Source organism: Amycolatopsis melonis, assembly GCF_040064235.1.
In the GTDB taxonomy this organism is placed as follows: domain Bacteria; phylum Actinomycetota; class Actinomycetes; order Mycobacteriales; family Pseudonocardiaceae; genus Amycolatopsis; species Amycolatopsis melonis.
This window is the reverse complement of record NZ_JBDZYD010000018.1, coordinates 148,837-238,585: the sequence shown is the minus strand read 5'-3', so window position 1 is coordinate 238,585 and position 89,749 is coordinate 148,837. Positions and strand designations below refer to the sequence as shown.

77 protein-coding genes and 1 pseudogene (1 of these 78 cut by a window edge) are annotated in these 89,749 nt (G+C 71.3%); 26 read left to right on the top strand and 52 right to left on the bottom strand.

The window, feature by feature from the left end; all coding sequences use genetic code 11:
* Positions 1-245 precede the first annotated feature (245 nt).
* The 3 genes from ABJI51_RS39820 to ABJI51_RS39810 form a co-directional block, all read right to left on the bottom strand.
* A complete protein-coding gene (locus ABJI51_RS39820) occupies positions 246-1,730 on the bottom strand; it encodes a CoA-acylating methylmalonate-semialdehyde dehydrogenase (RefSeq protein WP_348956342.1) in 1,485 nt (494 codons plus the stop codon).
* A 79-nt stretch (positions 1,731-1,809) separates the two neighbouring features.
* A complete protein-coding gene (gene iolB / locus ABJI51_RS39815) occupies positions 1,810-2,649 on the bottom strand; it encodes a 5-deoxy-glucuronate isomerase (RefSeq protein ID WP_348956341.1) in 840 nt (279 codons plus the stop codon).
* Positions 2,646-3,515, bottom strand: a complete 870-nt coding sequence (locus ABJI51_RS39810) for a Cgl0159 family (beta/alpha)8-fold protein (protein ID WP_348956340.1) — start codon at positions 3,513-3,515, stop codon at positions 2,646-2,648. The genes iolB and ABJI51_RS39810 overlap by 4 nt, the downstream gene beginning before the upstream one ends.
* A 139-nt stretch (positions 3,516-3,654) precedes the next feature.
* Here ABJI51_RS39810 and ABJI51_RS39805 point away from each other — a divergent pair, with 139 nt between their 5' ends.
* Complete coding sequence (locus ABJI51_RS39805; RefSeq protein WP_348956339.1) at positions 3,655-4,437, top strand: GntR family transcriptional regulator; 783 nt, start codon at positions 3,655-3,657, stop codon at positions 4,435-4,437.
* Positions 4,438-4,591: 154 nt separating this feature from the next.
* On the opposite strand, the gene ABJI51_RS39800 is transcribed toward ABJI51_RS39805, so the two are convergent.
* The 6 genes from ABJI51_RS39800 to ABJI51_RS39775 all read right to left on the bottom strand — a co-directional run bounded on the left by ABJI51_RS39800 (position 4,592) and on the right by ABJI51_RS39775 (position 8,907).
* Positions 4,592-5,785, bottom strand: coding sequence for a PP2C family protein-serine/threonine phosphatase (locus ABJI51_RS39800; protein WP_348956338.1), 1,194 nt, complete (start codon positions 5,783-5,785; stop codon positions 4,592-4,594).
* Positions 5,785-6,774 (bottom strand): SpoIIE family protein phosphatase, encoded by a 990-nt coding sequence (locus ABJI51_RS39795; RefSeq protein WP_348956337.1) that lies wholly within the window; start codon positions 6,772-6,774, stop codon positions 5,785-5,787. The genes ABJI51_RS39800 and ABJI51_RS39795 overlap by 1 nt, the downstream gene beginning before the upstream one ends.
* Positions 6,771-7,193, bottom strand: coding sequence for an ATP-binding protein (locus tag ABJI51_RS39790; RefSeq protein ID WP_348956336.1), 423 nt, complete (start codon positions 7,191-7,193; stop codon positions 6,771-6,773). Before ABJI51_RS39790 ends, ABJI51_RS39795 begins: the two co-directional genes overlap by 4 nt.
* Positions 7,183-7,563, bottom strand: a complete 381-nt coding sequence (locus tag ABJI51_RS39785; protein ID WP_348956335.1) for an STAS domain-containing protein — start codon at positions 7,561-7,563, stop codon at positions 7,183-7,185. The genes ABJI51_RS39790 and ABJI51_RS39785 overlap by 11 nt, the downstream gene beginning before the upstream one ends.
* Entirely contained in the window at positions 7,560-8,390 is an 831-nt protein-coding gene (locus tag ABJI51_RS39780; RefSeq protein WP_348956334.1) for an STAS domain-containing protein, read from the bottom strand. The genes ABJI51_RS39785 and ABJI51_RS39780 overlap by 4 nt, the downstream gene beginning before the upstream one ends.
* A 73-nt stretch (positions 8,391-8,463) precedes the next feature.
* A complete protein-coding gene (locus ABJI51_RS39775; RefSeq protein ID WP_431605708.1) occupies positions 8,464-8,907 on the bottom strand; it encodes a MarR family transcriptional regulator in 444 nt (147 codons plus the stop codon).
* Positions 8,908-9,006: 99 nt separating this feature from the next.
* Between ABJI51_RS39775 and ABJI51_RS39770 the strand changes: the two genes are divergently transcribed.
* Entirely contained in the window at positions 9,007-10,260 is a 1,254-nt protein-coding gene (locus ABJI51_RS39770; RefSeq protein ID WP_348956333.1) for a PP2C family protein-serine/threonine phosphatase, read from the top strand.
* A gap of 55 nt (positions 10,261-10,315) precedes the next feature.
* On the opposite strand, the gene ABJI51_RS39765 is transcribed toward ABJI51_RS39770, so the two are convergent.
* Together ABJI51_RS39765 and ABJI51_RS39760 are read right to left on the bottom strand one after the other, a co-directional pair.
* The gene (locus ABJI51_RS39765) at positions 10,316-10,516 is read right to left on the bottom strand and encodes a hypothetical protein (protein WP_348956332.1); all 201 of its coding nucleotides are present in this window, start codon (positions 10,514-10,516) and stop codon (positions 10,316-10,318) included.
* Positions 10,517-10,614: 98 nt separating this feature from the next.
* Positions 10,615-11,052, bottom strand: coding sequence for an Hsp20/alpha crystallin family protein (locus ABJI51_RS39760; RefSeq protein WP_348956331.1), 438 nt, complete (start codon positions 11,050-11,052; stop codon positions 10,615-10,617).
* Positions 11,053-11,223: 171 nt separating this feature from the next.
* Here ABJI51_RS39760 and ABJI51_RS39755 point away from each other — a divergent pair, with 171 nt between their 5' ends.
* Positions 11,224-12,066, top strand: a complete 843-nt coding sequence (locus tag ABJI51_RS39755; RefSeq protein WP_348956330.1) for an SDR family oxidoreductase — start codon at positions 11,224-11,226, stop codon at positions 12,064-12,066.
* Here ABJI51_RS39755 and ABJI51_RS39750 read toward each other — a convergent pair.
* Positions 12,041-12,310: a hypothetical protein gene (locus tag ABJI51_RS39750; RefSeq protein WP_348956329.1), complete on the bottom strand. Its 270-nt coding sequence runs from the start codon at positions 12,308-12,310 to the stop codon at positions 12,041-12,043. The genes ABJI51_RS39755 and ABJI51_RS39750 overlap by 26 nt on opposite strands.
* Positions 12,288-14,060, bottom strand: a complete 1,773-nt coding sequence (ctaD, locus tag ABJI51_RS39745; protein WP_348956328.1) for an aa3-type cytochrome oxidase subunit I — start codon at positions 14,058-14,060, stop codon at positions 12,288-12,290. The genes ABJI51_RS39750 and ctaD overlap by 23 nt, the downstream gene beginning before the upstream one ends.
* Positions 14,061-14,239: 179 nt before the next feature.
* Between ctaD and ABJI51_RS39740 the strand changes: the two genes are divergently transcribed.
* The gene (locus ABJI51_RS39740; RefSeq protein WP_348956327.1) at positions 14,240-14,716 is read left to right on the top strand and encodes a DUF4383 domain-containing protein; all 477 of its coding nucleotides are present in this window, start codon (positions 14,240-14,242) and stop codon (positions 14,714-14,716) included.
* Between the two features lie 211 nt (positions 14,717-14,927).
* On the opposite strand, the gene glgX is transcribed toward ABJI51_RS39740, so the two are convergent.
* The 3 genes from glgX to ABJI51_RS39725 form a co-directional block, all read right to left on the bottom strand.
* Positions 14,928-17,105 carry a glycogen debranching protein GlgX gene (gene glgX / locus ABJI51_RS39735; protein WP_348956326.1) on the bottom strand — a complete coding sequence of 726 codons (2,178 nt, stop codon included), beginning with the start codon at positions 17,103-17,105 and terminating at the stop codon, positions 14,928-14,930.
* 97 nt (positions 17,106-17,202) lie between these two features.
* Positions 17,203-18,069 carry a manganese catalase gene (locus ABJI51_RS39730; RefSeq protein ID WP_348956325.1) on the bottom strand — a complete coding sequence of 289 codons (867 nt, stop codon included), beginning with the start codon at positions 18,067-18,069 and terminating at the stop codon, positions 17,203-17,205.
* Positions 18,070-18,359: 290 nt separating this feature from the next.
* Positions 18,360-21,170 carry an AbfB domain-containing protein gene (locus ABJI51_RS39725; protein ID WP_348956324.1) on the bottom strand — a complete coding sequence of 937 codons (2,811 nt, stop codon included), beginning with the start codon at positions 21,168-21,170 and terminating at the stop codon, positions 18,360-18,362.
* A 174-nt stretch (positions 21,171-21,344) separates the two neighbouring features.
* Here ABJI51_RS39725 and ABJI51_RS39720 point away from each other — a divergent pair, with 174 nt between their 5' ends.
* Positions 21,345-24,215 (top strand): glycoside hydrolase family 9 protein, encoded by a 2,871-nt coding sequence (locus ABJI51_RS39720; protein WP_348956323.1) that lies wholly within the window; start codon positions 21,345-21,347, stop codon positions 24,213-24,215.
* 172 nt (positions 24,216-24,387) lie between these two features.
* On the opposite strand, the gene ABJI51_RS39715 is transcribed toward ABJI51_RS39720, so the two are convergent.
* Complete coding sequence (locus ABJI51_RS39715; RefSeq protein WP_348956322.1) at positions 24,388-25,053, bottom strand: GNAT family N-acetyltransferase; 666 nt, start codon at positions 25,051-25,053, stop codon at positions 24,388-24,390.
* Positions 25,054-25,218: 165 nt separating this feature from the next.
* Positions 25,219-26,010, bottom strand: a complete 792-nt coding sequence (locus ABJI51_RS39710; protein ID WP_348956321.1) for an SDR family oxidoreductase — start codon at positions 26,008-26,010, stop codon at positions 25,219-25,221.
* A 124-nt stretch (positions 26,011-26,134) separates the two neighbouring features.
* Here ABJI51_RS39710 and ABJI51_RS39705 point away from each other — a divergent pair, with 124 nt between their 5' ends.
* Positions 26,135-26,878 (top strand): class II glutamine amidotransferase, encoded by a 744-nt coding sequence (locus ABJI51_RS39705; RefSeq protein ID WP_348956320.1) that lies wholly within the window; start codon positions 26,135-26,137, stop codon positions 26,876-26,878.
* Here the strand turns inward: ABJI51_RS39705 and ABJI51_RS39700 are convergent.
* Positions 26,857-27,690 (bottom strand): PaaX family transcriptional regulator, encoded by an 834-nt coding sequence (locus ABJI51_RS39700; protein ID WP_348956319.1) that lies wholly within the window; start codon positions 27,688-27,690, stop codon positions 26,857-26,859. The two genes, ABJI51_RS39705 and ABJI51_RS39700, sit on opposite strands and share 22 nt — an antisense overlap.
* A gap of 216 nt (positions 27,691-27,906) precedes the next feature.
* Here ABJI51_RS39700 and ABJI51_RS39695 point away from each other — a divergent pair, with 216 nt between their 5' ends.
* Positions 27,907-28,836 carry an extracellular catalytic domain type 1 short-chain-length polyhydroxyalkanoate depolymerase gene (locus ABJI51_RS39695; RefSeq protein ID WP_348956318.1) on the top strand — a complete coding sequence of 310 codons (930 nt, stop codon included), beginning with the start codon at positions 27,907-27,909 and terminating at the stop codon, positions 28,834-28,836.
* 40 nt (positions 28,837-28,876) lie between these two features.
* Complete coding sequence (locus ABJI51_RS39690; protein WP_348956317.1) at positions 28,877-31,324, top strand: hypothetical protein; 2,448 nt, start codon at positions 28,877-28,879, stop codon at positions 31,322-31,324.
* A 16-nt stretch (positions 31,325-31,340) separates the two neighbouring features.
* Here ABJI51_RS39690 and ABJI51_RS39685 read toward each other — a convergent pair whose 3' ends face one another.
* A complete protein-coding gene (locus ABJI51_RS39685) occupies positions 31,341-31,742 on the bottom strand; it encodes a hypothetical protein (RefSeq protein WP_348956316.1) in 402 nt (133 codons plus the stop codon).
* Positions 31,743-31,897: 155 nt separating this feature from the next.
* A complete protein-coding gene (locus ABJI51_RS39680) occupies positions 31,898-32,467 on the bottom strand; it encodes a DUF3558 family protein (protein ID WP_348956315.1) in 570 nt (189 codons plus the stop codon).
* A gap of 381 nt (positions 32,468-32,848) precedes the next feature.
* Here ABJI51_RS39680 and ABJI51_RS39675 point away from each other — a divergent pair, with 381 nt between their 5' ends.
* The gene (locus ABJI51_RS39675; protein WP_348956314.1) at positions 32,849-33,655 is read left to right on the top strand and encodes a dienelactone hydrolase family protein; all 807 of its coding nucleotides are present in this window, start codon (positions 32,849-32,851) and stop codon (positions 33,653-33,655) included.
* Between the two features lie 45 nt (positions 33,656-33,700).
* Here ABJI51_RS39675 and ABJI51_RS39670 read toward each other — a convergent pair whose 3' ends face one another.
* Genes ABJI51_RS39670 through ABJI51_RS39650 form a run of 5 tightly spaced genes read right to left on the bottom strand, consistent with a single transcriptional unit; the run spans position 33,701 to position 38,669 of the window.
* Complete coding sequence (locus ABJI51_RS39670) at positions 33,701-34,237, bottom strand: TetR/AcrR family transcriptional regulator (protein WP_348956313.1); 537 nt, start codon at positions 34,235-34,237, stop codon at positions 33,701-33,703.
* Between the two features lie 7 nt (positions 34,238-34,244).
* The gene (locus ABJI51_RS39665) at positions 34,245-35,507 is read right to left on the bottom strand and encodes an amidohydrolase family protein (protein WP_348956312.1); all 1,263 of its coding nucleotides are present in this window, start codon (positions 35,505-35,507) and stop codon (positions 34,245-34,247) included.
* Positions 35,504-36,991 (bottom strand): FAD-dependent oxidoreductase, encoded by a 1,488-nt coding sequence (locus ABJI51_RS39660; RefSeq protein ID WP_348956311.1) that lies wholly within the window; start codon positions 36,989-36,991, stop codon positions 35,504-35,506. The genes ABJI51_RS39665 and ABJI51_RS39660 overlap by 4 nt, the downstream gene beginning before the upstream one ends.
* A complete protein-coding gene (locus ABJI51_RS39655) occupies positions 36,988-37,884 on the bottom strand; it encodes an alpha/beta fold hydrolase (protein ID WP_348956310.1) in 897 nt (298 codons plus the stop codon). Before ABJI51_RS39655 ends, ABJI51_RS39660 begins: the two co-directional genes overlap by 4 nt.
* Complete coding sequence (locus ABJI51_RS39650; RefSeq protein ID WP_348956309.1) at positions 37,881-38,669, bottom strand: alpha/beta fold hydrolase; 789 nt, start codon at positions 38,667-38,669, stop codon at positions 37,881-37,883. The genes ABJI51_RS39655 and ABJI51_RS39650 overlap by 4 nt, the downstream gene beginning before the upstream one ends.
* Positions 38,670-38,728: 59 nt before the next feature.
* On the opposite strand from ABJI51_RS39650, the gene ABJI51_RS39645 reads away from it, so the two are divergent.
* A complete protein-coding gene (locus tag ABJI51_RS39645) occupies positions 38,729-39,400 on the top strand; it encodes a TetR/AcrR family transcriptional regulator (protein ID WP_348956308.1) in 672 nt (223 codons plus the stop codon).
* Between the two features lie 94 nt (positions 39,401-39,494).
* On the top strand, positions 39,495-41,552 hold the full coding sequence (locus ABJI51_RS39640) for an NB-ARC domain-containing protein (protein ID WP_348956307.1): 2,058 nt from the start codon (positions 39,495-39,497) through the stop codon (positions 41,550-41,552).
* Here ABJI51_RS39640 and ABJI51_RS39635 read toward each other — a convergent pair.
* The 3 genes from ABJI51_RS39635 to ABJI51_RS39625 form a co-directional block, all read right to left on the bottom strand.
* Positions 41,528-43,168 (bottom strand): hypothetical protein, encoded by a 1,641-nt coding sequence (locus ABJI51_RS39635; RefSeq protein ID WP_348956306.1) that lies wholly within the window; start codon positions 43,166-43,168, stop codon positions 41,528-41,530. The genes ABJI51_RS39640 and ABJI51_RS39635 overlap by 25 nt on opposite strands.
* Before the next feature lie 82 nt (positions 43,169-43,250).
* A complete protein-coding gene (locus ABJI51_RS39630; RefSeq protein ID WP_348956305.1) occupies positions 43,251-43,805 on the bottom strand; it encodes a hypothetical protein in 555 nt (184 codons plus the stop codon).
* Positions 43,806-43,879: 74 nt separating this feature from the next.
* A complete protein-coding gene (locus tag ABJI51_RS39625; RefSeq protein WP_348956304.1) occupies positions 43,880-45,547 on the bottom strand; it encodes a glycoside hydrolase family 27 protein in 1,668 nt (555 codons plus the stop codon).
* 184 nt (positions 45,548-45,731) lie between these two features.
* Here ABJI51_RS39625 and ABJI51_RS39620 point away from each other — a divergent pair, with 184 nt between their 5' ends.
* The 3 genes from ABJI51_RS39620 to ABJI51_RS39610 all read left to right on the top strand — a co-directional run bounded on the left by ABJI51_RS39620 (position 45,732) and on the right by ABJI51_RS39610 (position 48,295).
* Positions 45,732-47,075 carry an extracellular catalytic domain type 1 short-chain-length polyhydroxyalkanoate depolymerase gene (locus ABJI51_RS39620; RefSeq protein WP_348956303.1) on the top strand — a complete coding sequence of 448 codons (1,344 nt, stop codon included), beginning with the start codon at positions 45,732-45,734 and terminating at the stop codon, positions 47,073-47,075.
* 207 nt (positions 47,076-47,282) lie between these two features.
* On the top strand, positions 47,283-47,663 hold the full coding sequence (locus ABJI51_RS39615; RefSeq protein ID WP_348956302.1) for a VOC family protein: 381 nt from the start codon (positions 47,283-47,285) through the stop codon (positions 47,661-47,663).
* An 83-nt stretch (positions 47,664-47,746) separates the two neighbouring features.
* Entirely contained in the window at positions 47,747-48,295 is a 549-nt protein-coding gene (locus ABJI51_RS39610) for a DUF6328 family protein (protein WP_348956301.1), read from the top strand.
* 3 nt (positions 48,296-48,298) lie between these two features.
* Here ABJI51_RS39610 and ABJI51_RS39605 read toward each other — a convergent pair whose 3' ends face one another.
* A complete protein-coding gene (locus tag ABJI51_RS39605) occupies positions 48,299-51,091 on the bottom strand; it encodes an ATP-binding protein (RefSeq protein ID WP_348956300.1) in 2,793 nt (930 codons plus the stop codon).
* 225 nt (positions 51,092-51,316) lie between these two features.
* On the opposite strand from ABJI51_RS39605, the gene ABJI51_RS39600 reads away from it, so the two are divergent.
* From ABJI51_RS39600 to ABJI51_RS39585, 4 genes are all read left to right on the top strand, one after another.
* Entirely contained in the window at positions 51,317-51,514 is a 198-nt protein-coding gene (locus ABJI51_RS39600; protein WP_348956299.1) for a hypothetical protein, read from the top strand.
* Positions 51,515-51,668: 154 nt separating this feature from the next.
* Positions 51,669-52,901 carry a hypothetical protein gene (locus tag ABJI51_RS39595; RefSeq protein WP_348956298.1) on the top strand — a complete coding sequence of 411 codons (1,233 nt, stop codon included), beginning with the start codon at positions 51,669-51,671 and terminating at the stop codon, positions 52,899-52,901.
* Positions 52,898-54,430 carry a vWA domain-containing protein gene (locus ABJI51_RS39590; RefSeq protein ID WP_348956297.1) on the top strand — a complete coding sequence of 511 codons (1,533 nt, stop codon included), beginning with the start codon at positions 52,898-52,900 and terminating at the stop codon, positions 54,428-54,430. The genes ABJI51_RS39595 and ABJI51_RS39590 overlap by 4 nt, the downstream gene beginning before the upstream one ends.
* Entirely contained in the window at positions 54,417-55,205 is a 789-nt protein-coding gene (locus ABJI51_RS39585) for a hypothetical protein (protein WP_348956296.1), read from the top strand. The genes ABJI51_RS39590 and ABJI51_RS39585 overlap by 14 nt, the downstream gene beginning before the upstream one ends.
* Here the strand turns inward: ABJI51_RS39585 and ABJI51_RS39580 are convergent.
* Together ABJI51_RS39580 and ABJI51_RS39575 are read right to left on the bottom strand one after the other, a co-directional pair.
* Entirely contained in the window at positions 55,198-55,410 is a 213-nt protein-coding gene (locus ABJI51_RS39580; protein WP_348956295.1) for a three-helix bundle dimerization domain-containing protein, read from the bottom strand. The two genes, ABJI51_RS39585 and ABJI51_RS39580, sit on opposite strands and share 8 nt — an antisense overlap.
* An 83-nt stretch (positions 55,411-55,493) precedes the next feature.
* On the bottom strand, positions 55,494-56,357 hold the full coding sequence (locus tag ABJI51_RS39575; RefSeq protein ID WP_348956294.1) for a DUF4142 domain-containing protein: 864 nt from the start codon (positions 56,355-56,357) through the stop codon (positions 55,494-55,496).
* Between the two features lie 667 nt (positions 56,358-57,024).
* On the opposite strand from ABJI51_RS39575, the gene ABJI51_RS39570 reads away from it, so the two are divergent.
* Together ABJI51_RS39570 and ABJI51_RS39565 are read left to right on the top strand one after the other, a co-directional pair.
* A complete protein-coding gene (locus ABJI51_RS39570) occupies positions 57,025-57,303 on the top strand; it encodes a DUF1490 family protein (RefSeq protein WP_348956293.1) in 279 nt (92 codons plus the stop codon).
* Positions 57,304-57,308: 5 nt separating this feature from the next.
* Positions 57,309-59,450, top strand: coding sequence for a heavy metal translocating P-type ATPase (locus tag ABJI51_RS39565; protein ID WP_348956292.1), 2,142 nt, complete (start codon positions 57,309-57,311; stop codon positions 59,448-59,450).
* 54 nt (positions 59,451-59,504) lie between these two features.
* On the opposite strand, the gene ABJI51_RS39560 is transcribed toward ABJI51_RS39565, so the two are convergent.
* The 7 genes from ABJI51_RS39560 to ABJI51_RS39530 form a co-directional block, all read right to left on the bottom strand.
* Positions 59,505-60,293 (bottom strand): ABC transporter permease, encoded by a 789-nt coding sequence (locus ABJI51_RS39560; RefSeq protein ID WP_348956291.1) that lies wholly within the window; start codon positions 60,291-60,293, stop codon positions 59,505-59,507.
* Positions 60,290-61,192 (bottom strand): ABC transporter ATP-binding protein, encoded by a 903-nt coding sequence (locus ABJI51_RS39555; protein WP_348956290.1) that lies wholly within the window; start codon positions 61,190-61,192, stop codon positions 60,290-60,292. The genes ABJI51_RS39560 and ABJI51_RS39555 overlap by 4 nt, the downstream gene beginning before the upstream one ends.
* Positions 61,193-61,395: 203 nt before the next feature.
* Positions 61,396-61,734, bottom strand: coding sequence for a class I SAM-dependent methyltransferase (locus tag ABJI51_RS39550; RefSeq protein WP_348956289.1), 339 nt, complete (start codon positions 61,732-61,734; stop codon positions 61,396-61,398).
* A 60-nt stretch (positions 61,735-61,794) separates the two neighbouring features.
* Positions 61,795-63,087: an ArsB/NhaD family transporter gene (locus ABJI51_RS39545; protein ID WP_348956288.1), complete on the bottom strand. Its 1,293-nt coding sequence runs from the start codon at positions 63,085-63,087 to the stop codon at positions 61,795-61,797.
* A gap of 16 nt (positions 63,088-63,103) precedes the next feature.
* The gene (locus tag ABJI51_RS39540) at positions 63,104-63,550 is read right to left on the bottom strand and encodes a CBS domain-containing protein (protein ID WP_348956287.1); all 447 of its coding nucleotides are present in this window, start codon (positions 63,548-63,550) and stop codon (positions 63,104-63,106) included.
* Between the two features lie 39 nt (positions 63,551-63,589).
* A complete protein-coding gene (locus ABJI51_RS39535; protein WP_348956286.1) occupies positions 63,590-64,795 on the bottom strand; it encodes a cation:proton antiporter in 1,206 nt (401 codons plus the stop codon).
* A gap of 408 nt (positions 64,796-65,203) precedes the next feature.
* A complete protein-coding gene (locus ABJI51_RS39530) occupies positions 65,204-65,521 on the bottom strand; it encodes a hypothetical protein (protein ID WP_348956285.1) in 318 nt (105 codons plus the stop codon).
* Between the two features lie 208 nt (positions 65,522-65,729).
* Here ABJI51_RS39530 and ABJI51_RS39525 point away from each other — a divergent pair, with 208 nt between their 5' ends.
* Positions 65,730-67,721 (top strand): hypothetical protein, encoded by a 1,992-nt coding sequence (locus ABJI51_RS39525; protein ID WP_348956284.1) that lies wholly within the window; start codon positions 65,730-65,732, stop codon positions 67,719-67,721.
* A gap of 251 nt (positions 67,722-67,972) precedes the next feature.
* Here the strand turns inward: ABJI51_RS39525 and ABJI51_RS39520 are convergent, their stop codons facing one another.
* From ABJI51_RS39520 to ABJI51_RS39505, 4 genes are read right to left on the bottom strand one after another with little or no spacing between them, the layout of a single operon-like run.
* Complete coding sequence (locus ABJI51_RS39520; protein WP_348956283.1) at positions 67,973-68,953, bottom strand: prenyltransferase/squalene oxidase repeat-containing protein; 981 nt, start codon at positions 68,951-68,953, stop codon at positions 67,973-67,975.
* The gene (locus tag ABJI51_RS39515) at positions 68,950-69,618 is read right to left on the bottom strand and encodes a class I SAM-dependent methyltransferase (RefSeq protein ID WP_348956282.1); all 669 of its coding nucleotides are present in this window, start codon (positions 69,616-69,618) and stop codon (positions 68,950-68,952) included. The genes ABJI51_RS39520 and ABJI51_RS39515 overlap by 4 nt, the downstream gene beginning before the upstream one ends.
* Positions 69,612-70,850, bottom strand: coding sequence for a glycosyltransferase family 4 protein (locus tag ABJI51_RS39510; RefSeq protein ID WP_348956281.1), 1,239 nt, complete (start codon positions 70,848-70,850; stop codon positions 69,612-69,614). The genes ABJI51_RS39515 and ABJI51_RS39510 overlap by 7 nt, the downstream gene beginning before the upstream one ends.
* Entirely contained in the window at positions 70,847-73,540 is a 2,694-nt protein-coding gene (locus ABJI51_RS39505; RefSeq protein WP_348956280.1) for a tetratricopeptide repeat protein, read from the bottom strand. The genes ABJI51_RS39510 and ABJI51_RS39505 overlap by 4 nt, the downstream gene beginning before the upstream one ends.
* 93 nt (positions 73,541-73,633) lie before the next feature.
* On the opposite strand from ABJI51_RS39505, the gene ABJI51_RS39500 reads away from it, so the two are divergent.
* On the top strand, positions 73,634-74,563 hold the full coding sequence (locus ABJI51_RS39500; protein ID WP_348956279.1) for an alpha/beta hydrolase family protein: 930 nt from the start codon (positions 73,634-73,636) through the stop codon (positions 74,561-74,563).
* A gap of 241 nt (positions 74,564-74,804) precedes the next feature.
* On the opposite strand, the gene ABJI51_RS39495 is transcribed toward ABJI51_RS39500, so the two are convergent.
* The gene (locus tag ABJI51_RS39495; protein WP_348956278.1) at positions 74,805-75,692 is read right to left on the bottom strand and encodes a 1-aminocyclopropane-1-carboxylate deaminase/D-cysteine desulfhydrase; all 888 of its coding nucleotides are present in this window, start codon (positions 75,690-75,692) and stop codon (positions 74,805-74,807) included.
* Positions 75,693-76,199: 507 nt separating this feature from the next.
* Here ABJI51_RS39495 and ABJI51_RS39490 point away from each other — a divergent pair.
* Complete coding sequence (locus tag ABJI51_RS39490) at positions 76,200-77,756, top strand: GMC oxidoreductase (protein WP_348956277.1); 1,557 nt, start codon at positions 76,200-76,202, stop codon at positions 77,754-77,756.
* Position 77,757: 1 nt separating this feature from the next.
* On the opposite strand, the gene ABJI51_RS39485 is transcribed toward ABJI51_RS39490, so the two are convergent.
* The gene (locus tag ABJI51_RS39485) at positions 77,758-78,483 is read right to left on the bottom strand and encodes an SDR family oxidoreductase (protein ID WP_348956276.1); all 726 of its coding nucleotides are present in this window, start codon (positions 78,481-78,483) and stop codon (positions 77,758-77,760) included.
* A 94-nt stretch (positions 78,484-78,577) separates the two neighbouring features.
* Between ABJI51_RS39485 and ABJI51_RS39480 the strand changes: the two genes are divergently transcribed.
* Entirely contained in the window at positions 78,578-79,414 is an 837-nt protein-coding gene (locus ABJI51_RS39480) for a LysR family transcriptional regulator (RefSeq protein WP_348956275.1), read from the top strand.
* Between the two features lie 77 nt (positions 79,415-79,491).
* Here the strand turns inward: ABJI51_RS39480 and ABJI51_RS39475 are convergent, their stop codons facing one another.
* From ABJI51_RS39475 to hisD, 5 genes and pseudogenes are all read right to left on the bottom strand, one after another.
* Positions 79,492-81,279 (bottom strand): thiamine pyrophosphate-binding protein, encoded by a 1,788-nt coding sequence (locus ABJI51_RS39475; RefSeq protein ID WP_348956274.1) that lies wholly within the window; start codon positions 81,277-81,279, stop codon positions 79,492-79,494.
* Positions 81,280-81,300: 21 nt separating this feature from the next.
* Positions 81,301-81,456, bottom strand: coding sequence for a ThuA domain-containing protein (locus tag ABJI51_RS43635; protein ID WP_431605705.1), 156 nt, complete (start codon positions 81,454-81,456; stop codon positions 81,301-81,303).
* 35 nt (positions 81,457-81,491) lie between these two features.
* Positions 81,492-81,959 (bottom strand): annotated as a pseudogene (locus ABJI51_RS39470) (ThuA domain-containing protein); the annotation flags it as partial.
* A 5-nt stretch (positions 81,960-81,964) separates the two neighbouring features.
* A complete protein-coding gene (locus tag ABJI51_RS39465; protein ID WP_348956272.1) occupies positions 81,965-83,560 on the bottom strand; it encodes an APC family permease in 1,596 nt (531 codons plus the stop codon).
* Between the two features lie 96 nt (positions 83,561-83,656).
* Positions 83,657-84,982, bottom strand: coding sequence for a histidinol dehydrogenase (gene hisD, locus ABJI51_RS39460; RefSeq protein WP_348956271.1), 1,326 nt, complete (start codon positions 84,980-84,982; stop codon positions 83,657-83,659).
* A gap of 126 nt (positions 84,983-85,108) precedes the next feature.
* Here hisD and ABJI51_RS39455 point away from each other — a divergent pair, with 126 nt between their 5' ends.
* Complete coding sequence (locus ABJI51_RS39455) at positions 85,109-86,713, top strand: PucR family transcriptional regulator (protein ID WP_348956270.1); 1,605 nt, start codon at positions 85,109-85,111, stop codon at positions 86,711-86,713.
* Between the two features lie 207 nt (positions 86,714-86,920).
* On the opposite strand, the gene ABJI51_RS39450 is transcribed toward ABJI51_RS39455, so the two are convergent.
* Entirely contained in the window at positions 86,921-87,865 is a 945-nt protein-coding gene (locus ABJI51_RS39450; RefSeq protein WP_348956269.1) for a CE1 family esterase, read from the bottom strand.
* Between the two features lie 128 nt (positions 87,866-87,993).
* A complete protein-coding gene (locus ABJI51_RS39445) occupies positions 87,994-89,193 on the bottom strand; it encodes an ROK family protein (RefSeq protein WP_348956268.1) in 1,200 nt (399 codons plus the stop codon).
* A gap of 442 nt (positions 89,194-89,635) precedes the next feature.
* On the opposite strand from ABJI51_RS39445, the gene ABJI51_RS39440 reads away from it, so the two are divergent.
* Positions 89,636-89,749, top strand: partial view of an alpha-L-fucosidase gene (locus ABJI51_RS39440; RefSeq protein WP_348956267.1) — the beginning only. 1,446 nt of this gene lie beyond the right edge of the window; 114 of the gene's 1,560 nt are visible here — the first part of the coding sequence; the start codon lies at positions 89,636-89,638; its stop codon lies off the right edge, out of view.

Below are 89,749 nucleotides of genomic sequence, written 5' to 3'. Positions count from 1 at the left end.
GAGTGAGAAACAGGGTTAGAACGCTGTTTCTCACTCACGACAAGCCGCGGCAAACCGCTCACGTCGGCGGACCTCGAACCTCCGGCTGGGGGTGGGTCGGTGGGCGGGCTCAGTTGGCGCCTGCCGCGGTGGGGGGCTGGCGGGTGGGGGGGCTCGGTTGGCGGTAGGGAAGTGGGCGGCCGCCGCGGGGTGGGGTCGGCTTAGCTGGTGGTGGGGAAGTGGGCGGCCGCCACGGTGGGGTGGGTTCAGTTGGCGGTGGGGAAGTGGAAGCCTGCCGCCGTGTGGGGCCAGCGGGTGGTTACTACCTTGGCTCGCGTGTAGAACTTGACGCCCTCTGGGCCGTGGATTGGGCTGTCGCCGATGAGGGAGTCCTTCCAGCCGCCGAACGAGTAGTACGACATGGGGACCGGGATCGGGACGTTGACGCCGATCATGCCCACCTTCACCTCGCGCTGGAACTTGCGGGCCGCTTCGCCGCTGGCCGTGAAGATTGCCGTTCCGTTGCCGTACGGGTTGGCGTTGATGATCGCGATGGCCTCGTCGACCGTCTCCGCGCGGACGATCGCCAGGACCGGGCCGAAGATCTCCTCGCGGTAGGCGTCCATCTCCGTGGTCACCCGGTCCAGCAGGGACGGGCCGACGAAGAAGCCTGCTTCGTGGCCTTCGACCTTCAGGTCGCGGCCGTCGACCACCACGGTGGCGCCCTGCTCCGCGCCGCTGGTGACCGCGTTGACCACGCGCTCGCGGGCCGCTTCGGTGACGACCGGGCCCATGTCGCTGGCCGGGTCGGTGCCCGGGCCCACCTTCACCTCGCGGGCCTTGCGCTCGAGGATCTCCACGAGCCGGTCGCCTGCCGAGCCGACCGCCACGCCGACCGAGATCGCCATGCAGCGCTGGCCTGCCGAGCCGAACGCCGCGGCCGTCAGGTGGTTGGCCGCGTACTCCAGGTCGGCGTCGGGCAGGACGACCGCGTGGTTCTTCGCCCCGCCGAGTGCCTGCACGCGCTTGCCCGCCGCGGTGGCGCGGTCGTACACGTACCTGGCGATCGGCGTCGAGCCGACGAACGACACCGCGGCGATGCCCGGGTGGCCGAGGATCGCGTCGACCGCGACCTTGTCGCCGTTGACCACGTTGAACACGCCGTCGGGCAGCCCGGCTTCGGCGTACAGCTCGGCGACCAGTGCCGAGGCCGACGGGTCGCGTTCGCTGGGCTTGAGCACGAAGGTGTTGCCGGTGGCGATCGCGATCGGGTGCATCCACAGCGGCACCATGATCGGGAAGTTGAACGGCGTGATCCCGGCGACCACGCCCAGTGGCTGGCGGAAGTTGTGCACATCGACGTCGCGGGAGACCTGGTCGGAGAAGCTGCCCTTGAGCGCGTCGGCGATGCCGCAGGCGTACTCGACGACCTCACGGCCGCGGACGATCTCGCCGCGGGCGTCGTCGACCACCTTGCCGTGCTCGGCCGAGATGATCCGGGCCAGATCGTCCTCGTGCTTCACCAGCAGCTCGCGGAAGGCGAACATCACCTTGGTCCGCTGGGACAGCGAGGAGTCGCCCCACGTCTCGAAAGCCGTGCCCGCGGCCGCGACCGCAGCGTCCACATCGGACGCTTCGGCGAGCAGGACCTCGGCCCGCTGCTGGCCGGTCGCCGGGTCGAAGACCGGCGCCGTGCGGGTGGAGCCTGCCGGGGTGGCGGCGCCGTTGATCCAGTGTTCGATGGTGTTCACGCCTGCTCCTCCGGGTGGTGCCGCCGGGCCTGCTCGGCCGCGGAGTACGTCTTGTGTTCGGGTTCGGTGCCGGCCGGCCTCATCGCGCGCCTCCGAACGGCAGGCGAGGATCGACTTCCTGCGCCTCCCAGGTCTGGCGCACCCAGCCGTGCGCGGGGTCGTCGCAGATCAGCCACGCCCGCTCCTGGCCGGGGCCGGCCATCACGTTGAGGTAGTACAGGTCGTAGCCCGGCGTGGCCATCGAGGGACCGTGCCAGCCGTGCGGGATCAGCACCACGTCGCCGGAGCGCACCTCGGCGAGCACGTCGATCGGCCGCTCGGCGGTGCCGTAGACCCGCTGGTAGCCCATGCCGCCGCGGGCGACCTCGAAGTAGTAGATCTCTTCCAGCTCGCTCTCGCCCTCGCGGGCTTCGTCGTGCTTGTGCGGCGGGTAGGACGACCAGTTCCCGCCCGGCGTCAGCACCTCGCACACCAGCAGCTGGTCGGCGTCGAAGGTGTGCGGCAGGCAGTAGTTGTTGACCTGGCGGCTGCACTGGCCCGCGCCGCGCAGCTCGACCGGGACGTCCTGCGCCGGGCCGTACCGCGCGGGCAGGCGCTTCGGCGTCCTGGCCGACGGCAACGCGAACCGCCCGGTGCCGGTGATCGTCGCCTCGGCATCCCGGGGCAGGTAGGCGAAATCGGTGACGGCGTCGAACACGCCGGTGCGCCCGGCGAGGGCGAACGTCTCGCCGTCGACCTCGACGGTGCAGCTGCCCGACAGCGGCAGCACGAGCGTCTCGGCATCGCCGGTCGTGACGGCCTGGGAGCCGTCGAGATCGAGGACACGCAGGCCGGAGTAGCCCCAGCCCGCGGACTCCGGGGTGACGACGAGCTCGAACGGTCCTTCGGCGGTGGTGCCCGCCTTCCGGTGCAGGTTCACAGCAGCCCCACCGCCGTGTCGACGGCCTTGGCGACGTCCCCGTCGTGCGGGTACAGCAGCGAGCGCCCGACCACCAGGCCCTGCACGGTCGGCAGGGCCAGCGCCCGCTGCCAGGCCGCGAAGGCCGCGTCCGCGTCCTTGACCTCGCCGCCGAGCAGCACCGCGGGCAGCGTCGAGGACGCCAGCACCCGCTCCATGTCGTCCACCACGGGCAGCTTGAGCCAGGTGTAGGCCGAGGACCGGCCGAGCCCGGCCGCGATGGTGATCGACTTGACGACGGCGTCGGGGGAGAGGTCATTCTTCAGCCGCCCGTCCACCCACGTCGACAGGAACGGCTCGACCATCGCGATCAGCTTGCGGTCGGCCAGTTCGTTGACGGCCTTCGCGGTGTTCTCCAGGACACTCGGGGTGGCCGGGTCGTCGAGGCAGATCCGGGTCAGCGTCTTGCCGCCGTCGAACCGCATCTTCGCGATCGTTTCGGCGTCGTAGCAGGCGAACCGGTCGTCGATCTCGAAGCTCGAGCCGGCCAGCCCGGTGCGGTTCATCGACCCGATCACCGTCTTGCCGTTCAGCACGCCGAGCAGCAGCAGGTCGTCGAGGATGTCCGCGGTCGCCAGCACACCGGTGACGCCGGGCCGTTCCAGCGCGAGGCACAGCCGTTCCAGCAGCTCGCCGCGGTCGGCCATCGCCGTGGGGTTGCCGCCGACCGCGTTCGCACCGCGGGCCGGGTGGTCCGCCGCGATGATCATCGTGCGGCCCCTGTCGTTGAACGGGGATCCGGCCCGCACGCGGTTCGCGGCCGCCTCGGCGATCGCTTCCGGATCGTCGACCCGTTTGGCGACGATCCGCCGCACCAGCTCGGTCACGGTGACAACTCCCAGCTTCCGTACCCGGCCCTCGGTGGCCCGGTCCGGCTCCGACGATTCCAGGGGCCGCGGACTTTGTCAAGACATATGGACAACACGTCATCCCTACAGTGGGCTCCGGCGCGGTAGGCTGCGGCTGATGAGCACGCCGCCACCGGACATCACGTTCCCGGCCTGGGACCCGGGCCGGGAGATCGTGCTGGATCCGGGCAGCCCCGAGCCGCTGTACTTCCAGGTCTCCCGGCAGCTGCACGCCGCGATCGCCGACGGAAGGCTGCCCGCGGGAGCCCGGCTGGACAACGAGGTGGACCTCGCGGCGAGCCTGCGCCTGTCGCGGCCGACCGTCCGCCAGGCGATCCAGACACTGGTCAACCAGGGCCTGCTCGTGCGGCGGCGCGGCGTCGGCACCCAGGTGGTCCGCACGAAGGTGACCCGGCCGCTGCGGCTGAGCAGCCTGTTCGACGACCTGTCCGGCCTCGGCGGCAAGCCGGAGTCCGCGGTGCTGGTCAACCGGGTCGAAGACGCCGACGCGAAAGTGGCCGAGCTGCTGGAGGCGCCGGGCCTGAAGCGGGTGCGGCGGCTGAAGCGGATCCGGTCCACCGACGGCGAGCCGCTGGCCCTGATGAACAACTACCTGCCCGACGGCGTCATCGACCCCACCGACGAGGAACTGCGCGAGCGGGGGCTGTACCAGCTGCTGCGCTCGGCGGGGATCCGGCTGCACGCGGCCGAGCAGAACATCGGCGCCCGCCTGGCCACCGACGAGGACGCGGAACTGCTGCACGAGGAGCCGGGAGCGGCCCTGCTCACGATGCAGCGCACGACGTACGACGACTCCGGGCGGGTGGTCGAGTACGGGTGGCACGTCTACCGGGCTTCGCGGTACACCTTCAACCTTTCGCTGACCAACGGGCCGCAGTAGCTCGCGTGGTCTGCCGCAAGTTGTGGGGGGTGGGGATCCAGGGGTGTACAACCGTTTTTCAAACACCAAAAACCCCCCACCGGGCCGAAGTCGCGGGGGTGGTGGGCCGCATTTTGTGGTGTGGCAGAACCAGGGTTAGAACACTGTTTCTCACTCACGACAAGCCGGGCGTCCGGCGCAGGGCCAGGACGACGGTGTCGTCGGCGTGCAGAACGACGTCGTGCATCCGGGTCACCAGCTCGCGGGGCAGGGACGGCACCGGATGCCCGTGGCACGCCTCGGCCAGTGACAGCAGCCGGGCCTGGCCCTCGTCGAGGTCCTTGCGGCTTTCCACCAGGCCGTCGGTGTACAGCAGCACCGTGTCGCCCGGGGCGAGGACCACGTCGACCAGCCGTCGGCTGCCCGGGTCGGGGAAGCCGACACCCTGGCCGGGGACCGGGGCGGGCAGCAGCCGCGCCGTGCCCGCCGCCGTGACCACCACCGGCTCCGGGTGGCCGCCGTTCGCGAAGCGGGCGTGGCCGGTCGACGGGTCGATGCGGGCCAGCAGCACCGTGGCCATCAGGCCCGGCTCGATCGGCGCCAGCGTGCGGGACGCGTGCGCGATCAGGTCCGGGAACGGATGTCCCGCCAGGGCCAGCGTGCGGATCGCGTGCGTCACCGTGAGGGCGTGGCGGGTCGAGGTGACGCCGTGGCCGACCGCGTCGACCAGGGTCACGTGGACCCGGCCGTCGGGCAGGACGAACCAGTCGTAGAGGTCGCCGCCGGTCGGGGAGTCCTGGTCGGTCGGGGAGTAGTGGACGCCCAGCTCCAGGCCGGGCACCGCGGGCGGGCGCGGGCGCAGCGCGTCCTCCAGCTCGCGGAAGATCACCGCGTGCGCGCGGCGCAGCTGCTCGTCGCGCTGTTCGAGGTCGACGTACATCGCCAGCACGCCGCTGTTGGTCTCCGCCAGCTCGTGCTTGAGGTCCCGCTGTTCCTGGGCGAGCGTGTCGGCCCTGGCGACCAGCGCCAGCATCTCCTCGCGCGTCGCCCGGTCGTCGTCGGGGTCGGCCGGGGCCGTGGTCCGGCCGCCGGTGAGGTGCCAGGTGAGCGTCTCGTCGTCGCCCGGACCCGGCAGCAGCGGCAGCGCGGCGCGGCTGCTCTGGCTCACCGGGTGCGTCAGCCGCATTGTCACGGCCAGCCGCCGGTCCGCCGCGGCCGTTGCCACGTCGACGGTTTCGCCCGCGGTGAGCGCGGGTTCGGCGAGCAGCGTCACGGCCAGCACCAGCCGCCCGCGCTCGTCGGCCGGGACGCCGGCTTCGGCGCAGGCGAAGCGCAGCCGCCGCCGGATGCGGGCCAGGTCGGGGCGCATCAGGCGGACCGGTCCGCGCGCAGGGCGAGCACGGCCGCGTCGTCACGCGGGTTCCGGTGCCGGTGGGCGAGGGTCGCGGCGAGCAGCCGCAGGTCCGCGGACGGCCCGGACACCCGCCAGGCCGTGCCGACGCCGTCGGTGTGCAGGACGACGGCGTCGTCCTCGGCCAGCGGCAGGTGCCGGACCGGCGCCGCCGGCAGCGTGAACCCCACGATGCCGGGGGTGCTGAGCAGCAGCCGGGACGTCCCGCCGCCGACGCTCGCGCCGCTGACGTTGCCGACCCCGCAGAACTCGAGCCGCCGCGGGGCGATCCGCACCAGCGCGATCGCCGCGCCGCGGGTCGTGCGCAGCGCGCGGTGCATGTTCGTGAGCTGGTGGGGCAGCGGGCGGTCCGGGTTCTCGGTGAACACCCGCATTGCCGCGTCCGCGGCCTCGGCGGCGTCGGGCCCGTGCCCCAGCCCGTCGGCGACGACGGCGGTCCGGCTGCCGGTGACGTCGGCCAGCGCGACGGCGTCACCGCAGTATTCCTCGCCCTCGCGGGGCAGCCGGAAGTGCGCGACCGCGCCGGGCGCGGGCCCGGCCGGGTCGAGCAGGCGGGCGGCGGCGAGCGTCCCGGCCTGGGGCGAGGAGGTGATCCGGAACTCCGTCGCCATCCGCTTCACCGCGCCGAGGCCGGTGCCGAGGGTCGCGGTGGTCGTGTTGCCGTCCAGCAGCCAGTGGTCGAGGTCGGCCATGCCGGGACCGTCGTCGGCGGCCAGCACGTCCACGCCGCGCCCGGTCAGCGTCCGCTGCACGAACACCGACCCGCCCGAGGTGTGCTTGTCGATGTTGCCTGCCAGCTCGGACGCCACGACGGCGGCGCGGTCGGCCAGCACCTCCGGCAGTCCCGCGGCGTGCGCGGTTTCGCGCGCCACGCGGGCGGCGGCGTACCCGGCACTCGGGTGGTCGACCCGGATCTGGCGCGTCAGCGCGGCGACGGTGGCGGTCATGACTGCCAGCGCACCACCGTGACCGTGGTGCCGCGGCCGGGTTCGGTGTCCAGCCGGAAGTCGTGGACCAGCCTGCGGGTGCCGCCGAGCCCGTGCCCGAGGCCGGCGCCGGTGCTGAACCCGTCGGTCATCGCCTGCTCGACGTCGGCGATGCCGGGTCCCTCGTCGCGGACCCGCAGCCGCAGCCCGGTCCGCCCGGCCGGGTCCCGCACGACCTCGACGGTCATGGTGCCGCCGCCCCCGTGGATGTAGGCGTTGCGGACCAGCTCGCTGGCCGCCGTGACGATCTTCGTCTGGTCGACGATCGAGAACCCCGCGGCGACCGCGGCGGCCCGCACGGCGTGGCGAGCGGCGAGGAGGTCCTCCTCCGCGCGGACGGGGTACTCGCCCGACGGGACCGTCCGCTCGTCAGGAAGCATGGGGCGCCTCTTCGGGGCGGCGCCACCCCAGCAGTTCCATGGCCTGCTCGGCGTTGAGCGCGGTCTGGACGCCGGTCAGCTGCAGCCCGAGCTCGGTGAGCGTCAGCGCGACGGCCGGGCGCATGCCCGCCACGATCATCCGCGTGCCGAGCAGCCGCCCGGTGGCGGCCAGCTGCATGAGCACGCGCGCGACGAACGAGTCGACGATCTCCAGGCGGGAGATGTCGATGACGACGCCCCGGATGCCCTCGTTCGCGATCCGCGTGGTCAGCTCGTCGGTGAACGCGAGGGCGGTCTTGTCGTCCAGGTCGCTCAGCAGCCCGCCGAGCAGGACGTCCCCGAGCCGCAGGATCGGCAGGCCGGTGTTCACCCGGTCACCGCGCCCGGCCGGGCGCCGTCGCCGAGCAGCTGCATCGCGGTCGCCAGCGCGTCGGCCAGCGAGCCGCGCGTGACGATGTGCGAGAGGTCGATGCCCAGCTGCGTGATGGTCTGGGCGATCGACGGGCGGATGCCGCTGACCACGCACTCGGCGCCCATCAGCCGCACGGCGCTGACGGTCTGCAGCAGGTGCTGCGCCACCGCGGTGTCGACGGTCGGGACGCCGGTGATGTCGATGATCGCCACCCGCGCCTCGTTCGCCTGGATCGCTTCCAGCAGGTTGTTCATCACGACCTGGGTCCGCGCGCTGTCGAGCGTGCCGATCAGGGGGACCGCGAGGACGTGGCGCCACAGCCGCACGACCGGCGTGGACAGCTCGAGCACCTGGCTGTGCTGCTCGCGGATGATCCGTTCGCGCCCGGCGGAGTAGACCTCGAAGGTCAGCACCCCCGCGCTGTCGAGCAGCTCGTTGACCAGCAGCGCGGCCCGGTAGCGCAGGGCCGAGTCCTCGGTGTGCCGCTCGATCGCGCTCAGCATCGTCCGCTTGAGCGCGAGGATCGCCATCGCGGTGGCGGACGGCTCGGCGCCCGCGCGCGCCCGGCGTTCCGACAGCGATGTCAGCGCGTCGCGCACCGCCGGGTCCTGCTCCGCGATCCGGGACACCGCCAGGGTGCCGCCGAGTGCGTTCCGCAGCGCTTCCAGCAGCTCGCGGCCGTCACCGTCGCCCTGGCCCGCCCACTCGCGGGCCAGCGTCGCCCGGTCTTCCTCCAGAATGCGCGCCAGCACCGCGCGAACCTGGCCGTCGTCCGTGCCCAGCACCGACTCCTCCTCCGGTCGTCGGGGCGCGCTCTGCTGTACGCCAGATTACTGTTGTCATATAACAACATTTTGGTCACCGATGCAAATCGGCCTCGGCGAGTGCCTGGTACTCGCGCAGGCCCGCCTCCAGCGCGGCCCGCCCGGCCGGGCTCATCTTCGCCAGCAGCGACTCGACGCCTTCCCGGCGCCGCGCCCGCAGGTCGCGCAGGTAGGCGCGGCCGCGGTCGGACAGCCGCAGCGTCAGCTCGCGGCGGCTGCGCGCGCTGGGCAGGCGGTCGAGGAAGCCCACCGCCTCCAGCCGGTCGCACAGGCGGCTCACCAGCGGCGGCGTGGAACCCAGCTGCTCGGCCAGCTGCCGCAGGTTGATCCCGTCGTGGTGGTCGAGCACGACGACCGCGCGCAGCTGCGACACCGACAGCGGGCGCGGTGAGACGTCCCAGCCGCTCTCGACGACCGACTCGAAGAGGCGGGCGAGGGCCGGCACCTCCGGGTCGTCCTGCTCGCGGGATCGATCCACGGGGTCCACTCTGGCATCCCTATGCTGAACCGGCAGCACAGCTCGCGGCGACTCGCCGTGCGCCGGGCGCGTGCGGATCCCGTGAGCAGGAGGCAGGCGTTGGACAGATCCCTGGCGGTGGAACGGCTTCTGCGTGACGTGCCACCGCACGACCTGCCCGCGGCGTTGCGCTCGGCGCTGCGCGAGCACTTCGGTGCCGAGGCGGTCGAGCTGCTGATGGCCGACTACGCGCTGACCGAGCTGTGCCGGGTGGGGACCCGGCCCTACACGGCCGAGCCGATCCCGGTGGACGGCACGGCACCGGGCGCGGCGTTCGTCGCGCAGGCGGCGACGTTCTCCCGCGACGGCGCGAGCGTGACCGGGTACCTGCCGGTGAGCGTCCGCGGCGACCGGCTCGGCGTCCTGGCCGTCACCTTGCCGTCGGAACCGGAGCCACCCGTCTGGGCGGAGCTGGAGCGGTTCGCCGAGGCGCTGGCGCACGAGCTGTTCGTCGCCGACCGCGACACGGATCTGTACATCCAGGCGCGGCGGTCGTCGCGGCTGACGCTGGCCGCGGAGATGCAGTGGCAGCTGCTGCCGGGCCGGGCGTGCACCCGTGCGGAGTTCGCGCTCGGCGGCCAGCTGGAGCCCGCGTACGCCATCTACGGCGACTGCTTCGACTGGTCGGCGTCGGCCACCAAGCTTGCCGTCACGCTGATCAACGGCATGGGCGAGGGCAGCGAAGCGGCGTTGCTGACCAACCTGGCGGTCAACGCGCTGCGCAACGCGCGCCGGGCAGGCGTGCCGCTCGACGCGCAGGCCGAGCTGGCCGACCAGGCGTTGTACGCGCACTACCGCGGCGCGCAGCACGTGGCCGCGCTGCTGCTGGAGTTCGACCTCGCGACCGGCGCGGTGTCGGTGGTCGACGCCGGCTCGCCGCGGCTGTGGCGGCTGCGCGACGGCAAGGCCGAGCGGATCGTGTTCGACGAGCAGCTCCCGCTCGGCACGTTCGACGGGACGATCTACACGGTCGAAGGATTCCAGGCGGCCGCGGGCGACCGGTTCGTGTTCGTCAGCGACGGCGTCTACAACGCCCGCGGCCCGCACGGCGACCTGTACGGGGACCGCGAGCTGGCCGAAGCCGTGACGGCGACCGCGGAGCTGCCGGCCGCGCACGTGCCGGGCGCGGTGCTGCGTGAGCTGTCGACGCGCCGGCACGGCAGCCAGGCCGAGGACGACGCGATGGTCGTGTGCCTCGACTGGTTCGGCCCGGCTCCGGTGGCCGGGACCGGAGCCAGGGCGGCGGTCACGGTGCGCCGGGCTCCGGACGTGCGGTCGGGAGACGACCTGCGGGGCGCCACTGCGACGACATGAACGACTCGTTCATGTCGTCGGAAGAGGTGAACGAGTCGTTCATGTCGGTTGCCGGTCAGGCCGCGACCGGCTGAGGCTGCGGCTTTTCGCGCGGGGCGCTGGTGACGGCCGCGAGGACCGCGTCGGCGTTCAGTGCCGGGTCCCACAGCTCGCAGCCGACGACGTGGGCGAGCTTGCGGCGGCGGTGCTGCGGGGTGTCGGTCAGCGCGACGTCGGTCGGGCGGCCGTTCTTGACGGCGTGGACCGCGCGGGTCACCAGGATCGCCTCCTGGCGGGTCGTGCCGAGTTCGGCGGCCGCGGCGAAGATTCGCTCCGCCGCGGCGCGGGCCGGGTCGTTCGGGTCGGGTGACGCGGTCAGGCCTGGATCTCCTTCCGGTCCGACTGCGCGCCGCCGATCTCGATGCGCCGCGGCTTCGCCTTCTCGGCGACCGGGATGCGCAGGGTCAGCACGCCGGCCTCGTAGTCGGCGGAGATGTGGTCGGTGTCCAGGCTCTCGCCGAGGAACAGCTGCCGCGAGAAGACACCCAGCGGCCGCTCGGAGACCTGCATCTGGACGTCGTCACCGCCCGGCAGCGGGCGACGCTCGGCCTTGACCGTCAGGACGTTGCGCTCGATGTCGAGCTCGATCGCGTCGGGGGAGACACCGGGCAGGTCGAAGCAGACGACGAACTCGTCGCCGGCGCGGTAGGCGTCCATGGGCATCGCGGCCGGCTTGGACCAGGTTCCGGGGGTGCCGAAGACCTGCTGGGTGAGGCGGTCCAGCTCACGGAACGGGTCGGTGCGCATCAACATCGGGGTCCTCCTCCTTCGGTTCGGTATGTCAACACGCACCACTATTCTACCATGTCATCCAAACGATGACAAGTAGGAAGTCATCCAGAAGATGACATTGACCCGGGTGTGTGAAGCGGGGCCCGGCGGGAACCCGGGAACGGAGATCAACCCCGTACGGAGGAGTCACCCGTGTCCCAGCAGCCCGCCCAGCAGCAGACCCCGCCCGGGACCACCGCCGAGATGACGCCGCGTCCCGACCACGGCGAGCACAGCTACCGCGGCTCCGGCAAGCTGACCGGCAAGGCCGCGCTCATCACCGGGGCCGACAGCGGGATCGGCCGCGCCGTCGCGATCGCCTTCGCGCGGGAAGGCGCCGACGTCCTGATCTCCTACCTGGACGAGCACGAGGACGCCGAAGAGACGCGGCGCTGGGTGGAGGAGGCGGGGCGCAAGGCCGTCGTCGTACCCGGCGACGTCGCCGACCCGGCGCACTGCCGGGCCCTGGTCGCCCGCACGGTCGAGGAGTTCGGCCGGATCGACGTCCTGGTCAACAACGCCGCGTTCCAGATGAGCCACGAGACCCTCGAGGAGATCCCGGACGAGGAGTGGGACCGCACGCTGGCCATCAACCTCAGCGCGTTCTTCCACCTCGCGAAGGCGGCGGTGCCGCACATGAAGCCGGGGTCGTCGATCATCGGCAGCTCGTCGGTGAACTCCGACAACCCGACCCCGCAGCTGCTGCCCTACGACGTGACCAAGGCGGGCATCGCGAACATGACCGCGGCGCTGGCGCAGATGCTCGGGCCGAAGGGCATCCGCGCCAACAGCGTGGCGCCGGGCCCGATCTGGACGCCGCTGATCCCGTCGACCATGCCGGAGGAGCAGGTGAAGTCCTTCGGTGAGCAGGTGCCGCTGGGCCGCGCCGGCCAGCCGGCCGAGCTGGCGCCGGTGTACGTGCTGCTCGCCTCCGACGACGGCAGCTACGTCTCGGGGGCGCGCGTCGCGGTCACTGGCGGTGCGCCGATTCTCTGAAGTCCGCTCGTGAGTGGTGGACGCAGACCGCGAGGTTCCCCGCCACGAACGCCGCGAACAACCACGGCAGCGCCAGGAAGATCCCCGCCGCCAGCAGTCCGAGCGCCACGGCGTCCAGGCCCAGGCACAGCACCAGCGGGACGCGGGCCGGGGACGTCCGCAGCCCGCGCTCGATCCCGTGCAGCCGCCGTCGCTCCCACGCCGTCAGCGGCGGGCCGAAGTCAGCGGCCCCGGGGGTCTTCACTGCTTCCCTGCCCGTCGGGCTGGGTGGCGGCCGCCGCCACTTCGGCCGGGGACGCGGCGCCGGGCGGGTGGCCGCGGGTCACGTGGCCTTCCGCGCGCAGCCGCTCCACCATGTGCGGGTAGTGCAGCTCGAACGCCGGACGCTCGGACCGGATCCGGGGCAGCTCCAGGAAGTTGTGCCGCGGCGGCGGACACGTGGTCGCCCATTCGAGGGAGTTGCCGTAGCCCCACGGGTCGTCGACCTCGACCGGGTCGCCGTAGCGGTAGCTCTTGACGACGTTCCAGATGAACGGCAGCACCGAAAGCCCCAGGAGGAACGCCCCGACCGTGGACACCATGTGCATCCAGGTGAAGTGGTTGCTGGACAGGTAGTCGGCGTAGCGGCGCGGCATGCCCGCGTCCCCGAGCCAGTGCTGGATCAGGAACGTCGTGTGGAAACCGACGAACGTCGTCCAGAAGTGCCACTTCGCCAGTCCTTCGTCGAGCATCCGGCCGGTGATCTTGGGGAACCAGAAGTAGATGCCGGCGAACGTGGCGAACACGATCGTGCCGAAGAGCACGTAGTGGAAGTGGGCGACGACGAAGTAGGTGTCGTGGATGTGGAAGTCCAGCGGCGGCGACGCCAGGATCACCCCGGTCAGGCCGCCGAGCAGGAACGTCACGAGGAAGCCGACCGACCACAGCATCGGCGACTCGAAGGTGATCGCGCCCTTCCACATCGTGCCGATCCAGTTGAAGAACTTGATCCCGGTCGGCACCGCGATGAGGAACGTCATGATCGAGAAGAACGGCAGCAGCACGGCGCCGGTGGCGAACATGTGGTGCGCCCACACCACCGCCGACAGCCCCATGATCCCGATCGTCGCGAACACCATGAGCTTGTAGCCGAACAGCGGTTTCCGGCTGAACACCGGGATGATCTCGGTGACGATCCCGAAGTACGGCAACGCGACGACGTAGACCTCGGGGTGGCCGAAGAACCAGAACAGGTGCTGCCACAGGATCGCGCCGCCGTTCTCCGGATCGAACACGTGCGCGCCGATGTGCCGGTCGGCGAGCAGGCCGAACAGTGCCGCGGTCAGGATCGGGAACGCGAGCAGGATCAGCACCGACGTGAACAGGATGTTCCAGGTGAAGATCGGCATGCGCCACATGAGCATTCCGGGACAGCGCAGGCACACCACGGTCGTGATCATGTTGACCGCGCCGAGGATGGTGCCGAGACCGGTGATGATCAGCCCGCAGATCCACAGGTCACCGCCGATGCCGGGGCTGTGGATGGCGCTGGACAGCGGGGTGTAGGCGGTCCAACCGAAGTCGGGCGGGCCGCCCGGGGTGAGGTAGCCGGACAGCACGATCAGGCCGCCGAACAGGTACAGCCAGTAGGAGAACGCGTTGAGCCGCGGGAACGCCACGTCCGGCGAGCCGATCTGCAGCGGCAGGACGAAGTTGGCGAACCCGAACAGGTTCGGCGTCGCGTAGAGCAGCAGCATGATCGTGCCGTGCATGGTGAACAGCTGGTTGTACTGCTCCGGTGACAGGAACTGCAGGCCGGGCCGGGCCAGCTCGGCGCGCATCAGCAGCGCCGTCAGGCCGCCGACCAGGAAGAAGCCGAACGACGTCGTCAGGTAGAGCACGCCGATCGTCTTGTGGTCGGTGGTCCGGATCGTCTTGAGGATCGTCCCGCCGCGCGGGCCCCGCCACACGGGCCGGTGCGGGATCGGGGTCGGACGGGTCGCCGTGTCGGTCATCGAACTCCCCACCTGGGCCGGTGGACGGGCGGTCCTCGCGCGCGTACCCACTCTCGCCGGCGGATACACGTAGTTTCCGCCGTCCGGGTGGCCCGGTTTGGCGCGGGACGGGCGGGGTATCGCGGGACTGCTGGGTGCCGCCCGGTGCCGAGCCGCGTTCCCTCGTGAAAGGAACCGCCATGTCCACCGCATCCCCCACTCGCACGAGAACGCCCGTGCAGCTCGCCGCCGTGGTCGTCGCGGCCGTCTTCCTGCTGGTCGGTGTGCTCGGCTTCGTCCCGGGCGTCACCACCGACTACGACCAGCTGAGCTTCGCCGGCCACGACTCGATGGCCATGCTGCTGGGCGTGTTCATGGTGTCGGTGCTGCACAACATCGTGCACCTGCTGTTCGGCATCGCGGGCCTGGCCGCGGCCCGCACGGCCCGCGGCGCCCGCCTGTTCCTCATCGCCGGCGGCGCGGTGTACCTGGTCCTGTGGCTGTACGGGCTGCTGATCGACCACGGCAGCGACGCGAACTTCGTGCCGGTCAACACCGCCGACAACTGGCTGCACCTGGGCCTGGGCATCGGCATGATCGCTCTCGGCCTGCTGCTGGGCCGCACGGACCGGGCGGGCGCGGGCCCGCACGCGGCACGGGGTCCCGGCCTCGGCTGACCCGCCGGCCTTGGGAAACCACCTTTGCCGACCTGCGGCTCGCGTGGAACGCGGTCCGGGGCGGAGGGCGGTTTGCCGGTGTCTTGAATGACTCATTCAGGTCTTCGGAGGTCCTGAATGAGTCATTCAAGACGCTGAGGTGAGCCACTGCCGGCCGCCACCAGGCCTGCGCTCGGTCACCGAATGCCCGGTCGCCTTGGGTGCTCTGGCGTCACTCCTCCGAGGTTCGCATCAGCACCATGAGGGAGCGGGCGCCGACCAGGACGGAGCCGTTGCCTGCCACCGTGCGGGGTGTGGCCAGCTGGTCGCCCGCCACGCCGCCGACCAGGATGCCGCCCACCGAGCGGTGGTACACCTCGCCCGTCACCGTGTCGAGGACGATGGCCCACTCCGCGCCGTACTCGCCGTTGGGGACCGTCATCGTGATGTCGTCCTCGTGGGCGTTGAAGCACAGCAGGAACGAGTCGTCCACGACCCGCTCGCCGCGGGCGTCCAGGTCGGGGATGGCCGTGCCGTTGAGGAACACCATGATGCTGCGGCCGAAGCCGGCTTCCCAGTCCCGGTCGGTCATCTCCTCGCCTGCCGGGGTGAACCACGCGATGTCGCGCAGCTCGTCGCCGCGGCGGATCGGGCGGCCCGCGAAGAAACGGCGGCGGCGGAACACCGGGTGCTGGTGGCGCAGGTCGACGACCGCCGAGGTGAACTCGAACAGCTCGCGATGCTTCTCCAGCAGCGACCAGTCCACCCAGGACAGCTCGTTGTCCTGGCAGTACGCGTTGTTGTTGCCCTGCTGGGTGCGGCCCAGCTCGTCGCCGTGGAGGAGCATCGGCACGCCCTGGGACAGCAGCAGCGTCGCGATCATGTTGCGGCGCTGGCGGGCACGCAGGTCGAGGACCTTCTCATCCTCGGTCGGGCCCTCCACTCCGCAGTTCCACGACCGGTTGTCGTCGGCGCCGTCCCGGTTCTCCTCGCCGTTGGCCTCGTTGTGCTTTTCGTTGTAGGAAACCAGGTCCGTCAGGGTGAAGCCGTCGTGCGCGGTGACGAAGTTGATCGACGCGAACGGGCGGCGGCCGTCGCTCTGGTAGAGGTCCGACGAGCCGGTGATGCGGGAGGCGAACTCGCCCAGCGTTGCCGGCTCGCCGCGCCAGAAGTCGCGGACGGTGTCGCGGTAGCGGCCGTTCCACTCCGTCCACAGTGGCGGGAAGTTGCCGACCTGGTAGCCGCCGGGGCCGACGTCCCACGGCTCGGCGATCAGCTTCACCTGGCTCACCACCGGGTCCTGCTGCACCAGGTCGAAGAACGTGGCCAGCCGGTCGACGTCGTAGAACTCGCGGGCGAGCGTGGCGGCGAGGTCGAACCGGAAGCCGTCGACGTGCATCTCGGTCACCCAGTACCGCAGCGAGTCCATGATGAGCTGCAGCGTGTGCGGCTGGCGCACGTTGAGCGAGTTGCCGGTACCGGTGTAGTCCATGTAGTACTGGGGGTCGTTCTCGACCAGCCGGTAGTACGCGCGGTTGTCGATGCCGCGCATCGACAGCGTCGGCCCGAGGTGGTTGCCCTCGGCGGTGTGGTTGTAGACGACGTCGAGGATCACCTCGATGCCCGCCTCGTGCAGCGTCCGCACCATCGCCTTGAACTCGTGCACCTCGCTGCCCGGCGTCGCGGGCAGGATCGACGCGGCGTAGCCGTTGTGCGGCGCGAAGTAGGCGATCGTGTTGTAGCCCCAGTAGTTCGCGAGACCGCGCTCGGTCAGGGCGTGGTCGTGCAGGAACTGGTGGACCGGCATCAGCTCGACGGCGGTGACGCCGAGCGTCTTCAGGTATTCGATCATCACCGGGTGGGCCAGCCCGGAGTAGGTGCCGCGCAGCTCCTCCGGGATGTCCGGGTGCAGCTTGGTCAGCCCGCGGACGTGGGCCTCGTAGACGACGCTTTCGTTGTACGGCACGTTCGGCGGCCGGTCGTTGGCCCAGTCGAAGTACGGGTTGACGACCACCCCGCGGACGGTGTGCGCCGCGGAGTCGTCGTCGTTGCGCTCCCCGGGACGGCCGAACCGGTAGCCGAACACCGACTCGTCCCAGTCGACCCGGCCGGTGACCGCCTTGGCGTACGGGTCCAGCAGCAGCTTCGCGGGATTGCACCGCAGCCCGTTCGCGGGATCGTGCGGCCCGTGGATGCGGTAGCCGTACTCCTGGCCGGGCCCGATCCCGGTCAGGTAGCCGTGGTGGACGAAGCCGTCGACCTCCGGCAGCCGGATCCGGGTCTCGGTTCCGTCCGGGTCGAACAGGCAGAGGTCGACGCGGTCGGCGACCTCCGAGAAGAGCGCGAAGTTGGTGCCGACGCCGTCGTAGTCGGCGCCGAGCGGGTAGGGGGAACCAGGCCAAGGCTGCACAGGGCCTCCACAGGTGCGAGGGATCCCCGGCTGGATACCCAGCCGGGGCCTCGCGAATCCGTGACCGGCCTCTCCTCACCCGGACGGCCGCCCGGCGTCAGGTCAGCTTGTTCTTGACCTCCTTGGCCTTGCCCTTGGCGGTGCCCTTCGCGTCCTGCAGCGGCGCGTAGGTGCCGTAGAGGGCGGGGTCGGGCTTCGGCGCGGTGCCCGGACCGCCGAGCGGCTCGGGGTCCATGAGGTACTCGATGCCGGACTCGGTGGTCCAGCTCGCGCCCTTGGCGCCGTCGGGACCGTCGGACAGGTGCCAGATCGTGCTGTTGTGGGTCTGGTCCTCTTCGTCGAACAGCGCACTCGGCGCGATGTCGTCTTCGAGGCCGTCGGCCTTCAGCTCCTCGATCGCGGCCAGCCACTGCTTCTGGTGGACGGTGTCGCGGGCGAGGTTGAACTTGAGCATGGCCTTGACGCCGGGATCGTCGGTCATGTTGTACAACCGCGCGGTCTGGAGCCGTCCCTGTGCTTCGGCGGCGGCGTTGGCGCGGAAGTCGGCGAGCAGGTTCCCGGAGGCGACGATGTACTTGCCGTTCCACGGCGTGCCGTTGCTGTCGGCGGGCAGCGCGCCCCCACCGGCGACAATGGCCTGCTGGGGATCCATGCCCCCGAGCACGGCGGCCATGACCGGGTCCTTGACGGCCTCGGCCGTCGCGGTCGCGGGCGCGCCTTCGAGCAGGCGGGCGACCATGGTGGCGAGCATTTCGACGTGCCCGATCTCCTCGGTCGCGGTGTCCATGATGAGGTCCTTGTACTTGCCTTCGATGCGGCAGTTCCAGCCCTGGAACAGGTACTGCATGGTCACGGTCATCTCGCCGAAGGCGCCGCCGATCAGCTCCTGGAGCTTGTGGGCGTAGACGGGGTCCGGCTTCTCGGGCTTGGCTTCGAACTGCAGCAGCTTCGTGTGACGGAACACAGGGGTTCCCTTCGTCATCCGCGGTGATGCCGCCTGGGGACCGGCGGGTCCACCGGGCTTTCCCGGTTAGCGGACGGTTAACCACGGCGATTCCACGAGCCTCCGGGATGGCAACCTCAGGGGCGCCGTGCTTGCCGCTGACGGTGCTGGTGGCGGACGGCTCGACGCCCGCTCGCGTGGGCTGAAAGGGACTTTCCTTGCGTCTGATGCACGGAAAGTCCCTTTCGCTGCATCGGATGAGACGAACGTCCCTTTCAGCCCACCCCCGCCGGCTGGTCGTGACGGGCGGCTCAGGGAGCCCATGGCGGCGCCACGAGCCACGTGCTGTCGGCCGTCAGCGTCTGGGGCCGGTCCGAGCCCGAACCGCCGCCCGAAGCGATGTACACCGCCGCGTCGTAATGGCGGACGAAGGCGCCCGGGAAGTTCAGGGACTCGAACGTCACGCCCGTTCCCGCCAGGCCCGGGCGCGCGCAGAACGTCGCGTCCGCGCGCGTCAGTGCCGTGCCGTCGTCCGGGGAGATGCGGACGCGGCCGTCGCGGTGACGCAGGAACTGGCCAGGGTAGTTCACCGATTCGAAGGAATAGCACGACGATTCGCCGAGCCCGCGGCGCACCGTGAAGGTCGCGTCCTGCTTGAGCAGCGTGCTGCTGCCGCTGGTGACCACCGCCGTGTACGCGAGCCCGTCGGCGTGGCGCAGGGATCGGTCGGTGTACCCCCACGTCGTCACCCGCAGCGACTGGCGGGCGTTCACCGTCAGGGGCACCGAACTGCGCCACAACGCCGGGGCCGAGACGTCCCAGGTGGCGTCGGCGGCGAAGCTCGCCGGGGTGTCCCAGGGGTTGCTGCCGCCGCTGACCGCCAGGTAGACGTTCTCGGCGTAGTGACGCAGGTAGCGGCCGGGGAAGTTCAGCGACTCGAACGATGTCCCGCCCGCCGCCAGGCCCGGGCGGCTGCACCAGGTGGCGTCCGCGGTGAACGTGCCGCCGGTGTCGGCGTCGATGCGGACGCGGCCCTCGGCGTGGCGCAGGAACTTCCCGGGGAAGTTGACCGACTCGAACGAGAAGCAGCGCGGGTTCGCCAGCCCGGCGACCGTCCGGAACGAGGCGTCCTGGCGCGGTCCGTCGGCGCTGCCCGTCGTCAGGACGTCGGTGCGGGCGAAGGAATCCGCGTGCCGCAGGTAGCGGTCGGTGTACCCCGGCGTGGTCACCCGGAACGACCGGACGTGCCCGAGCGTCAGCGGCACCGCCGCGTTCAGGTTCCGTGACGCCGCGATCAGGTCGGCGTGCGCGGCGCGGACGCGGGCGGTGTCGACCTTCTGCACCCGGCGGTCGTAGGTGAACAGGCCGTTGTACTCGCCCTCGACGTCGGTCAGCTCGGTGTAGACGAACGCCGAAAGGCCCTTGGTGGTCATCAGCTGCCGCGCGTCCCGGACCATCCCGGTGTAGCGGTCGTTCAGCTGCGCCGCGCTCGCCATCGGCTCGTAGGCGAAGAAGTTCCCGGTGGGGCTGTACTCGTGGCCGGGGGTGCGCAGGCCGAGCCCGCCGAACTCGCCGAGCACCGACACGCGGCTGCCGGACGGCCGCGGCGCGTCCGGGCCGGTGTAGACGTGCCAGTCGAGGATGTCACCCGTGCCCGGATCACCCTTGGCGTAACAGCAGTTGACGCCGCTGTGGGGGTTCATCAGGCGGGTAGGGTCGTAGCTTTCCAGGCTGCTGGTGACGCGCTTGGTGTCGTCGAGGTTCCATTCGCCCCAGCCCTCGTTGAACGGCACGTAGGTCACGACGGCGGGCGAGAAGCGGTGCTCGTCGACGATCTCGCGGGCCTCGGTCTCGAACTCGGCGATCTGCGCCGGCGTCCGGGTGAAGTCGTTCCACGTCGTCGAGGGGATGTCCTGCCACACCAGCAGACCCAGCCGGTCGGCCCAGTAGTACCAGCGTGCCGGCTCCACCTTGATGTGCTTGCGGACCATGGTGAAGCCCAGGTCCTTGTGCTTCTGCAAGTCCGACGCCAGTGCCGCGTCGGTGGGCGCGGTGTACAGGCCGTCCGGCCAGAACCCCTGGTCGAGGGTGCCGATCTGGAAGACGAACTCGCCGTTCAGCGTCGGCCGCAGCACGCCGTTGACGACCTTCGTGCCGACCTCGCGCATGCCGAAGTAGCTCACGACCTGGTCGACGGTCGCGCCCGCGGGATCGCGCAGCGACACGCGCAGGTCGTAGAGGAACGGGTCGTCGGGCGACCACCGCCGCGCGCCGGGCACCGGCACGGAGAACTCCGTGAAGCCGCCGGTGGCGCTGCCGACGACGGTCCCGCCGGTCATCGCCTCGGCGAGCACCGAGTAGCCGGTGACGTCACCACGGCCGGACACCCGCACGCGCGCGGTGTTGTCCGCGAGGTTCGGGCGGATGTCGACGTTCAGCACCGACGACGCCGCGGTCGGCTCCAGCCAGACGGTCTGCCAGATGCCGGAGGAGGGCGTGTAGAAGATGTTCGACGGGGTGGTGGCCTGCTTGCCGACCGGCTGTTTCTCGCCGCGGCCGTCGGTGGGGTCGTAGACACGGACGACCAGCTCGTTGGTGCCTCCGTTGAGCTGCGCGGTGACGTCGGTTTCGAAGCGGTCGTAGCCGCCCTTGTGCGTGGCGACCTGCACGCCGTTGACCCAGACCGTGGCCTCGTAGTCGACCGCGCCGAAGTGCAGCTGCACGTGCCGTCCCGCCCACGCCGCCGGCACGGTGAAGGTGCGGCGGTAGAACATCAGGTCGCGGTTGTCGTTGCGCATGATGCCCGACAGCGCCGACTCGACGGGGTAGGGCACCAGGATGCGCTCGGGCAGCGTCTGCCCCAGCGGTGGCGCGGCGTAGCGGTCGACGCTGCCGCCCGCGCCGGTGGCGGGGTTGAGGAACTCCCACTCGCCGTTGAGCGACTGCCACTCGGGCCGCGTCAGCTGCGGGCGCGGGTACTCGGGCAGCGGGTCGGTGGTGCTGACCTGTGCCGTCCACGGCGTGGACAGCGGCGGCGGCTTGGGGGTCACGGCGGCGTGTGCCACGGGAGCCGCGACGGCGGCGCACAGCAGCGTGAGAACCAGGACGGCGAGACGGCGCATCGCGGACTCCTCGGGGACGACGTGGTGCCTCGTTCACGCGCGGGGCCCCTCCGCGGTTGCGTCCGGCGGGAAACCCGTGCCGGATTCGCCTTGATTGCCAAGGATGTGCCCGTCTGGTTACAGTCTGCGCGCTGAGAGCGCTCCCAGGCTTCCCCGACGACGAGGAGATGGTGCATGCGGTCAAGAAAGTTTCACACCGGCGTGGTGCTGCTGGCCGCGGCCGCGCTCACGGTGACGTCCGGGCCGGCGTCCGCCGCGGACTACGAGCGGCTGCTCAACGGGTCCTTCTCCAGCGGCACGATCGACCCGTGGTGGGCCGGGGCCGGGACCACCGGCCGGGTCACCGGCGGCGAGTTCTGCACCAGCGTCACCGGCGGCACCGCCAACGGCTACGACGCGCTCGTCGGCCAGAACGGCGTCCCGTTCGAAGCCGGGCAGCAGTACACCCTGTCCTTCGACGCGCACGCGACCACCAGCCAGCAGATCTCCGCCGTCGCAGGGGAGTCCGTCTCGCCCTACCGGCAGATCGCGCGCGACGACGTGACGGTCACGCCGACGACCCAGCACTTCACCTTCACGTTCACCTCCACCCTCGACTTCCCGGGCGCCGGCAACGGCCAGCTGGCGTTCTGGTTCGGCGGCCAGCCCGCCGACAACACCATCTGCCTCGACAACATCTCGCTGATCGGCGGGGTGGTCCCGCCCGGCGGCCTGCCGCCGACCAGCGGCATCCGGGTGAACCAGGAAAGCTACGTCCCCGGGCTGCCCAAGCAGGCCACGCTGATCAGCGACGCGACTTCGCCGCTGACGTGGACGCTGAAGAACTCCGCCGGGACGGCCGTGGCGACCGGGCAGACCCGGCCGCGCGGTGCGGACACCGCGTCCGGCGAGAAGGTCCACGAGATCGACTTCTCTTCCTACGACACCGAAGGCACCGGCTACACGCTGACCGTCGGCGCCGAGACGAGCTTCCCGTTCGACATCTCGGCGACCGGGCTGCAGAAACTGCGGTACGACGCGCTGGCGTTCTTCTACCACCAGCGCAGCGGGATCGCGATCGACGCCCAGTACGTCGGGGCGACGTATGCGCGTCCCGCCGGGCACGTGAACGTCGCGCCCAACCAGGGTGACGACAACGTCCCGTGCCGGTCGGACCTGAACTGCGGGTACACCCTCGACGTGCGTGGCGGCTGGTACGACGCCGGTGACCACGGCAAGTACGTCGTCAACGGCGGCATCGCGACCTGGCAGCTGCTCGACGAGTACGAGCGCGCGCTGCGGGTCGGGGACGCGAGCGCGCTGGGCGACGGGAAGCTGGCGATCCCGGAACGCGGCAACGGCGTGCCCGACGTCCTCGACGAGGCCCGCTGGGAACTCGACTTCCTGCTGAAGATGCAGGTCCCGGACGGCAAGCCGAACGCGGGCATGGTGCACCACAAGATCCACGACGCGCAGTGGACGGCGCTGCCGACCCGGCCGGAGCAGGACAGCCAGCCACGACGGCTGTCGCCGCCGAGCACCGCGGCCACGCTCAACATGGCGGCGGTCGCGGCGCAGGCGTCGCGGCTGTGGCGGACCATCGACGCGACGTACTCGGCGAAGCTGCTCGCGGCGGCCGAGAAGGCCTACGCCGCGGCGAAGGCCAACCCGAACGTGCTCGCCGACCCGAACGACGGCACCGGCGGCGGGACCTACAGCGACAACACCGTCACCGACGAGTTCTACTGGGCGGCCGCGGAACTGTTCGCCACCACCGGCAAGAGCGCGTACCGCACGGACGTCACCGGGTCCCCGCTGTACCGCGGCGCGAGCTTCAACACCCACGGCTTCGACTGGGGCTCGACCGGCGCGCTCGGCGACATCACGCTCGCACTGGTGCCGACCGACCTGCCCGCCGCCGACGTCGCGGCGATCAAGGCGGCGATCACCACGACCGCCGACAGCCACCTGACGCAGATGGCGTCGATGGGCTACCCGGCGCCGTACCGGACGGCCGACGGCACGTACGAATGGGGTTCCAACGGCCTGGTGGCCAACAACGGCGTCGTGCTCGCACTGGCGTACGACTTCACCAAGCAGGACAAGTACCGCAACGGCGCGTTCGCGGCGCTGAACTACCTGCTGGGCCGCAACCCGGCGAACTACTCGTACGTCGCCGGGCACGGTGACCAGCCGGTCAAGAACGTGCACCACCGGTTCTGGGCCCACCAGCTGGACGCGTCGCTGCCGACCGCGCCGCCCGGTGCGCTGTCCGGCGGGCCCAACAGCGGCCTGCAGGACCCGACCGCGGCACGGCTGCTCACCGGCTGCGCGCCGCAGCGCTGCTTCGTCGACGACATCCAGGCGTACTCGGTGAACGAGGTCGCGATCAACTGGAACTCGGCACTGGCCTGGCTGGCGAACTGGACCGCCGAGAAGTCGCCGGCGCCGCCGGACCGGACGCCGCCCTCGGCGCCGGGCAAGCCGGCCGTGTCCGCGGTGTCCGCCACCGGCGCGACGGTGACGTGGGCGGCGTCGGCGGACCCGGAGAGCGGGGTCCGCAGCTACGACGTCGTCCGCGTGAACGGCTCGTACCGCACGGTGCTGGCGACGGTGCCCGGGACGACGGCGACGCTGACCGGCCTCACGCCCTCGACGGCGTACACGCTGGTCGTGGTCGCCCGCAACGGCGCGGGCCTGACCAGCACGGACTCGCCGTCGGCCCAGTTCACGACGGCACCGGACACGCAGCCGGGCGGGTGCGCGGTGACGTACTCGGCGAACACCTGGAACGGCGGGTTCACGGCCACGGTGACCCTGACCAACACCGGCACGGCGGCCTGGCCGACCTGGACGCTGAAGTTCCCGTTCCCGGGGAACCAGAAGGTGACCCAGGGCTGGTCGGCGACGTGGTCGCAGGCCGGGCCGGAGGTGACCGCGGTGGCCCTGCCGTGGAACGCCTCGGTGGCGCCGGGCAAGTCGGTGTCGATCGGGTTCAACGGGAGTTACACGGGCAGCAACCCCAGCCCGACGGCGTTCACGGTCAACGGGAAGGCCTGCGGCTGACAGGTTTCCCCGAGCGACCCAAGGTGGCCTTCGGTGCGTTGAGCGCACCGAAGGCCACCTTGGGTGCGCCGAGGGCCGCCTTGGCGCACCGCGGTCGGAGGGGCTGAGGTGCGCCACCAGGTCTGCGCTCGGCCCCGTCGGGCAGCAGGTCAGCCGGACTGGCGGGCCCGGGTCACTCGAAGCGGGACGCGATTCCGCGGAGGTGGTCGGGACGCCAGTGCCGTCCGCGGCGGCGGGTCCGCCAGTGCCGTCCGCGGGTGGGGCGCAGCGGTCCGCGAGCCGCCGCGAAGGCCGGGTGGTGCTCGGCGAACTGCTCGGCCGTGATGCTCATCAGCACCGGATAGCGGACTTCGCCGCGCAGCAGCTCGGTGTCGCGCGGGCGGCCCACCTCGCGGAAGCCCAGCTCGCCGTGCAGGGCCAGCGAGGCGAAGTTGCTGCCGTTGATGCTGACCTCGCACGTGCGGTAGCGGCGCTGCTCGAACATGAACGCCAGCAGCACCGCGACGGCGTCGGCCGCGTAACCGCAGCGGCGGTGCTGTGCCCCGATGCCGATGCCGTAGCTGAACCAGCCTGCCGCCGGGTCGGTGCGCAGCCACATCGAGCCGACCAGCGTCCGGTTGTGCAGGGTCTCGATCGCGAACGGGAAGTCGTCGGCCGACCCGGACGGGTGCCGCCGGTGCGTTGCCCAGTGCCGGTAGCCGGCGACCTGCGGGTCGGCGTCGCGGTCGAAGCCCGCGAGGGTGCGCCGGTCCGCCGGGCGGACCTCCCGCAGCCGCACCTTCCGGCCGACCGACCACGGCGTCTCCGCCCCCACCGGCCCGCGCGCATCGATGATCATCGGCGCAAATGATACCGGCCCCGCGGCTCACGGCACCCAGCGGCGGAAGCCGCCTTCGGCGTCGATGACCTGGCCGGTGATCCAGCGGCTCGGCCGGGCGGCCCCACCGGCCCGTGGGCAGCGCCTGCCCGATGCGCCGGGTCAGTTCGGCGTCGGCCCAGCCGCTCACGGCACCCAGCGGCGGAAGCCGCCTTCGGCGTCGATGACCTGGCCGGTGATCCACCGGCTCTCGTCGGAGGCCAGCCAGCGGACCAGGCGCGCGACGTCGGCCGGGCGGCCCCACCGGCCCGCGGGCAGCGCCCGCCGGACGCGCCGGGTCAGTTCGGCGTCGGCCCAGCCGGTGTCGACCGGCCCGGGGTTGACGGTGTTGACCGTGATCCCGCGGTCGATCAGCGCGTCGGACAGCGTGAGGGTCATCTGGTGGATGGCGCCCTTGCTGACCGCGTACGGGATCTCCCGGCTCATCGGCGCGAGGTGCTGGCCGGAGGTGAACAGGACGATCCGCCCGCCGGGCCGCTCGTCGTCGTGCGCGGCGGCGAACGCCTGGGCCAGCAGCACGCTCGCCCGGGCGTTGACCGCCCAGGTCAGGTCCAGCTCGGCGGCGGTGACTTCGGCGAGGGTCCGGTTCGAGCTGCGCGCGTGGTTGGCGACGACGACGTCGACCGCGCCGAACGCGGCCACGGCGGCGGCCACGACCCGCGCGGGTGCCTGCGGATCGGCGAAGTCGGCCGCGACGTGCCGCAGCCGGGGTCCCGCCCCGCCGAGCAGCTCGACGATCCCGGCGTCACCGGCCGGATCGGCGCCCCACGGCTGTTCGGCATCGGCAGGCGACCACGAGTGCACCAGCACCGAGGCGCCGGCGGCCAGCAGCTCCCTGGCCACAGCGAAGCCGATCCCGGCCCGGCGGCTGACCCCGGTGACGATCGCGACGCGGCCGGTCAACGCTGTGTTGTCCATTTGCCGGACCGTACCGCCGCTTCCGCGGATGCCGGAACGGTTTCCGGCCATGGCGAAAACCGTTCGCCGATCCCCGGGCCGCCGGTTAGCCTGAGGCGCTTTGCCCGGTCGTGAAAGGAATCCCATGTGCCGTCTGCTGGGGGTGGTCACCGGCACGCCGGTGCCGCTGGCCGAGTCGCTCGGCTCGCACGCCGGGGCGTTCCGTGAGCTGTCCGCGGAACACTGCCACGGCTGGGGTGCTGCGCACACCGGCTCCGCCGGGTTGACCGTGGTCCGGCACACCACGCCCGCGCGGGAGGGCGCGGAGTTCGCCGAGCTGGCCGCCCGTGAGACCGACGCGGCCGTGCTACACATCCGGCTGGCCAGCCCGGGAATGCCGCTGCGGGCGGTCAACACGCATCCGTTCAGTGCCGACGGCGCCGCGTTCGTCCACAATGGTCACTTCCTGCCGCCGGACGTCCTGGACGGCCTGGCGGCCGAGCCGCAGGGCAACACCGACAGCGAGCGGTACTTCCTGCGGGTGCTGGCCCTGCTGCGCGACCACGAACCACCCGCGGCGATCGCGACCGCGGCGGCCGAGATCGCCGGGCAGGCGGAGTTCAGCAGCCTGAACTGCCTGCTGCTCACCGAACAGGCGCTCTACGCCTACACCCAGCACGATCCGGACAGTCCGGTGAGCCGCCGCCGGGGCGCGGACTTCTTCGACCTGCGCTACCGCGTGGAGCCGGGCCGGGTGCTGGTCGGGTCCACTGGCTGGCCGCAGGACGGGTGGCAGGTGCTGCCGCAGCGGCACGTTCTGGAGGTCGAGCGGAAGAGCCTGCGTGTCGCGGTTCACGCCCCTCGGCCTTATTCCTCCACAATGGACTGAAGCAGCTCCGCGGCCAGCTTGCCGGCGGGCCGGGCCCACTGGTGGCGCAGGGTGCGGAACAGCGCCGCGGCGCGCACGCCCGGCCAGGCTTCGGGCAGCAGTGCGGGCGGCAGGACCGGGTCGCGGCGGATGAGCAGGAGCCACTCCGCGCCCAGGAGGGTGCGCTGGGCCAGCTCGTCGGGCCCGCCGCCGTCGTCGCCGGTCCATCGCTGGAGGAACTCCTCGTAGCCTGCCGCGATCTCCGGCAGGTCCCACGCCTCGCGGGCGATCCGGGCCGGGTCGGTCCACATGAAGGGTTCCGCGCGGAACACCTCGGCGTGGTCGAGCAGGTCGAGTTCGGCCAGTGCCGGCGAGATGTCGGTGGCCGACGTCGAGACCCACAGGCCGCTGCGCAGCAGCCCGAACCCGAACCAGCCCAGCCGGGTGCGCAGGGCGTGCCGGTCCGCGCGGCGGCTCTCCGGCACCGAAAAGCTCAGCAGCGTCCACCGGCCGTCCCAGTGCCGGTCGACGACGTCGCCGTCGAGCTTGCGCTGCCCGTCGCGCAGCACCGCGGTGCCGTGCTCGGTCAGCCCGAGGAACGCTTGGCGGCCTCGGCGGACGGTCCGCAGCAGCCCGCGGCGGCTCATCCGGCTGAGCGTCGCCCGGGTCGCGTGTTCGCCGACGCCGAGGCGGCCGAGCACGGCGAGCACGCCCCCGGTCGACACGGCGATCCCGCGGTCCAGGACGTGGTCGCCGAAGAGTGCGAGCAGCAGCGTCTCCGGCCGTACGGCCGGTCCGTGCCCGCCGTCGGGGAGCGCGTCGGCTGCCGGCATGCGCCACCTCCTCGCCAGATCCACCGCCGCCCAACCTACCTCGGAACACGAATTCGTCATGTCGGTGACGATCAACGGCGACGTGTCGAACTTTCTTGTCACATAAGCACACATCGAAACTTTCGGACCCGAAATTCATTCGATGAATCGTTGACGGTCGTCGTCGATATGCCTACTCTCGCTGAGGCGAGGGGGATCGCCGACCGGAGGTCACCGATGAGTGGATTCAGAACGGCGTTCGTGACAGTGGCCAGCATCCTGCTACTCGGCCTCGCCGGGCTCACCGCGCCGGCGTCGGCCGCGTCCCTGGTGGAGGTCACCGGCTTCGGGAACAACCCTGGCGGGATGCGGATGCACATCTACGTGCCGGACTCCCATCCGGCCAAGCCCGCGATCGTGGTCGCCATGCACGGGTGCGGCGGATCGGGTCCCGGCTTCTACTCCGGCAGCGAGTTCGCCTCGCTCGCCGACCGGTACGGGTTCCTCGTGATCTACCCGAGCGCCCAGCAGCAGGCGGGGTTCGGCAAGTGCTTCGACACCTGGTCCGACCCGGCGAAGCGCCGCGGCGGCGGCAGCGACCCGGTGTCGATCGTGTCGATGGTGACCTACGCCGAGCAGCGCTACGGCGGCGACCCGGCCCGCGTCTTCGCGACCGGCTCGTCGTCCGGCGGCATGATGACCAACGAGATGCTCGCGCTCTACCCCGACGTGTTCAAGGCGGGCGCGGCGTTCATGGGCGTCCCGTTCGCGTGCTTCGCGAACGCCGCGGACTTCCCGCCGTGGTCCAGCAAGTGCACGGGCGGCAGCATGAACCGCACCCCGCAGCAGTGGGGTGACGCGGTCCGGCAGGCGTACCCGGGTTACACCGGTCCCCGCCCGCGGGTCCAGCTGTGGCACGGCACCGCGGACACGCTCGTGCCGTACTCGCTGCTGCAGGAGGAAATCGAGCAGTGGACCAACGTGCTGGGCCTGAGCCAGACACCGACGTCGACGGACACGCCCCAGGCGAACTGGAACCGCCGCCGTTACGCGGACAGCTCCGGCAAGGTGCAGGTGGAGGCGTACAGCATCCAGGGCGCGGGCCACAGCCTGCCGTCGACCGGCATGGCCGCCGCCGCGATCGCGTTCTTCGGCCTGTCCGGCTGAAGACCCCCGGCGCACCCCGGCGGCTGGAAGAATCGCCGGGGTGCCCGGATCCCTCACCCCAGGCCCGAGCCGTGCGCACGAACGGATGCGCCGGCTCGGGCTTCCGCTGCTCACGCTGTCCGGTCTGCTGCTCGTCGGCTACGTGACGCTCTCGGACACGCTGGAGCCGGTGTCGGTTCCGCTGCTCTGCGCGGGACTGGCGTGCTGTTTCCTCGGCCCGGCGCTCAGGTACGGCATGCGTGAGGACGACCGGGCACACCTCGGGCGGGAACGGGCCGGTGTGATCACCGAGTATCTCGGCAGCCCGGAGTTCGACGTCTTCGACCTCTGGTCCGCGCGGCTGGCGTTGCGCGTGCTGACCGAAGAGGCGCTCGCGGACCCGGACATCAACCGGGCGCTGGCCGAAGAGCGACTGAAACGCGACGACGTCCGGCGGAGCCTGTACGCCGACGCCTCGCTCGTCGGCCGGATCCGCATCGCGCAGGACCGGGCGAGCGGTGTGCCGGCTCCGCCGTCGCGGTCCTTCACCGCCGGGCAGTATGCGCTGCTGTTCCTGGTTGCGGCGGGCGGCGTCGGCTACCTGACACTGATGAGGGCCGCCTGGCCGCTGCTTCCGCTGCCGTGGCACGTGGTCGCGGTGGCCGGGCTGGTCGGGGTGACGGCCTTGTCGGCCCGGGTCGTCATGCGGCACATGGCCGGAGCACAGCGGGGTGAGCCGCGGCCGCATCCGGATCTGCTGCGCCTCGGCGACCGGCACGCCGAGCTGATCGCGGAACTCGTCGTGCCGGCGATCCACGAGTTCGTGCGCTCCCACCGTTCCGTGCGCTACGGGACCAAGCTCGTCCACACCGGTGATTCGGCACTCGAGGGGGACGGCGAAGTCGTCGTGACCGCAGGGACGGAACGGCTGCGGCGCATCATCGAGCGGGCCGAGTCCGGGGCGGTGGCCCTCGCCGGCTCGCGCGGGGTGGGCAAGACGACCGCGATCGAGGCCGTCCGCGACGGCAAGCTGCGCACCGCAGGCCTGCCACCGCTGGTCGTCATGGCCTCGGCGCCGGCGAACTACGAAGCCCGCGACTTCGTGCTGCACCTGCACGCCCTGATCTGCCAGACCGTGATCGACCGGACGTCCCAGGCACTGGCGCCGATACTGCCGCGCACCAGAGGCGAACGCCGGGCGGCGCTGCGCCGGGGTGCGGGTGCCCTGGCACTGGTGCTCGCCTGCCTCGGTGGCGCACTGCTGCTGTGGGGTGTTCCGGCGGCCCGGTTCGCGGCGGAACTCGGCAGGCTCGGCGCGGCGGTGGCCGCGGACCTGCCGTCGTCCGCGCAGGTACTGTGGACCGGGCAGCCGCCGTCGCACGTCGTCGCGCTGGGCCTGATCGCCCTCGCCGCCGGGCTGCTTGCCGCGTTCGTGGTCCGGGCACCGCTCGGCGGGCTGATCGTCGTCGGCGCCCGACGCCGCCACCGCGACCTCTTCGAACTGCGGCGGTCGGCGCTGCGGCAGCTGTCGCGCACGAGGTTCCTGCAGACGCACACCACCGGCTGGTCGGGCAAGCTGACCCTGCCGCTGAAGGGCGAGGCGGGCCGGACGTGGTCGACGCAGCGGGCGGAGCAGCAGCTGACCCATCCGGAGGTGGTCGAGCAGCTGCGGTTGTTCGCCGGCGAGAGTTCGCGGACGCTGCGCGAGCACGAGCTGATCGGCCGCATGGTCATCGCGATCGACGAGCTGGACAAGATCGGCGAGCCGGAGAAGGCGCACCAGTTCGTCAACGACGTCAAGGGAATCTTCGGCGTCCCGGGCTGCCTGTTCTTCGTGTCGGTTTCCGACGACGCCGTGCTCGACTTCGAACAGCGCGGTCTCGGTGTCCGCGACGCGTTCGACAGCGCCTTTTCGGAAATGGTGCGGCTGGAGCACTTCACGCTCGACGAAAGCCGCCAGTGGGTGGTGTCGCGGGTTCCCGGCGTCACGGAGCAGTTCTGCTACCTCAACCACTGCCTGTCGGGCGGCCTGCCGCGGGAGCTGCGCCGCTACACCGTGGAGATGCTGGACGTGGCCGCCCGCGACCACGAGCCGGGCCTGGCCACGGTGACCCGGGCCCTGGTCGGGCGGGACCTGGCGAGCAAGATCCACGCGCTGGTCGGGTTACTGGGCACGTTCGCCGCGGAACCCGAGCACGTCGCCCTGACGGCGCGGCTGCTGGCGATCCGCGACACGACCGGTGCCCTGGAGCTGGCGAGGATGGCGGAGGACCTGGTCGGCGAGACGGTCGACACGACGGTGCGGCCGACCGACGTCGTCCGCTGGAACGCCGGCTGTTTCACGCTGTTCTGCGCCACGCTCCTCGAGGTCTTCGACGACTCGCTCGGCCACGAGTCGCTCACGCGGGAGTTCGACCAGCTGGCGCTGGCCCGCCGGCAGATGGCCGCCCACCCGCAGCTGGCGTGGCGGCGGCTGGCGGACTTCCGCAAGGCGCGGAACCTGGCGTGAGCGACCGTGGCCGGGTTCAGCCGACCAGGACCTCCTCCCGCACCGCGTCCGCGAAGGCGGTGTCCTCGACGTCCTCGGTGAACGGGGTGAAGGTGAACCGGACGCCACCGCCGTCGGTCACCGGCTTGACGATCCCGGCGGTGCCCGGCCGGTCCAGGCGGGCGAGCAGCCGAGCCAGCTCTTCGGGCGCGCCGAGGGGCTCGGTCCGGCACTGGGCGAGCGTGCGGTGCAGGATGCCGATGTCCCACCCGCTCCCGGCGGCCCCGCTGCCGGCGGGAACGGAGACGGTGGCGGCCAGCAGCCACCGCGGCGCCTTCCCGGGCAGCGACGGCGTGGCATGCGAGGTCAGGCCGACGACCTGGTCGGCACGCAGGAGACCGTCGCTGAGGGTGCGGATCCAGACCTTCTCCAGCCCCATGGGGTTCGTCCTCCGTTCGGGCACACGTCAGCGCTGATTGGCACTCGACCGCACCGAGTGCCAATTCTGATTTAGCGCCGACCGAGGCGACGTCGCAACCATCGCCGGGATGAGGCAGCAGACGTGCCGATCGCATCGGCGAGTTCCCGCATGCTTCAGCGCGCCAGTGCGGCGACGACTCCCTGGGCGAGCTGGTTCGCCTTGGCACACGACGCCGTGACTTCCTCACCGGTGGGACTGTTGTACACAGTGCCGATTCCCTGGTTCGGGGCGATGTCGACGATCACCTGGCAGGAGGTGGAACCGCCGTCGGTGCCGGTGCCGGGAATCCATTCACCGGCCGGATAGCCGGCCACCGAAGCCGGTATCACCTCGCTACCGGTTCCGGTGACGAGCGGGAGCGGCCGTGCTCCGGGATAGAACCGGACTTCGGCCGCGGCGGACAACGGCGGTCCGCTCGAGAGCCGGCATTGGGACTGGTCACCGGCGCCGGGAAGAACGGTGTTGTGCGCCTCCGCTCGCTGGGCCAGGCCGAGTTGTACGGTGAGGCCGGCGGGTACGCCGGAACAGGGACTGGCGAGATAGCGGGCAGCATCGAGCGGCGCCTCGGTCATCGGAGCCGGCGCGGACGTGGTCGGGACCGGCTCGCCCTGACCGCTGCAGCCCGTCGCGGCCAAGGCAATGACGACGCCACCCAGCGCGGCTCGTCGGATCCGGTCAGCCATCGAGACGCCTCTGGGACTGGACGCCGGTCGGTGCGTGCTGTTCGACCGGTTTCCGGTGCTCCCGGGCGCCCCTCGGAACGGAACTATTCCAGTCACCCCTTGTTGAAGCCATTTCACCGGGCCTCCCCGCCCTCGGCGTCCGGTGCCGCCCACCATAGCCGGGTGCGCCGGATCTGTAACTTTCAGCCACCGGACGAGGCAGCGCGTCAGACTTTGAGCTGGCCGTTTCGAGGAAATCGACGGCGGCCGGAAATCGCGGTGGTTGGCCGTACCCCTCCGGTGATCTTACCGTGCGTCATCGGCCGGTCGTCCGAGGAGGCACAGCACATGCGAGGTGTTCTTTCCCGAGCCGTGGCCATCGTCGCGGCGGTTCTTGGTGTGGTGGCCGCTCCGCAAGCGTCTGCGGCCGCCAACCCGTACCAGCGCGGACCCGATCCGACGCTCGCGAGCGTGGCGGCGCCGTACGGCCCGTTCGCGACGGCGCAGGCGAAGATCCCGCCGGGCAACGGGTTCAACGGCGGATACGTTTACTACCCGGTCGACACGCGCTTCGGCACCTGGGGTGCCGTGGCGATCGTGCCCGGTTATTCCGCCCTCTTTGCCAACGAAGAAGCCTGGATGGGGCCGAGGCTGGCGTCGTTCGGGTTCGTTGTCCTCGGCATCGAGACGCTCAGCCGGACCGACAGCGCCGACGCCCGCGCGATGCAGCTGCTTGCCGCGCTCGACTACCTGGTGCAGAAGAGCCCGGTGCGTGCCCGGGTGGACGCGGGCAGGCTGGGCGTCATCGGTCATTCGGCCGGTGGTGCGGGCGCGTTGCTCGCGGCCCTGCGGCGCCCGTCGCTGAAGTCGGCGGTCGGGCTCGCGCCCGGGTCTCCGGTGGGCAACCTCGACCTGGCCGGTGACCAGGTGCCGACGATGTTCATTTCGGGTCAGCGCGACCCGGTCGTGACCCCGGCGTACCTCGACCGGCTGTACGCGACGATGCCTGCGGCGCTGAAGAAGGCCTACGTGCAGATCGCGGGCGTGGACCACCTGTTCACGACCCGGCCGAACACCGTCGAGATGCGCACGCTGGTGCCGTGGCTGAAACTGGCGCTCGACCGGGACACCCGCTACGAGCGGTTCCTCTGCCCGACAGTGGCGGACGCCACGGGCATTTCGCTGTACCGCAGCACCTGTCCTCTGTAGACACCGGTCGTGAGTGGTAATTCGGGGTCTAACCCGAATTACCACTCACGACGACTGCGGCAGACCGTGGAGCAGGAGGTTCGTGACGGTGTCGGCCACGCGGTCGTCTCCCGCGGGGAGGGCGTGGTTGAGCCCGGCGAGCATGGCCCCCACCGCCGCCGCTACCAGCTCCGGGTCGGCCACGCCTCGGGCCTCCAGATGCCGTCGCAGCGGGGCCGTCCAGCCGGTCAGTTCACGCCACAACGTTCCCGACGCCGGAGCCGCCGCGACCGCCGACTGCAGCAGGGCGATCGCCGTCGGGCGGTGGGTTCTCAGCGCCGTCCAGCAGGCCGTGACGTGCGCGCGGATCGCGTCGTCGCCGTCCGGGGACGGCGGCGCCGACTCGGCGAGTTCGTGGCGCAGCGCGGCGAGGAGTTCTTCCTTGCCCGCGAAGTGCCGGTAGAACGACCCCACGGCCCGCCCGGCCGCGGCGGCGATGTCGGCGATCCCCGTGTCGGGATATCCGCGTTCCCCGAACAGCCGCTTCGCCGCGGCGAGTAGGTCGGCCCGCGTCCGGACGGCGAGTTCGGTGCGCCTGCCCATCAGCCCGTCAGGTGGGGAGGAGGTGCGCGGCGGATTCGCGCAGCTGGTCCCGCACGGCGCCGAGGTCGACGCCGAGGAGGGTGTGGCCGCGTTTGCGCCAGCGGCCGGCGATCATGACCGCCTCGACGGCGGACGCGTACAGCGCCGACGCGACCGGGTTTGCCGTGGCCCCTTCGAGGACGACGAGGTCGGCCTGCATACCCGGCTCGATCCGGCCGACGCGGTCGGCGAGGCCGAGTGCGCGTGCGCCTTCGACCGTGGCCCAGGACAGCGCCTGCTTGGCGGTGATCGTCGCGGTGAACGAGAACGATCCGGTGGCCTGCCGGTGGTCGTCGTGGTCGTGACCGCGCTGGTGTGCCAGGGCGATCCGGGCCGCGGACAGCACGTCGCCGGGCGTGACCGCGTCGGTGTCGGTGCCCAGCGATGGTGCGGAACCCAGCTGGAGCAGCTGCCCGGTGAGCGGAAAGCCGTGGCCCTGGCCGAGTTCGTTCTCCGGCGTGCTCGTGAAGCTCGCGCCCGCGTCGACGAGCGTCTTGAGCCAGTCGCCGGTGAGCCCGGCGCCGTGGACGACGTTCGTGGCGGGGCTCAGCAGCCCGGCGTCCCGCACCGCCTCCCAGCCGGGGCCCGGCTCGCCGCCGCTCTGGTGCATCGAAACCACGAGCCCACGCTCGGCCGCGGCACGGAAGTCGGCGACCGCGGTGTCCGGAGTGGACAGTTGCGGGCCGCGGACGGCCATGCCGAAGGTCAGCAGCGGGCCGCCGGTCAGCCGGTCGATCTCCCCGGCGGGATGGGTCGCGTCGGGCGCGGAGTACGGCGTGCCGTGGAGGAACACCCCGCGGATGCCGGACGCGCGGAGGCCGTCGAGCGCCGCGTCGGTGTGGTCCGGGGTGGGCGTGTTGTGGCACCAGTCGCCCAGGGTCGTCGTGCCGCGGTCGAGCTGGCTGAGCGCACCGGCCAGCGTGCCGATCCGCATGTCCTCGGGACGGTAGTGCCCGGCCACCGCGCCGTGCAGGCGGCCGAGGTAGTCGGCCAGCGTCCAGTCCGCACCCACGCCGCGCAGCGCGGTCTGCCACGTGTGCAGGTGGGCGTTGACCAGGCCGGGCAGGACGATCCGGCCGCTCACGTCGACGACCTCCGCGCCGGTCGCGTCGAGCCGTTCGCCGACCCCGGCGACACGGTCGTCTTCGACGAGGACGTCGGCGCGTTCGGCGTCGGGCCGGTCAGGGGCCATGGTGATCACGTGCGCGCCACGCAGCAGGATGCGGCTCATGCGGGCACCTCCGGGATCATCGTGCGGACGGCTTCTCGGGTCGAGGCCAGGAAGTCCCGGGTCGCGATGTGGCCGAGATAGCCGTCGGGCCGGACCAGCAGGAGCGTGTCCCCTTCGACGCCGTAAGCGCGGCGGAAGCTGCCCGGTCCGTCGACGGTGATCCGCCGCAGCGGCGCTCCCGTGGCGGGCCAGCCGAGTTCGTCGCTTGCCGCCGCGGCCTTCGAGCCGTACGCGACGAGCGTGAAGTGCGGTCCCCGGAAGATGTCGAACAGCCGTGACCCGCCCAGGTCGGCGTCCGGCGCGCGGTCGCCGACCTGCAGTGTGGTCGTGCGGTCGGTTCCGGCCGGGGCGAGCGGACCGCCGTGGTAGGTCAGCGAAAGCTGCTGTTCGTCCTTGCCGCGGCGCAGGCTCGACGGATCCAGCTTGGCGATCCCGGCGTACTTCTTCGTGGACAGGCCGAGCACGCCCGCGGCGATCGGCAGGCGCTCGGCTTCGTAGCTGTCCAGCAGCCACGGGTCGGCTCCGGCGAGGACCTGGGCGAGCTTCCAGCCGAGGTTGTACGCGTCCTGGATGCCGGTGTTGAGGCCCTGCGCGCCCGCCGGGGTGTGCACGTGCGCGGCGTCGCCGGCGAGGAAGACCCGCCCGCGGCGGTAGGCCTCGGCCAGGCGGATGTTGGGCCGGAACACCGACCGCCACCGGACGTCGCGCACGGCGATGTGCCGGTTGCCGGTGTGCGCCCGGATCCGCCGGGTGACCCCCTCCTCGCCCTCGGGCGGCTCTTCGTCCGGGGCCAGGCGGATCATCCACTGGAACAGCTCGGTCCCCGGGAGCGGGCAGGCACCGGCGAACCGGCCCCGCACGCCGGGCCAGATGTGCCAGCGGTCGCGGGACAGGCCGTCGGTGACGGCGTCCACGATGAGCATCCGGTCCTGCTCGTGGGTCTCGCCGAGGAAGCCGAGGCCGAGGAGCTTGCGGACGGCGCTCGAACCGCCGTCGGCGCCGACGAGGTAGCGGGCGGTGATCCGTTCGGTGCCCGCGTCCCCGGTGACGGTGGCGGTGACCGACGAGCCGTCCTGCTCGAACGCGGTGAGTTCCCGGCCGTACTCGACCTTCCCGCCGAGCTGCTCCAGCCGGTCGTGCAGCACGGCGTCGGTGCGGTACTGCGGCATCAGCCGGGTGTTCGGATACGGGACGTCGGTGCTGCGGTCGCGGTTGCGGAACATCCGCCACGGCAAGGTCAGCGGGCCCAGGTGTATGCCGAGGCGCGGGTAGTCGCTGCTGCCGGCGAGGACGTCGCCGAGCACGCCGAGGTCGTCGAACACCTCCAGCGTCCGGGGCTGGATGCCCTTGGCCCGCGAGCCTTCGAAGGAGTGCGGGGCCTTGTCGACGACGCGGACGGCCAGGCCGCGGCGGGCCAGGTCGATTGCCAGTGTGGTGCCTGCCGGGCCGGCGCCGGCGATCAGGACGTCGAGGGGTGCGTTCATGGTTCGAGCCGATCCGGGTGCGGAACGGTGAACGACGCGAGCAGGTCGCCGACGTCGTCCGGCCGTTCGAAGGGGGCCATGTGGCCGCAGTCGGTGATGACGTGCGTCTGCCGCGGGCGCAGCAGGTCGTGCACGGTGTCGAGATGGGTGATCGGGGTGACCTGGTCGTCGTCGCCCCACACCAGCAGGACCGGCAGCCCGAGGCTTCCCGTCCTGCGGAACAGGTCCTGCCGCTCGTACAGCGGGAAGTCCTGCAGCGTCTGGAAGAACGCGTGGAGGGAGCCTTCACACCGGTAGGCGTCCAGCACCATCGCGGCCAGTTCCTCCGCGCGACCGGGGTCGCGGACGTTGTGCCCGAGGTGGTCCTCCAGCAGCCCGCGGCCGAAGCGCCGGGCGATGAACCCGCCCACGACGTCGTTGCCCAGCAACCGTTGCGCCAGTGGCCGCCGGGCCAGCCCGGCCGGGCCGACGATCGAGAGCGTGGCCACGGTTTCGGGCGACAGGTTCGCGTGGGCCATCGCGACCAGGGCCCCCATCGACGTCCCGACCACGTGCCGCGGTGCGGTGAGATCCAGCGCCGAGGTCAGTTCGGCGAGCTGGCGGACGAACAGCGTTTCGTCGTAGCGGCCCCGGATCCGGTCGGAGTAGCCGCGGCCGTAGGCGCTGTAGGCCAGAGTGCGCAGACCACGGGCGTGCAGCCGCGCGGCCACACCGTCCCAATAGGACAGTGGGATCGTGAGACCGCCGACCAGCACGGCGAGTTCCCCCGTTTCCGGACCGGTCAGCTCGTAGTGCGTCACCCCGTCGGACAGGGTGACGAAGCTGCCGCGCAGCGCCCGCCGCGTTTCCGGGTCGAGCCTGCGGTCCTCGTCGGACGCGACGAAGTACTTCATCGGAGGAACTCCCTGATCGCGGCGGCGACCCAGTCCGGGTCCTCTTCCGGCAGCAGATGACCGCCGCCGGGATGGACGCGCTCCTGGGCACCCGGGATGTCGCGGGCGAAGTGCTGGCCGTCGACGGCGGCGCTGCGCAGGACCAGTGTCGGTACGGAGATCTTCGGGATCTCGGCGCTGCGGTCCGGCTGGTCGGTGTTCGCGAAGTCGACGAAGGCCGACCGGTTCCCCGGCAGGCCGGTGAGCGCGTGCACCCGGTCGACCATGGCGTCGTCCACGATCGCGGTGTTCGTCCCGACGGCTTCCCGCAGCCCGCGCGCGGTCGCGCCGCGCGGCAGCCAGCGCCGCAGCAGCGGGCGCAGGAGCGGGTTCCGGGCGAGCCGCAGGCCCGCGGGCAGCGTCTTTTCCGGGTAGCCGGTGGCGTTGATCAGCACCAGCGCGTCCACCCGCTCGGGAGCGTCGAGGGCGAGGTTCCACGCGATGTTGCCGCCGAGCGAGTTGCCGGCCACGGCGAACCGCGGCACGCCCAGCGCGGTCATGAAGCGCGCGATCGTGCTCGCGTAGGTCCGGACGCGGTAGTCGCGGTCGGGCCGCGGTCCGGTCCGCCCGAAGCCGGGCAGGTCCGGGCGGATGACGTCGTGGGACACCGCCAGCAGCGCCGCGACCCGCTCGAAGCCCTCCAGTGACGACCCGCTGCCGTGCAGCAGGACTACGGCAGGCCCCTGACCTGCGCGGACGTAGTGGACGCGCTGGCCGTCCACCGGGATCGACTGGGTGTTCGTCATAATGGCAACAGTGTTGCCGTTATTGTCGGGGGTGTCAACCGGACGGCATACTGGCGGGCGTGACCAGTTCGTCTCCGCCCGCCGCGGCCACCCGACGCTCGCGGGGCCGCCCCGCCGTCCCGCTGGACCGGATCCTCGCCACGGCCCTGCAGCTCGTCGACGAGGAAGGCGCCGAAGCCCTGTCGATGCGGACCCTCGCCCAGCGGCTCGAATCCGGCACGGCCACGCTGTACCGCCACTTCGGCAACCGGGCGACGCTGGTCACGCACGTCATCGACCGCGTCTTCGGCGAGGTGGACCTCGACGCCGCGGCACTGGCGGACCTGACCTGGGACCAGGCATGCCGGACGGTCGCGCAGGCGATGTTCGAGACGCTCGGACGGCATCGGAGGATCGCGCCCCTGCTCATCGAGCAGACGCCGACCGGGCCGAACGCGATGCTGCTGCGCGAACGCTGCCTGGCCGTCCTGCTCGGCGCCGGGTTCCCGCCGGAGTTCGCCGCCCGCGCCTACGCCACGCTCGCGCGTTACGTCCTCGGCTTCGCGATCCAGCTCACCGGATCGGGCGACACCGGCGAGCGGGCACGGGCGCTCTTCCAGGACGTGCCGCCGGACCGGTTCCCGGCGACCCTCGCGGTCGCGGGCTCGCTGCCGGTGCCGCTGGCGGAGGAGTTCGCGTTCGGGCTGGACCTGATCGTCGAGGGCCTGCGCGCGGCCGCACCAGTCGGCTGACGGAGTGCCCGGCGACAATCACGACGACTCGCTGTGTCGTTGGCGTGCCCTAGGGTAGCGTCGACAGCTCGGCTTGCGGGGAGGAGACGAGAGCGTGGTTACCGGCGGGGACGAGGGAATCTTCCAGCGGGTCGGGCCCGTGCCGGCCGTGTGGACCGCGGATCCGCCGGTGCCCGGGTACACCGACCGCACTGAGCAGCTGGCGGAGCTGCGGCAGTTCGCCGACCAGGTCCGGGCTGCGCCCGCCGTGGTCGCCGTGCACGCCCGGCCGGGGATGGGCAAGACCGCGTTCCTCCGCCAGGCCGCGGCCGTGCTGCGGGACCGCTTCGACATCTGCCTCCAGGTGGACTTCGCCGCCTGGCACCGCGACGGCCGCGTCGACATGGACGGTGTCCTCGGCGGGATGCTGGAGGCCCTTTACGTGGCACAGCAGTGGATTCCGGCCGACCCGGCCGGACGGCACCGCCGGTACCTGTCCCTGCTGGAGGGACAGCGGGTACTCGTGCTGCTGGACAACGTCACCGAACCCGCCCAGGTCGAGTACCTGATCCCCAATTCCGCGCACGCTCTCGTGCTGGTCGCGAGCCATGTGCGGCTGCACGACCTGGTCGCCACGCACCGGGCGGAACTGCGTCATCTGACCGGGTTGAGCACCCGGCACGGGGTGGAACTGCTGGAGGTCATCGGCGTCGGCGAGCGGGTCAAGGCCGAGCCGGGGGAGACCGAGCGGCTGGTCGAAATCTGCGGTGGCTCGCCCCACGGGCTGCAGATCGCGGCGGGACGGCTGCGGTTCCAGCCGTGGCTGTCGGTCGCCGAGCTGGTTGCCGAACTCGAATCCGAGGTCGTCTCGAACGCCGGCGATCCAGCCCGGACGGAGGGACGCCACGAGATGACGAAAGGACTCGACTCCGCCTACCGCGCGCTGGACGCCGATGCCGCGAGCCTGTGCCGCCGGCTCGCCGTTCTTCCCGGCCGCGAGTTCCCGGAACGGATCATCGCGGCGGCGGCAGGCATCCCGGTCCGCGTCGCACGTCCGCGGATCGGCGTGCTGGTCGCCATGGACCTGCTCGAACAGGTCGACGGCGGGTTCCGGATGCCCGACCTCGTGCGGATGTACGCCGCCGGGGCCGCGGCTGCGGAGGACGATCCCGAAGAGCTGGACCGGTGCCGGGCCCGGGTGGTCCGGGCCTGGTGCGCCGAGGCGATGGCGGCGGACCGGGCCGTGCTGCTGGACCGCTATCGCGTGCCGGACTCCTTCGAGCCCGTCGCGGAGAGCGAGACGGCCGGGCTCGGCAAGAAGGCGGCACTCCGCTGGTTCGGCCGGTGGCACGGCAGCCTGCTCGACGTCCTTCGCCACGCCGAAGCACAGCAGCTGGACACCGAGGCCTGGCAGCTGTTCGAGGCGATGTGGCCGTTCTACAGCACGCACTCGTACCTGCAGGCCTGGCTGGAAGCGGGCGCCCTGGCGGTGACGTGCGCCCACCGCGCCGGGGCCGTCGCCGCCGAGGCGCGGGTCCGGTGCCTGCGTTCGCGGGCTTCCATGAACCAAGGGGACTTCGCCGCCGCGGCAACGGATCTCGACGAGGCACGACGGCTGGCCGAGACCGTCGACGACGGCCGCCGGCTGCTGGCGTCGGTGTGCGACTTCAGCGGCCAGCTTGCGTACCGGCAGCAGGACTTCGAGCGCGCGCTCGCCGACTTCGCGCAGGCGCTGGCCATCAGCGAGGACCTCGGGGACGAGCGCGGGACCGGGCTGCAGGCGCAGTTCTGCGGCCGCAGCCTGGGGCGGCTCGGCCGGTACGGCGAAGCGCTGACGGCGTTGGACCGCGCGAAGCTCCTGCTGGAGCGAGCCGGGGACACGCGGGCGTTGTCCCGGACGGCCTTCAGCCGGGGCGAGGTGCTGCTGGCGGCGTCGCGGGAGGCGGAGGCGGTGACCAGCCTGCACGAGGCCGTCGAGATCGCGAACGGGCTCGAGGCGAGCGAGCTGGTCGTCAAGCCGCTCGAGCTGCTCACCGAGCTGGCGCGGCGAAACGGGGACCAAGCCGCCGAGCGGGGATACCTGACGGCGGTGGTCGAGCTGCACCTCGCGGGCGGTTCACCGGACGCGGCGCGGTACCAAGCCCGGCTTCAGGAACTGTCCGAAGAGGACTGAACGAACGCCACGACCGCACTGGTACGGCCGGCACTGACCCGCAACGGGACGTCCAGGGAAAGCCCGCGCACGAACAGGGAGTACAGCGCGGACGCGGCAAGCCGCGTGTCCCAGGCCGCCGAGGAGCGGTGCCGGATCGTCGCGGTGAACGACCGGCCGTCGCGCAGCCACAGCAGCATCACGTCGGGAGACGGCGAGCACGCCACGAGCCGGCATCCGGGATGGCGGGCCAGCGTGCCGCGGGCCCAGGTTTCCGGATCCCGGTCCCGGAACGGGGTTTCGACGAGCACGGCAGCGTTTTCGCGCATCCGGGCATCGGATTCGCCGCCGGTGCTCACCAGGTGCCTGCGCCGGTCCGGCGGCCGGTCGATCATCGCGGCGGGGAACCGCTGCAGCTGCACTTCGTCGCGGAGAACCTCGGCTTCGACCTGGAAGGACTCGGGATGCGTGACGGTCAGCGGCGGGCCGGTCAGCGCGGCGGGCAGCGGCGGGTGTCCGGGCGGCTGCAAGGCCAGCAGGTCATAGAGTTCGTGCTGGAGCAGCTGAAGGGACTGTCCGCGGTGGGCGAAGACCCGGTCGGCCAGCCGGGCGAGCACGCCCGCGTCACTGCCGTCGATGGCCGCCCGGATCTGCGGTGCGTAGGGACGCTGTTCGTCGAGCGACGGCATGACGGCCCCGAGTTCGGCCATTGCGCTGCCGTCCGGGACTTCGTCTGCGTTGAACGCGGCCAGCATCAAGGGAATCGAGAGCGCGGAGGCATAGGCGGTAAGGGAGCCGTGGTCGCCGATCAGGCACTGTGCGGAAGCGACGGCGGCCTGCCAGGCACCGGTCGGCGACGGGAGGATCAGTCCGGCGCTGCTCGCTCGGCGAAGCCAGTGCCGGACCTGCCAGCGGCCGTGGTGTGCCCAGACGTTGGGGTGCAGGACGGCGGCGACGCGGAACTCGTCGTAGGGCAGTTCGGCCAGCAACTGGGCGGGCAGCGCGGGCCGCCTGCCGAGTGCGGAGCCGTCGCCCCAGGTCGACGCGACGGTCACCAGGGTGTGTTCGGGGTGCAGTCCCCAGGACGTCCGCCAGGTTTCGCGGTGCTGGGCAAGGGCGAGCAGCCCGTCGAGACACGGGTCGCCGGCGACGATCGCGCGTTCGGTCAGCTCGGCCGCGACGTCTTCGAGGTGCCTGAGCTGGTCGCCGTGGGAGAGGACGATCCTGGCGGGGACCGGTTTTCCGTCGTGCCAGAGTGCCGACCGGGTCAGGCCGGACAGCTCGCGGGTTCCGGTCCGCCGGTGCGGGGAGTACTTCTGGAAGCCGGCGCCGTGCGGGAACAGGACGAGCGGGCCGCGCAGCTCGTGCAGGTCCGTGTGATCGCTGGCGGCGAGCACGAGGTCGAACTCGGTCTTGACGGCGTCCGCCCAGCCGACGACGCGTGTTCCCATGGCGCGGAGGTGGTCTTCCACGCCCTCACTGAAGGCCGACCCTTCGTCGACGGTGAAGACGATCTGGATCCGGCTGTCGTCGGCGAACACGGGCAGGACGTCGAGCAGCCGGTTGAGGGAGGTGGTCGTGCGCGCGACGGCCAGGACGGTCCGCTGGACGCCGACTGTCCGCCAGGACGCCGTCACCGGCCGGCCCGGCTAAGCGGTCTTGCGGTCCTGCGGTCCTGCGGTCCTGCGGTCCTGCGCGTGAAGTTTACCATTTCATCACTCAAGGTAACCGTTTTGCCGTCGCGGAATCGCTGACTCCTTCGGGTGAAACGGGGTCGATGGGCACGAATGCGCCGCGGATTTCCAGATCGCGCCGGGCGGTGCCGGCGAATTCCTCGAGTGCCGATCGAAGGTTTTCGGCGGATTTCCGATAGTTTTCGGCGACGCGCCGGTCGATGCTGTCGCCGTGGCCGGGTGTGGTGTCGCGGCGAATGGCGATGATCATGTCGCGGTGGGCCTGCGCGGCGGCGAGCAGCTTGCCGATGGCCTCGTTCACTTGCGGCGGGCTGATGAACGCCGTTTCGGTGCCGAGGTCGTGCAGCTGCTCGACCAGCTCGGCGGGGTCACCGGTGTCCGCGGGCCACACGCGAAGCCGGGCGAGTTTTCCGGCGGCGGCATGGACGGCAGGGTAGGCGGTGGCCTTGCCGTCCCGGCTGAGGCGGCGGCGTTCGGTGCGCCGGTTCAGCATGGTCGTGACGGCGGTGATCACCAGGCCGAACACCGTTCCGCCGAAGGCGATCAGCGGGCCGCCCCACCACGGTGCCGTCGAGGTCATGGCAGCAATCTAGCAAGGCGCCCCGGCGCGGCTGAGCCGCTGATGCCCGCCGGGTGCGCCTCGTCACTGCCCGGTCACGCCGTGGGGACCGACCACTGCTGGTTCGCCTGGCCGTTGCAGGTCCAGAGGATCACCTTGGTGCCGTTCGCGGTTCCCTGGCCGCTGGCGTCGAGGCAGAGGTTCGACTGGACGCCCGTGATCGTGCCGTTGGCGTTCACGGACCACTGCTGGTTGGCCTGGCCGTTGCAGTCCCAGATGACCACGGGTGTCCCGTTGGCCGTGCCCTGGCCGGACGCGTCGAGGCACTTGGTGCCCCCGTAGACCGACAGCTGGCGGCTCGCCGTGCGGGTCCAGGTCTGGCCGGGGCTGCCCTGGCAGTCCTGCAGCTGGACCTGGGTGCCGTTCGCGGTCGTGCCGCCCGGGACGTCGAGGCAGCGGCCGGACTGCTTGCCGGTGATCGCGCCGCCGCCCGGGGGCGTGCTGCCGTCGGTGCCGGTGACGGTCAGCAGGACCGCCTCGCCGGCCGGGACCGACGTCGAGTACGCCGACGCGAAGCTGCCGCGGTCGGCGCCTGCCCACACGTCGCGGACGGCCGCCGGGCCCGAGAGGCCGAGCGACGACCACCGGGCCGTGATCGTGGCGGCCGAGCCGGTGCGGTTGAGCAGCACCACGGCCCGGCGGCCGGTGCCGGACAACGGCTTCTGGTACACCTGCAGCCCCGTGGCGTCTTCGGCCACCTTCGTGCCCTGCCGTCCCAGCGGATCCTGGTCGACGGCGATCATCTCCCGGTTGGTGAGCGCGGCCCGCGTCGCGGCGGTCATGTCGCTCGGCTTGTTGCCCGCGATCAGCGGGGCGCCCGAGATGGCCCACAGGCTCAGGTGGGTGCGGTTCTGCGCGTCCGAGAACCCGGACAGGCCGACGACGAGCATGTCGGGATCGTTGTAGTGCCCCGGACTCTGCGCACCCGGATGCTGCGCGGCGTCGAAGTTGGCCAGCACGCGGGACATCTGGGGCCGCTCGCCCCAGTAGATGATGTCGCCGCTCGTCCGCCACAGGTTGGCGATGCCGGGCGCCCAGTTCCACGGCTGCTGGCTGCCCCACTCGCAGACGGAGAACGTCATCGGGCGCCCGGTCTGCGCGGTGGCGCGCGAGATGGCGTCGCTGATCGCGGTGTAGGCCGTGCGGGCGTCGAGCCCTTCCTTCGACCCGCCGCACCAGTCGACCTTCACGTAGTCGAAGCCCCACCGGGAGAACTGGAGGAAGTCCTGGTCGTAGTGGCCTTCGGCGCCGGTGCCGGGATAGGCGGGGTGCCCGGTCGGGTAGTAGTAGCCGCAGCCGTTGCGGCCGGCGTCGGTGTAGATGCCCGCCTTCAGGCCCTTGCCGTGGATGTAGGCGGCGATGGCGGCCATCCCGCCGGGCCACTTCGCCGTGTCGACGACCATGTTGCCCCCGGCGTCCCTGGCGCCGGTCCACCAGCCGTCGTCGATGTTGACGTACTCGTAGCCCGCGTCCTTCATGCCGGAGGAGACGAGCGCGTCCGCCTGCTGCTCGATGACGGTGTGGTCGATCGCCCCGGCGAAGGAGTTCCAGGAGTTCCAGCCCATCGGCGGCTTGGTGATCGGAGCGGCGGCCGCGGTGGCGGGCGCCGCGACGGCGACGAAGCCGGCCAGCAGCGCGATGATCGCCGCGCACACGACTGCGGTGCGCGGCGGCCGGGCAGCGGGTGAGGGTGTGTGCGGCAACGGAACTCCCATCGGCGAGGGGGGTTGTGAACGTTAACATGATTCACTTCCCGCCTCAATGATTCGACGTTTTCGGGCGGTGAAACATTCATTTGCCGTGTAATTTTCAGTCCCGGCGGAAAGATCGTTGACGACGTCGCCGGGCGCTTTTACCGTGAATCGCGCACGACGGGCGGAGGAAGCGATGAAACGGGTGATCCGCGGCTTGCTGGCGGTGGCGCTGATGCTGCCGCTGACGGTGGCGTTCCTGACCGCGGGGTCCGCCGCGGCCGCGACCCTGACCAGGGTCACCGGATTCGGCGCCAACCCCACCAACCTCGGCATGTACGTGTACGTACCCGACACGGTGGCGGCGAAGCCGGCGCTGCTGGTGCTCGTGCACTACTGCAGTGGTTCGGCGGGCGCGATCTTCAACGGCAACGGGCACGACTACGTGACCGCGGCCGACCGGTACGGCTACATCATCGTCGTGCCCGAGGCCACCCGCGACGGGCACTGCTTCGACGTCTCCACGAAGGCGGGCCTGACCCGCGACGGCGGCAGCGACTCCACCGGCATCATGTCGATGGTCGCCTGGACCCGGCAGCACTACAACGTGGACCCGGCCCGCATCGTGGTCAGCGGGTTCTCTTCGGGCGCCATGATGACGAACGTCCTGGCCGCCGAGTACCCGGACGTGTTCGCCGCGGGCGCCGCGTTCTCCGGCGTGCCCGCAGGGTGTTTCGCGACCACGGACGGCTCGCTGTGGAACAGCCAGTGCGCCGGCGGGAACGTCGTCAAGACGGCACAGCAGTGGGCCGACCAGGCCCACGCCATGTACCCCGGCTACACCGGCGCCTACCCGCGGATGCAGCTGTGGCACGGGGACCAGGACACCACGCTGGCCTACCGCAACTTCGGCGAAGAGATCAAGCAGTGGACCGCCCTGCACTCGCTGAGCACGACACCGTCGTTCACCGACCACCCGCAGCCGTCCTGGACGCGGACCCGCTACGGCGACACCGGCACCCGCGCCACCGTGGAAGGCGTCGTCATCGCGGGCACCGGCCACACCCTGCCGCAGGCGGGCATGCTCGCGTACGCGATTTCCTTCCTGGGCCTCGACAACGGCGGAACCGCGACCCGCACCGGGCCGGTCCGCTCGGTCGCGGCGGGAAGGTGCCTCGACGTACCGGGCCGGACGACGACGCAGGGAACGCGGTTGCAGCTGTGGGACTGCAACGGCGGCGCGAACCAGACGTGGACCGCCACGGCGGCGGCCGAGCTGACGGTGTACACGGGCGACACGCTGCGCTGCCTCGACGCGGAGGGCGGCGCCACCAGCCCGGGCACCGCGGTGATCATCTGGGCGTGCCACGGCGGAGCCAACCAGAAGTGGCAGAGCAACGCCGACGGCACCATCACGGGCGTGCAGTCGGGGCTGTGCCTGGAGACCGCGGCAGGCTCGACGGCCAACGGAACCGCGGTGCGCCTGGGCACCTGCAACGGCGGCCAGAACCAGAAGTGGACCGGCCCGGCCTCGGGATGACCGCGAGGCCGGACTTCCCGAATCCGGTGATCCGCGACGGCCAACGACATAGGCGCTGGAATCTCCTTGCGCCAGCGGTGATCCCGCAACCAGGCCGGGCACGGATCTCCTCGAGTGCGCAGCAGCTCCGCCGATGATCCGGGAAGGTGCCGGGGACCGGTCCCGAGCTGCGCGGCCCCGGCGCGGAAACCCGGATAAGCTGGGGCGATGCACCGTTCCCGTGCTTACGCGGTCATCATCGACGTGCCGGAGGAAGCGGACGCCGCCGCCACGGCGTTCTGGTCAGGGGTGTTCGGCACACCGGCCGTGCAGAGCGCCGACGAGCCGCAGTTCAAGACCCTCGCCAAGGCAATCCCCGACCTCCACACGGCTCTCCAGACGGTGGCGGACGAGGGCCGCTACCACATCGACATCGAGACCGACGACGTGGAAGCCGAGGTGGCGCGGCTGCTCGCCCTGGGCGCCACCAAGGTCTCCCAATGGCTGAACTGCCACGTGCTACGAGCCCCGGGCGGCCATCTGCTGTGCGTGATTCCGGTGCACAGTGACCAAGCCCTGTTTGACGCGCAGGCCCGCACCTGGCCGTGACACGGCGTACTGCCCGGGTACCACCTTCCCGCATCCGTTGATCGACCGATGTCTCGCTGCGCCGTCCGCGGGACCGTGGTGGCATGAAGGTGAACGGGATCGAGAAGACCACACTGGACCGGCTGCCCCTCGGCGAGCCTCCGGATGCCCATGACCAGTGGAACTTCGCGGTGCGCCGCGAGACGCCGACGCAGCGGCTGGACCGCAACTATGCCGAGATACTGCAGGAAGTGCGGGTGGCGCAGACCGGGGTGCAGCTGCTGCTCGCCTTCCTGCTCACCGTCGCCTTCACCCCGCGCTTCGCGACGCTGACCGAGTTCGAACGACGTGTCTACGTGGGTGCGCTGGTGCTCGGCGCCGCGGCCACGGCACTGCTGATCGCCCCCGCCGCGTTCCACCGGCTGGTGTTCCGGCGGCGGCTCAAGCGGGAGCTGGTGCTGGCGTCCAGCCGGTTCGCGTTGTCCGGGCTGACGTTGCTGATGCTCTCCATCGGGTCCGCGCTCCTGCTGATCCTCAGCGTCACTCTCGGCCGTGCGCTCGCCGTGTGGTTCACCGCCGGCGTGCTGGGCTGGTTCGCGCTGTGGTGGTTCGTCGTGCCGATGTGGAGCCGGATCCGGAACTCGCGGTGCTGAGGCTCAGCCCGATGCCGGGTGGCGGCTCGCTTCGCGGGCGATGTCGATGCGCGAGTGGACGCCGAGCTTGGCCAGGATGTGCGAGACGTGCGTGGCGACCGTGCGCGGGGACAGGAACAGCCGGGCCGCGATCTGCGGGTTCGACAGTCCTTCGACGACGAGACCGGCGATCTTCCCCTCGGTCGGGGTGAGGCTTTCCCAGCCGTGCGTGGCCTGGCGGTGTTTCGCCGTCGGGCCACGCCGGATGCCGAACGCCCGGAACCGGGCCCGCAGCCTCGCCACGTCCCACTGCGCGCCGAGGTTTTCGAACAGCCCCAGCGCATGGGTGAACGCGGCCCGCGCCGAGGCGCGGTCGCCGGCTTCGGCGAACGCGATCGCGGCGGCCTCGAGCGCCTTGGCCCGTGGCAGCGGACGGCCCGCGTCGCGGTAGCCGTCGGCGGCACGCAGCAAGGTCGCCGCGTCGCGGTCGAGCAGGCCCTGGCCGTAGAGACCCAGCGCGCGGCGGTGCGGAACGGCGGACCCGGCGGTGATCGCGCGGACGCGGGCACCGATGGCGGAGGCGGGCGCGCCGGTCTCGACCGCGAGCCGGACGGCGTCGCCGAGCAGGCCCTCGCCTTCGTCCTCCCCGGTCAGCGCGGCCGTCAACGTGGCGAGTGCGCGGTCCGGCTCGCCGTCCTGCTCGAACGCGAGACTGCGCGCCAGCGCCAGGGATTCGACCACCCGGCCGCCGATCCGGTCCGCGTACGGCGCCGCGACGTCCAGATGCCGCCGCGCCGCGGCCGGCTCGCCACGGTGGAAGCCGATGATCGCGGCCACGCCGTGGTCGCAGCACACCACGCTGGGATCCTTCAGGTCGTCCGGGACGACGTCCACCTCGGCCACGGCGTCGTCCCAGCGGCCGCAGCCCAGCAGCAGCTGGCCGAGCGCGCTCTGGGCCTGGGCCAGCCGCACCACGCTGCCGGCGCGGTCGGCCAGCTCGCGGGCCCGCCCGGCGGCGGCGAGCGCCTCCGGATACCGGTCGAGGGCACCGAAAGTGACGGCCTGGTTGATGCGCAGCAGCAGGCCGAGGTCGGTGAGCGCGGGGTCTTCGGCGGTGAGGGTCATCGCGTGCTCGAACAGCGGCAGCGCCTCGGTCCACTCGCCGCGCATCATCGCCACCAGGCTCAGCACGTGCAGGGCCCAGCCGGTCGCCCAGCGGTCGTCGCCCGCCTCGGCCAGCGCGGCGGTGGCGACTCCGGCCGCCGTGTCGACCTCGCCGAGATCGCGGTGTGTCCGCGCGGTGAGCACCAGCAGCCGGGCCCGGTGCCGGGCGGGCAGGGCCGGTGACGCCGCGGCCGAGTCCAGCGTGGCGAGGGATTCGGCGGACCGGCCGGTCATCGCGCGGCACTGGGTCACGGTCGTGTGCAGGTCGACGAGCAGGTCCGGGCCGTCGGCCGCGGGCAGCGCGCCGGCGGCGACGCGCTCGGCTTCGGCGAAGCGCCCCACCCGGTAGAGCGCCTCCGCCAGCCGGGCGCTGAGCACCGCGGACGGCGCGACGCGGATCGCGTGGCGCAGCAGCGTGACGGCGACCTCGGGGGCTTGGCCGGTCAGCGGAGCGGCCGCGCCGAGCAGCCAGTCCACCACCCAGCCGGGCACCGGCTCGCCGGTGTCCTCTGTGGACACGGTCGGCAGCAGCTGCCGGGCGACCCGCACGACCGGGGCACCGGCGTCGGCCAGCGCCCGTGCGGCGGCCCGGTGCCAGACCACCCGGATTCCCGGCGGCAGCTCGTCGTACAGGGCCGCGCGGATGAGGGGATGCCGGAAGGCCAGGTCGGCACCGGCGGCCACGAGCACGCCGGCCGCTCTGGCCTCGTCGAGCGCGGACAGGAGAACGGGCAGTTCGGCGCCGGCCACGATCGTCAGGTCGGCGACCGAGAAACCGGTGCCGAGCAGCGCGGCCGCCCGCAGCACCGCCCGCGTCGGCTCCGGCAGGAAGCCGAGCCGGTCCGCGATCGCCTCCGGCAGCGAGTCCGGGATCGGCCCGCCGGTCAGCTCCGCGATCCCCGCGTCGTCGACCGCCAGGCAGCAGCTCCTGGTCAGCGCGTCGAGCAACTCGGTGAGGTACAACGGGTTCCCGGCCGCACCGTCCGCGAGCCGGGTCAGCTCCTCGCCGGGCTTGCCACCGGCGAGCGTCGCGACCAGTTCGAGGACCGCCGGTTCCGGGAGGCGGCCGACGCGCAGCCGCTCGGCAGGCCCCACGATCCGGCGCAACGCGCGCAGGTCGTCGCGCCGCGGGACCGGGCGCAGCACGCCGATCAGCAGCAGCGGCAGCTGCCGGACCGACCGGGCGAGCCGGGCCCACACCGCCACCGTCGCGCGGTCGGCCCACTGCAGCTCGTCGACCACCAGCACCACCGGGCCGGCCTGGCACAGCTCGTCCACCAGCGTGAGCACCTGTTCGGCCGCCGCGGCGGCGAGGTCGGCACCGCGGCCGTGCGCGGTGCCGCGCAGCAGCCCGGCAATGGCGCCGCGCCGGGGATCCGGGGCGGCGGCGGTGATGCGCAGTGCGTCGAGCAGGGGCAGCAGCGGCAGTTCCTGGCCCAGTTCGTCACCGGCGCCCCGGAAGACCTGGCACCCCGCCCGGACGGCGACCGCGCAGGCGGCCTGGACGAGAGCGGACTTGCCGATGCCCGGCTCGCCGTCCACGAGAACGGCCCGCCCGCGGCCGGTGGCCACGTCGTGCACCCAGCCCGACAGCCGGGACAGCTCGCCGTCCCGGCCGATCAGGAGGTCAGCACCGTCCGTGAGCGGTTGCACACGGACGATAATAGAAGAAAAACAGATCTTGAACAAGGGGTGTACTCGACATGGCGTCGAAGCACTCCGGAAACTCGGTCTTCCGTTTTCGGAAACGTGGCGTTCGGCATTTGTTCGGATATCCGGTGTCGCCGTCCGGTGTTGGCGCTCCCGTAACCACTCGTTGCCCGATGGTTGTTTCTGCTCTGGGAACGTCCGCCTGGCCCGAAAGTCAGTTTCGCCCGCTTGACCACCGGAGGAATGATGCGGGTTCGCCGAGCGGTCGCCACGGTCGCGTTGACCCTGTTCGCGGCTGTTTTCCTGGGAACTTCCACCAACTCTGCCGTCGCCGTCCCGGCCGCGGGGACGGCGGCGGTCCTCGCCGACGGCCCCGACGAGATGGGGTACAACGGCGTGTCGCCCGACGAAATGGGCTACAATTAAGGGTCCGAACCGGCCCTGCGGCCGTGCCGGGAAGATCATTCCGGGCACGGCCGTTGTTGTTTCCTGAATCGGCTGTAACGCGCAGGAAGGCCCGATAGACTTTCCGTACGAAACGTCCGCTTCCCGTGGCGGAACCGTCGGGAGGTCTGCATCGGTGACGACCGAGAGCCCCATCCTCGAAGAACCACACCTCACCGTCCGGCCCCGGCCCGCGGCCTTCTTCCTGCGGCGCCGGTTCCTGCGGTCGTTCGGCCCGGTACTCGGGCTGGCCATCGCCGGCCTGGTGACCCTGCTGGTGTCGGGCACCGTCCTGGTGCCCTTCGAGCCGACGCTGGAACTGTCCGGCAAGATGGGGTCGAAGGCGGACTTCTTCGCCGACGCGCAGGTCCGGGAACTGCTGATGCGCCACCACATCCGGGTCCACGTGACCCGCACCGGCTCGCGGGACGTCGCCACGCACGACCTGAACAAGTACGACTTCGTCTTCCTCTCCGGCGAGCCCGCGGCGGGGCTGGTCCGCACCGCCCGTGCCGACGTGTTCGGCGGCACGATCCGGCAGCCGTTCACCAGCCCGATCGTGCTCGCGACCTACCGCCCCTACGCCGAAGCGCTGCGCCGCAACGGAATCGCGTCCGCGCCGTCCGGCGACGGCGAACCCCTCTACTACACCCTGGACACCGGGAAGTTCGTGCGGGCGATGAAGGCCGGGGCCACCTGGAACTCGCTCGGCACCGAGCGGGTGAACAACGGCAACCTGGTCCTCGCCCAGACCGCCCACGTCTGCGACTCCAACTCCGGCGCGACGTACCTGGCGCTCGTCGCCTACCTGGAGAACGGCAGGCAGGTGCCGCTGACCGACCCGGCGCCGCCGGGCGGCCCCGCCGGCCCGGCGACACTGCACGCCGCGCACGAGCTGGCCAACCGGATCAAGCCGCTGCTGAACCGGCAGGGGTTCGCCTCCGCCGATCTCGCCGAGTCGTACTGGAACGTCGCCGAGGGCGACAAGCCGATCGTGGTGATCTACGAACACCAGTACCTCGAACAGCAGCTGCGGATCAAGGCCGCCACCGGACGCCCGGACACCGACCACGTGCTGCTGTACCCGAAGGACAACATCCTGACGAAACCGCAGTTCGTGCCCCTGCGGCCGGAGGCGGAACGGCTCGGCGAACTGATCACCACCGATCCGGACCTGCAGCGCCGGGCGATGGAACTCGGCTTCGGCGTCGCCACCCCCGCCGGGAGCAACAAGAGCGCGCGGCTGTACAGCTTCCTCGCCGAGCAGGGGCTGCCGACCCCGCAGCAGGCCGACCAGGACGGCACCACGCCGTTGCCGGCCAACCCGGTCCTGGAGGAAATGATCAAGACGGTCGGTGACTGCCCGTGAAGCGGCTCGCCGCGGTGCTGCTGGGCGCGGTCCTGGCGGTGACCGCCTGCACCGGCGCGCCCGGGCCGGAACGGCTGAGCGTGCTGGCCAGCTCCGAGCTCGCCGACCTCGCCCCGGTGCTCGACGACCTGCGCGCGGACACCGGGATCCGGCTGGACCTCGACCTGCAGGGCACCGTCGACGCCGGGACCGCGCTCACCCCCGGCCGGTACCGGCACGACCTCGCCTGGCTGTCCACCGACCGGTACTTCCAGCTGAAGCTGCGCAAGTCCGGGTTCACCGGGGAACGCCCGGCAGGCACGCGGATCATGCTCTCGCCGATCGTCATCGGCGCGAAGCCGCAGGCGGCGGCCGCGCTGCGCGCCCGCCACCCCGACGTGTCGTGGGCGGACTTCGCCGACGCCGCCGCGGCGGGCACCCTGCGGTTCGCCATGGCCGACCCTGGCCGGTCGGCGAGCGGGCTGTCCGCGCTGGTCGGCATCGCGACCGCGGCCGCGGGCACCGGGGCCGCGCTGCGGGCGCAGGACGTCGCCTGCGACCGGCTCGGCGGGTTCCGTGCCGGGCAGACGCTCACCGCGAACAGCTCCGGCGAGCTGGTCGACGTCTTCACCGCGCACCAGTCCGAAGCCGATGCCGTGATCGGCTACGAGTCGACGTTGCTGTCGCTCAACGCGAGCGGGAAGCTCGCCGCGCCCCTGGAGCTGATCTACCCGCGGGACGGGATCATGCAGTCGGACTACCCGCTGCTGCTGCTCGATCCCGCCAAGCGCGGCGCGTACGAGCGGGTCACGGACTGGCTGAAACGGCCGGACAGCCAGCGGAAGATCATGGACCGCACGCTCCGCCGCCCGGTCGTCGAAGGGGTGCCGCTCGAGCCGCGCCTGCCGAAGAGCGTCGGCACCGCGCTGTACTTTCCCGACGACCAGGCCGTCGTCGACAAGCTGCTCGCGTACTACGGGGACCCGCGTGGCCGGGTGCCCGGTCACGTGCTGTTCGTGCTCGACTTCTCCGGTTCGATGCGAGGCGGCCGCATCGCATCGTTGCGCACGGCGTTCGACGCCCTGACCGGAGCCGGCGCGGCGGAGTTCGCGCGGTTCTACCGCGGCGAGCGGATCACGCTGATCCGGTTCGGCGGCCGGATCCTGGGTGAGCGGGACTTCACGATCCACGGTCCCGCCGACCTCACAGCCGTGCGCGGCTTCCTCGACGTCGAAGATTTCGACAGTGCGACCGCGATCTGGTCGGCGCTCGCCCACGCCTACGACAAGGCGGCGGAGCTGGCGAAGACCGACCCGGCCGCGCCGGTGTCGATCGTGCTGATGACCGACGGCGAGAACAACGCCGGCCTGGGCGTCGACGAATTCCTGCACCGTCCCCTGCCGCCCGCGGTGCACACCTACGCCGTCCGGTTCGGCGAGGCGGACGCCGCCGAACTCGGCCGGGCCGCCGCGGCGACCGGTGGCCGCCTGGCCGACGCGACCGCGGCTTCGCTGCTCGACGCCTTCAAGGAGACCCGTGGCTGCCGGTGACAGCTCCCTCTACTGGAGCATCTGGGGAATCTGGTGGGGCGTGTGGATCCTGACGCTCCTGCTGCTGCTGACCGCGGCCGGGATCCTGGTCGCACACTGGCGCCGCGCGCGCGGCAGGCAGGGGACCGGGCCGATCAGCGGGATCGCGTTCTACCTGCACCACACCTCCGTGATGGGGCTGTACCAGCAGGACCGCTACAACGACGCGCTGGAGAAGGAGGTCGAGAAGCGCGACCAGCGCGGCCGGTCGATCAGCGCGCAGCTCGGCTTCCCGGCCGGCGGGGGCAAGGCGGAGCACACCCGGTCCGAAGAGGTGTTCAGCAAGTACATCGAACGCGCCGAGCCGATCACCGTCATCGGCATGGTGATGGAGGTGCTGGAGAAGCGCGACGACATCGTGTACGTCAACCTCGTGAAGCAGGAGCTGGTGCAGAACAAGGCACTGGTCACCGCGCTGGGCTGGGCGGACGGCCCGGACACGACCCGGCTCCGGACGGCACGGCTGCGCGGCATCGACGCGTTCGTGTCGCTGAAGGGCCTGTTCCGCCGGACCGGCTCCGACGAGCCCGGCTACACGACGTTCATCGCGGCCTACGGCGACCCGGCCGATCCACTGGCCGGGCCGCGCGTGCGCTTCCGGTGCGGCAACCACGGATTCCGCGACGCGGACGAGGTCCCGGAGGGCACGTTCCACGCCCAGTGCCTGGGCCGCGTCGAGGACTGGGACCCGCACCACGGAGAGCTGATCGTGCACCCGATCGCGATTTTCAAATAGCGGCCAGCGCCGCCCGGACGGCCCGCTCGACGAGGATCGGCACGAAGGCGTGGATCCGCGCCCCGGCGAACCGCGCACGTTCCCGGTCGACCATCGCGTGGAGCCGGGCCCGCGTGACGTTCGTGTAGTCGTGGTCCAGCCGTTCTTCGAGCTGGGCGAAGTGGGTGTCGAGCTGTGCGGAAGTCATCGAGTCCAGCGTGCTCATCGGTCACCTTCCGGTCGGCTGTGCTGCCGGGAACATGCCCACTGAGACGTCCTGAAGATGAACCGGAGGTGAACTCTGCGGCCTTACGGCTGCCGGCCGCCCAGGAACTCCGCGGCCCAGCGATGTGCGGTGGCGCAGGCTTCGGCCTCGGTGGTCCGGAGGTGCTCGACGACCTCGCCACCCGACCAGAGCATGAGGGCGACGGCGCCGGGGTGGATCGGAGTCAGCCCGATGAGCCTGCCGTGCCCGAGAACCCGCTCGGCGGTGAGCCACTGGCCGCTCGCGCGGGCCCGGGTGACCGTCCACGCGGGATCGGCGGCGAGTTCGGTCACCGACCGGGGAACGAACTCCACGGGTCGTTCGTCGTGCACGTTCACCACCTCGATCGTCCGGATCTTCGGAGATGAATGACAGGTTAACGGCATCCGGGGAGAACACCACCGAGACCGCGTCCGCGCGGTCACCTGCCGCCTCGACCGCGTCAAACGCCTCACCGGACACGATCCGCGCGACCCGGCCCTTGCCGACGTCCGGCTGACCGCCCGGCCGCCCTTCCGGCGGCCTGGCAAGGCGGTCAATTTGCGGGCCGCGGCGCCGACTTCCTCGAGGGTCTGGGCGCTGACCAGACCGGTGTCTTCGAGGACTTCCATGTGGTCCATGACGGTCTGGTTGGCCTGGCGGGCAAGGCGCCGGACGAGGTCGTTCTGGGTGCCGGCGCGGACTTCGGCGATGGTGGCGAAGATCTTGCCGTGGGACGAGCGCAGGAGGCTGACGAAGAGCTTGTCGAACTCCTCGCGGACGAGCTGGTCCAGCAGCGAGTGTCCGTCGAGCAGGTGCATGCCGGCCCGTTTGACCGCTTCGCTGCTCGCGTGGGTCTGCGCGAGGCGTCCGGCGGGGATCTCCCAGAGTCCCGCCTGCCGCACCTTGACCATGAAGGTCCGGTCCACATCGGTCAGCGGCCCGGCGTTCCCGCCGGGCCGGTGCCTCCGGCGCGGCCGCGCCGTGTGCGTCTCGGGAATGGCTGCGTTCCGGCTGATGAATGGAGTCGTCGCCGCGGACGTGCGGTGAGAAATGTCAGCTGCGCCGGCCGAAGTTGTTGTCAGGCAGGCACAAGTCCGAATCGTGCCCGGTGAACCGGCGTCCGTGTACCAGGGTGAGGCCCGAGGTGTGTACGTCGCTTCCCGTTGAATGGCCGTCGACGACGACGGAGGAGAACGCGATGAACCGACTGCTCGCCCGGCCCTGGACGGCGGGTGTCCTGCGCGGCCACTGCGGCCGGGCGGAGATCCGGAGCCTGATTCCTCAGGCCGTCCGGAAGAACCGTGGAAACGTCGGTGCGCGCTGTCTTGACTGTTTCCATCGTGAGCCCGGAAACCGCGCTGAGGTCGACTGCGGTGAGGTCGGCGCCGCTCAGATGGTTGACGAGGTGGTGGGTCGCCGTTTGTGGCCGGGTTCACGGCACCCATCAGCAGATAACGACAATCATTGCCAGTAGTATCGGCCGTCAGGACAGCGCCCGCCGACGGGGATAGGCTCGCAGATCACCTGCGTCCGACGTGCTGCGCCGCAGGTGAGGAGCGGTGCTGTGAGCTGGATGGCTGAGGAGGCTTGGTGATGCTGAGCGGGATCGCCGCCAAGGCGGCAGGCGTGGTGGTGACCGGTGTCGCCGGCGCGGCTGTCTACGACGGCGTGAAGCGGATCGCCCGGTCGGGTGCTTTCCGGTCGGCGACGGTGGCCGTCACCGCGTGGGGCCTGAAAGGCGCGCGGGCGGCCGAAACCGGTGCGGAGAAAGTCCGGTTGGCGACCGCCGATGTGCTCAGCGAAGCGCGGGAGCGCATCGGGGAGCAAGCGCCGGTACCCGGGGCGCCTGCCGGGCACGGGCACGACCACTGACTGCCGTGACCACCCTGACCCTGGTGTCCGACGCCGCCGGGCGGGCCAGGTTCACCGGGACGGCACTGCGGGACAGCCGCGCCCGCGCGGTCGCCGTCGAGGACGCGGTCGACCGGGTCCCCGGTGTGCGCCAGGTGCACGCGTATCCGCGCACCGGCAGCGTGGTCGTCTGGTACGACCGGCGCCGCTGCGACCGGCACGAGCTGGTGGCGGCCATCGAGGAAGCCCTGCGTTCGGATCCCGCGGCCCCGGTCGTGCGGTCACCTCGCTCCGCGGACGTCCGTACCGGCGACATGCTGCGCATGCTCGCTGGCGGCGTGGCACTGGCGCTGCTGGGCATCCGGCGCTACGGGCTGCGCCGTCCGCCGATGCTCGGCCCGGCCGGCCGCACGGCGGCGACGGCGGTGACCATCTTCACCGGTTATCCCTTCCTCCGTGGCGCGCTGCGGTCGCTGGCCGGCCGCCGCGGCGCCGGAACGGACGCGCTGGTGTCGGCGGCCACGGTGGCGAGCCTGGTGCTGCGGGAAAACGTCGTCGCGCTGACGGTGCTGTGGCTGCTCAACATCGGCGAATACCTGCAGGACCTGACGCTCCGGCGAAGCAGGCGGGCGATCTCGGAACTGCTCACCGGCGCGCAGACCCGGACCTGGGTCCGCACGCCGTCCGGCGCGGAGCTCGAAACCGACATCGCCGACCTGGTTCTCGGGGACGAGGTCGTCGTCCACGAGCACGTCGTGCTGCCGGTGGACGGGGTCGTCGTCGAGGGCGAGGGCATCCTGGACCAGGCTGCCGTCACCGGTGAGCAGCTGCCGGTCACCGTCGCGCCCGGGACCGTGCTGCACGCGGGTTCGGTGCTGCTGCGGGGCCGGATCGTCGTGCGGGCCACCGCGGTGGGGCCCGACACCGCGATCGGGCGGATCATCGCGCGCGTCGAGCAGGCCCAGGAGGACCGGGCCCCGATCCAGACGGTCGGCGACACCTTCTCCCGCCGGTTCGTGCCCGCCTCGTTCGCCCTCTCCGCGCTCACCCTGCTGGTGACCCGCGACGTGCGGCGGGCGATGACGATGCTGCTGGTGGCCTGCCCCTGCGCGGTCGGGCTGGCCACGCCGACGGCGATCAGCGCCGCGATCGGCAACGGCGCCCGCCGCGGCATCCTCATCAAGGGTGGCGCCCACCTGGAGGCCGCGGGCCGCGTCGACGCCATGGTGTTCGACAAGACCGGGACGCTCACCCTGGGCCGCCCGGTGGTGACGAACGTGATCTCCTTCGACGACGCCTGGTCGCCGGAGCAGGTGCTCGCCTACGCCGCCAGCTCCGAGATCCACTCGCGGCATCCCCTCGCCCAGGCGGTCATCCGCTCGACCGAGGAACGGCGGATCGAGATCCCGCCGCACGAGGAGTGCGCGGTCCTGCTCGGCCAGGGCATGCGCGTCCAGAGCGACGGCCGCGTGCTGCTCATCGGCAGCGCCGACCTGCTGCGCCAGGAGAACATCGCCATCCCCGGCGAGGCCGAACGCTGGGTCCGCAAGCTGCAGGCGGACACCGAGACGCCGTTGCTGCTGGCGGTCGACGGCAGGCTGACCGGGCTGGTTTCCCTGCGTGACACGGTGCGCCCGGAGTCGCGGGAAGTGCTGGCGGCGTTGCGGCAGGACGGCGTCCGGCGGATCGTGCTGCTCACCGGTGACCACCCGGAGACGGCCAAGGCGGTCGCGGCCGAGCTGGGCATCGACGAGTTCCGCGCCCAGGTGCTGCCGGAGGACAAACAGGACGTCGTCCGGCGGTTGCAGGCCGAAGGGCACACGGTCGCGGTCGTCGGCGACGGCACCAACGACGCGCCCGCGCTCGCCCTGGCCGACATCGGGATCGCGATGGGCGTCGGCGGGACGGACGTCGCGGTGGAAACCGCGGACGTCGCGCTCGCCACGGACGACCTGCGTGCCCTGCTCGACCTGCGCGATCTCGGCCGCCGCGGCATCACCCTGATCCGCCAGAATTACGGGATGTCGATCGCGGTCAACGCGGCCGGGCTCGCGGTGTCCGCCGTGGGCGGCCTGTCGCCGGTGGCCGCGGCGATCCTGCACAATGCGTCGTCGGTCGCCGTGGTCGGGAACAGTTCACGGCTGATCCGCTACCGGCTCCGGCGCTAGACCGTCCGCCTTCCTGACCGTGCACTGTCGGCCCCGACCGGCTGGGGCGCCGGTTCAGCGGTCTTGGTCGGCGTGTTTCCACCACAGGGCCGTGCCCAGCGTCCCGGCGATGCCGACGATGGCGACGAGGCCGTAGCCGAGCGGTCCGGGTGGCTGGCGGCCGGGGCCGGCGATGTCGGTGACGAGGGCGGGCACGGACCAGGGGAAGTACGGGCCGTAGCCGAGCAGGGCGATGACCTGGGCGAGGAAGACGGCGAGGAACAGCGCGCCGATTCCGGCCAGGTAGCCGCGGCCGGCGCTCGCGGCGAACGCGAACGGGGTAACGACGGCGATGGTCAGGGCAGCGGTGAGCAGCAGCTTCCCCAGGCCGGTGGCGGCCACCGCGGCCGACCAGCCGGGGAGGCCGAGCGCGGCACCGATCACGAGGCCGAGCAGGTAGGTCTGTATGGCGAGGGCCAGGGACCAGCCTGTGGTGACGGCGAACTTGGCGGCGACGATGGTGGTGCGTGGGGTGGGCAGGGCCAGGAGGTCCTTGGCGGTGCCTTGGCTGAATTCGCGGCCGAAGGTCCAGATCACGATGACGCCGAAGAGGACGGCCCCGCCGACGGCGGTGATCTGGGCGAGCAGCGCGAAGTAGGCGGGCCAGTCGGCGGTGCCGCCGGTGAGCGCGGCCTTGGTGCCGAGCAGGCCGAGGGCGCGGGCGCGGCGGACGTCCTGGAGGATGAACATGATCAGCCCGCCGAACCCGGCAGCGATGGTGAACGCCGCCGCGGTGACCCACGGCAGCCGGGAGCGGCGGGCCTTCAGCAGCTCGGTCCACATGGCGGCGGTGGCGGTGCTCATGCGTGGCTGACCAGGCGGAGGAAGCAGGTTTCGAGGTCGTCCTGCTCGACGGCGAGCCGGGTGGGCGGGCAGCCCGCGGTCACGAGCCGGGTGGCGATCTCGTCGGGGTGGTGGATCGCGTGGTCTTCGGTGAGGGTGAGCCCGCCGTCTTCGGTGGAGACGGTGTGGCCGGCGGCGCGCAACGCCGCGGTGGCGTGACCGGGATCGTGGACCGTGACGCGCAGCCGCGGGCGGGCCTGGGCGACCAGGTCGGCGGTGGCGCCTTCCCAGACCAGGCGTCCGCGGTCGAGGACGCCGATGCGGGTGGCGAGGCGGGCGACTTCGGTGAGGATGTGGCTGGAGAGCAGGATCGTCACCCCGTCCTGGTGGGCGAGCTCGTGCAGCAGGGTCCGGATTTCGGCGACGCCGGCGGGGTCGAGGCCGTTGGCAGGTTCGTCGAGCAGCAGCAGATCAGGCTGGTGCAGCAGGGCTTTCGCCAGGGCGAGGCGTTGCTTGTTGCCCAGGGAAAGCGTTTGCGCGCGGCGGTGGGCGTGCGGTTGCAGGCCGAGCCGGGCGATGACGTCGGAGACGGCCTTCTCTTCGCGCAGGCCGCGGAGCCGAGCCAGCACCTGGAGGTTTTCGCTGACGGTCAGTTCCGGGTACGCCGACGGTGTTTCGACGAGGTAGCCGATGCGCGCCCAGACGGTGTTGCGGCCGGGTCCGACCGGTTCCCCGAACAGCGTCACCTGGCCGCGGGTGGGGCGGATGAGGCCGAGCAGCATCCGGATGGTGGTGGTCTTGCCGGCTCCGTTGAGGCCGAGCAGGGCGTAGATCTCGCCGGGGGTGGTGTGCAGGGTCAGGTCGTCGACGGCCAGGACGTCGCGGTACTGCTTGGTCAGGCCGACAGCGTCGATCGTCATGGGAAGCCTCGTTTCGCGCGCAGGACTCTCGCGCCGACCAGGCTTCCCGGCACACCAGGTGTCACTTTACTCCGGCCGCGCCCCGAAATGTCCTCGATTTCCTCTTGTTCGGCTTCGGCGGTGGCGGTGCGGGTGCTGGCGGACGTTCGTCAGCCGGTGAACTCGGCCAGCACCGAGCGCTCGATCTCCGACACCGGCAGGGGTCACCGCCTCCCACACGACAAGGTGCGCTGCCCGCCGGTGAAGCCGTGGCGGCCCAGCTGGTCCCGGAAGTCCTGGGTCTCGAAGTCCACCGGGACCAGCGTGACGCCGTCGGGAATCCGGCCGAAGTGCTTGCGCAGCGCGGCGGCTTTGCGGGTGGTGCCGGCCGGCAGGTCCACCTCGTAGACCGGGATGCCGCGCAGCTGGGGCAGCCGGTAGGCGCGGGTGTCGAACCCGGCGCCGAGGATGACCACCGTGTCGAGACCGCCCGCCGCGGCGTCGGCCAGCGGGTCGTCGATTTGGGGCGCGGGCGCGAACTGATCGACGGCGACGATGACCATCGGCCCCAGCGCGGTCCCGTAGCAGCAAATGGCACCCCAGTCCGGTCAGGTCGAGCAGGGTCAGCCGAAGACGAAGTAGCGCAGCCACAGGTACGGCGCGGCGATCAGCACGGTCAGCAGCGTCACCTGCGCGCCCTTGCGGGTGAACTCCCAGAACGAGATCGGGCTGCCGGACCGCGCCGCGATGCCCAGCATCACGACGTTGGCGCTGGCCCCGATCGCCGTCATGTTGCCGCCGAAGTCCGCGCCCAGCGCCAGCGACCACCACAGGGCCTGCGAGTGCGCCGGGTCCGGGATGTCCTGGGTCAGCGCCAGCACGAGCGGGCTCATCGTTGCCACGTACGGGATGTTGTCGATCACGCCGGACAGCACCGTCGAGACCACCAGGATCAGCATCACCGCGACCAGCGCGTTCCCGCCCGTCGCCTGCGCCGCCCACTCGGCCAGCGTGCCGATGACGCCGGTCTTGACCAGCGCGCCGATCATCACGAACAGCCCGGCGAAGAACAGCAGCGTCTCCCACTCGACGCCGGCCAGGTAGTCCCGCGGCTCCACCCGGGAGATCAGCACCAGCACACCCGCGCCCAGCAGCGCGACGACCGACGGCTCGACGTGGATCAGCGAGTGGCCGACGAAGGCGGTGAACACCGCGAGCAGCACGATCCCGCACTTGAGCAGCAGGCGGTGGTCGCGGATCGCCTCGCGCTCGTTGAGCCGCATGACCGAGGCGGCGCGCTCCGGGTCGACGGCGAAGGAGCCGCGGAACACCCAGCGCAGCGCGAGGGTGAACGCGACTACCTCGATCGCGACGATCGGGGTCATGTTGAGCAGGAAGTCGTTGAACGACAGGCCCGCGCGGCTGCCGATGATGATGTTCGGCGGGTCACCGATCAGTGTCGCCGCGCCGCCGATGTTGGACGCCAGCACCTCGGCGATGAGGAACGGCGTCGGCTTGATGTCGAGCCGGTCGCAGACCAGCAGGGTGACCGGCGCGATCAGCAGCACGGTCGTCACGTTGTCCAGGAACGCCGAGGCGACCGCCGTGATGAGGACCAGCAGCACCATGATCCGCAGCGGCGAGCCCTTGGCGCGCTTGGCCGCCCAGATGGCGACGTACTCGAACACGCCGGTGCGGCGCAGCACGCCGACGATGACCATCATCCCGAACAGCAGGAAGACGACGTCCCAGTCGATGCCGGTGTCGTGGGAGTAGAACGCGTCCGCCGAATCGGTCACCCCGAACGCCAGCACGACCCCGGCGCCGGCCAGCGCGACCGCGGTCTTCGGCAGCTTCTCGGTGGCGATGAAGACGTAGGCGACGACGAACACCGCGATGGCGAGGACCGTGCTCATCGCCCCGCCGCCCCGGTCAGCGGTGCGTGAGCGCCAGCTCCAGCAGCCGGGACGCGGATATCACGCCGAGCAGGCGCTTGTCCTCCATGACCGCCACCAGCGGGCAGCGCAGGCGGGCCATGATCGCCGCGACCTCCACGATCGTGTCGTCGGCCTGCACCCGCGGCAGTTCCGAGGGCTTCTCCGGCAGCAGCGTGCGGACGGTCCTGCCGCCCAGCTTGTCCGCGACCCGGTCGGCCATCGACTCGTCCAGCACCCCGGCCAGTGACGGGTCGTCGCGCACGTAGCTGGGCACCAGGAACCGCACCACCTGCGACGCGGGCAGGATCGACTGCGGGCAGCCGCCCCGGTCGGTCACCACGATGCCCGGCAACCGGCGCTCGGCCAGCAGGCGCACCGCGTCCAGGGCATCGGAGTCCAGGTCGACGACCGGGTACTCCTCGGCCATCTCCACAGCATGCATCCGCCCAGCGTACGGCCCCGCGGCCGGGTTCGTGGCGCACTAGCCGGTCCTCCTGTCGGTTTCTTGACGCCCGGTGGGCAGGTTGTCCGGCGGCTCGAAGCTCAGCACCTTCGCCACCGGAACGTCGGTCGAGGAGTGCAGCACGATCGACAACGCGATCGTCACCGCGACCAGGTCGAACACCAGCTCCGCGTCCGGGATGCCCGACTGCAGCGCCAGCAGCCCGTAGACCACGGACGCGAAGCCTTTCGGGCCGAACCACGCCGCGGCCGCGCGCTCACGCCCCGCCAGCGGCGTCCGCAGCAGCGACAGCGCCATCGCGGCCGGCCGGACCAGCACGATCGCCACCACCGCCAGCACCCAGCCCCCGATACTCAGGTGCGAGAGCCGGTCCGGGGTGATCAACGCGCCGAACACCAGCAGCGCGGCGAACTTGGTGATCTCCGACAGCAGGTCGCCCAGCGGCTCGAAGTGCTCGGCGGCGACCTTGTCCAGCGTGGCCAGCGTCGACCCGGCGGCGAACGCGGCCAGGTACGGGTTGGCGTGGGTCAGGTGGCAGGCGGCGTAAAGCATGACGGCGATCGCCAGCGGCCCCAGCGCCTGCAGCCGCGGCTCGGCGGTGAGGATCCTCAGCCGCCACGCGAGGGCGACCAGCGCGGGGATCGCGATCCCGAGTACCAGGCCGAGGACCAGCTCGATCGCGACGGTGCCCAGGTGCGACTCCGCGTGCGTCGCGGTGGCCAGGAAGATCAGCACGAACGGCAGGGCCAGGCCGTCGTTGAGCCCGGACTCGACGTTCAGCAGCCGCCGCAGCCGCAACGGCACGTCGTCCCGCCCGACGATCGCCGCGGCGAACACCGGGTCCGTCGGCGACAGGATCGCCCCCAGCAGCAGCGCGGTCGGCCAGTCCAGCCCGACCAGGAAGTGCGCGGGCACCGCAATGCCGACCATGGTGAGCGGCATGCCCAGGCCCAGCGCGCGCCCGGACAGCCGCCACCCCTCACGCAGGGCGCGGACGTTCGCCCGCTGCCCGTCGGTGAACAGCACGGTGAACAGGGCAATGTCGGCAAGCGCGGTGACCAGCGGATCGTGCGGGGCGATGTGGACCAGGCCGAGCCCGCCCTGGCCGATCAGTGCCCCGGCGAGCAGGAACAGCAACGCTGTCGAGAGCACCGTCCGCGCGGCGACACCGGACAGGGACACGCTGATGAGCAGAACGACGCCGAACGCCAGTACGAGCGCCATGGAAGAACCGTCCTCAAGTCGGGTCCTCCACCCCCTCCGGGCGGAGGGCCGACCAGACTTCCCGGCGCTCCACGCGTAAAGATGCCGCAAAGACCCAGGCGAAGCAAACCGAATGGAGCCGCGACCCGGCCGCCGGTGCGGCGACGTGCGGTCGGCTTTTACCCTCGCGAAGGGTCGCCTACTGACCGCGATCCAGCCGCTTGTGGGCGGACCGCAGTGCGGCGACCAGCACCAGGAACGTCGCGATCAGACCGAGCGACCCCCACAGCTGCGACATGATCACTCCGCTCGGCCCAGGACTGCGTGACCGCAATCACTCGTATGCGGGGAGTGTAGGCCCGGGCGGCAAAAGGTCCAAGCCACCGACGCGGTTGTGCGCACCCACCTCACTGTGTCGATGAGGAGGCCTCACATCGATTGCCACGACTTCGAGGGCTCTCGCGTGGACTCGCTTAGCGTGACCACTCGGTCGTTGTCACCGTCGTTGCAATCACTGGCGACCTCGACATGCCCAAACGGCCCGGCGACTGCGGCGGGCCGCAGTGTGACGGCTCGCCCTTGACCTCGGCCTGCGGTTCCTGATGCGCAGGCGGGCCGGTCCTTGTCTTCCTCCAGGCGCTGCTTGTCACGGTTGATGAAGTAGCGGCGGACGCCGACCACGGTGGTCACGTTGAGTCCGGTGAGCAGGGACGAGCGGGTGTTGTTCACTGCGGTCAGCCAGTCCACGCGGAGAACTCCGGGCGCTGCGGGCCGACGGCCCATTCCGAGAGCGGAACTCCGGCGAACCACCCCACCGCGCCGAGTGTCACGACAATCGCGGCCGCCGCTCCCGTTGCCCGTCAAAGCTGGAGTTTCATGGGCACCATTTGACCGCATCGCGTCGGTCGTTGCTCATATCGGGGTCCGCAGGCAGAATGGGCGTGGGGGGCTTCTCGTGCCCGGTATCGGGTCATTCCGGCCGGGAAAGCGGGGAGAGGAGAAGGGCGAGTTACAGTCCAAGACGGACCCGGTCCTGATTGCCTGGCGCCGGCAACTCGGTGAGGCCGTGGTGACCGACCGCTATGGCGAGTACGAGGGGCGGCCGGTCAGGATCGTCTCGGTGGCCGACGGCGGAACGTCCGTCGACTATGAATTTTCGGTGGCCTCCTGGCGGTCGGCGCTGCACCGGTCGTGCACCGGAAACAAGTTCGGATATTGGGTGCGAGCCTGGGCTTGGCTCCTGATCCGGTTCCCGATCGTGCTGGCCCTCGTCATGGGGCCCGATCTGCGGGATCTGCCGGAGTTTCGCAGGTGGACCGGCTCGCTGTCGTGGCGCTGGTGGCAGATTCGCCGAGGTCTCGACAGTACGGTGCGCTCTTTCCCGTACGGCTCTCTGGCCCGGTTCGTGTGGCGGTTCGTGCTGCTGACGTCGGTCGTCGGCGTCCTGGCGATGGTTGCCCTGTCCGGCGCACTGGGGGCCGCAGGCGTTGGAGTGACGATCTTCTTGGTGCTGTGCTGTGGGTGCACGTCAGGCGGTGGAATGCTCTACCAGGTGGTTGCCGCGGCACGCGGTGGTCCGGAACGAGTGGTGATCGCGCATTCTCTCGGCGGCTACCTCTCGTATCAGGCGTTCCAGACGATTCCACGTCCGAAGAAAAAGCGCGCCACAGTGACTTTCACCAGTGTGGGCTCAGGGCTGCGGCCGGTGCACATCCTTTCTTGCTTGCGAAGCAACGTGAAAGCGGCCCTGCTCACCGGCTATGTGGTGGTGGCGGGTCTGATTCTGATACCGGAGGTTGTCCGGTTGATTGCCGGGCTCGCCGGTCTGCTCGGTATCAACGGCCTGGTCTTGTTCGCCTGGGGGCAACTCGCGGTGGAGCCCTGGGCTCTCCTGAGCGACCCAGCCGGATGGCGTGGCCCTGGCGCAGTTGTCACGGACAGCTGGCAGCAGTTGATGCACCTGCAGACGAACGCCCTGCAGGGGCCCGCGGGGGTTCTTGCGACCGTGGTGCTGGTGCTGGGTAGCGTGGTCGGCCTGCTTCTGCGCGAGGAGTTCACCGAGGCCGGGATACCTCTCCCACTGAACTCCGGCTTCTCCTGGCGGGCGTATCTCTCACCACACGATCCCGTGGCCAGGCTCACCTACCCGGGGGAGGGCTGCACAGTCGTTCCCGTCGCCGAGGTTTCCGTGCCCTTCCTCGACCACGTCCGGCCCTTTCACCGCCACGGGCACAGCCTGACCGCCGTGCTTCTCGCCGTTGACCTCCTCGAAGCCGGCCGCCTCAAGACCCCCGACCTCGGGTCGATCCGGTCGGCAGGCGAACGTGCCAATGCCCAAAACTACGCCAGGTCACTGCGGAGACGTCGGCTCTACGGCATGGCGTCCCTCGTTGTTGCCTTCACCTGTCTGGGGCTCGCCGGCGGCGGACGTACTTCGCTCATGTCAGCGCTCTGGAGCGCCCTCGGAGGCTGGGCGATCCTGCTCGGCGGCTTCTGGCTCACGGCCCGGTACTCGGTACGACGGTGGGTCGCTCGAGCGCTGGCGGGTCCTACCGCAGACACCGGTGCCATACCCGATACGCGCCCCCGAGTCATCGTGGCCCTCCGGCTCGTGGCGCTCGGCATTGCGGTCCTGGGAGCCGCCGAGTGGGTTGCGGTCGGCCATTTGCCCGGCACGGCGGTTGCCTTGCTCGGCCTCACACTTTGCGGACCCGTACTTGTCACAGCAGGCGTTCTGACGGGGGCCGGGTACGAGCGGCTGCGGCTGGTCGCCGGAGTCGCGGCCACGTGCGCTGCGTTGTGCCTGCTGTTCTTGCCGGTGTTGCCGGGTGCCGGGCTGCCGGCAGGTAAACCCGGCATCGTGCTGGGGGGCATCGCCGCTTGTGAGGCTCTGTTGGCGTGGTGCCACTGCCGGAGAGGCGCTCGGATGCGTCCACGGACGGCGTGAGCCGGCGGGACTCCTGCTCGTGCCTTGTCCCGCGCGCGGTCACGTCGCACCGTTCCCGCGGCCGGCCGAGGAATTCGCGTGTCATCTGCCGGCGAGGATGATCGTTCCACCGCGCTACGTCGAGGCGTTTTCGGCGTGCGGGGTCGTTCCGAGCGCCATGCGGATGGTCGCTTCCTGCGCCACGCCCGGGGCTGCTGCCAGTCAGCGCTGATGTCCCGCCGGCGCGGGACAGCCAGGGCGCTCACCCTGCCTCATCGACTCCGCGTATGGCCGGGTGAGCGTCCGAATGTCGTGGTGGTCGCCGTGTCGTGGTGGATGGCGGCGTGGGCGAGGAGGGCGGCTCCGGCGGTCCAGGTGGTGCGTTCCTCGGGCCAGATGGTGCGGGTGCGGTAGTTGTAGCCGGTCCAGTAGGAGCCGTCGCCGGTGGCGAGGTGGTCGAGCGTGTCCAGCAGCTGCGCAGCGCGGTCGTGGTCGCCGTGGACGGCGAGGGCCAGCGCGAGTTCGGCCGTTTCGCCGCCGGTGGTCCAGGGTTCGTGGTGGACGCAGCGGACACCGTGGCCGGGTTCGACGAATTGCGGCCAGCGCGCGTCGAGGTGTGCGGTGCCGAGGATGCCGGTCAGGACGGGGTAGAACCAGTCCATGGCCAGGGGTTTGGGGAGAAACCGGCCGGGACGGTGGACGACCGCGTCGCGGATGCGGGCGGCGGCGGTGGTCCATTCCGGTCGTGGGCAGCCGAGTTCTCCGGCGATGCGGGCGGCGCAGGTCAGTGCGTGCTGGATGCTGCAGTTGCCGGTGAGGAGCAGTTCGGGGCTGAGGGTGCCGTCGGCGCGGCGGCGCCAGTGGACGGTGCCGTCCTCGGCTCGCAAACCGAGCACAAAGGACATCGCGGCGTCGACAGCGGGCCACAGTGTGGTGAGGAACGTGGTGTCACCGGTGGTGCGGTAGTGGTGGTGGACGCCGACGGCGATGTAGGCGGTGAAGTTGGCGTCGCGCGCGAGATCGGCCGGCCGTCCGTCGTGGTATTCGGCGTACCAGGAGCCGTCGGGGTTCTGGGTGCGGGCGAGCCAGTGGTAGGCGGCTGCCGCTTCGTCGTGCCGTCCGGCGGTGTCCAGGCCCATGGCGGCTTCCACGTGGTCCCAGGGGTCGAGTTTGCCGCCGGGGAACCAGGGGATAGCGCCGTCCGGTTGCTGCACCCCGGCGATGAACGCCGCGGTCTTGTCGACGTCGATCATCGCACCGGTTTCCGGGCGTAGAGGACAAGGCTCTTTCCGGCCAGGCGGTCGAGGACGCCGGCGGCGGTGGGCGTGGGCCATGGCCCGGTGAGGATCTCGTGGACCAGCAGGTCGTGGTAGCGGCGGACGAGCCGGGTTTCGCGGTCGACTCCGGCGAGGCATTTCAGCCACCAGTACGGGGTGTGGAGGCCGTGAGCGTAGTGGTGCCCGTCGAGTTCGAGCCCCGTGCCGGTGACGAGGTTTTCGAGCCGTCGGCGGCGGTAGATGCGGATGTGGCCGCCGTCGACCTGGTGGTAGGCGGACGAGAGTGCCCAGCAGATCCGCTCGGGATACCAGCGGGGGACGCTCAGGGCGAGGCGTCCACCCGGAGCAAGAACCCGGACGGCTTCGGCGAGCATCGTCCGGTCGTCCGGCACGTGTTCGAGCACTTCGCTGAGAATGACATGGGTGACCGACGCGTCCGGCAGTGGCAGCCGGGTTCCGTCGGCGCGGATGGCGACCGAGCAGCGGTCGATACCCTTGAGCGCGACCTCGTCGAGGTCGAGGGCGATCGCGGTGGCGCCGCGGCGGTGGGCTTCGCGGGTGTGCCTGCCGGTGCCGCAGCCGATGTCGAGCACGGTGCTGGCGGCGTCGACGCCGAGCCGGTCGAAGTCGATGGTCAGCATGTCCGGCACTCCTCACCGGCCGTGGCCCTGCCGAGGCGGGCGCGGTAGACGGCGACAGTGGCCTCGGCGGTGGCACGCCAGGTGAACTGCTGTGCCCGCGCCGCGCCGGCAGCCCCGAGACGATCTCGGAGCGTGCGGGACGTGAGGACGTCGCGCAGGGCACGGGCGAGTGCGGTCGCGTCGCCGGGCGGGACGTGGAGCGCGGTGTCCGCGGTGACTTCCGGGATGGCGCCGGCGGTGGTGGCCACGAGCGGGGTGCCGCAGGCCATGGCTTCGAGAGCGGGCAGGGAGAAGCCTTCGAACAGCGACGGCACGCAGGCCACCTCGGCGCTGCGGACCAGGTCGGCCAGCTGCCGGTCGGTGAGTCCACTGTGGAACCGGACCGGCGAGGTCAAGCCCAGTTCGGTGAGCAGACGTTCGGTGGGTCCGCCGGGACGGGCGGTGCCGACGACGTGCAGCTCGGCGGAAAGCTCGTCCGGCAGCGCGGCGACGGCGCGCAGCAGCTGCGGCAGACCCTTGACCGGGACGTCGGCGCTGGCAGTCGTGACGATCCGGCCGCGGACACGGGGAACGCACGGATCGGGCCGGAAGACGGCACCGTCGACGCCGAGCGGGGTGACGGTGAGGCGCTCGGCGGGAACGCCCATCCATTCCGTCACCGCCAGACTGCTGGCCGCGGCCGGCGTCATGATCCGGGGGATCCGGCGGGCGACCCGGTGCTGCATGCGCAGGAACCGGTACCAGGAAAGGACTTCCTGGCGACGCCGGACGTCGGCGTCGCGCAGTTCCCATTCGCGGTCGATGGCGACGGGGTGGTGGATGGTCGCGACCAGCCCGGGCAGTCCGAGCAGGCCGTAGCCGAGCCCTTGGTTGTCGTGCACGACGTCGAACGGTCGCCGCCGCAGGTAGGCGCGTGCCCGCAGGGAGAAGGCGAGTGGTTCGGTGAACCGGCCCGTCTTCATCCCGGCGTATTCGAGGATGTTCGGCAGGGTGCGCAGTTCCCGGAGCGCGGGTGTGCGGAACGGGTTGTCCGGCGCATACAGGTCGAGGCCCGGCAGGGGCGTGAAGCGGACGCCGTCGTCGAGGACCGGGTACGGCGGGCCGCCGATGACCTCGACGTGGTGCCCGAGCGCGGCGAGTTCGCGGCTCAGGTGCCGGATGTAGACGCCTTGGCCGCCACAGGTCGGTTTGCCGCGATAGGACAGCAGAGCGATGCGCAGGCGGTCAGTCACGGACGTGGCCGGGTGCGGTCACGGCTGTCCGAGACTGGCCCGGAAAGCCTTCTGGTCGTCGCGGATCGCGTTGGCCCAGAGGCTTTTCGGGCCGTGCACCCGCTCGGACCGGGGTAGCAGCTCGGCGAGTTCGGCCAGTGCCGCGCGCAGGTTCTCCGGCGTGCCGGTCTCGCCGCGCCAGTGGGCGCGAAAGTAGCCGACGGTGATCGTTTCGGGGTGATTCTCCCCGAAAGTGTTTCGCAGAATGTCGTAAAGGCGAGTGAACCCTTCGAGATCGGGGGGGGGGTACCGGTTTTTGCCGTCCATACCAGGATGTTCAGCCGGGTACGCAGAGTGTCGATGTGTTCTGGTCCGAGCACTCGTTCGCGTGACTCGAGAACCTCGTGCCACAGCGCCAGTGCGGTCGGGATGTCCTCGTCCTTGGCCGTCATCAGGGCCAGGTGGTGGCGGGCCATGAGCGTCTGCGGGTCGTCGGCGCCCAGCAGGACGGCGCACCGGCCGGCGAGCACGGAGAACTGCTCGCGCGCGGCGGGCACGTCGCCGGCCTGGTGGGTCCAGTAGGCCAGGTGGTCCTCGAGTTCGAGGGTGGTCCGGTCGTCCGGGCCGAGGACCGCCCGGCTGTCGGCGGCGAGTTCCCGCAGCAGTTCCACGGCTTGCCCGGGATCGCCGGTTTCGCCGAGCGCGCGGGCCTGGCGGCCGGCTGCGCGGAAGGCGAGGGGATGGGTGTCGCCGAGGTCGCGGCTGATCCGCTTCGTCCAGGTGGTCCAGGACGCGAGGTTTTCCGCGTTGATGAGGGATTCCCGCAGGACGAGGCAGGCGTAGGCGTCGTCGTGGCGGCCGGCCTGCCACAGGTGCTCGGCCTCGCTCCGGGCGGCGTAGGCGTGCACGGAATCGTCCGCCTGGTGTTCGGCCATGGGTGCTGCCTCCTCGATCGCCTCGGCGACGGCCGCGTGCGCCTGCTCGCGTCCGATGCCGCCGGGGGCCTGGTCCCACACGTAGTCGGCGACGGTCTGGTAGCGCAGGCCGTAGTGGTCTCCGCCGGTGTCGGTGTGGCCGTGGACGACGAGCGTGTCCAGGCGCGCGATGACCTCGTGCAGCCGCGGGACCGAGCGGGTGCCGCCAAGCCGGGCGACGGCACCGCGCAGCACCCGGAACGGCATGGCCGGACCCGTTCCCGCGGCCGCCAGCACCGCCAGTACTGCCGTGGCGTCCTCCTGCCCGAGGGTGCTGCGGCCGAGGGCACGCTCGATGGCCGCGGCGTGGAACCCGGCGGCACCAGGCGCCGGAGGCGGGCCTGCTGATGTGGTCTTCTGTTCGGCCCGGGCGGTGATCGCCATCCAGTTGCCGCCCGAGCCGCGGAACAGCTCGTCGGTGACCTCGCCGGGCAGACCGCGCCGGGCGACGTATCCGGCGACGTCCTGCCGCGTGGCGGGTTCCAGCGGCAGCGGGGTGAATCCGTCGCCGAGATCGTCCGGTTCGTAGGCTCCGGCGACGACCTGGACGTGGGGCAGCATGGCCAGCGGCCGGGCGATGCGGGACAACACTTCGGGCTTGGTGCTGTCGATGACGAACAGCACTCGGTCGCCGAGATGCTGTAGCGGGCCGGTCAGCATCCGCTCGACCGCGTCGGCGCGGGACCACTCCTCACCGGACACAGCGTCGAGGTAGGTCTCGGCGGCCGCCGGAAACCCGTCGACCGTGCGGGTCAGCTGGGCTGCGAGCTCGCCGGCGATCTGCTCGACGCTCTCCCCGGTCTGCCCCAGCCACGCGGCCTGCACCCTGGGCAGGCCACGGGGCTGGGCGAGCGCGGTGAGCACCGCGGTCTTCCCGGAACCCGCCGGGCCGACGACGGCGACGTGCGCCCCCGCCCCGACCAGCTCGCGCAGCCGCCGGTACGACCTCGTCGGCTGGAACGACCGCGCGGCCAGTGCCGCCACGCCGGCCAGCACCGAGCCGTCGAGGGGCGCGTGCCGGTCGGCGACCGCGGCGTTGCGGGCCAGCCAGAGCGTCGGGTCACCCGAGCCGGGCGCCGTCCCGGTGAACGCGACGTGGCGGGCCTGCTGGTGCGCGCACATCTGGTTGACCGGGTCGCGGACCTCGGCACAGCCGAGCCGGTCCGGGCCGCTCACGGTCCCGTTGCGGATCAGGTAGGTCAGCGACTTGACGAAGCAGCCGCCGAAGGCCGGGCCGTCGCCGGTGGCGGTGAGCAGCTCGAACCGCCGCTCGGCCCGGCTGAGGACATCGATCCACGCCCGGCCCGCCGCTTCGGCCGCCCGCCCGGACTCACACGTGTCCAGCAGCAGCACCAGCCCGTCGATCGCCGAATACCGGCGGAACAGCTCCTTGACCCGCTGTCCTAGCAGGTAGGCCGTGCGCGAGTCGGGGTCCTCCGGCGAGTCCGCGGCCAGCAGGTAGTAGTCGTCTCCGCTGGTCACCCCGTGCCCGGTGAAGGCCAGGACCAAGGTGGCCTCCTGCGCGGACGCCGCCGCGAAGGCTTCCTCGATCGCCGTGTCCAGCTGCGCGGCACCGGGATCGAGCACCAGCGACCGCCCGGGCAGCGCCGGCTCGCACTGACCCGGCTGCGGGGATAGGAGACTCTCGTACAGGTTGCGCGCTTCGCCGGGAAGGAACGACAGCGGTGGCCGTGCGCCCCAGTTGGAGCCGATCACCAGCAGCAGTCTTCCCGGCATGATCCCCACCTTGCTCAACCAGGCACGCTTGGGCAAGCTTGACGCGCACGGTGCGTGATTGCTCACCCGCCGACGGTCGACGAAGGGGAGACGGTGGCCGAGATCGTCCTGGTGCACGGGATCGGGCAGCAGCAGAAGTCGCCGGACACCGTGGAGAGCGAGTACCTGCCGAATCTCGCCGGCGGCATCCGGCTCGCCGGCGACCCCGGCCTGGCCGACCGGATCTGGCGTAACGCCCGGCCCGGCGACCTGTCCGCCCGGGTCGCGTTCTACGGCGACCTGTTCCGCCAGGCCGACCAGCAGGGCGATCAGTTCGACCTCCCACCGGAAGCCGCCGGAATCGCCGCGCAGCTCACCCTGGACTGGGCGCAGCAGATCGCCGACCACGGCACCCGCGAAACCGACCGCGAACGCGCCCGGCGGGCACTGGAACAGGCCGAGGGCACTCTGCCCGACGCACAGGGACTGCGCGCCGGGCTCCGTCCGGTGCTCAACGCCCTGACCCGCATCCGGCCCATGGCCGCCCTCGGGGAAGCCGTCGCGGGACGGCTGCTGCGCACCGCGATCATCCAGGTCAGCCGTTACCTCACCGACGACACGATCCGGGCGGCGGTACAGGACCGCGTCGCCGTCCTCATCGGCCCCGAAACCAAGGTCGTCGTCGGCCACTCCCTCGGCTCGGTCGTCGCCTTCGAAGCCGCGCACCGGCTCGGGCAACCACTGCCACTGCTGGTCACCCTCGGCTCACCGCTCGGGCTGCGGAACATCGTCTACCACCGCGTCCGGCCACAGCCGCCGTCCGTGCCGCCGCAGGTCCGGCGCTGGGTCAACATCGCCGACCGCGACGACCTCGTCGCCGCCGACCTCAACCTCCAGCGGCGGTTCCCCGGCGCCGCCGGGGTGCTCGAAACAACGTACACCGTCGACAACGGCGCCCACCCCCACGACGCGAAGTTCTACCTGACCACAACCGAAGCCGGCCGGCCGGTCGTAGAGACCTTGAGCCGATGCTCAGCCCCGTGACACAGAACGCATTGCTGGAGGCGATGTGACGTTTCCGTCCCGCTCCCCGCCGACGACGAAGACCGACCCGAGGTCCCGGTGCTCGCCGGGGGAATCGGCGAGCTGGAAATGGCACTGCACGCCGTCCTGGGCACCGTCGGTGCCGAAGGAGCACTCAGCGAGCTGCACCTCGACGCCGGGGTCTCGACGAGACCTGCCGGTGGCTACGCCGGCAGACGGGGCCGTGCCCGCGGCGTAGCGTTCAGCTCAGCACCGCGACGATCCTGGTCCCTGGCGGGAAATCCCCGGCTTCGGTCCGGGCGAAGAGCCCGTACATCATCTTCGCCTCGTAGATCCAGTCGAGGGTGATGCCGTGGCGTTCGCCGAAGTCGGCGATGAAGTCGTCGAGCACGGCGTTGCGCTTTGCGTAGCCGCCGAAGTGGAAGTCCAGGTTGACCGTCCAGTTGGTCGTTGTCGTTCCGTACGCTTCGAGTTGCAGGCGGCGCACGTCGTCTTCCAGGAACTGCGCGCCTTTGAGCACGGCGAAGCCGACCGCGCGCTGTGGACCGGTCAGGCCGGAGGCGATGCCGGCGAGCGTGCCGCCTGTGCCGGTGGCGCAGCAGATGACGTCGAAGTTCGTGGTGATCTCGTCGACCAGTTCGGCGGTGCCGCGGACCGCGGGGCCGTTGCTGCCGCCTTCGGGTAGGACGTAGCAGGGGCCGAATTGTCGGGTGAGTGCGGCGAGTACGTCGGGCTCGGTCTTGCGGCGGTACGTTGTCCGGTCCAGGTAGGTCAGCGTCATGCCACAGTCGGCGGCGTAGGCCAGAGAATCGTTGAGGGGCTTGTGTTCCTCGCCGCGGATGACGCCGACGGTGTCGAAGTCCCAACGGCGCCCGGCGGCTGCGGTGGCGCGGATGTGGTTGGAGTACGCGCCGCCGAAGGTCGGGAGTGTGGTGAAGCCCTGGTTTCGGGCGGCGTGGAGGTTGTAGCGGAGCTTGCGCCACTTGTTGCCGGGTAGTTCCGGGCTGATCAGGTCGTCCCGCTTGAGCTGCAGGCGGACGCCCCGGCGCTCGAGCCGCTCGTCCCGCAGGTCCTGAAGCGGCGACGGCAAGCACGGAAGATCCGCTGTTTCGCCGTCGTTCGCCCGCATGCTCGCCAGCCTAGCGCCGCGACTGAACACAGAAGAGTTATGGAACATGTGTTCTTCGGCGCGATGGTCGGATCGCTGAGCCCGGAGGTGCGGTGGCGGTCCCCGGGTGAGCAACGCGCCGAACTCGCACCCGCAGACGCGGCGGACCTCCTTGTCCGCAGGATGGTCTTCTGTCCCTGTGGCCGCCGGATGGCAGGCGATCCCGACGATGCGTTCACGGTGAAGTTTCGGTCTCGCGACCGGCCCTGCTGGGCATGGCCTGCCGTGCTGGCGGCAGTGCTGCGCATTTTTGACCATACCTGAGCCCACCCGGGACGTCCGGGTCCGCGACGTGTTCGACCGGCTGAGCCACGATCTCGAGAGGCTCTTCAACGACTCCGATGAGCACAGCAGATCACCGCTGAGCTCGCGCCGGAGGCAACCGTGCACACAATGAGCAGCTCGGCAAGCCGGAGTTACGCAGTTTGTGCATGGCCGGGCCGGGAGCGTGTCCTTACCCTCGCGAGCATGAACGACCTGAACCTCCCCGGCGGGCTGACCGCCGACGTCCTCGAGGCTCCCGGCGAACGGGACGAGATCGACACCGACGTCCTGATCATCGGGTCCGGCATGGGCGGCTCGACGCTCGCGTGGGCGCTGCGGGACTCGGGTGCCCGCGTCCTGGTCGTCGAGCGGGGCCGGTTCCTGCCGCGGGAACCGGAGAACTCGCAGCCGGAGCAGATGTACCTGAAGGGCCGGTACAAGAACGCCGGCCGGTGGTACGACGGTGGCACCGGCAAGCCGTTCGCGCCCGGCGTCTACTACTGGGTCGGGGGCAACACCCGTTTCTACGGCGCCATGCTGCCCCGGTTCCGGCGCAGCGACTTCACGGAGGTGCAGCACCGCGAAGGACGCTCGCGCGCGTGGCCGTTCGGCTACGACGATCTCGAACCGCACTACGGGACCATGGAACGGCTGCTGCAGGTGCACGGCCAGACCACCGAGGACCCCACGGAACCGCCGCACTCGACGCCGTATCCGCATCCGCCGCTGCCGCACGAACCGGCGATCGAGCGGTTCGCCGGTGCCCTCCGCCGTCAGGGACTCCATCCGCACCACACGCCGAACGCGCTCAACGTGGTGACCCAGGCCGACCGCGCGGCGGTGTGCACGGCGGACGGCTGCCCCGACGACACGGGCATGAAGTCCGACGCGGAGAACCGGATCCTGGTCCCGGCCCTGCAGGCGGGCGTCAGGCTGATGATCGAGGCGGTGGTGACCCGCCTGGTCACCGCGGCCGACGGCCGGACGGTGGTGGCCGCCGAAGCCCGCCACGGCGACCGGACGATCCGGATCACCGCGCGGCAGTTCGTCGTCGCGGCGGGCGCGGTCAACTCCGCGGCGCTGCTGCTGCGGTCGGCGAACGACCAGCACCCGGAAGGGCTGGGCAATTCTTCGGGCCTGCTCGGCCGCAACTACATGGTCCACAACAGCACGTTCTTCGTGGGCGTGAATCCACTTCGGACCAACCCGACGAAGTGGCAGAAGACGCTGGGGATCAACGACTTCTACGAGGGTACCGACCCGCTGGGCAACCTCCAGATGCTCGGGAAGCTGCAGGCACCCATGCTCAAGCCGGCCCGTGCGTGGGCGCCGATGTGGGCGCTGAAGTTCATGGCGGCGCGCAGCATCGACATCTACCTGACGAGCGAGGATCTGCCTTCCCGGAACAACCGCGTCCGGGTCGACGGCGGCCGCACGATCATCGACTGGACCCCGACCAACCTCAGCGCGCACCACGAACTCGTGCGGCGGGTGACGAAGATCGTCCGGAAGGCCGGATATCCGCTGATCTTCACGCAGCGGATGGGGATCGAGACGAACTCGCACATGTGCGGCACCGCCGTGGCCGGGACCGATCCCGCGGAGAGCGTGCTGGATCCGTTGTGCCGCAGCCACGACGTGGGAAACCTGTGGATTGCCGACGCCTCGTTCTTCCCGTCCTCGGCGGCACTCAACCCGGCGTTGACCATCGGGGCCAACGCGCTGCGCATCGCGCCGTCGATCGCCGCCGCGGTGTCGTGACCTACCAGGGCACGGTCCCGGCGTCGTCGAACAGGCCGCCGGTCGGGCCGTCGTCCGGCAGCGTGGCCAGCCGGAGGGCGATCTCGGCGCCGTCCGCGGGTGTGCTCGTCCCGTGGAAGCCGTTGAGGTCGGTGGCGACGTAACCGGGGCACGCGCCGTTGACCTTGACAGCGGTGCCGGCCAGTTCCTTGGCGTACTGGATGGTGACGGCGTTCAGGAACGTCTTCGACGGTGCGTAGGCGCCGCTGATCCCGCCGAGGTCGACACCGGGCGTGCTCTGCAGGGTCAGCGAGGCGACGTGGCTGGACTGGTTGACGATCCGCGGGTGCGCGGAGCGGCGCAGCAGCGGCAGCATCGCGTTGGTGACCCGGACGACGCCGATCACGTTGGTCTCCACGACGGCCCGCAGGCTCTCGGGCGTGACCGCCGAAGGGGTCTCCGGCCAGGCTCCGGCGATACCCGCGTTGTTGACCAGCACGTCGAGCCGGCCCGCCCGGTCCTCGAGCAGCGCGGCGGCGGCCGTGACGCTCGCGTCGTCGGTCACGTCGAGCGGCACCCCGAACGCGTCGACGCCGGCCGCCCGCAGCTTGGCCACGGCGTCCGCCCGGCGTTGTTCGTCGCGGGCACCGATTCCGACGCTCCAGCCCCGCGCGCCGAGCCCGGCCGCGATCTCGTACCCGATTCCCTTGTTCGCGCCGGTGACCAGCGCGATCGTCTGTTCGTTCATGGGTTGATCGTGACGCGGAACCGGCGGCGGACCAACACCGCTCGGGTCAGGAATCGATACCTGAACGACATGGATCGGCGGGTAGGCTGACCGGGTGGAGACACGGGAGCTGCGGTACTTCGTCGCGGTCGCCGAGGAGCTGCACTTCGGCCGGGCCGCCGAGCGGCTGGGCATCGCCCAGCCGCCGCTGTCGCGGACGATCGCCCGGCTCGAGCGGCGGCTCGGCGTCACGTTGCTGGCGCGCACCAGCCGCAAGGTCTCGCTCACCGAAGCCGGCGCGGTGCTGCTCACCGAAGGCCGGGCGATCCTCGGGGCGCTGGCCACGGCCGAGCGGCTCACCCGGCGGGCCGCCGTGAACCGGCCTTCGCTGGTCCTGGCCGCGAAGGCCGGTGCCGCCCGCGAACTGCTGACGAAGCTGCTCGACGCGTACGCCGCCGAGCCGGGCGCGGTCGCGGTCGACCTGCTGCTGTGCGAAGCCCAGCCCCAGCAGACGCTGCACGACGGCCGGGCCGACGTGGCCCTGCTGCACCTGCCCTTCGACTCGGCGGCCGGGCTCGACACCGAAGTCCTGCACACCGAGGGCCAGGTCGCGATCGTGCCCAGCTCGCACCCGCTGGCCGTCCGGTCCGGAGTCCGGCTGGCGGAGGTCAGCTCCCTGCCGGACCTCCCGCTGGCCCGCTGGCCCGGGCCCGGCGGCCGCTATCCCGAGGGCCCCGGCGCGGAAGTCCGCAACCTGACCCAGCTCTTCCAGCTGATCGCGCTCGGCCGCACCACCGTGGTGATGCCCGAATCCAGCCGCGCGAACCTGCAGGAAGGCCTGGCCGCCGTGCCGGTCACCGACGCCCACGCCGTGACGACGGTCATCGCCTGGCCACCGCACAGCCGCTCCCGGGCGCTCGCCGACCTGGTCCGCGTGGCCACCCGCGGCTGAGCCCGGTTCTCGCCAGTGTCGGGAATGACTCGTTCGGGACGTGGGAGGTCCCGAACGAGTCATTCGCGACGTTCCGCTCAGAGGTGCTGCTCGGTCGCCCGGGTCCGGCGGTACTCGTCCTGGCGCTCGTCGGTGACGTACGCCGGGATCGGGAAGTCCCACCAGCCCGGCACCCAGGGGCCTGCCGCGTCCCGGTCCGTCGGCACCTCCACCAGGGCAGGTTCGCCCGACTGCACCGCCTTGCGCAGGATCGGCTCCAGCGACTCGGCGTCCGGCACCCGCCACGACTCGATGCCGAACGACGCACCCAGCGCGGCGAAGTCCGGGCTGTACGGGGTCCCGTCGGGGCGCGAGAACTCCGTCCCGATGTGGCGGGACGTCTGCTTGCGCTGCCCGCCGCGGATCGACATGTAGCCCGCGTTGTTCTGCACGACGAACACCACCGGCGCCCCGGTCGTGACGCTCAGCGCGATCTCCTGCGCCGTCATCAGGAAGTCGCCGTCGCCCAGGACACAGGCGACAGTCCGGTCGGGCCGTCCCAGCTTCGCGCCGACGGCGGCGGGGATCGCCCACCCCATCGACGAGAAGCCGCCGGACGTCAGGTGCGTGCGGGGCTCGTACACCGGGAACGTCTGCTTCACCGCGCCCTGCGTGTTGCCCGAGCCCGCGACGATGATCGCGTCGCGAGGCAAAGCGGCGCGCAGCGCGCCCAGCGGACGCTGCGAGGTGAACGGGTACCGGTCGCTGTCGCGGCGGCCGGCGAGCTTGTCCTCCCAGTCCCGCTTGAGCTGCGCCAGCTCGGCCAGGTACTCCGAGCGGTCGGCGGCCGGGTACGGCAGGGAATCGACGATCGCCGCGACGGCACGCTGTGCGTCCGCGACGATGCCCACCTCGGCCGGGTAGTTCTTGCCGATCTCGTGGGGGTCGATGTCGATGTGGATCAGCTTGGCCGGCGGGATGGAGAAGCTGATTCCCTGGGCGTAGCTGGACGCCGACCAGTCGGTGAACCGGCACCCGACCGATACGACGACGTCGGCCGAACTCGCGATCGCGTTGCCGACCAGCGTGCCGGTCTGCCCGACGCTGCCCGCGAACAGGTCGTGGTCCTCCGGGAACGCGCTCTTGCCGTTCCAGGTCGTCACGACCGGGATCGACCAGCGTTCGGCCAGCGCCCTGACCTGGTCACCGGCCTCCGACGTGATCGCGCCGCCGCCCACGACGATGACCGGCCGCCGGGCGGCGCGGAGAACCTCGACCGCGCGGTCGACGGCCAGCGGGTCCGGGTGCTGGCGGCCGACCGGGATGCGGCGCTCCAGGTCGTGCAGCTGGACGTCGGCGGCTTCGGCCTGGACGTCCATCGGGACCTCCAGGTGCACCGGCCCTGGCCTGCCGGTGAGCATCGAGTTGAAACACCGGTGCAGCACGAACGGCAGCTCCTCGACGCGGGTGACCACCCAGTGCCGCTTGCTCACCGCCTCGGCGACCTTGGGGAAGTCGTTGGCCGTGTAGCGGTCGAGCTCCTGGAGCAGGCCGTGCCCGCGCATGTGCGTGGGCGGCCCGCCGGTGATGACCAGCACGCTGGTCGAGTCGGTGAACGCCGTGCCCATCCCGATCACCGTGTTGCTCGCGCCGGCACCGATCGAGGTGACCGCGGCGATCGGGCGCCCGGTCGCGCGGTAGTAGCCGTCCGCGAGGTGGACCGCGCTCTGCTCGTGGAACGTCTGGACGAACGGGATCTTCGACTCGTCGTCGAGGAAGGCGTCGGTCAGGGACCAGATCCCGTGCCCGGGGATGCCGGCCACGTAGCCGACGCCGTAGTTGTGCAGGGTCCGCGCGACGATCTGGCCGCCGGTGAGGACAGGCATGTGACTCTCTCCGTTCTGTGTTCAGTTGCTCCGGCGGGCGGCCCAGGCGAAACCCTGCTTGCACAGCCGGGTCACGTCGGGGTTCTGCAGGTCGTCCAGGTCGTGCCCGACGGCGCTGTAGAAGACCCGGCCGCGGCCCCAGGTCCGGGTCCACGCCTGCGGGATCGTCCGGCCCACGAGCCAGGACAGGTGCTCTCCGGTGACCTGGTCTCCGCCAGCACGTGGTTGTTCGGGTCGACCGACATGTAGTACTGCTCCGACGCCACGGAGAAGTCCCGCACCCCGGCAGTGATCTCGTGCTCGCTGTCCACTATGGACACGTCGTACGGGTACTTGACACCTTCGCCCGCCGGGTGCTCCAGGAAACTCCCGCCCAGCAGCAGGTGGTACTTCAGGCTCAGCCGGAAGGCCGCGGCCGCGCCGTGCCACGCGGCGATCCCGGTGCCCGCCTCGACCGCGCCGAGCAGGCTGTCCTCCTGGGCTGCCGACAGCCCTTCGGACAGCAGCGCGTTGTTCCAGTTGAGGGCGATCAGGTCGTAGCCGGTGAGGTCGGCGTCGAGCGCGAAGACGTCGTTGGTCTCCGTGACGTCGAAACCCAGCTCGGTGAACAGGGGCAGCGCCCACTTTTCGGCGATGTCGTAGGGCTTGTGCCCCGGCCATCCGCCGTAGAGATACAGCACGCGGGTCACGCGATCCTCCTTTCTGCCCCGGCGACCGAGGCGGCACGGTCCCGCAGCCGGGCGGCGATCTCGATCGCGTCCCCTTCCGGTGCGGTGGATTTCCGGTCTGGTTTGGCGGCCAGCAGGTAGACCAGCCCCACCGCCGACACGATCAGGAAGCCGATCAACGCGATCCAGCGGTCGACGAACGACGTGCTCGCGTCGCCGGCCGGCGCCGCCAGCAGGATCATCGCGAGCACGCCGTAGACCAGGGCGGCGACGTTGACGACGAGGCCGTACCGGCCCAGGCTCCAGGCGCCGGCCGGGCGCCAGCCCTTCAGCCGCATCCGCAGCGCGGCGAGCACGACCATCTGGAACGCCAGGTAGCCCGCGAGCATCTGGAACGCCGCGATCCGCACCAGCGAATCGGGGGAGAAGTAGACGAACACGAACAGCAGCACCGGCACCACGTTCACGGCCAGCAGCGCGTTCATCGGCACGCGGTGGCGGGTCGTGACCTTCGAGAACAGGTGCGAGCCCGGAAACATGTCGTCGCGGGCGAAGGAGAACACGATCCGGCTCGCCGCCGCCTGCTGGCTCAGCACGCCGGCGATGAACGAGGTGAGGGCGACGAGCAGGACCAGCTTGGTACCGACGGTGCCGATCGAGCTCTGGAGGATCGCCGGGATCGGGTTCGTGTCCTGTCCGGACAGGATCGAGCCGAGATCCGGTGCCGCGAGTGCGTATCCGGCGAAGGCGAACAGCGCGGCCACCCCGCCGACGACGACCGTCAGCTGCATCGCGCGCGGGATGCTCCGGGCGGGATTGGGTACCTCCTCGGCGACCTCACCGCAGGCTTCGAAGCCGTAGAAGAGGAAGAGCCCGACGAGCGACGCCGCGAGGAACGCGCCGAAGTAGCTGCCCGTGTGGCTGGTGCCACCTCCGGTGAAGAAGATCGAGATCGAGTTGTGGCGCTGGAAGACCAGCAGGTACAGGCCGACCAGCACGATCCCGATGAGCTCGGCGGCGAGCCCGATCTTGGAGATGATCGCGAGCGTGCGGGTGCCGAAGCTGTTGCACAGCAGGCAGAGCGCGGTCACGGCGAGCGCGATGAGCAGCCGCTGGCCGGGCGTCGAGCTCACCCCCGGCTCGGCGGCGGTACCCCCGAACAGGCTCGCCACGAAGTCCGAGCTGAACAGGGCCGTGCTGGTGATGCCGATCGTGATGCAGCAGATGTAGGTCCACGCGGTGAACCACGCGTAACGGCCGTTCCACAGACGGCGTGACCACTGGTAGAGCCCGCCTGCGAGCGGGAACTGCGACACGACTTCGCCGAACACCAGCGCGACGAGCAGCTGGCCCAGCCCGACGACGGCGATCCAGAAGATCGACGGCCCCCCGGCCGCCGACAGGCCCAGCGCGAACAGGGAGACGACGCCGACCAGCGGCGAGAGGTAGACGAAGCCGAGGGCGAAGTTCGCCCACAGGCTCACTTTGCGGTCGAAGCGCTGCTGGTAGCCCAGTGCCGCGAGGAGTTCCGCGTCCTCACGGGACGAAACGGGCGCCGAGCCGACGGCAGGTTCGGGCGCGGTGGCGGGAACCGCCGGGTTGTCTGTTGTCATGGCGACCTCCGGGGGCCGAAGTGATGATGCTCCTTGTGCGGTCGCGCGTCACCGTGGTCGACCGGTTCGGCGCGGAAGATCCCCCGCTCGCGCCGGTCAGGCGCGCCCGAAAACGTGGTCGGTCCACTCGAGACGAGCCGAACCGAAACGTGCGCTGCGGACATCACCCGAGCGCGCGTGTCCTTCGAAATTCTCCAACCGGGACGCCCGGCCGCAGAGCTCGCCGAGCTCCGCGCTGGACCCGGCGTCCTGGATCTCCTGGTACGTCACGGTCTTGAGGTACTTGCCGACCCACAGCCCGCCGGTGTAGCGGGCCGCGCCGAGGGTCGGCAGCACGTGGTTGGTGCCGATCACCTTGTCCCCGTAGGCGACGCACGTCTTGTCGCCGAGGAACAGCGCACCGTAGTTGCGCATCTTCCGCAGCGCGGCCCGGGGCTCGGCGGTGAGGATCTGGACGTGCTCGCTCGCGTACTCGTCGGCCAGCGCATAGGCGGCGTCGAGGTTTTCGACGACGAGCACTTCGCCCTTGTCCCGCCACGCGCGGCCGGCGACGTCGCCGGTGGGCAGGCCGGGCAGCAGCTCTTCCACGCACGCGATCGCGCGCGCCGCCAGCTCCTCCGAGGTGGTGATCAGGACGGCGGGGGAGTCCGGCCCGTGCTCGGCCTGCGACAGCAGGTCGGTCGCGACGACGAACGGGTCCGCCGTCTCGTCCGCGACGATCAGCACCTCGGTCGGCCCGGCGAACAGGTCGATGCCGACTTCGCCGAACAGTTGGCGTTTCGCTTCGGCGACGTAGGCGTTGCCCGGCCCGGCCAGCATGTCGACGGGAGCGATCGTCTCGGTACCCAGCGCGAGCGCGGCCACGGCCTGCACGCCACCGAGCACGTAGATCTCGTCCGCGCCGGCCAGGTGCATCGCGGCGATGCTGATCGGCGGCGGCGTGCCGCGGTCCGGCGGGGTCGTCGCCGCGACCCGCTCGACGCCGGCGACCTTGGCGGTCACCACCGTCATGTGCGCCGAGGCGGTGAGCGGGTACCGGCCACCCGGGACGTATGCCCCGGCCGCGCCGACCGGGATGTTCCGCTGTCCCAAGTAGACTCCGGGCAGCGTCTCCACCTCGAAGTCGGCCAGGGACTCCCGCTGGGCCTGGGCGAACCCGCGCACCTGCCGCTGGACGAACCGCAGGTCGTCGAGGACGGTTCCGGGCACCGAGGCGACCACCGCGGCGATCTCGTCCGGCCCGAGCCGGTAGGAGTCCGGGGTCCACGCGTCGAACTTCTCCGACCAGCGGCGCACCGCGGTGTCACCGTTCTGCCGGACGTCGGCGATGATCTCGGAAACCGTGTCGGCGATGTCGGGACGACTGGTCCGTGACGTGGTCTCCGCGACGGGCTTCTTCACGAGCTTGGCCGCTGTGGACACTGCACACTCCTTACCGAAACGGTGACCCCTGGTGGCTTGGGCAAGAAGTCTGCGCAACGACGGGCGGGCCGGGCAGACACAATCCGTGTAATAGTGAGCGCGTACGTTTCACACACTGGAGACCACATGCCCGAGGTCCTCACCGTCCGCGACGCCCTGCAGCTCGAGGTCTTCCAGCGCACCACGGTCCACGTGCTGGCCGGGGAGGACCGCATGGACCAGCCGGTCCGCTGGGTGCACACCGGCGAGATCCCCGACATCCACCGTTTCCTGTCCGGGCAGGAGATGCTGCTGACCGCCGGGCTCGGGATGGGCCGCACCGAGTCCGAGCAGCGTGCCTTCATCCGCCGCCTCGCCGACGCCCACGCGGCCGTTCTCGTGGTCGAGCTGGCCGGCCGGATGTTCGACAGGATGCCGGACGCGGTCGTCGACGAGGCGCGTGCCGTCGGGTTGCCGCTGGTCGGCCTCGCCGACGAGATCCCGTTCGTGGAGGCTTCCGCCCAGGTTCACGAAGTCCTGGTCGAGACCCGGGTCAGCAGGCTGATCGCCGAGGAGGCGACCGGCCAGGCGTTCATGGACCTCCTGCTGGCCGACGAGGACTACGTCGGCATGGTGCGGGAGCTGGCCCGGCGGACCGGGCATCCGGTGGTGCTCGAAGACGTCGCCCACCGGATGCTCGCCTACAGCGGCTCGACCCCGGCCGCCGACGAACTCGTGGCCGGGTGGGACGCCCACTCGCGGGCGATCCACGAGCGCCACCACCCGATCCTGGCCGGCGAGAAGCAACGTCCCCAGGCCCGGGCGGGCTCGTTCAGCGAGGTCGTCGCCTGCGCCCGGACAGCGGTGATCCTGCGCGGGGAGTCGTGGGGCTGGCTGCACCTGCTGCACGGCGGCGTGCAGCCGGGCGCCGCGGACCTGCGGGCCATGGAACGCGCGGCCGCCGCCATCGCGATCTCCCTGCTCAGCGAACGCGAAAGCGGGGCACGGGCGGCCCAGCGGCAGGGCGCCCTGCTCAACCGGCTGCTGCTCGGGGACATCACCGGCGAGAAGTTCGTCAGCCGCGCCCTCGCCCTCGGCCAGGACCTGCGCGACCGCGAGCTGATCGTCGTGGTCACCGCGCGCGAAGCAGCCGGTGAACCCTTCGGCGACCAGGACCTCGCCAGGCTCCTGCGCGAAGGCCAGTGGCCGTCCGTTGTCGGCGACATCGGCGACTTCGACCTCGCGGTGGCCGGCCTCGCGGACGGCGCGGAGTCGCTTGTGGACACTCTGACCCGGCGCCGGGTCCGGGGCGGCATCAGCCGGATGGTTCCGCCGATGGCGTTGCCGCAGGCTGTTCGCCAGGGCCGGAGTGCCGCGTCGGTCGCCGCGTCCGCGCCGGAGTGCGAGCTCATGCGCTTCGACGATCTGGGCGCGTTGCGTCTGCTGGTGGCGCTGTCGGAAGGCCCGGAACTCACCCGGTACGTCGAGGACGAACTGGGTCCGCTGCTGGAGCACGACGCCCGCACGAGCAACCCGCTGCTGCCGACGCTGCGGACGTTCCTCACCTGCGGTGGCAACAAGGCCCGCGCTGCCGAGGCGCTGTTCGTCCAGCGCCGGACGCTGTACCACCGGCTCGACCGGCTGCGGGAAATCCTCGGCCTCGATCCGGCCGATGTGGACAACCAGCAGCGGCTTCAGCTCGCTGTCCGCGGTTACGACCTGCTGCACCGCCGGGCTCCACGGCGTCCTTGACCAAGCGTGGCCGGTGCCGGAGAGGTCCTTGCGCAGCTTGCCGAAGACTCCGGTGCCGCGGCAGCCGCTCCACCGCGCGCTGCCGGGGAACACGAACGGCACCGGCCGCACCTCGGGGTGATCGCGGGAGCGGCGACGGCCGGCTCGCCGGAAACTTGGGCGAGCCGGCCGTTCCGTTGTGGTGACACCGGCGCCCCGGGTTGCCGCCTAGAACTGGGTGAAGAACTTCCAGGTTTCCGCCGGGAGCCAGGTGGTGCGGCCCTTCACCGGTGCCGGGGCCGTGCTGTTCGCTCCGTCGGCCGGGCTGGCGTCGTGGCCTCCGTCGAACGCGATCCACTCGACCGGGTGGCCTGCCGAGCAGCCCGCGTACGTCGTCGCGATGTGGGTGCGGCTGCCCTTCGCCGGTTCGCGTGGGGTTTGCGGTGTGCAGTTGTTGTTGCGGACGAACCGGTCTCGCAGCGAGCGGCCGCCGGCGATGCTCAGCACCGGGTCGCTGATGCCGTGGGAGGCGAGGTACGCGATCGGCTGGGTGCCGCCGCTGCAGCCGCTGAGCTGGCCGCCCGAGTAGAGCGCGACCGCGCGGAACACGTTCGCCCGCGCGCACGCCAGCGCGTAGCTCATGCCCGCGCCGTAGCTGAAGCCGACCGAGAAGATCCGGGTCGTGTCGACGCAGAGGGCGCCTTCGATCTGCCTGATCATGTCGTCGACGAAGGTCACGTCTTCGCCGCCGGAGTTGGCCCAGCCGTTGTTGAAGCCCTGGGGTGCCACGAAAATCGTGCTGTTGTTCGACAGCCGGAGCAGCCCGTAGTAGGCCCAGACGTCGGTCAGGACGGTGCGGCCCGTGGCGACGTCGGTGGCGTTGCCGCCGAGCCAGTGCAGCCCGAAGACGAGCCGGTAGGGGTGGTTGCGGTCGTAGCCTGCCGGCACGGTGATGATGTAGCTGCGGTTCTTGCCGCTGCTGGTGATCGTGTGGGTGCCGGTGGCCAGCGCCGGTGCCTTGCCGCACCCGGCGGTGGCGGCCGCGGGTGTGGTGGCAGGCACGGTGGCCGGTGCCGGCGGCGCCGACATCGTGGCCATGGCCAGCAGCGCTGCGACGAGGCCGGGCAGCGCGCGCCATCGGAAGCCGGACGAGGCGGGGGTCGTGGATCGCATGGCTCTCCTGACTGGGTGGAGTGGATTTGCCGACCACGGCGGGAAGCGCTTGCCGCCCAAGGGTTTCCACGGCCGCCGTGCGGTGTCAAGGCGATGCCGGGGAGGCCGGGGAAAGCGGGCTGTAACTTTCAGCCGCGGCCGGCGAGCCGGGCGGAGGCGTGCAGGACGGTGACCACCGAGCCGAGCGCGACGGCGCGCTCGCCCAGCTGTCCTTTGCAGACGGACACCTGCGCGACGGCGAAGGGGAGTGCGTCCCGTTCGAGGGCGCTGCGCAACGGCGGGAGGAGGATGTCGAACGCGGCGGCGAGGTCGCCGCCGATGATCACGCGGTCGGGGTTGAGCAGGTTGCCGAGCACGGCCAGCGCGCTGCCGAGGCGGTGCCCGGCGTCGGTGAGCACGCGGACGCAGGCGCGGTCGCCGTCCAGCGCGCGCCGGATCAGGTCGTCGGCGGTGAACCCGGGGCCCTGGCGGGTCCGCAGCTGCGCCAGCAGCGCGGGCAGGCTCACGCACGTTTCCAGGCAGCCCCGGTTGCCGCAGCGGCAGACCGCGCCGGCCGGGTCGATCGTCAGGTGCCCGAACTCCGCCGCGGTACCGCAGGAACCGCGGAACAGCCGCCCGCCCATGACGAAGCCGGCGCCGACGCCGGTGCCGAGCTTGACGTAGACGGCCACCTGCGCGCCCCGGCCCGCGCCCCACGTCACCTCGGCCAGTGCGCCGAGATTGCCCACGTTGTCGACGATCACGGGCAGCCCGAGCAGCGCGCCGAGCTCGTCGGCCGGCCGCAGGCCGACCCAGCTCGGCGCGATGCTGGACGGCCCGATCGTCCCCGTCAGGGTGCTGACCGGTCCGGGGAGCCCGGCGCCGACGCCGAGCACCTTGCCGCGGTCCACACCGGCCGCGGTCAGCGCCTCCTCGGCCAGTGCCGCCGCGGTTTCCAGCGACTCGCGGGCGTCGTGATCGCGTTCCAGCTCCCGGCACTGCTCGGTCAGCACGGTGTGCGCGAGATCCGCCACGATCACGCGGACGTGCGTGTGGCCGAAGTCGATGCCCACCACCGCACCGGCGGACGGGTTGAGCGTCAGCGGGGTGCCGGGCCGTCCCTGGCGCGGCGGGCCGGCGGTGCCGGCGTCGGCGCCTTCGACGATCACGCCGTCGCGGTACAGCGCGCCGACGACGTTGGAGATCGTCGCGCGCGAGACGTCCAGCAGCCGCGCGAGTTCCGCCCGCGTCAGCGGTCCCCGCGTGCGCAGCAGTTCGATGACGCGTTCGTGGTTCTCGGTGCGCGTGCCCGGTTGCTGTGCCGCCACATCCATGAGGTGTACACGCATCCCGGCGATGCGACAAGCGTTGAACAAAATATGCCCCGATTGCCGAAGAGGTATTGCCGTGACCGGCCATTGCGCCGGACGCGGTTGCAGCGGCGGTTGGCTTTATTCGACGGTATTCGACGACCGCACCGGATTTTTCGGGCACTTTTGTTCAGTTTGTTGACAGTATGGTGGGTGTGGTTCCAGCATCATCCTTACGGGACTGCGGTCAAAAGATCACCGATCGTCACGACGACCGCGACCCGTCCCAGAACCCCGGTACCGTCACTCGCCCAAGGATGTGCGGACGTGAACAACTCCCGGTCTCCCGATCCCCGACGTGCCGTTCCCGTGCGGATTCGCGATACCCGCCGGAGACCGTGTTAGCGCTAACACTATTTTCCCTTTTCTTCTCCTGTTCCGGGTCTGTCCGGCCGAAAACCGGTTCGTGAAAGGTGCTCCCATGTCCCCGGACTCCCTGTCCATGCCCGAAATCAGCCGCCGCGCGGTGCTGGCCGCGGCGGGTGCGGCCACCGCTGCCGGGTTCCTGCGTTTCGCTCCCGGCGCCGCCGCCACG

What these genes read in the sequence shown, in the direction of transcription:
- ABJI51_RS39805 (WP_348956339.1), top strand. Translation starts at nt 3,655, where the DNA reads ATGAGCACGCCGCCACCGGACATCACGTTCCCGGCCTGGGACCCGGGC.
- ABJI51_RS39800 (WP_348956338.1), bottom strand. Translation starts at nt 5,785, where the DNA reads ATGCGCCCCGACCTGGCCCGCATCCGGCGGCGGCTGCGCTTCGCCTGC.
- ABJI51_RS39795 (WP_348956337.1), bottom strand. Translation starts at nt 6,774, where the DNA reads ATGACCGCCACCGTCGCCGCGCTGACGCGCCAGATCCGGGTCGACCAC.
- ABJI51_RS39790 (WP_348956336.1), bottom strand. Translation starts at nt 7,193, where the DNA reads ATGCTTCCTGACGAGCGGACGGTCCCGTCGGGCGAGTACCCCGTCCGC.
- ABJI51_RS39760 (WP_348956331.1), bottom strand. Translation starts at nt 11,052, where the DNA reads ATGTTGATGCGCACCGACCCGTTCCGTGAGCTGGACCGCCTCACCCAG.
- ctaD (WP_348956328.1), bottom strand. Translation starts at nt 14,060, where the DNA reads ATGACCGACACGGCGACCCGTCCGACCCCGATCCCGCACCGGCCCGTG.
- ABJI51_RS39740 (WP_348956327.1), top strand. Translation starts at nt 14,240, where the DNA reads ATGTCCACCGCATCCCCCACTCGCACGAGAACGCCCGTGCAGCTCGCC.
- ABJI51_RS39725 (WP_348956324.1), bottom strand. Translation starts at nt 21,170, where the DNA reads ATGCGCCGTCTCGCCGTCCTGGTTCTCACGCTGCTGTGCGCCGCCGTC.
- ABJI51_RS39720 (WP_348956323.1), top strand. Translation starts at nt 21,345, where the DNA reads ATGCGGTCAAGAAAGTTTCACACCGGCGTGGTGCTGCTGGCCGCGGCC.
- ABJI51_RS39715 (WP_348956322.1), bottom strand. Translation starts at nt 25,053, where the DNA reads ATGATCATCGATGCGCGCGGGCCGGTGGGGGCGGAGACGCCGTGGTCG.
- ABJI51_RS39710 (WP_348956321.1), bottom strand. Translation starts at nt 26,010, where the DNA reads ATGGACAACACAGCGTTGACCGGCCGCGTCGCGATCGTCACCGGGGTC.
- ABJI51_RS39705 (WP_348956320.1), top strand. Translation starts at nt 26,135, where the DNA reads ATGTGCCGTCTGCTGGGGGTGGTCACCGGCACGCCGGTGCCGCTGGCC.
- ABJI51_RS39700 (WP_348956319.1), bottom strand. Translation starts at nt 27,690, where the DNA reads ATGCCGGCAGCCGACGCGCTCCCCGACGGCGGGCACGGACCGGCCGTA.
- ABJI51_RS39695 (WP_348956318.1), top strand. Translation starts at nt 27,907, where the DNA reads ATGAGTGGATTCAGAACGGCGTTCGTGACAGTGGCCAGCATCCTGCTA.
- ABJI51_RS39685 (WP_348956316.1), bottom strand. Translation starts at nt 31,742, where the DNA reads ATGGGGCTGGAGAAGGTCTGGATCCGCACCCTCAGCGACGGTCTCCTG.
- ABJI51_RS39680 (WP_348956315.1), bottom strand. Translation starts at nt 32,467, where the DNA reads ATGGCTGACCGGATCCGACGAGCCGCGCTGGGTGGCGTCGTCATTGCC.
- ABJI51_RS39670 (WP_348956313.1), bottom strand. Translation starts at nt 34,237, where the DNA reads ATGGGCAGGCGCACCGAACTCGCCGTCCGGACGCGGGCCGACCTACTC.
- ABJI51_RS39665 (WP_348956312.1), bottom strand. Translation starts at nt 35,507, where the DNA reads ATGAGCCGCATCCTGCTGCGTGGCGCGCACGTGATCACCATGGCCCCT.
- ABJI51_RS39660 (WP_348956311.1), bottom strand. Translation starts at nt 36,991, where the DNA reads ATGAACGCACCCCTCGACGTCCTGATCGCCGGCGCCGGCCCGGCAGGC.
- ABJI51_RS39655 (WP_348956310.1), bottom strand. Translation starts at nt 37,884, where the DNA reads ATGAAGTACTTCGTCGCGTCCGACGAGGACCGCAGGCTCGACCCGGAA.
- ABJI51_RS39650 (WP_348956309.1), bottom strand. Translation starts at nt 38,669, where the DNA reads ATGACGAACACCCAGTCGATCCCGGTGGACGGCCAGCGCGTCCACTAC.
- ABJI51_RS39630 (WP_348956305.1), bottom strand. Translation starts at nt 43,805, where the DNA reads ATGACCTCGACGGCACCGTGGTGGGGCGGCCCGCTGATCGCCTTCGGC.
- ABJI51_RS39620 (WP_348956303.1), top strand. Translation starts at nt 45,732, where the DNA reads ATGAAACGGGTGATCCGCGGCTTGCTGGCGGTGGCGCTGATGCTGCCG.
- ABJI51_RS39615 (WP_348956302.1), top strand. Translation starts at nt 47,283, where the DNA reads ATGCACCGTTCCCGTGCTTACGCGGTCATCATCGACGTGCCGGAGGAA.
- ABJI51_RS39610 (WP_348956301.1), top strand. Translation starts at nt 47,747, where the DNA reads ATGAAGGTGAACGGGATCGAGAAGACCACACTGGACCGGCTGCCCCTC.
- ABJI51_RS39580 (WP_348956295.1), bottom strand. Translation starts at nt 55,410, where the DNA reads ATGAGCACGCTGGACTCGATGACTTCCGCACAGCTCGACACCCACTTC.
- ABJI51_RS39570 (WP_348956293.1), top strand. Translation starts at nt 57,025, where the DNA reads ATGCTGAGCGGGATCGCCGCCAAGGCGGCAGGCGTGGTGGTGACCGGT.
- ABJI51_RS39560 (WP_348956291.1), bottom strand. Translation starts at nt 60,293, where the DNA reads ATGAGCACCGCCACCGCCGCCATGTGGACCGAGCTGCTGAAGGCCCGC.
- ABJI51_RS39555 (WP_348956290.1), bottom strand. Translation starts at nt 61,192, where the DNA reads ATGACGATCGACGCTGTCGGCCTGACCAAGCAGTACCGCGACGTCCTG.
- ABJI51_RS39550 (WP_348956289.1), bottom strand. Translation starts at nt 61,734, where the DNA reads ATGGTCATCGTCGCCGTCGATCAGTTCGCGCCCGCGCCCCAAATCGAC.
- ABJI51_RS39545 (WP_348956288.1), bottom strand. Translation starts at nt 63,087, where the DNA reads ATGAGCACGGTCCTCGCCATCGCGGTGTTCGTCGTCGCCTACGTCTTC.
- ABJI51_RS39540 (WP_348956287.1), bottom strand. Translation starts at nt 63,550, where the DNA reads ATGCATGCTGTGGAGATGGCCGAGGAGTACCCGGTCGTCGACCTGGAC.
- ABJI51_RS39535 (WP_348956286.1), bottom strand. Translation starts at nt 64,795, where the DNA reads ATGGCGCTCGTACTGGCGTTCGGCGTCGTTCTGCTCATCAGCGTGTCC.
- ABJI51_RS39520 (WP_348956283.1), bottom strand. Translation starts at nt 68,953, where the DNA reads ATGATCGACGTCGACAAGACCGCGGCGTTCATCGCCGGGGTGCAGCAA.
- ABJI51_RS39515 (WP_348956282.1), bottom strand. Translation starts at nt 69,618, where the DNA reads ATGCTGACCATCGACTTCGACCGGCTCGGCGTCGACGCCGCCAGCACC.
- ABJI51_RS39505 (WP_348956280.1), bottom strand. Translation starts at nt 73,540, where the DNA reads ATGCCGGGAAGACTGCTGCTGGTGATCGGCTCCAACTGGGGCGCACGG.
- ABJI51_RS39495 (WP_348956278.1), bottom strand. Translation starts at nt 75,692, where the DNA reads ATGCGGGCGAACGACGGCGAAACAGCGGATCTTCCGTGCTTGCCGTCG.
- ABJI51_RS39490 (WP_348956277.1), top strand. Translation starts at nt 76,200, where the DNA reads ATGAACGACCTGAACCTCCCCGGCGGGCTGACCGCCGACGTCCTCGAG.
- ABJI51_RS39485 (WP_348956276.1), bottom strand. Translation starts at nt 78,483, where the DNA reads ATGAACGAACAGACGATCGCGCTGGTCACCGGCGCGAACAAGGGAATC.
- ABJI51_RS39475 (WP_348956274.1), bottom strand. Translation starts at nt 81,279, where the DNA reads ATGCCTGTCCTCACCGGCGGCCAGATCGTCGCGCGGACCCTGCACAAC.
- ABJI51_RS39465 (WP_348956272.1), bottom strand. Translation starts at nt 83,560, where the DNA reads ATGACAACAGACAACCCGGCGGTTCCCGCCACCGCGCCCGAACCTGCC.
- ABJI51_RS39455 (WP_348956270.1), top strand. Translation starts at nt 85,109, where the DNA reads ATGCCCGAGGTCCTCACCGTCCGCGACGCCCTGCAGCTCGAGGTCTTC.
- ABJI51_RS39450 (WP_348956269.1), bottom strand. Translation starts at nt 87,865, where the DNA reads ATGCGATCCACGACCCCCGCCTCGTCCGGCTTCCGATGGCGCGCGCTG.
- ABJI51_RS39445 (WP_348956268.1), bottom strand. Translation starts at nt 89,193, where the DNA reads ATGCGTGTACACCTCATGGATGTGGCGGCACAGCAACCGGGCACGCGC.